The sequence below is a fragment of the Corynebacterium crudilactis genome (assembly GCF_001643015.1).
Taxonomy (GTDB): Bacteria; Actinomycetota; Actinomycetes; order Mycobacteriales; family Mycobacteriaceae; genus Corynebacterium; species Corynebacterium crudilactis.
Map to the genome: position 1 here is coordinate 2,018,503 of NZ_CP015622.1, position 115,343 is coordinate 2,133,845.

Sequence of the window (115,343 nt, forward strand, 5' to 3'; positions counted from 1 at the left end):
CTCATAAGGAGATTGCGAAACCCCGCCGGCACGGGTCGTGAAGACCTTGCGGACGGGGCGGGTGCGAGGGTCAAGACTATCCATAGGGATTAAGTCTATTCACCTTCTTAGTTACTGGAGGAAGCTGGGTACATCCAGGTCGTCTCCACGGTCATCGCGGCGGTCGTCACGTCGATCATCGCGGCGGTCGTAAGAACGATCGTCACGTCGATCATCGCGACGCTCGTCCCTACGGTCATCGCGGCGATCATCGCGGCGATCATCGCGGCGGAAGTCACGCTCACCATTGGTGAACAGGCCACCGCCGGAACGAGTCTCCTCGATGCGATGACGAGCACCCGCAGAACGAGACTGGTAAGGATCATTATCTTCGCGAGCTCCGCCGAAGATGCTTTCCTTCTCTGGAGGCACAGTTGCGTTAGACGCTGGTGCCTGCGCTTGTGGTTCATTCTCTACTACTGGAGCAGCAGAGATACCTGCGCGACGAGCTTCAGATGCGTTTGCACGAGCAGCATCAAAGCCGGTTGCGATAACGGTAACGCGGACTTCATCGCCCAGGTTGTCATCGATGATGGTACCGAAGATAAGGTTCACATCTTCATCAGAACGCTCACGGACCATGGACGCTGCCGCGTTAACTTCCATGAGGCCTAGATCAGAGCCGCCAGCAAACGACAGCAGCACTCCAGTTGCACCATCCATGGTTGCTTCCAGAAGTGGAGAGTTAATGGCTTGCTCAGTTGCGGATACAACGCGGTTATCGCCCCGCGCAGAGCCAACACCCATGAGAGCAGAACCAGCTTCAGACATAACGGAGCGAACGTCCGCGAAGTCCACGTTGATCACACCAGGAATGGTGATCAGGTTGGTAATACCCTGCACACCGTTGTGCAGAACCTCATCCGCTGCGCGGAAAGCTTCCATGATGGAAAGGTTCGCGTCACCGAGTTCCAACAAACGATCGTTTGGAATCACGATGAGGGTGTCACAGACTTCTTTGAGGGCTTCAATGCCCTCTTCAGCCTGACGGGTACGGCGACGGCCTTCAAATTCAAAAGGCTTGGTTACAACACCAATGGTCAAAGCGCCCATCTTTTTGGCAATCCCTGCCACGACTGGTGCAGCACCTGTTCCGGTGCCACCACCTTCGCCGGCAGTGACGAAGACCATGTCTGCGCCCTTGATGGTTTCTTCGATTTCGTTTTTGTGATCTTCTGCGGAGGTGCGACCAACTTCTGGGTTTGCGCCTGCGCCAAGACCACGAGTGGCTTCACGTCCGATATCGAGCTTTACGTCGGCATCAGAGAACATAAGAGCCTGCGAGTCGGTGTTCACCGCGATGAACTCCACGCCTTTGAGGCCTTCTTCAATCATGCGGTTGACGGCGTTGACTCCGCCGCCGCCCACGCCGACGACCTTAATCTTAGCGAGGTAGTTGTTCGGTGAGGTCATTGTCGATGTCTCGCCTTTCGAAGAGTTGATACTAAAATTTGTGCTTTTATTAAATCTTAAGATGGCGTCCAACGAGGTTGAGCGACCGCCTAAAAATACTTAATCCGGCTGACATATATCTTGTGCGAAAAACACCTCAATATGTCGGACATTTACGGCGGCGTGTCGCTACTCTCAACCTTTACTTTAGGGTTGTTGAGGTGGGTAAACACGAACCGCAATCAGGCTAACCAGAACTATCCAGCCACTTTAGCGGACTGTCACCATTGTGGGTGAGCTAATATTCCAATGTTGCCCCTCCCGCTTCAAAACTGTCGACATTGCGACAGCTTTATCATGACTGTTGTCAGAAGATCCCCAGTAGATTTCTCGTCCATCTTTCATTTTGAATAAAATATCAAACTGATCTGGCGCCTCAACTACCTCGATATTCTCTATTATCTGCGCATCTTGTTCCTTAATTGCATTGATGGCAGCAATAACCGCTGGCAGCACTTCTGAGTTCTCTTCATCAGCACCAGCAACTTCAACAGTTCCAACCGGGGGTGTGCCAATGATAATTTCTTTACCCTCACTGTCGATGACATGGTCGCCATCGCTGCGTTTCACAAACACGGCAGGTTCCCGCTCTACCAAGTCCACCGTCATGGTGCTTGGCAAGGAGCGGTTCACAGTTACTGATTTCACCCATGGCAATTCCACAATATTTAATGCTGCAGAAGTCGCGTCAACGCGCAGAAGGTTTTCCCCTTCTACGATCCCGGACACCTCCAAGACTTGGTCTGGGTCAGTCCGCGTGGCGCCTGCCACATCAATGTTTCCCACTTTGAGGATGGGTACAAACCAGGCAACCATACCTAGAATTGCCACGAGGACAACCACCGCACCAATCACAATGGCGATGACTTTTTTGTTCACGCTAGTCCTGCCTTTGTATTTTCAAGACAATTTTAGTCTTGGAATCGATCCAAAATCTCTGGCGCAAGCATAGTCACCGAACCAGCACCCATGGTCAACACGATGTCATGTGGTCCAGTGATTTCTGCAATGCGCTCCGGAACTGCGGAGAAATTAGGTTCATAGACAACTGGAATAGTCATCGCATCAGTAATGATGTGCGAGGACACCCCATCTACGGGTTGTTCACGAGCGCCGTAAATCTCCAGCACCACTGCTGCATCAGCGAGCGATAATGCTTCAGCAAATTCCTTCTGGAATTCCATGGTTCGGGAATACAAGTGTGGTTGGAAAGCAACGATGACGCGTCCCTTTCCGGCAGCTTCCACGCGTGAACGTGCAGCGCTGAGCACTGCAGAAACCTCTGTTGGGTGGTGTGCATAATCATCAAATACGGAAGCACCTTCAAATGCTCCGCCTTCCACAGTGCCGTGGAATTCAAAACGGCGTCGTACACCGGAGAAATCAGACAAGCCTTCAACAAGCTTCTCGACGTCCCCTCCCACCAGGTATCCGGCCAGCAGGGCGGCTGCACCGTTGAGCACCATGTGATCACCAGGAATTTGCAACACCACAGATACTTCTACGCCATCGATGTCGATGGTCGCGCGTGTTCCCTCTGCAACAACTTGAGAATCCACGATGGTAGCCAACGCAGGAATCTCTGGATGGGCTTCGGCTGCTTCAACAGTGCCGTATCCAACGGTTTTAATACCCTTGCGGACTGCGCGTTCGCCCAGCTCTGCAGCGTGTGGATCATCTAGGCAGACAACGAGCTTTCCACCTGGGATAATTTTACCTGCGAAGTCGTCGAACACTTGGAAATATGCTTCAGCTGTTTTGAAATAATCCAGATGATCTGGTTCCACGTTGGTCACCACAGCAATTTTTGGTGAGTACCTGAGCAACGATGCATCCGACTCATCCGCCTCAGCGATGAACACTTCACCGGTCCCATGATGCGCGTTTGTACCAGCTTTATTTAGCTGTCCACCAATAGCAAAACTTGGATCCATTCCTGCAGCCTGCATGGCAACAACAGCCATAGAGGTGGTGGAGGTCTTACCGTGGGTTCCCGCGATCAACACCTGTTCATACCCTTGCATGAGTTCACCCAGCAGATCTGAACGACGAATAACTGGGATACCCTCTTCATGAGCGCGAACCAATTCAGGGTTGTCCTGAGGGATAGCTGCAAATGACGTAACCACAACGGTGGGAAGCTCACCTGATAATTCCAGGTTTTCTGCACTATGGCCTACTGCAATTGTGGCGCCCACAGCACGTAAAGGCAGCAAAGTGCGAGAATCTTTGGCATCAGATCCAGTGACGGTCTTGCCACGCGCCAGAAGAATGCGAGCAACACCAGACATGCCGGCGCCGCCGATGCCAATGAGGTGGACGCGAGAAAGATCTATGTCCTGCACTAAATCCAAATGTGGAGTTGTCACCTTAAAACTATTCCTTTACGTTTCGTGTTTAGTTTTGTTTAGTAAGTATTATCTCGGCGATCATATCTGCGATCACCGTTGAAGCGTTTCCTGCGGTGGATGCTCTCGCAGCTGTTGCCATCTCTTGGAAAGTTGCCGGGTTGTGAAGAATATCGAAAGTGGCGTCGAGAAGCGTCTGGGCGGTGAAGTCCGCATCGTCGATCTGGCGCGCGGCGCCTGCTTCAATGACCGCTCGGGCGTTTAACGCCTGCTCACCGTTGCCATGTGGCAACGGCACATAAATCGCGGGCACACCAGCAGCGGTAACTTCAGCAACGGTCATCGCACCAGACCTGCACACGATGAGATCTGCCACGGTATAGGCCGCTTGCATATCCTCGATGAAAGGCACTGGACAGTATCCTGGGCGCACTTCCGGGAGCTCATTTTTCTTACCAACGGCATGCAGCACCTGGAAGCCTGCTTTAAGCAGCTCATCCAGGGCTTCTGCGACAGCTTTATTGATACTCGCAGAACCTTGGGAACCACCAGTGACCAAAATGGTGGTGCGATCTTTTTCTAATCCCCATGTTGAGCGTGCTCGATCAGCTGCTGATTCATCTCGGTCTCCGCCAAGACCTGCGCGGATAGGAATTCCTACAACTTCCCCATCCATGCCAGAACCTGCAACCGCATTGAGACCGACTCCGCCAAGCTTCACACCCATTTTATTCGCCATGCCTGCTCGTGCGTTTGCTTCATGCACGAAAAACGGCAATCCTAAAGATTTTGCCGCCATATACGCTGGCGCAGACACATATCCGCCAAAGCCAATGACAGCTTGAGCCTGTGTTTCTTGCAGAATTTTACGAGTCTGTCCAAGTGCTTTAGATACCCGCAACGGAAGCTTCAGCAAATCTAGATTGGGCTTGCGAGGAACTGGAACAGGCTCAATGAGCCGTAGCTCAAAACCGCGATCTGGTACCAAAGTTGTTTCCAAACCACGGGCAGTGCCCAAGGCTGTGACCGTTGCATTATGGTGCTCGCGCAGTGCTTCAGCTACTGCCAACGCAGGTTCAATATGACCTGCGGTACCTCCACCTGCAACTACAATCCGAATGGGATCTTGAGGTTTAGCCATCTGTCCGTGGTTCTCCTGACTTCACGCGTCTATCTGTGGTTGCGGTTTTCACGCCCATCGCCGCGCCGCTCGCCCCGCCGATCAACTTGCCGATCGCTAGAGCGGTCAACGCGCCTAGCGCTGCTCCGTGAATCCCGAGCACCGCGTGTTTGGCCGCGCACTACACCCTCATTGTTTCGATCTTTGACGCTACCAGTTGAGCGTCGCGGAGCTTCCGATTGTACTCCAGAGCGCTGGTTCCTGGACGTAGCAGACTTTCGAGAGGTTACTGGTTCGCCAAAGCGCTCACGGGTTTCTTGCTGTGGTTGTGGCTTTGGTTTTACGGGGCCACGCTTATCTTTACCAAACCAGCCATGATTGCTCGTGATCTGGCTAGATGGCTCAGGTAGCCCCAATAAACGATCAATAGCTGGGCGACCATAAGAAGCCATCGCGGATACGGTCTCTGGCTCATGGCGTGCACAACTGATCAATAGCCCCATCGAAGCCAATGTAATGATCGCTGACGTACCACCCGCAGAAATCATCGGCAGCTGAATACCAGTAACTGGAAGCAGACCAATCACATAGCCAATATTAATAAACGCTTGAGAGGCAACAGCTGCTGTCAAAGTAGCTGCCATAAGACCTAAGAAAGGATCGTGGCTTTTCTTTGCAGCGCGGAGACCGAAATACAGCAATCCGGCAAAAAGTGCGATGACAAGCGCGCCACCTAAAAGACCTAATTCTTCACCGATGATGGCGAAGATGAAGTCATTTTTAGCCTCGGGAAGGTAGAACCATTTAGCTCTAGATTGTCCTAATCCCAGGCCAAGGCCAGCACCATCTGCAAGGGATAAAAACCCTTGATAAGACTGGAAAGCAATACCTCGAACATCGTGAAAATTACCAAAGAAGGCATCAAAATAAACTTCGAAGCGGCTTGATCGGAAGCCACCGCCCAAGGCCAACACAGCCAAGCCTGCGATAATCAACACGCCTGCCACCGCGATCCAGCCCATGGCAATACCTGCGAAAAAGAGCATAAACAGCACAACCAAGACGAAAGACATAGCCATACCGGCATCGCCTTCCAAAAAGATCAGCAGAGCCATGCCAGCACCCACCGCACCAAAGCGCATCAAGTGGTTGTTAAACCAATGTTTGATGGGTCCTTTACCTGCAAGATAGTGTGCGCCCCACACGGCAATTGCTACTTTGGCGATTTCAGAAGGCTGAAATTGCACTGGTCCCAACATAATCCACGATTGGGAACCCACCTCTTCCTTACCAGTACCGATTCCGGGAACCTGCACGGCAAGCAGTGCTCCGATGGCTACTAAAAGAAAAAGGTTTGCAAAGTTACGGATCAGTTGCGGACGCAGCCTCAAAGCTATCCACAGTGCAACAAAGCCAATAACAATCAAGACGCCCTGACGTACTGCAGTGCCCCACACGGATCCGGCGTCTCCTAATGACCACGTCATTGATGAGGAATACACCATGACCACGCCAAGGCAGGACAAAATGACCACGATGCACATGATCATGATGTAGTCAGTTAATGGTCGCGCGAGAAGGTCATTCCATGCACCGGAAATACGCTCCCGAATCCCCAGGCTTGTTCTGGATTTCGGCCCAGTTTTTTTCGGACGCGCGGGTTTTCTTGAGGCTCCGGTGGTCATGATCAGCCTTTCTCTTCCGTCTGTCCTTCGATTGTGCCAACAACGCTGTGGGCAAAGAGATCGCCACGCTGGCCCATACCCTTGAACATATCCAAGGAGGCTGCTGCCGGAGCCAACAGCACTGTGTCTCCGGCTGTACTGATGCGGAAAGCTTCAGCCACGATCTCACTCATCGCTTGTTGTGGATCAGCGGTGTCTGTGACAAATACGCCTGCATCCGGAGCAAATTGTGTGAGCGCCTCAACGATTTCTCCGCGATCAACGCCCAATACCAAGGCAGCCTTAATCCGGTGCTGATGTTGTTTCACCAACGATGAAATATCTGCGCCTTTCAGCTGTCCGCCCACAATCCAAATGACGGAATCATAACCAGCAAGCGCGGAATCAGCAGCATGCGGATTAGTTGCCTTTGAGTTATCAATAAACTGCACACCCTGCGCCTCCGCTACTACTTGACCGCGGTGTCCTGCCACTTCAAAGGAGTCCAACGCACGAGCAATCGCCTCAGGAGCAACGCCTTGTGCGCGTGCCACTGCTGCCGCAGCCAAAGCATCTAAAACTCCGGCCGGGCCGGCAGGATTAATGCCATCAGCGGAGGCAAGAGCCAGGGCATTGCCGTAGGCATTATCGACGAGCTCCCCCGCTGCTACACCCAATTGCCCATGTTGAGGTTCCCGTACAGTAAAGCCCACAAGATCGCTGATTCCAGCTTCTGCAGTCAACTCAACCAGGTAAGGATCATCGGCACCGATTATTGCGATGTTGCCTTTCAGCACTTTGGTTTTAGCCAACGCGTATTCACGCATGGAACCGTGCCAATCAATATGATCTTCAGCCAGATTCAGAACAACACCGGCATCCGGAACAAAGGTTGGTGCCCAATGCAGCTGGAAGCTAGAAAGCTCCGCGACCAACACATCAATGCGGTTCTTAGCAACCAAAGCTTCAGAAACTGGGATACCAATATTTCCCACAGCCTTGGCACTAAAATCGCCTTCATTCATCATTGCTGCAAGCATTGATGTGGTGGTGGTTTTACCGTTGGTGCCAGTAACCGCAAGCCAGGTATGTGGCGTGCCAAATACTCCCGCCTGGTCCAGGCGCCATGCAAGCTCAACATCGCCGATAACCTCAAGGCCCTGGGTGGCGGCGTCGACAAGCAAAGGACTTGTAGGGCGCCAGCCCGGAGACGTCACGACAATAGAAAACGTGTCTAACTGTGCCTGTGCTTCCGCAGTGCTGATATCTACCACATCGACAATTTCAATGAGCATATGCCGAGCAGTCTCATTGTCATCTGCAACAACGACATCGCAGTGCAGCTCACTGAGCATTTTGGCAATAGATAAACCAGATACACCAGCGCCAGCAACAAGGATGCGTCCCTGCAGCGCTACCGGCAAATGAGAAATAGAAGACATGAAAATCTACACCTCCGCTAAGTGGAGCCAGTCACTGTAAAATACGCCAACACCAGCTAGAACGCCCATGATAGCAATCAGCCAAAAACGGATGGTAACCGTTGTTTCAGCCCAACCCAAAGCCTCAAAGTGGTGGTGAATCGGTGCCATCTTAAAGACACGCTTTCCGCGAGTCTTAAACACACCAATCTGGATTGCCACTGAAGCGACCTCAATAACAAAAAGCGCACCGATGATAACCATGAGCAGCTCAGTGCGGCTAACCACCGAAATACCTGCAACCAAACCGCCAAGAGCCAAGGAACCTGTATCACCCATGAAGATTTTCGCAGGCGCTGCGTTCCACCACAAAAAGCCCAGCGTTGCGCCCAAACCAGCAGCACACAACACAGACAGATCTAACGGATCACGAACGGTATAGCAGCCAGCTTCAACTGCAGTATCGCAAGAGTTGCGGAACTGCCAGAAAGTAATCAGGGTGTATGCACCCATCACAAAAGCAGTCGTACCGGCAGCCAAACCATCAAGACCATCGGTGATATTGACGGCATTAGACCACGCACTGACTACCACATAAATGAAGATGAGGAACACAATGATGCCGATGATGCTGCCACCGAAACCAAGGTCGATGGTGTCAATATCACGAATGAATGACAAGTGAGTTGAGGCCGGGGTAAGACCATTTTCATCAGGGAATTGCAGCACCAAGAACCCGAAAATCAACGCGATGGCCAACTGGGAAACCAGCTTGGCAGTCTTGTTCAATCCCAGGTTTCGGTTCATGTACAGCTTGATGAAATCATCAGCAAAACCGGTAGCACCCAGGCCCAACATCAAGCCCAAGACCAATAAGCCGGAGACTGTGAATCCACCAACGCCTTGGATCATCGCCAAGATATTGGTAGACACATAGGCCACGACAATGCCTGCAATAATTGCAATGCCACCCATGGTCGGAGTTCCGCGTTTACGCAGATGAGACTGCAAACCTTCCTCACGGATTTCCTGCCCCAATTGACGCTTGGTGAAATAGCGGATCAACACCGGGGTAAGAAAGATTGATACGAGGAACGCAACCGTTCCACTGACCATAATCTGTTGCATTGTTTTACTGTCCTTCCACATTCCGGCGAAGATCGCCGGTTGCCAAGCTCTTGTCCTGGCCTGAAGCTAAATTCTTGACTCCGCTATGCAAAGCCTCTGCGACTCGCCACAAACGATCTGTATTTGAAGCCTTAACCAGCACTACATCATCCCGCTTTATGCTTCGCGCAAGCAACTCCACTGCTGCATCCACGTCTGTAACCTTATGAGTCGCAACGCCTAAGCTCGCAGCAGATTGTGCAAGAGCTGCGCAATTAGCATTATCGCCAACGGCAATGAGCTGCCCAATATGATATTTAGCAAGCTCCACACCAAGGTCTGCGTGTGCTTCCGAAGCATCATCGCCAAGCTCACCCATTTGTCCCAATACAGCCCAACTAGTGGCTTCAGTTCGGCCACTTGCGGTGTAGGCAAGCGCAGCAATGCCAGCACGCATGGAATCTGGGTTGGCATTATAAGAATCATTGATCACCGTGACACCGTCTGGACGAGTTTGTACGTCCATGCGGTGCGCTGACGTAGCTGAGTGCAGTTCTAATCCTGCAACCACAAGCGCTGGATCTACACCTGCTTCAATAGCGACGGCTGCAGCAGCCAGGGCATTTGCCACCTGGTGCTCACCAAAAACCTGCAAGGTAATAGGCCAAGATCCCTGAGCTGTGTTGAGAGTAAAACTTGCTCGAGCTACTGCATCAAGGGAAATATCTGATGCCCAGTAATCAGCTTTTTTAGCCTGTGCTGCTTCAGCGGAAAACCACACCACGCGAGCTTGAGTACGCGGAGCCATGCGTGCCACAAAAGGATCATCGGCATTAAGTACTGCTACTCCACCGTCTTGTGCTGCAGGCAAAGCTTCAATGATTTCGCCCTTTGCCTGGGCGATATTATCCCGTGAGCCAAATTCACCTAAATGAGCGCTACCCACGTTGAGTACCGCTGCGATCTGCGGTGGAGCGATTTCAGTGAGGTGCTTGATATGCCCAATGCCGCGTGCAGACATCTCAGCAACCAAATACTTAGTCTCTGTGGTACACCGCAACACAGTATGAGGCAATCCAAGCTCATTATTAAAAGAACCTGGAGGTGCCACGGTTGCGCCATCTTGGCGCAACACTGTTGCAATGAAATCCTTGGTAGAGGTTTTTCCCGCAGAACCAGTAATAGCTACGACATTGAGCTGGTAGCCAGCAACACACACATCAACTACCTTGCGCGCCAACTTAGACAACGCCTCAACCACAGCTGCACCATGTCCATGAGGATCATGGGCATAAATATCAGCATTCGATTCTGTGGTAGCAACAGGTGGAACGACAATCGCAGGAGCATCTACTTCCCGCGCCGCCAACACTGCTACTGCACCTTTTTCAATAGCTGTGGCAGCAAATTCATGCCCATCAACCCGGGCGCCTGGAAGAGCCAAAAATAGGCCTCCCGCGGTAAGAGAGCGCGAATCAAACTCCACGCTGGAATACACAGGTGTGTCTTCCTGGGCACCGCCAGTAAGCGTGCCGCCAACGATGTGAGCGATCTCCCCAAGGGTCATTTTGATCATGACTGTGGTTTATCCTTCTTCCGTATTGAGGGGAAGTTTATTGTTCAGGGCAGCGCGAACCTGTTCGCGATCATCGAAGTGGTGAGTAACACCAGCAACTAGTTGTCCAACTTCATGGCCTTTTCCAGCTACTACAATGCCATCTCCAGGCTGTGCCCACTCGACCAAAACGCGAATTGCTTCTGCACGATCACCAATTTCTAGAACTTCTACTTCACGTGCAGACTCTGCGGCTCCTTCGTCCGCTCCCTTGGTGACAGCGGCACGAATAAGTGCAGGCACTTCTGAACGAGGATTATCATCGGTGACAATTACAAGATCAGCGCGTTGCGCAGAAAGCTGTCCCATAGGACCACGTTTAGTGGCATCTCGATCTCCACCTGCGCCAATAACTACGCCAAGACGACCATCGATCTGTGTGCGTAAAGTATCTAAAACAGCAGCGACTGCAGCTGGCTTATGGGCATAATCAACAACGGCAAGGAAGTCCTGGCCTTCATCAATGCGCTCCATACGACCTGGCACCGTCACTTTAGACATGCCACGTGCAAAAGCCTGCATATCGACGCCCGCGCGTGCAGCTGTAGCAAACGCAAGGGTCGCATTAGCCACGTTAAAAGCACCTGGCAACGCCAGCTCTACATCCCAGATCTGTTTGTCTGGAGTAAGGATCTGGAAACGCTGTGCACCGGATTCACTCACCGTAATCTCTGCTGCGCGGAAATCGGCGTCTTGTCCACGAGTAGCCACTGTCTGTGCATTCGCTGCTTCTTCAGCCATCCGAATACCCCAGGCATCATCAACACACACCACATGCTTTTCGGCAGCTAGTGGAGAATTACCGCGGAAGAACAACGCCTTAGCATCGAAGTACTCATCCATGGTGGGGTGGAAATCAAGATGATCCTGCGACAAGTTAGTAAAGGCCGCAACATCAAAATGAGAACCTGCAACTCGACCCAAAGCCAAAGCATGGCTGGAAACTTCCATCACCACGTGTGTTACCCCATGATCACGCATCCGGGAAAACAGTGTCTGCAGAGTTGGAGCTTCTGGAGTAGTCAGCTTTGTTGGTACTTCTACCCCATCAATGCGTGTACCCGTGGTGCCAATCAAACCAACTTTATGGCCGGCCTCCATGAGCCCCTTTTCCAAAAGATAACTGGTGGTGGTTTTACCTGAAGTTCCGGTGATACCGATCAACACAAAATCTTTAGACGGGTCATCATAAACACTCGCAGAGGCAATACCCAGTACCTTGCGCACATCTTCAACAACGATGACAGGACGAGTATCCCCTGCTTCATGCAGGATCTCGTAGCCTTCTTCATCAGTCAAGATTGCTACGGCCTGAGCAGCATCATCTTTAGCCGCAAATTGTGCGCCATGAGCACGTGTTCCAGGAACCGCTGCAAAAATAGCCTGTGGTTCGGGGAGATACGCGGAGTCAAGACCAATAGCAGTAATAGAAAGGTTATCTCCGGCGTCCGTGAACGAGCCTTTGAGTGTGCCATCGATAAGTTTGGTGAGATCCAGCAAGGTTGTTGCCATGGTTTTCTCCTCCGCAGGTTGAGTTTTTGAAATAAGTGGACGAGGCATGTGGGTGATGCCTTTAAGAGTCAATACTTTAATGCTTATGAAATTCTACAAAAGTGCTTTCTACACCTTTTACTGAGCTTGAAGCAGAATCGGCTCAGTGGCTGCAGAAAGTGGAATATTGTCACGGTTGAGTAGCCAAGTTGCAATATCCTTGAACAAGGGAGCTGCTGTTTGTCCGCCTCCGCCGTGCACTCCGCGCTCTGGTTCATCAAGCATAATTGCTACGACAAATCGGGGATCATCGGCCGGGGCAATTCCAGCAAAAGTGATCCAATACTGAGAGTTGGAATACGCGCCAGTATTCGGATCAACTTTCTGTGCAGTACCTGTCTTGCCAGAGATCTGGTAACCCTCGATAGCAGCATCAGGTGCAGTACCTTGCTGCACGCCAGTGGGATCGACCTGAGTGACAGATCTAAACATATCTACTGTTTTGCGAGCAGCTTCAGGGCTGACAACCTTCACAGAATCTGGCTTGGGTTGTTCCAACACAGTTCCGTCTGAATCTGTCACGCTCTTAACAATTCGCGGTTCAATGCGTTCGCCATCATTAGCTAAAGCTTGATAGATACCCGCCATCTGCAAAGTGGTAATAGACATACCCTGACCAATTGGCAGGTTGGCAAAAGTACCACCTGACCACTGTTCCCTAGCCGGTAGCAGACCTTGAGATTCACTAGGAAGCTCAATGCCCGTTGACTGTCCCACGCCGAAGAGGTCTAGATACTCAGCAAATTTATCTTCGCCAAGCCGCTCCGCAAGCATCAGGGTTCCAACGTTTGAGGACTTACCAAAAACACCTGCAGTGGTATAAGGAACCACACCATGGGCCCATGCATCACTGACTGACACACCTGCCATTTCGATGCTTCCAGGAACTTGCAAAACTTCATCAGGAGTGGTCAAACCTTCTTGTATAACTCCCGCAGCGGTAATAATTTTTGCTACAGATCCAGGTTCATACGGGTGCGTCACAGAAGGGTTATCAAAGCTTTTTCCCTGCTCAATTTGTTTACCCGTATCTTCATTGGGGTTAATGGTGTCAGTGTTTGCCATCGCTAACACTTCTGCTGTTTTCGCATCAAGGACTACTGCCGAAGCACTTTCGGCACCTGAGTTGGCTTTAGCTTGTTCTAAAGCCTGCTGCACATAGGTTTGCAGATCTAGATCTACTGTCAGCTCTACATTTGCGCCATCAATAGCTGGGATCTGGTCGCGCAATGTGCCAGGAATAGCTTGGCCTCTATTGGACAAGTCTCGAGTGGAACGACCATTATTTCCAGCAAGCAGTGAATCATTAGATGCTTCGAAACCAAACTGGCCTTCACCATCCATGCTGATTCGACCGATGATATTTTCTCCGATAGCACCATTGGGGTACTGGCGAATATCCTGATGGTCTGCAGCGATGCTCGGCATTTCATCAGTAATCTCAGAGGCTATATCCGGATCAACATTCCGCACCAATACCTGGTACTGACTATCCGATTTAAACTTTTCCAGAATTTCATCCGAAGAAATACCAGTGATATCTTGCTCATGCGATTTGATGATCTCTGGGATCCGATCAGCCATGCGCTGCAAGCGATCTTCCACCTTGTCAGACAATAAAGTCGCGCGCTGTTCTGTCGAAGCAGCAACATACGCGTTGCCTTCTTCAATGGTGACATAAGAAGCAACTTCTGCCGGATCAGTCTCCTCCGCAGCCAAACGCAAAGACAAATCAGTTGCATAACTGAGTTCTTCACGCATGATATTTGGCGATACGGTCAACGAACGAGCCTGCATCGTATAAGCCATCTGATTGCCTTCACGATCCACGATGCTGCCACGGCGAGCCGGGTCTGTGAATACACGTGTGCGCTGCTCTGAAGCATTGAGAGCCAGTTCTGGCCCCCACACAACTTGTACCCAACCAAGACGAATAATCAATACACCAGCAAGGACCAGGGCAATGGCGGTCACTATGTTGATACGACGTTTGCTCGCACCACCATTTGATGTGGCTTGTGGCCGATAAGTCACGCCTTCAGCCGGAACATTGCCCTTGGCTTTGCTGCTTCGGCGCGTTAATTCACGCTCCCTGGCAGCTCTTCTGCTTTCGTCCTGATACGTGGAACGGCGGGACGTATCTTCACGTCCCGCTCGCCCACCTCGACTTTTGCCATCGCTGGAGAAAGTCACTGCCCTGCGCCACCTGCTTGTCCCATGGTTGCCGCATAAGGAACAGGATTGCTCTGATACGGCGGAGCTGCTGCTTCTTGTGGAATTGCCTGAAGGTTTTCAGTCACTGCTTTAGTCTCATCAGGATTGCTTGATGCACGGTTTGGACGTGTCTGTTGACCGTTGATATCAACGATAGGACGTGTCTCCGGATTTGCGGCACGTTCCTCCACGATCGCGCCCTCTGCATCGACAGAGAGAACACCAGGCTCAACTGGTGAAACTAAGCCCATCTCGGTGGCATTAGCTGCCAACGTCGACGCTGATCGAGCATCCTCCACATCGCGATTAAGTGATTCAATACGGTTGCTCAAATCCGTTTCAGTTGCCTGAAGTTCCTGAAGCTGGAAAGTTTGCTGTGTCGACGTGCCTGAAAGGCCCATGGTTGCACCGACACCGATGCACAGCAAAATAACTACCACTACTGCAAGATGGATAACTTTAGGGTCAGCGCGTTTCGCTTCCACGCGACGTCCGCGCACAGACATAACCTGCTGCGATCCAAGCTTGTGCTGCATCAAACGCTTACGCGTTGGCTGCACGCCAGGATTAACTAGGGCGCGGGTGGTGTGGCGACGTTCCGGCACCGCTGTGCGGCGAAGTTGAGTGCTTATCGACGCTTCCCTGCCGGTAACTTCTGCAGTGGAAAAATCCCTACTCACGGAGACTCGACGGCTATACCGCGGGTCTACATTCGCGACTCGTCGATCTCGCATCTTTCCCGACTCGGTGCGGGAGCCATTTGTCATGGTCATGATAGTAGGTCTCCTGAGTTGTAAGCGATTCTTTCGATTGCTCGTACCTTCACAGGTGCAGCACGAGGATTCTCTTCGATCTCTGCTTCTGAAGCTGTTTCTGCACCACGAGTAATCTGCTTGAATTGCGGTGCAGTTCCAGGCAGATCAACTGGCAATCCTCGTGGAGTCTTCGATGCAGTGAGATCGGTGAAGAACTTTTTCACCAACTTATCTTCATGAGACTGGTAGCTCATGAAGACAGCTCGACCTCCCACATTGAGGGCCTCAGTAATTTGTGGAAGCACGTTCTTTAGCGAATCGAGCTCATTGTTAACTTCGACGCGCAACGCCTGAAAAGTTCGTTTAGCTGGGTGTCCACCAGTTCGTCGAGTTGCTGCTGGAATCGCGTCATATAAAAGCTCTACTAGGCGTGCAGAAGTTGTGAAAGGCTCTTTTTCGCGTTCTTTAAGCACAGCTGAAGCAATCTTGCCAGCAAAGCGCTCGTCACCGTATGTTTTCAACACTCGAGCGATGTCCCCATGGGAATAAGTGTTGAGGATATCTGCTGCAGTTATCCCCTCGGTTGCATCCATGCGCATATCCAGTGGTGCGTCAGTTCGATATGCAAACCCACGTTCCACCTGATCAAGCTGCATGGATGATACACCCAGATCAAACAGGGCACCCGAAATACCATGTTCGCGTGCAACATCAATGATGTCACCCTCTTCGGATTCCAGTACCTCGCGGAGTCCGTCGAAACGCGTTTGAACGCCGATGAAACGGTCACCAAATTGCGCTAGGCGAAGCCTGGCGTCAGTGAGCGCATTTTGATCACGATCAAGACCAATGAGGCGAGCCTTGGGGAATGTATGAAGGAAAAATTCCGCATGCCCACCGGCACCAAGAGTGGCGTCGACGATAACTGCGTTATCTCCCATTGCTTCCACATGCTCGGCGATCAGAGCCGCCATTCGATCACGCATTACGGGAACGTGTCCGTGGTTACCGTCCAAAGAAAAATCTTCCATGGCGTGTTCCCCCCCTTTTCCTACTGGCCTTGATGTCCAATGTCTTGTACTTATGTTTATGGATAAAAAAACTGCGCGACAATGATGTAGCCACTTATCACGCAGTCCGTTTTTCACAAATCACGCAGTGCGTACAGGGCCCCACTCGAAAAGTTTCGATCTGATGTCGGGGAAGTACACCAGAGCCACTTCTCGAGCAGAGTCCATACACGCGCTCCCTGTCAGTTCGAAGGATTGCTTTAAATCAAAGCAATCCTCCAAGGACATCATCTTCAGCTGCCGAGAAGGCAGCCTCCGTCTCTTCCTGGTATGCAGCCCAGGCTTGAGCGTCCCAAATCTCCAGAAAATCTACCGAACCGATCACGACGCACTCTTTTGTCAGACTCGCATATGCGCGATGTGCTGCCGAAAGGGTGACACGCCCCTGGCTATCTGGTCGTTGTTCATCCGCGCTTGCCGCAAGGTTTCGGATAAACGCACGTGCCTCAGGGTTTGTCCGTGAAACCGCAGCTGCCTTGCGAGCTCTAGCTGCAAATTCTTCCTTCGGATAAACCGCGAGACTGTGGTCTTGACCTTTGGTAACCATCAATCCCCCTGCAAGCTCCTCACGGAACTTTGCCGGAAGAGTCAGCCTGCCTTTGTCATCGAGCTTCGGGGAATAGGTACCAAGGAACATCCTTGAAAACCCCTTCCCAGCAACTCAGTGGCTAAAACAGAACCAACAATTCAGTTTGTCTCTGAGGGTGCGAAATGATCTTATCTACAAGACCACCGCACACCGCTGCAGCCCACAATACCCCACTTTCCCCCACCCTAATCAAGTATCATGCCCACCTTCCCCCATTATCACAATATCAATGCAGGTCATAGCCCTAAAAACAAAGTGGGGCTATTTTCGTGTCGCCCCCAACAATTCTTCCCCCTCCCGATTTATTCGAACACGATCAACATCTGATCCAATTCACGCTTCTGCTTCCGTTAACCCAAAATTGGCAGTTTTCCAGGGAAAATAGCAGTGAATAGGCGAACAATTCTCAAAATTCCCATTAAAATCTCAGCCAGAAATCAACCCCAGCAGATCAACCACAGACACCAAAATCTTTGTGGGGAATGGTGGGATATGAAGTGGGAAAAAGTGAGTAGCGGACACGAAACCAAGCAAGGCAGAAATATCTTTAGTTACGGGCACTCTCTCTATAGACGCGAGAGGGCGGGACAGCTCACATGAACTGTCCCGCCCTCGTACATTTCCACTGACACAGTCAGTGGCTAAGAATTCCTATAAAGTCACTGCTTATTTATTGCCCTCAAATCGGCGACGGAAATTCTCTTCCATTTTATTTCCCATGGAAGAACTTCCCTGCTGGCGATTTTTCGCTGTGGAAGTGCGGGATGAGATGGATACCTCATTGGATCCGCCCCCGCGCAGCATCCATACTCCTGATCCGAACATGACTAAGAACCCGATAATTCCGAGTGCCGCGAACCACAGTGTCTGCTGGCTCAATGCGACGCCGGCAACAAGAAGGACAAGGCCGAGTACGAAGAGCGCGATTCCCCTAAGGGTCAGCCCACCATTCCCAAGACTGCTATCACTTGCAACCGCTTTTCCAAATTTCGGATCATCTGCCATGAGCGCTTGCTCAATTTCGCGCAGTGCCCGTTGCTCCTGCTCTGAAAGTGACACAATGTCCTCCCGGTGGTTTGTAGAGACATTTTTTCTTCTATGTCTTAATAACGCCCAGAATATCCAGAATGTTCCCAGTAATGCCAATAACGAGGAAAACATGGGGGAATCACCTCTAATTCACTTAACCGCTTTTTGATACAAGCCCACACTGAAGCGGTACTTTATTGAGATAATTTGGCAAAAATTAAGTGCTGAGCAGGGTTTTTACCCAGTAAATTAGGACAGCAACCAACCATGACTTCCACCCCCGGCGGCTTAATGAGGCGGAATAATTAGACAAAGATCACAAGCTGCCTAGAACTAAAAACCCCTAAGCAGCACTAGCCCCTGCACTAAACCCTTGCTGCGCTTCCTCCAAAAACTGCGCTACGCGCGCAATGAACTGATCTAAATCAGCTTCAGAAAGCGATATATCCAATCCACTGTTCGCACGTGATCTGATCGTAGAAAATTGCGAAAGCTCAGCCGCCCAGACAGCCGCTTCCAAGCCAACTAATTGCAGTTGATCCCACGCACTTTTAGGCTTTCTTTTTCTCGCCGCCACAGCACTTCCTGCCACCACAGCACCAGCAGTTCGAAGGGCGGATTGATAAGACATTTCCAGAGCTAATAAAAGATCACCTTCACCTCGACAGGTATGCGCTTGTTCTAGCAAAGTGTGTGCTTTGGATAAGAACTGCGCCCTTTTACCACCTATACGTTCAAACCTTATTGTCGCCGAAATGATGTCACCCATTATCCCCATCTCCCTTCTCAGCTGCTCTTAGCTTGCAAGATTCCTTAACTCTTTCGATTGCCTTTACTGTAGGAAAAGGGGACGACACCATATTTGGAAATAGAACACAAGTTCTAAAAATTCTGTATTGGATGATATTCCACACTAATTTTCCATTTTCACCCCCTGAACCTGCCAACACTTTTCGCTACATCTGGTTGGATGGGGAGCGTGTCACCAATTATTCGAAAACTGAGCATTCCTGAATTCACTATTAACGCCCCTGTATTAGTGGATGTCTACATCGACGCGATGAATTACGACAAGGCCATTAGGGATACCCGAATCGAAGTTTGGCGCAGAAACTCCCAAAACCCCGGATTCACTGCGGTCGCCGCAGTCATTGACGACCAAGTTGTAGGCATAGCTTACGGATTTAATGGAAGTCCGGATCATTGGTGGCAGCATCAGCTTCGTCGTGGGCTACGCCAACAAGGCGGACCGACCGAAGAAGAAATTCACATAATCTATGATTATTTCGAGGTAGCCGAGGTACATGTACAGCCCGGCTTCCAAGGTCATGGAATTGGCAGGAAAATGATGCACGAGCTACTAAAGGATGCAGCTAGCTCTCATGCCATCTTGTCCACACCTGAAATAGATGAAGAAGCCAACCATGCGTTTAGCCTCTATCGGTCTCTGGGATTCTCAGATCTCCTCAGAGACTTTAGGTTTGACGGAGACCAACGTGCTTTTGCAGTATTAATCACTCCGCTCCCGCTTCAGCATTCCCTCTAGCGCACAGCATCCTGACCATGCTCCGCGCCCCACGCAGGAGCCATGCCAAGATTGTGTAGCACTTCTTGGGTTGCCCTGGTGAAATTGAGCGTCATGAAGTGCAGATCTTCCACACCTTCGGCAATAAGACGCTCTGCCATGTTCGTGGAGTACTCAATGCCCACTTTGCGGATCTCATCTTTATTCGCTTGCTCATCGCCATTTGCCACTCGAACCAATGATTCCTCGAGTCTTGAAGGGAGTTGAGCTCCAGAAAGCTCAACTTGGCGTCGCACTGAGCGCAGACTCGTGATCGGCATAATGCCTGGAATAATTGGCTTAGCACCATGGATGGGATCGGCCGCAACTAAACGATCGCGAAGTCTGAGGAAATCTTCCACATCGAAAAACATCTGAGTAATGGAATACTGGGCACCTCCGCGCAACTTCGCCAAGGTGTATTTAGTATCTTCTTCTAAATCTTTTGCCCTAAAATGCCCTTCCGGAAAAGAGGCAATCCCTAGATCAAATTGCTCAAATCTTGGCGTTGATTTAATCATCTCGATCAGTTCTGATGCGTAATTTAAACCACCCTCAGTGCTTATCCAGTCGCCCAATGGGTCTCCTGGCGGATCGCCACGTAGGGCCAATAAGTTCGTCAATCCCAGCTCTAAGTACCCATCAAGGATGTCTCTCATTTCTTCGTGGGTGTGATCAACCAATGTTAAGTGCACCAAGGTAGTCAGAGGCTGTTTAGCTAAACGCCGAGCGATTCTTGAGGTGCGCTCACGAGTCGACCCACCGGCACCATAAGTAACTGACACAAATGATGCGCCAAGGTCATGAAAAACCTCTGCTGCACGGTACAGACGTTCTTCTGCAGCATCGTCACGAGGAGGCATAAACTCGACAGAAAAAGGGACTCGTCCAGGCGATGGACGTTTCAATACGTCACTAATTGCCCACTGGGATGAGGCCGGGATGTTGGTTGAGGACATGCCTGGGTATCTTAGTGTGATGAAAGTGTTTTGTTGGGACTGCCTTCGGCATTTATTCACAACCAACAAACCCGGCCCGCACCCCACTATTTAATTGAAGGACGTCTCCTTGAGCACATTTGATGCCCATGACCTTGACCTCAACAAATTTCCGGAGGTCGTGCGCGATCGTCTCACGCGGTTCCTCGATGCTAAAACCTCCACCATTGCCGATATAGGCGATCCCGTCACTGAGGCGGTTTCCCACCTGCGAAACTTTGTGCTCAACGGTGGAAAAAGAATCCGACCTCTTTATGCCTGGGCAGGATTCCTTGCGGCACAAGGTCGAGAAAATAGTTCAGAAGAGCTCGATGCTGTCCTCGACGCAGCTTCAAGCCTAGAATTTATCCAGGCATGTGCCTTGATTCATGATGATATTATCGATTCTTCTGACACCCGGCGCGGCGCTCCGACTGTGCATCGTGCGGTAGAAGCCGATCACAGGGCTAATAATTTTGAAGGCGCCCCTGAGCATTTCGGCGTATCTGTGGCTATTTTGGCTGGCGATATGGCTTTGGTGTGGGCAGAAGATATGCTTCAGGATTCCGGGCTCAGCGCCGAAGCTCTTGCACGTACGCGAGATGCTTGGCGCGGCATGCGCACCGAAGTCATCGGTGGACAACTTCTAGATATTTATCTTGAATCCCACGCTAATGAATCTGTGGAACTGGCTGATTCTGTTAACCGCTTCAAAACCGCGGCCTACACCATTGCGCGCCCCTTGCACCTCGGCGCGTCCATTGCTGGCGGTTCGCCGGAGCTTATCGACGCCCTCCTCCACTACGGCCATGACATTGGTATTGCTTTCCAATTGAGAGATGATCTGCTGGGTGTCTTCGGAGATCCACAGATTACGGGCAAGCCAGCTGGTGATGATATTCGTGAAGGAAAGCGCACTGTACTTCTTGCTCTTGCGCTGCAACGAGCAGACAAGGAATCACCAGAAGCAGCCGAAGTCATTCGTGCAGGTATTGGCAAGGTAACAACCCCAGAAGATATCGCTAGGATTGCTTCCCACATCCGAGATACTGGAGCTGAAGAAGAAGTTGAGCAAAGAATTTCTCAACTCACTTCTTCTGGTTTAGCCCATCTAGATAATGTGGATATTCCTGATGCAGTTCGCATTCAGCTGCGTGCATTAGCAATCCGTTCCACAGAACGCCGGATGTAGTACGCCCTGATGAAACTTTTTCAAAAATTAACCAACCCAGTGGTACTTGGCGGATTGGCTGGCTTATTGCTCATGCTGGGTTCTTTTGGTGGCGGGGCAATCCGCTACCGAGGCGGAGTCCTTGATACGTTAGGTCTAGATTTCTTCGCGTTCGGCCATGCGCAGGGTATTTCTAACACAGTGTTGTTTGTTGGGCAGCTGCTTTTGATTGGTGCCTGGGTTCATCTTGGTCGGAGACTGTTTAAAAAAAAGGCTGCTGATGAAGCCGGCAACGATGATTTAGGTCTGGTCAAGCGCACCTTGTATGCCATGGTTGTGCCTCTGATTTTTGCAGCGCCAATGATGTCACGAGATGTGTACTCCTATCTCATGCAAGGTGCCATGCTACGAGATGGTTTTAATCCCTATACAGAAGGAGCGGCGGTCAATCCTGGCCCGATGCTGCTTGAGGTATCTCACGACTGGCGTAACACTACCACTCCATATGGTCCGCTCCATTTGTGGATCGGTGAGATTATCACCTCGATTGTGGGAGATAGCGTCACTCTAGGTGTCATTGTTTATAAGTTTTTGTCCATCATTGGACTCGCCGCCATTGCGTGGAGTGTTATTCGGATTGCTGAGTATTTCGGGGCCAGTCCTGCACTCGCATTGTGGATCGGTGTGGCAAACCCAGTGATGATCATCCACATGATCGGCGGTATGCACAATGAATCCCTCATGGTCGGTTTGGTCAGCATCGGCTTGTTGCTAGTACTCAGGAAGCGTTATGCCTTTGGTGTCGCACTCATCGCTGTTGCCGTGGCATTGAAGGCCACTGCTGCTATTGCTTTGCCTTTTGTGGTGTGGATTGGCATGCATCATTTTGCGGCTTATATGGCTAAGAAAAAGGGCCAAGAGTCCCCTACTCTGCAGCAACAAATCATTGCTTTCTTTGCAGCTGGAGCTGCAGGTGTTGCTGTCACTGGTGTTGTGGTTAGTGTCATCACGTGGCTCTCTGGGGCGTCCTGGGGATGGATCAGCGAGATTAGCGGTAACAGCAAAGTAATTAATCCTTTAGCGTTTCCATCTTTAGTGGCCAGCATGATCACAATGGTTGCAGAAGTATTCGTTGATGATTTCAATTACAACGCTGTCGTGGATGTTGTGCGCACTGTGTCCATGGTGCTGATGCTTGGTGGATTAATCGTGTGCTGGTGGCTGTTCCGTCAAAATGAAAGGCGTGCAGTCGCTGGAACTGTAGCTGCGTATGCAGTTGCCTTTGTCTTCAACTCCGTGACATTGCCGTGGTACTACGCCAGCTTGATATCTTTGCTTGGCACATTCAAGCCACCAATGTGGTTGATTCGTTTCTCTGCTGGAGCTTCTGTATTTATTGCGCTCATGTTTACTGGCAGTGGCAATCATCAGCTTTACAATATTGCTACGGTCATTATTTCCGCGCTGATAGCGTGGCTCGCCACAGTTGTGATCTTTGATGATTCTGAGAAGAAATCACTCGATCCTGTCGCATAATTAAAAGACCGCTCTACAGTTCAACTTGTGTGAACTGTAGAGCGGTCTGTTCTTTAGCTTTAAGGTTAAAACGCCATTGCCTGTGCGCGACGCATAACTTCACGGGCCAACTGGCCATGAAGTGCATCGATTGGGCGGCCTGGGAGTGTCTCGTCTTCGGTGAAGAGGAACGCCAAGATCTCCTCATCGCTGAAGCCACCATCAGCAAGCAAAGCGATGACACCCGGGATGAACCGGTTTGTGTTTTCTTTTTTCTTACTCAAGAAAGCTTCAGGAATATGGCGGATACCGTCGCGTCGAACAATGATCAATTTGTGTTCATTAACCAGATCCATCACTTTGGTAACTACAACGCCAAGGCGTTCAGCTACTTCTGGAAGGGTCAGTAATGGTTCATTGTCGGGCAGGACATTAGAGGATGCGTTGTTGGAACTCACAACTTTAATTTAGCTGGTTACAGCCCAAGGTGAGAATTTCGACGGCATTTTCCCTGCATGTCGCATAAAATGTACATGTGTGATCTTCGAAAACAGGATGTCACTACCACTTTTTGCACAGGTTCCGACATACTGGACTGCATGGCAAACTTGAAGGTCGGTGACGTTTTAGAAGACAGGTATCGGATTGAAACTCCGATTGCCCGGGGTGGTATGTCTACCGTGTACAGGTGCTTAGATCTTCGTTTGGGGCGATCTATGGCGTTAAAAGTCATGGATAAAGATTTTGTTGATGATCCTATTTTCCGGCAGCGTTTCCGCAGGGAAGCTCGGTCAATGGCGCAGCTTAATCACCCAAATTTAGTCAATGTATATGATTTTTCCGCGACCGATGGACTTGTCTATCTGGTGATGGAATTAATTACCGGTGGTACCTTGCGAGAGTTATTGGCGGAGCGTGGTCCTATGCCTCCACATGCGGCTCTTGGAGTGATGCGTGGGGTGCTCACAGGGCTCTCAGCTGCACACCGAGCGGGGATGGTTCACCGAGATATTAAACCGGATAATGTGTTGATCAATAGCGATCATCAAGTGAAATTATCTGATTTCGGTTTGGTTCGAGCAGCCCATGCAGGACAATCGCAGGATAATCAAATCGTGGGCACTGTGGCTTATCTGTCTCCTGAACAAGTTGAAGGCGATGAGATCGGCCCTGCCAGCGATGTCTATTCCGCAGGCATCGTGCTCTTCGAGCTCCTCACTGGCACTACTCCTTTTACGGGCAAGGACGACCTGGACCATGCTTACGCCCGGCTTTCAGAAATCGTGCCGGCACCGAGCTCGCTTATCGATGGCATACCCTCCCTCGTTGATGAACTTGTCGCTACTGCAACCTCTATCAATCCTGCAGATCGTTTTAATGATTCAGCAGAATTCCTCGCAGCGCTAGAAGATGTGGCGAAAGAGCTGGAGCTCCCACATTTTAGAGTCCCAGTACCTATTAATTCCGCTGCTAACCGCGCTAATGCTCAGGTACCGGATTCTCAGCCAACAGATATGTTTACAACTCATATTCCAAAAACTCCAGAAGCTGATCACACTGCAATCATTCCTGCAGTTGGAGCGGGAGCTAATGAAACTTCGATTCTGCCTGCACAACATGCTGCGCCGCTTCCAGAGACAGATTATGCACCAGAGCCACCGCCAGAAAATTCACTTCATTTTGAAGATCAAGAGCTGGCGCAAACTGATGAACCTGACATCAAACCAGTGAGTAATCGCTCCCCTGTGAAGCTGGCTTTGTGGTCAATTTTTGTCGTGGCTCTCATCGCTGCTGTTGCCGTTGGTGGTTGGTGGTTTGGCTCAGGCCGATATGGGGAAATCCCCCAAGTTCTGGGCATGGACGAAGTACAAGCTGTTGCAACCATCGAAAGAGCAGGATTTGGGGCGGTTTCTCAAGGTCAGTATGACGATGAGGTACCGGCTGGTTCCATCATTGGAACTGATCCATCTTTTGGTGAGCGCCTTCCTCGCGGCGATGACATTGCTGTCCTCGTCTCTCAAGGGCGTCCCGTGGTGCCGGATCTTAGCGAGGATCGATCCTTAAGCACCGTTCGCGAAGAGTTGGAACAACGCACTTTTGTGTGGGTGGATGGCCCAGGGGAATATTCAGACAATGTTGTGGAAGGTGACGTCGTATCTTTGACACCGGCCACCGGCACTGCATTAAATGTCGGTGAAACTGTGCAAATCCACTTGAGTAGGGGTCCTGCCCCTGTAGAGATTCCAGATGTTTCAGGTCTCGATGTCAACCAGGCCACCAGAGTTTTGGAGGGTGCTGGGTTAAAGGTGGAGCGCACCGAAGAAGCATTTGATGCAGCAACCCCCAAAGGTGATGTCATTGGGACTTCACCGGCAGTATCCACAGAGGTAAAACGTGGAACAACACTTGTGTTGCAGGTCTCCAATGCAATTTCAGTACCAGATGTTGTGGGTATGACCCAAGAAGAAGCAGTCTCTACACTTGCCGAAGAAGGCTTGATCGTGGCGTCGACAAGCGTTATTCCCGGTGAGGCCGCAAGCTCTGCTGATACCGTCGTTTCTATCCAACCTGAATCCGGTGGCCGCGTTGATCCGGCTAATCCACAGGTCAGCCTGGGGCTGGCTGGTGAAATTCAGGTTCCTAGCGTGGTTGGCCGTAGAGTAAGCGATGCTCGCAGCATCTTGGAAGAGGCCGGTTTGACGCTGGTCACCGATGCTGATGATAGCGATCGTATTTTTAGTCAATCTCCGCGCGCACGCAGTGATGTTTCAGTTGGCGGAGAAGTTACAGTTAGGGCATTTTAGTGGTTCATCCGTTGCATCGATGGCGAAAACCAGCTCTTGTTTTATCCATCGTCACGGTTTTGGGGGTAGTGGCCACGCATTGGTTTGCGTGGCCACTAACGTGGCCTTTGGGGATCAGGCTCCCCGTTGATGTCGAGGTTTATTGGCAGGGTGCACGCGAGTTTTGGCTCACGTCAGATCTTTATAACATCAGGTATGAAACCACCGACGACAATCTTCCTTTCACTTATCCCCCATTTGGCGCGTTGGTTTTTACCCCGTTGTGGTGGCTGCACGATGTCTTCGGAATACTCATTACAGAGCGGGTTTTTGCGTTCATCACTCTGCTGACTACCTATGCCATCGCAGCATTCTTACTCCGCCTTTCCGGAGTACGAGACCGCTTATGGGAATTTGTCGCCTTCGCAGCTCTTTTAGTGTCTGCGCCGGTGTACTTCACGCTTAATATTGGCCAGATCAACGTCATGCTGATGGCTTTGACGCTTATCGACGTCGCCCTTCCCCGAAGCACGCGCCACTCAGGCGTGCTCAAGTACATACCGCTCGGCGTCCTCACTGGCATTGCTGCAGCGATTAAATTGACACCGTTAGTGTTCGGGCTTTATTTCCTGATGCTGTGGGCTGTCACCAAATCACCTCGAGGCTTGATCGGAATGGTGAGCGGTTTCCTCGGGGCCTCCGGGCTGGCTTTCCTATTCCGACCATCAATTAGTATTCAATATTTCACTGATGTACTTTTTGGTGCAGAACGCATTGGTCAGCTGCATTTTGCTCGTAATGTATCCATCCGTGCAGTCCTCGAGCGTTTCCCTGAGCTTGGTTCGCCAGCAAAAATCATCTGGATGCTCTCTATTATGGCGGTTATCACAGCAGTTGCTTGGGCCACCTACAGAATCCTTCGTGCAGGAGATAGCACCAGCAACCGCCTCCTGGCAATTTCCTTGGTCTCGTTGATTGCGCTGTTGTGCTCCCCTGTCAGCTGGTACCACCATTGGGTTTGGCTGGGCCCGCTGTGCGTTGCACTATGGCTCGCTAAATTCCGCTGGCTTACACTCTGGGGAGTGTTTGCGTTGACGCTGGGGTCTTTCCATAATTTCCTTCCTTCGGAAAACGGAGTTGAGTTAACGTGGCCCTGGTGGATGCATGTTTTGGCTGCTCACTATCTCATCTTTTCCGTAGTGATCATTACCGTGCTGTGCCTGAAAAAAGTCCCCATATCCCAGAACTTCCCGATTGATCAATAAGGGAAACGCATCTCCATAATCTATGATTAAAACTTTGTCTAAACACCTACGGTGTTTTAAGTAAAGGAAAGGACTCCTGGTTTTGACGAACCCTCAGACAGCTAATACTGCACCGGCTGCCTCCACGTCCCAGAAGAAAGATCCTGAATCTTTGGGCACCGAGATCGGTGGATTCTCTCTTGGCATCAAAGATCTTTTGATACTGCTTTCAGTCTTAGGCATTGCCGCAGGACTAATTGCCAACAAAATTCTGATCGAACGATACGACTGGCGCATCGATGCAGCCGTGTATCGTGAAGGCGCACTTGCGCTGGTCAACGGCGAATCACTATATGCACAACCGTTTGATATGGGCGATATCTCACTGCCGTTTATTTACCCACCCATCGGTGCTATTTTATTTGCGCCATGGGGTTTCTTTGAGTTCATGACCGTAGAACTTGCCGGAAACCTCATGGTGGTTGGCTCTTCACTGCTATTGCTGTGGTGCCTGTACCTAGTCACAAATGCTGTTCTTAAAGGCCGTGACCGACTGCTAGCTTTCACCATTGCTTCCGTGGCCTGGCCTATCGCGCTATTTGCAGAACCAGTATTTTTGAACGCTGATTTGGGCCAAATCAATATCCTCATCATGGCGCTGGTTGTCATTGACTTACTACCAGTCAAGCGCAGGATTCCTCGTGGCATTTTAATCGGTCTTGCTGCATCAATCAAGATCACTCCACTAGCCATGCTGTTGTATTTCCTGGTGAAAAAAGATTTCCGAGGCATCATCAATGCAGTTATTTCTTTGGTTGCATTCACTGCCATTGGAGCTGTTCTAGCGTGGGAAAATACCAAAGAGTTCTTCTCCACTACTCTGCTCAGCTTGAGCGCTGAAGGTGATTCCGGAGTTGATACCACGTTCCAATCCAATAGCTCCTTGCAGGCGATGATCTATCGCTGGTGGACATTAAAGGACGCAGCCGACGCCTCATCACTGCCAAGCATCCTCTGGATGGTGCTCTCCCTCATCGCTATCGCAGCTGTTGCTTATCTGATGCACCAACTCTTTGCTCGAGGACTCCACGTGGAAGCCGTGATGGTCAACGCAATGCTCATGTTGCTGATCTCACCGATTTCTTGGTCCCATCACTGGGTCTGGCTGCCACTATGGGCAGTGGTCTTTTTCCTCCGTTACCGCCAGCATCCAGATCACCCAAAGTTTTTGTTATGGAGCGGATTAACACTCACCACAATGCTGCTGATCTTGCCACCGAAATGGTGGTTTGGACGCGATGGACTCAATGTTTATGAGCTCAACTTCTGGGAAAAACTATTGATCTCCGATTGGACTTGGCTCTCCATCGGACTCATGATCGCCCTAGCTATCGGGCTGAAGGCTTATCCTAAAATCGCCAAATAACTAAAGGACTGTGGGGCGGAACAACCAGTGTTGGTTGTTTCGCCCCACAATCCTTCTTTTGGAGTTAATCCAAATGGCTTTAGTTACGCAGCATTTCTGCCACGAGGAAAGCTAGCTCCAGTGATTGCTGAGTATTCAGACGAGGATCACATGCAGACTCGTAGCGGCCTGGAAGATCAACATCAGTGATATCTTCCGCGCCACCAAGGCACTCAGTAACATCTTCACCAGTGAATTCAATGTGAATGCCACCTGGGTGAGTGCCCAATGCACGGTGCACTTCGAAGAAGCCCTGGACTTCATCAATGACTTTGTCAAAGTGTCGGGTCTTATAACCATTAGACGCGGTGAAAGTATTTCCATGCATCGGATCAGACTGCCAAATAACCTTGTGTCCGGATGCTTCTACTGCCTGAATGACACCTGGTAGAACAGAACGAACCTTATCGTGGCCCATACGAGCAACGACAGTCAAACGACCTGGCTCGAAATTTGGATCAAGCTTATCGGCGTAAGCGACAGCTTCTTCTGGAGTAATACCAGGACCAATCTTGATGCCGATTGGGTTAGAGATCATGGACGCGAAGTTCACATGGAAATCGTCCAGTCCTCGGGTACGCTCGCCGATCCACAGCTGGTGTGCGGAAAGATCATAAAGTTCCTGGTTACCTTCTTCATCGGTAGCAAGGCGCAGCATGGAGCGCTCATAATCAACCAGCAAAGCTTCGTGAGAGCAGTAAATCTCAGCAGCACGTAGGGATTCATCGGAAACGCCACACGCCTCCATGAAACGAAGACCAGAATCAATCTCCCGAGCCAAAGCCTCATAGCGGGCTCCTGCTGGTGAGTTAGCGACGAACTCACGGTTCCACTCGCTCAATCGGTAAAGATCTGCGGTACCAGAGCTGGTAAGAGCACGAACAAGGTTCATGGCTGCAGATGCATTGGCATACGCACGAATCATGCGTGCAGGATCGTGACGACGAGCTTCTGGAGTTGCCTCCACACCGTTGACGATATCGCCACGGTAATTAGGAAGACCATTTCCATCAAGATCAGAAGAACGTGGCTTCGCGTACTGACCAGCAATACGAGCCATCTTGATGACAGGGGTGGATGCACCATAAGTCAAAACCACTGCCATCTGTAGCAAAGTCTTGATGTTTGCGCGGATATGTGGCTCAGTGTTTGACTCGAAAGTCTCTGCACAGTCACCGCCCTGCAGAAGAAATGCCTTGCCGTTAGCAACATCAGCAAGCTTTTGCTTCAGCTCAATTACTTCTGGCGCTACGACGATAGGAGGCACCGATTCTAAGATCTTGCGCACATTTTCAGCTTGCGCACGATCCCAGGTAGGTTGCTGCTTAGCATCTCGGGAAATGGTGTCCTCGAACTGTTGCTGCATGCCTTCTGGCAATGGCGGCAAATCAGGGAGAACTTCTTTTGGGATATCAACTGTCCAACTCACACCCCTATTCATAGCACGATTCCATCATATTAAGGAATGGAATAAAAAATGAATTTCTTCCCAACAGGTGGAATCGGATAGAAAGAAGCAAACTTCCTAAAAAACACGATCCTTTTTACCCAATGGCAACGCTGCCATACATACGTTGAATTTAGCTAGGTTATGGCGAGCATCCACCAACGCATCATGATTGCCTTTTGGCAGCACCGGCAAAGTAGGGCGTCCAGCCATATCCCAATACTGTTTCAGTTCACGGGTAAACCGCGGAATCTCTCGTGGAAGCCCTGCCATATCGCCCCACATTTGGGCGAGCAAAACATGATCATAAGCACCCACCCAAGCCCATAGCTCCGGCGGAGTTCCTGCGGAAGTCAGAAAAGCATAAACTTCTCGCTTGATAGTGTCAGAAGATTTCCACACTTTTGAAGATGGATTCGGAAGTTTATCCAGCACATTGGCGCGCACCCACGCATTTGCCTTGGAAGAATCAAACTCTGTGGACACCGCATAATACTCACGGCCGTCTTCGGCAACGATTCCGATAGAAACCAATTCGATCGTGCGCCCATCTTCAATGAACTCAGTATCATAAAAATAACGCACTAGTAATTAGTCCTTCTCAGCATTGATAACGTCGGCTTGTCTTCTATCGTAGTCATATCATTTTATTCCCCACTGTTAGCGCCATTAGAAGAAACGCTAGTAGTTGCTCCCACACCAGCTTCAGTTCCTTAAAAACTGCTGACTACCGATACACTAACTTTCATGCACGGTGAAAAACTAGTGGATATTTCTCGGAAAACTCCTAGAAAATTCCAATGGAGCGATACAACATCCAATCCGACGTTAAGAAAGGCTTTATTAGCCCTTTCAACACTCGCGATTCTCCTGACTTTATGGCCTTCAATTTTTAATGTTCGCGCGATTGAATCGTTCGTATTCTTCTTCCACATCGATACAGATGTGTACCGCGCAGGTGCTCAAGCTTTCCTACACGGAGAAAACTTGTACACACAGGACTACAAAGTTGGCGGCATCCAGCTCCCTTTCACTTACCCACCAATCGCTGCAGCGCTTTTTGTCCCTTTGGCAATCCTGGCCAGCAGTGTCGCAGGTGTAGCTCTTACGCTCATCTCCACAGTGCTGCTGTGGTGGTGTGTAGCAATTGTCATGCGACGGATGTTTAAATCCCTCTCAGATACTGATTCTCGTTTTATTTCTTATCTGATTCTGCCTTTGGCGCTCTCTACCGAACCAGTTTTCCAAACTTTGCAGTTCGGCCAAGTAAATGTCATTTTGATGGCTCTGGTTCTCATGGATACCTTCACAAAGAAGCCTTGGCTACCTCGTGGTTTTTGGATCGGTTTGGCGGCATCCATCAAACTCACCCCTGCCGTGTTTGGTCTCTACTTCTTGGTGAAAAAAGACTGGAAAGGCGCCGGCGTAGCTATTGCTTCGGGCATTGGTTTTTCTGCCTTAGCGTTCCTCTTTTTACCGTCAAGCTCAAAGATCTACTGGACTGAAACGCTCAATGATCCTTCCCGCATTGGCAATCTATCTTATATCACCAATCAATCAGTGCGTGGTTTGCTTAGCCGGTTGATGCATGAAAACCAGGAACTCGTCGAAAAGCTTTGGCTTGTTGCCGTGGCCTTGTGCCTGGCTGGTGTCGCTGTAGCAATGTGGCGCGTTGGACGCGCTGGCAATATCTACGGCGCCCTGTTGCTGAACTCCTTGATCGCTTTGCTGTGTTCCCCGGTATCGTGGTCACACCACTGGGTGTGGCTCATTCCGATGGCTGTTGGTTTGGCTGCAAGTTCATGGAATCAAAGAAACTCTGCACCCTCAACTGCTGCTACCGCAGGCGTGCTTGCATTGCTGACGACGATCCCGATGTTTATCACGACATTTTGGACCATGCCTTATGATTCAGAATCCTATCCATTTTGGCCACTGATACTGCAGCCTTCTGGCAATTCATATGTGGTTGTCGTCATTGCTATTGTCATCGTCGCGATTATAAATCCACGAATTTTTGGCGCTACCAGCGATACTGACGCTGCGCCGGCAACAAGCTCAATCCGTATGCAAGCCTCCCCTGCCTTGCTTGTCGTTATGGCCATCACCTTTTTCTATTTGCTGGCTCATATTTGGTACAAAGGCAACGACCACAACGAAGCTCTCATCCAATACCCTCTACACGTCCTTGAGGGCGATGGATTAACTGATTTCGGAGAGGTTATTTTTAAGGTCTTAACCACCTCTAATAACCTTCTCGCTCTCTGGGTTGTCGGAGCCTTAAATGTTTCCGCTTTAGCTATCACAGTGTGGTTCCTCCTTAATAAATTTGGGAAGCGCATTAATAGCACACTAGTTTTCTTGAGCATCATCGCAATCACGCTCATGATGTTTGCTACACAAGATGCCTTGCAATTTGGTTCTCTCACACTCGTCGCGCTGGCATTAATTACCGTGGATATGCTGAGTGAAAGAGAAATACTTGGTCGCCGAGGACTTCTCACAGGTCTTGCTACAGCCCTTTTCGGTTGGCCTATCTTGATTCTTGTCGGATTCCTGATTCAACGCCGGTATGCAGCAACAATCACCACTGCAGCATCTGCTGTGGTGCTGTGGGGCTTGGGGGTTCTTATCAACTCAGAACCATTTAACCTCAATCTTTTGCGCCAATGGTTTAGCGGACGCGATGGCCGGGATAACCTCTCCTTCTACGCATTCCTTGCTCGTTGGGTTAGCGATTCCCCGATAGTGATGGTCATCTGGTTCATTATCGGTTTGGGCATTGGTGCCTGGGCAATTAGTCGCGCATGGAAAAATGACAATACCGAGCTTGCCGCAGCGCTCAGCATTGCGCTGCCCCTGCTTGTCCTGCCTACGGTGGAGCTGCACTTCCTCGTCTTGTTGATTCCCGTAGTTGCAGTCCTAGCACAACAAGGCCGTGTAGCAGTGCTTTATCTGATTGGATTTATTTCCCTCGTATCGTGGACACCCCAGCATCTTTCCTACTCCACAGTATTCCCACTCAATGATCCTGCCCCGCAAGGATATGTCACTCACTTTGGTTGGTACTTGCTGGTCGAGCCAATGGCTGTTGCACCCGCAGCCATTATCCTTGGAGTTTTTATCGCTTGTGGGCTCAATCGCACTGAGAAAACCTCCGCAGAACTTGTAGCAGCATAAATTTGTTCTACAACTAAAGGGCCTGAGAGTACTCTCAGACCCTTTATTATTGGAGTTTAGGCTGGTTGATTGACATAAAATCGTGGAAGCTGCCTGCTAATCCTTCTTCGCAGAAGGCTGCTTCTTCTTCAATCCAAATGGGAAAAAGATAACAGCAGCAACGCCTAAAACGATGATGGGTGCAAAGATCTCCCTTGATAAATCAAGGGCTGCCACAATCACGTAAAAAACGATAAGTAGCGCGACTATAAGAAGTCGGATAAGCATTGCTTTGTTCACTGTGGGAGGGGTCCTTCTCGTATCAGTATCTGCTCGAATAAATAATGTCTGGCTATCTACCGTACGCCCTGAGAAGTTGTAGGCGCATTTAGCTGCTGTTCAACTTGTGGAGCAGGCTTTTCAGACAGGAAAGGCAACTTCGGAGGAACAAGGCTCCATCCGAAAACTGGCACGCGGGAAAGCATGTGGATTAAGTAACCGCCAAGCATGGCACATGCAAAAGCAATCCCCATCCAGATAGGCGTATGATGCCACATGCTCTCTGCATTGTTATCTATCTCCATGAAATTCCAGCGTATGCAGAACCCAAAGATAAGAGATAGGCCTAACGCATGTCCAATATAAATCGGCAGCGTATGCCGACCCAGGAATTTCAGCAATGCACCAACTGGACCAATTCTTGCCAGCCATACGCACAACATAATTCCGGCTGGCAAAGAGATAATCCTGATGATAGTCCCTGGCAAGTGGTCCATCTCAAAACCATTTAGTTCTCCGCCTAATACGTGTGCAAAATCGTCTCGTAGCTTCATCAACCATAAAATCGTGGCACCATGATTCTGCGCATTTTGCATCGTCTTGGAAATAACTCCAAGAGCCAGGCCAGCTACGTACAAGGCAACAGAAATAACTATCGTTTTAGGCTTTGTTGCTGCTTCTGCAAAACGAATAATCAGTGGACGGAAATATACGCCAATGAGGAATATGGGGAGGTAAATAATAGTTTTGCGCAAGAGCTCAACTTCTCCGAATGCTGGCATCAGTAACCACAGCGAAGCTACTAATGTAGCAATTGCCCAACCTGGAAGTTTCCTCGTTGCCCACAAAAAGAGGTTAAACATGGTGAGGTAATAGAGGAACCAGTACATATTGGTAGACAAGAAAAAGGATGTTGCATACCAATCCAGCGTTCCTGGTTCCCTACCTGTAAAAATAGTTCCTTCGAGGCGATGAAAGTAAAGATTAATTGGTGTCCAGATCACATACGGCACAATGTAGAACCACAACCGTGTCTGGAAGAGCTCACCGAAGCTTTGGTTGAGTACCTTGACCGCAAAGAATCCACTGACCATAAAGAATAAAGGCATACGCAGTGGGTCAAGGAGTGAATTGAGCTGCGATAGCAGCGTGTCTTGGCCACCGGGAATAGCCAAAGCGACATGCAGGAGAACAACGCCGAGGATTGAAATGCCCTTGGCGATATCTGGCCAATCCATACGAGACTTATTTTTAGGTGCCGTCGCCTGTGGTTGGGCTGGGTGTAGATTTCCAGGTTTCACGGCTACGGATTACTCCTAAAAAAGACGGTAGGCCGTATAAACAGCCACCGTCCAACTTGTCTTGCGCTCAGTCAAAGATTAACAATACGTTAACTTTTAGAACCTAATCGCTACCACTCTACCGTTTTGCTGAGCAATTGTGAAAAGTATTGCACAGTTTTCACAAGTATTTTGATAGGAATCACAATGTTTAAAGTGAAGGTGCGGTACCTTCTGGGTAGCCTTTCCCTGCTTCCAGAGAATTTTTAATATCTTTGGCGTACGCATCAACATACGGCTGACCAGTTAGATCCGCCAAGATAAACATCACATGATCAGTCAACTGACGTGCGGCTTCATGCGAACCAAGTTCCAATCCATGTTCTTTGATAAACGCTATCGGATCAATTGGGCTACCAATTTTAATCCGAACCTTTGCTGGACGTGGAACCCAACTACCAATCGGATTCGCATCACGGCTACCGATCATCGCGACAGGAATAACTGGTTTTCCTGTTTCCATTGCTACATAAGCCATGCCAGTTTTACCCTTGTAAATTCTGCCGTCTGGGGAACGAGAACCCTCTGGATAAATACCAAAGAGATCTCCACGGTCCAACACTGCTTTAGCCGTGTTCATTAAAGAATCCATCGCATTGTCTGCAGTACGATCCAAGGGAATCTGCCCAGCCGAGGTAAAGAACCACTTTTGCATACGGCCAGAAATCCCTGGTGAAGTGAAATATTCCGCCTTTGCCGGGAAGGTGAGCTGCCTTGGGCATAATAAAGGAAAATAGAAAGAATCCATCACTGCTTGATGGTTAGATGCACAAATGGCTGCGCCTTCGGCAGGAATATTTTCTTTGCCTTCGATCTCTGGGCGGTTATACACACGCAAAAATGGGCCAATCAACACATACTTGAAAAACCGATACCAGTTGTTGTTCATGATGTTTGGGTTATCCCCTTCTTCGCGTTTTACTGCTCTTGGAACTTTTAAGAATACGTTACTCAAACAATGTATTTTACTGCGAAGCCGTAAAACCTCACTTTTAGTTGCTTTAAGGGGTAGCTCATAAGGTGGTCAATCGTTTTCACCAAGCAGTATCTGTGTGCTAAATCGACTCGAGCACAGATTGTCGAGCCAGGTCTGCAACACCAATCATGCCAGCGTCTCCGCCTAGTTGTCCGGTGCCAACACGCGCTAGCGGTCGGTATCCAGAGCCAACGATCCGTGTCGAATAATGGTTCACTGCTTGGTCAAGATATAGATCTGCATCAGAAGATAAACCTCCACCGATAATGATCAAACCTGGATCAAGAACATCAGCAATGATGGAGAGAGTCTCTCCTAACCATTCACTGAAATCTTCTAGCACTGCGATTCCTAGCGGATCTTTTTGCCGTGCAGCTGTGGTGATCATTTTGCCGGTCAAAGCATTCGGATCAAGTGTGATCTGCTCTACTAATCCGCTGTTGAGGAAAGCACCATGTGAAGCTAGCTCTCGCGCAGTATAAACCAATGCTGTGCCTGAACAATAACGTTCTAAGCAGCCATCTTTACCGCATGCACAGGCGCGTCCACCACGGACAACTCGCAGGTGACCAAATTCTGGAGCAGTGCCGTATGCGCCACGATAAATCTCGCCTTTTTCAATAAGCGCTGCACCAATTCCGGTTCCCAGTGCAAGGAGTACCCAGTTATCTGCCCCTTGAGCCGCACCAAAACGGTGTTCGCCCCACGCTGCGGAGTTGGCATCATGTTCTAAACGAACTGGGAGGCCAAGAAGTTTTTCGAGCTTTTCACGCACTGGCTCATCTCGCCATGGAAGATGCGGTGCGAATCGAACAACTTCACATTCTGGATCCAAAAATCCAGCGACAGCAAGTCCCACAGAATCAATGGGATAGTCAGTTTTAAGTTGTTCAACCAGGTCACAAATGCCCTGTTCCAATGCATGCGTGGTGTGTGGCGACGGTGCTGACAAACTGGTGACAATGCGCCCGGATTCGTCGACAAGCCCTGCTCGCATGTTGGTGCCGCCGATGTCAAAGCCCACCGCGAAACTAGCCGGTTTCTGTGGCATAAGAGTGCCCCTCGCGTTCTACACAGGAATGTACGTGAATTTAATCTTTCAAAGTATAGCCAGGAACCCTCCCGCAACCATCATCGTGGCTTAGCTCTGCAAAATATTATTCAGCCGCTCCCCCATGATTTCCCAGGCCCATTGCTGTTCCACGTGCGCTCGCCCGGCCGAGCCCATCGCGGCGCGGCGGATCGGATCATCGAGAAGCTCAATTATCGTTGCAGCTAGCTTGTCGACGTCCGCCCCCTCCACAACGACGCCAGTTGCCGGAGTAACGGTTTCTGGCGCGCCACCAGAGGTGCCAGCGATAACAGGAACTCCGCTGGCTTGCGCCTCCAGATAAACGATGCCTAAACCTTCAACATCTAATCCGCCACCACGCGTGCGTGCAGGCATTGCAAAGATATCTACAGCAGCCAAGGTATCCACCATGTCTTGATACTCAAGGCGGCCCAAAAACCTCACATTATCCTTGAGGTTTTCCGCCTGACGCCGAAGCGTTTGTTCATAACGACCACTACCCACGATCAGCAGCTGCGCATCAGGCCGCGCTTCGATGACTTTTGGCATAGCGTGAATTAAAGAGTCTTGGCCTTTACGCGGCACCAACCGTGAAATACACGCTATGACCGGAGTGGTTCCTGTCAGACCAAGTTTCTGACGCGTAGCACTACGATGTACCGCATCAACAGGCTTAAAAGTATGAATATCTACACCTGAAGGCAAATGCACATATTCAGGCTGCGCACCAAAGGCACTACGAAATCGACCAAGGGTATATTGCGAAATATAGGTCAGCACATCAACCTCTGCGCCAATCTTTCCTAAGGCTTGCCGTGCACCGGGTAGCATCGACCACCCCACCTCATGTCCATGAGTAGAGGCAATAATCTTGCTTGCCCCAGCTTGTTTCGCCTGTGTGGCCATTAACGCCAGTGGTGCTGCTGCCCCAAACCACACATTATCGATATCGCGCGCATGAATAATCTCCGTCATCGCATGCGCAGTAGTAGGCGACGGCAGCATAATCGAACGCGGCCACCTGATTACCTCATAATCCAACGTGGCATCATAAGCTCGCGCTTCCTCCGCATTTTGTGTAGAAGCAAAAACCACAATGGAATCTGGATCTTGGGTAGCAATGAAGTCCCGGAGATAGCTTTGGATTCCACCCACCCGAGGTGGAAAATCATTGGTCACTACTAGTGTTTTACGAGGTGTAGCCACAAAGATTCTCCTGACGAACTTTTTAATAGCGACGCGCACCATAAAACGGTGCTGAATCAACAGATACCACCTGAACAGGGATTCCGTAATCTGAGGCGTGCACAATTTTTCCGTCACCAATATACATGCCCACGTGCGTCGCCCCCGGGTAATAGCCAATAACATCACCTGGCTGCAATTGGTCACGTCCCACAGGAGTTCCGCCGGCCATTTGTGATTGAGAGGTGCGGGGCAAAGATTTACCCATTTGTTGGTACGCCCAGTAAATCAATCCCGAACAATCGAACTCATTAGGACCAATTGCACCCCACCCATATGGGCTTCCCAACTTAGACAGTGCTGCTTCCACCGCCCCAGAAGTTTTTGAAGATAGACCCAACAATTCTGTGAGATCTATTTCTAACGGACCATTCTTTGACACCCAGAGCTCTCGTTCCTCTGGACTCAATGTATCAACGCGATCTCGAATTTCCGTCTTCCGAGCATCGAGTTGCTCTTTTTCTGCATCAAGCTCAGCCTGACGAACTTTCAGCTGTCCCAACTGAAATTCAGCTTCCGCTTTAGTGCGGTTGGCTTGATACACAGCTTCCGCAGACTTTTCAGTCTCCTGATTAAGCGCCTCAACTACATCGCTGGTGTCTTTAGTAAGCGTGGCAAGATAACTCATTCGATCAATTGCATTTTGAGGATCTTCTGCAGATACGGCAATGCTCAAAGGATCTGTAACAGTGCCTCTGTACTTCGCCTGGGCAATCCGGTTAATTTCCGAACGATAAGCATCTACATTCTGAGAAGCTGCATCAGCGGCCTCTCGGAAACTTCCAGACTGTTCTTGAACTCTCGAGATTGTTTCCTCCCGCGCTTGAATATCTAGCTCAAGCTGCTTTACAGCTTCATTCTGCGCAGATGTCTCTTGGGAGACAACCTCAATATCGTCAATCAGCTGGTCGATTTCTTCACCGTATACAGCTTCGGGGACTAAAAATAAGGTGCTGGCAATCACACATGCCGCGATAATACTCGCAGACCTTTGACCAAACATCTTATGCAATCCCCTATCAAGCACATTTAAGCAACTAAACTACCTTAACCCTAAAAACGATTGCCACCAAGACAAAAACAAAGCGAGTCCTTTTCAGTGTTTACTGAAAAGGACTCGCTTTGAAAAATAAGCTCAATACAGCTTAGAAACGAACTGCAGAGTGGAATGGCATGTAATCCAAAGAATGCTCTGACAGAGGAGTTGCGCTGTTCAGTGCGTGAATGACGGTGCCATGACCGGAGTAGATGCCAACGTGAGTTGCACCTGAGTAGAACGCAACGATGTCGCCAGCCTGAAGATCAGAGTAGGCAACTGGAGTGCCCTGTGCAGCCTGAGCCTGGGAAGTACGTGGGATGGACTTGCCAACCTGGCTATACGCCCAAGAAGTTAGTCCAGAGCAATCGAAAGCGTTTGGACCAACAGCACCCCAACCGTATGGTGCACCAATCTTGGTACGAGCAGCATCTACAATTGCCTGGCCGTTGCTCGCTGGAGCTGCCTGTACAGGCGCTGCAGGTGCATCAACAACTGCTGCGTAAGCAGTTGGAGCAGCCTGACTGCTCAAGGAAGGGATCCACTGATCAATACCAGGAACGTTGTTGAGACCTGGAGTGTTTTCAATACCAGCTACATCAATGCTGAATCCGGTGTTAGGAACAACAATCTCAGCTGCCTGTGCTGGAGAAGCGATAGCTGCTGTAGCGCCAAGCGCAACTGCAGATGCTGCAACAGCATTACGAGCTGCGGTTGAATTGCTGCGACGATGTTTACCCACTGATAAAACTCCAAATCTTCCTGTTTGCTGACCGAGTTAGCTGTCGGGTTCGGAGCGGAAGGCTCCTATTCCCACTCCTTCCCTCTTTTCAGAGGACCCTCGTGGGAAACTCACCCCAGGAACACTTGTGGTTCCCCGGCTCGCCGCACTCCCTAAAGAATTTCCCTAAGGTATGCATGCGATTAAGCGTCTATTTGTTTCTTTAATGCTGGAGGAAGATTAGCTCCCGTCCCGCAATGTCTCAATAAGGTTACGAAACCGCAACAACACTTGTCTAGCCCAGAGCCAAAAATCGAGCGTTATACAACCGTTATCGCAGATTGACTTGACCGCAACCAAAAACCTTCACTCAAGGTAGCACCAGTAAGGGGAAACCCTGATAACCCTGAATCCATGCACCGACCTGCAGGTTCAGGAATCTCCATAAAAGAAAATTAAAGATACCTCACCTCTCCAAGATCAAGAAGTGTCCACCAAATCCCATCATGTGACAATAATCACCTATATCGACTCACCCCCTGAAATTTGCAGTTATAGCAACAAAAAGAAGTGCAAAACAGGCCCTGTTAAGTGCTATCAATCTAAAAATCAAAGAGCAGAACACTCCTATATATAAGGAGAAGAACTATGTGGAAAACTGCACGGCAAAAGCCCCTTAGCGGGATATTCTTCCCTCCCCCTGCTAAACAACTCCACAGAACCATGAGAGGAAATTTCCATCCTCTATCCCTGATCTCCTCTCACAAGGCTGCGGATAAGCTTAGGAACATATCCTTTGCCCCGCAGGGAAACAAAAATACTCCCCGCTAGTGATGTGATCACTAGCGGGGAGTATTTAAGAAAAAGAGTAGAAACTAGTTCTTGTCTAGGTTCTTGTCACTCTCAATGTTTGCATCATTGAGGGCACGGAGAGTCTCTGCTTCCTCAAGGTGGTTTGCGTGCTCAATTTCCTTAGCCTTAGCCACGATGTCCTCTGGATCAGATCCAAAGAATCCACCGCGTGTTTCGACCTCAGAGTATCCAAGCTGGTTCATCTGCTTTGGAACTGGTGCGCCGGCGTATGGCAATGGAATTGGGTGTCCATGGTCATCCACAGGGCCTAGAGGCTGGTGAACTTCAATGAACGCGCCATTAGGCATCTGCTTGATGACACCGGTTTCAATACCATGTTCAAGGACCTCACGGTCAGAACGTTGGAGACCAATGCACAGGCGGTAAGTGATGAAGTAAGCAATAGCTGGTCCGAAGATCAGACCGATACGGCCGATCCAGGTCATTGCGTTCAGCGAAACATGGAACTGCATCGCGTAAACATCGTTACCACCAGAAACTGTCAGGAGGATGTAGAAGACCAGTGCCATAACACCCAAAGAGGTGCGGACTGGAACGTCACGTGGACGCTGAAGCAAGTTGTGGTGCGCATCGTCGCCAGTGAACTTACGCTCAATGAATGGGTAACCAACGAGCAGGACCACAAGGATGCCCAGCATGATAGCAACCCAGAAGACAGATGGGATGGTGTAGTTACCGAAGTAAAGTTCCCATGCAGGCATAACACGAGCAGCACCGTCTGTCCACAGCATGTAAACGTCAGGCTGGGAACCAGCGGAGACCTGTGAAGGGTTGTATGGACCCAAGTTCCAAATTGCGTTGATGGTTGTAACACCAGCAAGCAAGGTGATGAAACCGAAGACGATCAGACCGAAAGCAATAGCCTTGATTGCGAACAGTGGCATGATTCGGACACCGACAACATTGTTCTCAGCACGACCAGCGCCTGGGAACTGGGTGTGCTTCTGGTACCAAACAAGCGCAAGGTGAGCTGCAATCAGGCCAAGAATGATGCCTGGAATGATCAGTACGTGTGCGATGTAGAAACGATCCAACATCAGATCAGATGGGAAGTCTCCACCGAAAATCATCCAGTGCATCCAAGTACCGATGATTGGAAGACCAACGATAATCGCGGACATGATTCGAAGACCAACGCCGGAAAGCAGGTCATCAGGAAGGGAGTAACCCATGAAGCCTTCAGCCATGCCCAGGATCAACAGGACGACGCCGATGATCCAGTTTGCTTCACGTGGGCGACGGAACGCACCGGTGAAGAAAATACGAAGCATGTGAACCAGCATGGACACTACGAACAGCAGTGCTGCCCAGTGATGCATCTGGCGAATAAACAGACCACCGCGAACCTCAAAAGAGATATCCAATGCAGTTGCGTATGCACGAGACATTTCCACACCGTTAAGTGGGAGGTAACCGCCGTCATAAATGACCTTGGTGATTGATGGATCGAAGAACAAGGTCAGGTAGACACCAGTCAGCAGCAAGATGATAAAGCTGTAAAGAGCAATCTCACCAAGCATGAAGGACCAGTGGGTCGGGAAGACCTTGTTAATTTGGCGACGAATACCCGCCGCCATGGTGTAACGGGAATCAAGATTGTTTCCCACGTTAGCTAGACTCATGACTTACGCTCCCAGAATGCCGGGCCGAGTGGCTCAATGAAGTTGCCAGCGGCGATGAGGTATCCCTCTTCATCAACAGTGATCGGCAGCTGTGGCAGTGCACGGGCTGCCGGTCCGAAGACTGGCTTTCCATAGTGCAAAGCATCGAACTGCGACTGGTGGCACGGGCACAGAATACGGTTGGTCTGAGCCTCGTAAAGAGAGGTTGGGCAACCGATGTGCGTGCAGATCTTGGAGTAAGCGTAGTAATCACCGTAGTGGAAGGACTCCTGGCCTTCGCGCTCGATGACCTTCTCAGCGTCAGCAGTACGAAGACGGATTAGCATAACTGCGTTACGCGGACCGTGAACCGAGTGCATCTGGTGCTCGTAAACATCCTTTGCAGGATCGTACTCTGCACCATCGTTAACCATTTCCGCAGGAAGTGGAAAAACGGTTTCCATGGAAGCTGCAGCGAGATCCTCAGGACGCATGCGTACAAGGCGGGATACACCAGTGGTTACCCAGTGCTGGCCAGTTGCATCAGTGTGAGACTCAGCAATAGCTGCGGTGTCGCGGCCCAGGTAGACCTTGACGTCCTTTTCAATGAGGGTCCAACCGGAAGTCCATAGGGTGCCATCACCCTGAACATCCATTGGACCTTCTTTTGGCTTCCAAGGGTTCTTGATCATGCCACCCAGAGGAGCAACGATGGTCAAGCCGGCGAGAACTGCTCCGCCACCTGCAAGTCCCATGATCAGCTTGCGACGTCCAAGAGTGGAGGTCTGCCAAGAATCATTAAGCAATGCAATGATGGTACGACGGTCAACTTCTTCGGAAGGGCCATCGTGACGACGCTGAACTGCAATTTCCTCTGGAATAAACTTCTTGACATAGAGGACAACTGCGAATCCCAATGACAAGATACAAAGACCTGAAGTAAGACCCAGCATCGGGGTGTACAGGGTGTAAGCAAGGAGACCTTCGTCGCCGTGTGCCTTGTATTCCCATGGCCAGAAAATGTAGGTAGCCAAGAATCCAAGGCCACCAATGATACCTAGAACAAGCCAGAGAGTGACTGCACGTGCAGCACGCTTCTCTGCGGGATCGTTCTCGATAGGGAAACGCTCTTTGCGGTACGCAATAGTAACGTCATCCAGTTCCGTACCAAGGCGTGCAAGATCCTCATTGCTCATCGCATTGAGTTCTTGGGTGGTGTACTGCTTTTCGTTGTTACTCATGAACGCGATCCAATCCACATAGCGGCGGCCACGAGGACCAAGATGCCGAATACCCACATGAATAGACCCTCAGCTACTGGGCCCAAGCTACCGAGTGAGTAGCCACCTGGGGAAGGAGTTTCCTTGGTGGACTTGATGAAGGCAATGATGTCCTTCTTCTCATCTGCGGAAAGCTGACGATCGGAGAACTTAGGCATGTTCTGAGGACCGGTAAGCATTGCCTGGTAGATCTCCTGCTCGTTTGCAGGATCCAGGTTTGGTGCGTACTTACCGGAAGATAGTGCTCCACCACGACCGGTGAAGTTGTGGCAGGATGCGCAGTTCAGGCGGAACAGATCTCCGCCGCGAGCGACGTCGGCGGAGTTAATCTGTCCGTCGTAGTTTTCGCCACGGAGCTCCTCCATGGCAAGTGTTCCGTCCTCGTTGTAAACGAGTCCTGGGCCACCACCGTTAGCTGCGACATATGCAGAGATAGCAAGTGTCTGTGCTTCGGTGTAGCGAGGTGCCTTGCGCTCAGCCTGAGCTTCGTTGCGCAACATTGGCATACGTCCGGAGTGAACCTGGAAGTATACTGCGCCTTCGCCAACACCAACTAGTGAAGGACCGCGGTCCTCAACACCTTGGAGGTTGACGCCGTGGCAGGTAATGCAGGCTACATCGTAGAGGTCTTTACCCTCGGAGATGAGAGCTTGATCGTCACGCTGTGCGGTAGCGACTTGAGCATCTGGAGTAATTGCGGTCGCGAGAATTCCCGCTCCGCTTAGTCCAATGGTCAAAGCCAATGCACCAGCGACGGTGCGCCGAACCTTACGGCGATTCTTGACCTTCTTAGCAGAGGGTTTAGCCATGCTGTTTCCCTCTGGGGTCTGGGGGTTGGTTTCCATCATTTCCCTTTGAATCTCGACTGTGGAAGTGAAGGGCTTCCGGAATCTCAACAACGTTGAGAATTTCCGTGCTGCCTACTGAATGAAGTAAATAGTGATGAAGAGGCCGATCCAGACCACGTCAACGAAGTGCCAGTAATATGACACCACCATTGCTGCGGTTGCCTGTGCCGGGGTGAACTTCGACTTCTGGATTCTCATGAGAACCACAACGAAGGCGATAACACCTGCGATCACGTGCAGTGCGTGGAAACCGGTTGTAATAAAGAATGCCGATCCATAAACACTGCTTTGGATTGTTAGTCCGTGACCTACGAGAGTGATGTACTCGTAAGCCTGTCCAATCACGAAGATTGATCCGAGGATAATCGTGACTAGGAACCACTTGCGGAGGCCGTAAACGTCACCCCTTTCAGCCGCAAAAACTCCGAACTGACATGTCACTGAGGATGAGACCAGAATGACCGTAATCACCAGTGCATAAGGCACGTTTAGGTGATCGGTCTGCTCTCCCCATGATCCATTTGCCAATCCGTTCGCACGGGACACGAAGTACATCGCGAATAGTCCGGCGAAGAACATTAATTCCTGAGACAGGAACACAATGGTGCCGACACTGACCATATTCGGACGGTTCAGTGCCGCAACACGTTGTGGTGCTGCCATACCTGTATTTCCAACTGCGCTCGTCACGCTATCCAGTATGGCTGTTTGGTTAGACAAAGTCACTTCAAGCCCCCCGTTTCAATTGAAAGTTTGAACTCCGCATTTCGGGTGGCTTTTCTACATTTTTGCCGACTTCGCAACCGATAACAGCAGAGGCCTCTCTAGCCCTTTTTCAACCGATACATAATCGCAGGTTAAAGGGTTCACAGGCACTTCCAATGTCCGATAAACACCGATCACTACCCCACCAATGAACCCCAAGGAGTGATTTGGGGAGATTTCGCAGGATTTTGCCTGAGAGACACGTCACAGAGTTTTTCACCCCATTTAAACCCCTCATACAACTTTTGGTTGAACCCGAATAAAAGGCGTTTTTGCAGCTTAATGCGATACAAGATTCACCACTCCCCCACATTCCTAGTTTTTAAAACTTTTCTTCTCTTCCTGGGAACTTTTTCACTTTTCACGATTCGGCTATATTAGCCGGGGATTTATCTCCTTAAAATTTCTAAGTGAAGCCCTAAAATTAAAGATCTTGGAAAAGAAAAATCGCTCGATCCCCGTTAAAAGGGATCGAGCGATCTAAAAACTTAGTACTAGTGCTTTTCCTTTGGCACACCGTACTGAAGGTTAAGCTTTGTCACCGTGAAGATGAGCAGCAGTACGCCGACTGCAATCATCCAGTAGTGGAAGTAAACCAGGCCGAAGGCCAGGAATCCGACAGCACCAGACATGGCTGCTGGCCAGATGGAGTTAGGGCTAAAGAATCCAAGAGTTCCTGCTTTATCGGCAACCTCTGCCTCTTCCCAGTCCTCCGGAAGAACGTCTGCACGAACCTCGGTGAAATGAAGGTAGACACCGAGCATCAAGGTCAGACCAGCCGAAAGCACAAGTGCCACGGAACCAACCCACTCGACACCTGGAACGCTACCTTTATCGTCAACGTGCATCGTTGCGAAGATGTAGGTAACAGCCACTGCGACCATGAATACGGTCAAGCCGTACATCAACTTTGCTGAAGACTTCATTTTTTCGCCACTCCTTCTTAAGCGTTGCTCTGAGTGTTTTCGCCGTCGCGAGTTGCGGTGCGATCGGAAACAAATGGGCTGGTGGAAGTAGCGTAAGGAGCTTCACCAATGTGCTCAAGTGCCTGAGCGTTGGTTGCATCTGGGTTGGAATCGCGGAAGCTGATGTACTCAGCGAAAGAATCACGATCAACAACACGGAGCTCGAAGTTCATCATTGCATGGTAAGTACCGCACATTTCAGCACAGCGGCCTACGAATGCACCCTCTTCCATGATCTCTTCGATCTGGAAGACACGCTGAGACTTGTTGGCCTCTGGGTGTGCGTAAGCATCGCGCTTGAAGAGGAACTCTGGAACCCAGAATGAGTGTGCAACGTCAGCAGATGCGAGGTTGAACTCGATTGGGGTGTTAGAAGGAAGAACCAGTACTGGAATCTCATCTGTGGTTCCCAGAGTTTCAATCTGGTTGAACTCAAGGTAAGAAACATCAGACTTGGAGTTTCCGTGAATTGGATTGTCACCCGCAGGATCCTTCTTGGATGCCTCAGCGGCAGCCTGACGGTCTGCGTCAGTTCCCTGGTACGCCTGACCACCTGGAGCAAGTGCACCATCGATCTCGGAGTAACCGAACTTCCAGTTCCACTGGTAAGCGGTAACGTCCACGGTTACCTCTGGGTTCTTATCCAGAGCAGTGACCTTGTCTTGAGTCTGCACGGTGAAGAAGAACAGCACCATAACAATGAAGATCGGAACGATCGTCAGCACAAGCTCAAGTGGAACGTTGTACTGAAGCTGCTTAGGGAATTCTCCCTCGCCGCGCTTCTCAGCTTTCTTTGCATTCCAAGCAAAGATTGCGGTGAGGAAAAGTCCCCACATGATGATGCCAATGATCCAGGCAGCAACCCAGACCCAAGACCAGAAGTTACCCATGGCCACTGCCTCAGGCGTAATGCCATCAGGCCAACCCATGCGTAGGAAATCTCCAAGCACGCCGCCTGGAGGGGCGACTTCACAGCCTGCCATGGCGAGGCCACCTAAGCCCAAGACACCGCCAAGCAGGGCCTTGCGCTTTAAACCACGCTTATTTTGCTGTTCCACGTGTGTTCTGCCTTCCTGTCCACACAAAAACCAAAGACCTTACGGTCATTTCTATCTTCGCAGAATAGCCTATTTGCCAGCCGATTCCATATCTTGCGTTTGAGGGAAATATCTTCATGGGTTTCGTTTCAGAGAGCGTCAAATGTCCTCCAACTGCAACAATATGTCCGAACACTCAGGTGGAATACCTAAAGCCTAGGCTTTATATGTAGGCCACGTCACAGACCATCAACCTTTTGATTGCCCTTGAATTTCCCCCACCCTTACCCCCTACGCCCCAACAAGGTGCATGTATTGCCTTTTTAATCAGGTTTTCAGATTTCTTCAATGTTTTCACAATCAAAAATTGACGTCCTTGGATACTTTAAGCTTGACAATTCTGGCGTGCCCTTTTCACCTCAGATGGAAGTTCGCCGTATCGTTGACTGAGATTCAACAAATGCGGTGCCATATTTCTTGCGACAAGGATCTCTTCATTCACCTTGTCCCCCTAGTGGATATGTCCCAACTTATAATCAGGAGGATTTTTCTTACATGTGCGGCCTTCTTGGCATTTTGACTGCAAACGGAAACGCTGAGGCATTCGTGCCAGCCCTCGAGCGTGCTTTGCCATGCATGCGCCACCGTGGCCCTGATGATGCCGGCACCTGGCATGACACGGATGCAGCCTTTGGCTTTAACCGCTTGTCGATCATCGATATTGCGCATTCCCACCAACCCCTGCGTTGGGGACCAGCCAATGAGCCTGATCGCTATGCCATGACCTTCAACGGTGAGATCTACAACTATGTAGAACTCCGCAAAGAGCTCTCAGACCTGGGCTATACCTTTAATACTTCAGGCGATGGCGAACCTATCGTGGTTGGTTTCCATCACTGGGGAGAATCCGTAGTCGAGCACCTACGCGGTATGTTCGGCATCGCCATTTGGGACACCAAGGAAAAGTCACTATTCCTCGCTCGTGACCAATTTGGCATCAAGCCACTGTTCTATGCCACCACCGAGCATGGCACTATCTTCTCCTCAGAGAAAAAGACCATTCTAGAAATGGCAGAGGAGATGAATCTAGATCTCAGCCTTGACAAGCGCACGATTGAGCATTACGTCGACCTGCAGTACGTTCCGGAGCCAGAGACTCTCCACGCGCAGATCTCTCGACTTGAGTCAGGCTGCACCGCGACGGTTCGTCCAGGCGGAAAGCTTGAACAAAAGCGCTATTTTAAGCCTAATTTTCCTATCCAAAAAGTAGTCAAGGGACAGGAGCAAGATCTCTTCGATCGCATTGCCCAGGTGCTGGAGGATAGCGTCGAAAAGCATATGCGCGCTGATGTGACCGTGGGCTCGTTCCTTTCTGGCGGCATTGACTCCACGGCAATTGCAGCGCTTGCAAAACGCCATAACCCTAACCTGCTCACGTTCACTACAGGCTTTGAGCGTGAAGGCTACTCAGAGGTAGACGTTGCGGCGGAATCTGCTGCGGCAATTGGCGCTGAGCACATCGTCAAGATTGTTTCCCCTGAGGAATACGCCAGCGCAATTCCAAAAATCATGTGGTACCTAGATGATCCTGTAGCGGATCCTTCCCTAGTTCCCCTCTATTTTGTGGCAGCAGAAGCACGCAAGCATGTCAAGGTCGTGCTCTCTGGAGAGGGCGCAGATGAGCTTTTCGGTGGCTACACCATTTACAAGGAACCTCTGTCCCTTGCTCCTTTCGAAAAGATCCCTTCCCCTCTACGTAAGGGCCTGGGCCAGCTCAGTAAGGTGCTCCCTGACGGTATGAAGGGTAAATCCCTACTCGAGCGCGGTTCCATGACTATGGAAGAGCGTTACTACGGCAATGCTCGATCCTTCAACTTTGAGCAGCTCCAGCGTGTTATCCCTTGGGCAAAGCCTGAGTGGGACCACCGCGAAGTCACCGCACCGATCTATGCCCAGTCCCAGAACTTTGATCCAGTGGCTCGCATGCAGCACCTTGATCTATTCACTTGGATGCGTGGCGATATTTTGGTCAAGGCGGACAAAATCAACATGGCCAACTCTCTTGAGCTTCGTGTTCCATTCTTGGACAAGGAAGTCTTCAAGGTAGCTGAAACCATTCCTCACGATCTCAAAATCGCCAATGGCACCACCAAGTACGCATTGCGCCGGGCGCTCGAGCAGATCGTTCCACCACATGTGTTGCACCGCAAGAAGCTGGGCTTCCCAGTGCCGATGCGCCACTGGCTTGCCGGCGATGAACTATTCGGATGGGCACAGGACACCATCAAGGAGTCCGGCACCGAAGAGATCTTCAACAAGCAGGCTGTTCTCGACATGCTGAATGAACACCGTGCTGGAGTTTCCGATCACTCCCGCCGTCTTTGGACTGTTCTTTCCTTCATGGTGTGGCACGGAATCTTTGTGGAAAACCGTATTGATCCACAAATCGAAGACCGCTCCTACCCAGTAGAGCTCTAAACTCAGTCAATTTGTGGCAGCTAAGCCCCTCGCCTTCCATCCATCTGGATATGAGGCGAGGGGCTGTTGTGTTTTAAAGGGCGGGGCGGATTCTTTAAGTTCGAGATCTCGGTTTCAATTCCTTGCCCTCAATTTCGCGTCCTCGAGCCCACTTCAGTTTTAAGAGAAAAGGGACTGATCTCGAGTATGCGAAATTGTCAGTGGGCGATATCAAGTGGTGGTTGCGACACCCTCATTGCTTAAGGAGTGTCCACCATGTCCAGTAGAAAACAATCCACCATCCTCAGGAATACAAAAACTCGCCCTTGGATATACGAACTATCCAAGGACGAGCTTTAAGCGCACGAAAGCTTAGTTGAAGGAGTCACCACAAGCACAGGAGCTGCCTGCGTTTGGGTTATCGATGGTGAATCCCTGCTGCTCAATGGTGTCTGCGAAATCGATGTGTGCACCAAGGAGGTATGGGGTGCTCATCTTGTCTACAACAAGGCGAACTCCACCGATGGTGTCTTCTTTATCACCATCTAGGGTGCGGTCATCGAAGTAGAGCTGGTAACGCAGGCCGGAGCAGCCGCCAGGCTGTACAGCGATGCGTAGGGCAAGGTCATCGCGACCTTCCTGATCAATGAGCGCCTTAGCCTTGGATGCTGCGGACTCGGTCAAGATAACGCCGGTGTTGGTTGATGGAGCGGTCATCGCTTTAGTCTCCTTAACTGTGGGCCTTCATGTTCAAAACAGCTATGAAGGCCTAGACATCTTAAACATCGTTTGTGGCTTATAACTGTACTCTCCCTTTTAAACGATGCCTTGCTAGCAGTGCAGCAACATCATCTAACCAGTGAAGTACATTCGTTCTTTCCCAGCCTACCTACTGCAAAACAGCGCGTAAACCACGGAAAACCCGTATGAAATTTTGAGGTTATCAACTTGGTGCAAAAGAAATCTATGCAAATCGCTTAAAAAACAAAGCTGATAAGACCCTTCTGACTCCCTTCAACGAAGTGGAGGGCACCCCTATTCCCGATTTGGAAGGTTTTCCTTGTAGCCTGTTGAGTGTGAAACTTCCTTGGGATAAAAATAAGAACTCTGAAAGTGCTGAGGCTGCAGGCCAAGGCGTCAGCTCAGCCACCGAATCAATCGCTGCAGAACCTGCACAACAGGACCTGCCAAAGGGGTATACTGCTCCAAAGGGACGTCCCACCCCAAAGCGTCGTGAGGTTGAGCTGGAGCGTGGAATCGTTGGAGGCCAGTCGCTTGCGCCTTCCGATACTTACGCGCAGCAGCGTCAGAAGCGTAAAGAATTTAAGGCTTCTATGACTAAGGAAGAGTTCAAGGCGTATAAGCAAAAAGAGCGTGATGCTCGTCTTAAACGTCAGCGTGATACTCAAGCTGCAATGGATCGTGGTGAAGAAGCTTATTTGATGGATCGCGATAAGGGCGAGGTTCGTCGTTTTGCTCGCGATTGGGTCGATTCTCGTCGTTTCCTTTCCAACTTCGTCATGCCTGTGGCTATTGCACTGTTGGTCGTCATGTTGATCGGTAACTTCAATCCTGAATTCGCAGCTACTGCTTCCATGGTGGCTATGGTCTTGATGTTGGGCTTCCTGATCGAGGGCATCACTACTGGTCGTCGTGTCAATAAGGCTGCTCGTGCGCAGTTCCCTGACTCTACTGAGACTGGTTTTGGTCTTGGTTACTACGCCTACTCACGTTCTGTGCAGCCTCGCAAATGGCGCACCCCTCGTGCACGCGTTGAAATCGGTGCCGAAGTTTAGCGCATGCGCACTTTAGTTCTTGGCGGGGCTAGATCAGGCAAGTCTGTTTTTGCAGAATCACTTGTTGGATCTGGCCCCGTTTTGTATGTGGCTACGGCTAGATCTTTTGGCGATGATAAAGAGTTTTCGCAGCGCATCGCGATACATGCACAGCGCCGTCCTGCCTCTTGGTTGGTCAACGATGAGGAAGACGTCGAAAAGCTTCTTACCAGCCCGCCTGCAATGCCGGTGCTTGTCGATGACCTCGGCACCTGGCTCACCCATGCGACGGACCAATGCGGCGCGCAAGCATGGGAGGCACCTTCAGCGCCGCTTGATGCCAAAATCGAAGCGCTTATCGACGCCATCCGGCACTTTCCTGGCGATGATCTAGTAATCGTTTCTCCCGAAGTTGGTATGGGAATTATTCCGGAATTTAAGTCCGGCAGGATTTTTCGCGATCGAATTGGCACACTTAATCAGCAGATCGCAGAGATTTGCGAGAGGGTTGTCTTCGTAGTGGCTGGTCTGCCGCTAGAGTTAAAAACGTTCTAAATGACAGTCGGTTGAAGGAGTTATTAATGGTTCCAGCAGAGCTTTTTGCGCGTGTGGAATTTCCTGATCATAAGATCCTAGCCAAGGCGAAGGAATTCCAAGGCTCCTTGACCAAGCCTCCTGGATCTTTAGGGAAATTAGAAGAGCTTGGCTGCTTCATTTCTGCCTGCCAAGGACAAGTTCCCCCACGGCCTCTCAATAACTCAAAAATCGTGGTTTTTGCTGGTGATCACGGTGTGGCTGCCAAAGGGGTATCCGCATACCCATCTTCCGTGAGCCTTCAAATGGCCGAGAATATTACCGCTGGTGGCGCTGCTATCAACGTAATGGCCCGCGCTGCTGGTGCATCTGTTCGCTTGGTTGATGTCTCCTTAGATCATGAAGCATGGGGCGATGAACGCGTTGCTCGCTCTTGTGGCTCCATCGACGTTGAAGATGCCATGACGCAAGAACAAGTGGAACGTGCATTAGAGATCGGTAAGCGCATTGCTGATCAAGAAGTTGATGCTGGTGCCGATATCCTTATCCCAGGCGATTTAGGCATTGGCAATACCACACCTGCTGCCACTTTGATCGGCATGTTTACCTTGGCTGAACCAGTAGTAGTTATCGGGCGCGGCACCGGCATTGATGACGAAGGCTGGAAGCTCAAGGTCTCCGCGATTCGTGATGCCATGTTCCGTGCACGCGACTTCCGCCAAGATCCCATCGCCATCGCTCGCATGATCTCCTCACCAGATCTCGCAGCCATGGCAGGTTTCATTGCACAGGCTTCGGTGCGCAGAACTCCAGTGCTTCTCGACGGCGTCGTAGTCACCTCTGCAGCCTTGCTTGCAAACAAACTCGCACCTGGTGCCCGCCGCTGGTTTATTGCCGGTCACCGCTCTACAGAACCTGCGCACTCCATCGCTTTAGATGCACTCGCACTGACCCCAATTTTAGAGTTCAACATGGCTCTTGGCGAAGGCTCCGGCGGTGCTGCTGCCCTACCATTAGTCAAAATTGCAGTGGATTTGATGACTGATATGTCCACCATGGATGACGCAGGCGTTGATGGCCCTGTTGAATCAGAGCACAGCGTAGAAACCTCCTAGTTCAGCACCACCTTATGTCTGGCAAAGCTGGTTTTTCCCCTTCGCATTCAGATGACCGCCATGGCTTCGCCCCAGTCGAAGGCATCTGCACAGCGCTCAATTGGATGAGTATCCTACCCATCCCCGGTGCCACCGTATTTGATCGATTAACTGGTGCCCGAGTGATGGCTGCACTACCAATTGTGGGGCTTGTCTTTGGCATGTGCACTGCCCTGTTATTAGCGGCCATTGGCCCTATTTCAGGCGCGCTTTCCGCTGATGCACTACTGGTTGCGGTACTCATCGTTGCTATGTGGGAATTGCTCAATAGGTTTATGCACCTTGATGGCTTGGCGGACGTTGCCGACGCCTTAGGTTCTTATGCAGCGCCTCCACGAGCACGAGAAATTCTTGCAGATCCACACACTGGGCTTTTTGGATTCTCCGCAGCCATATTTTCAATTCTTATCCAAGTCACCGCAGTAGCGTCACTTATTAATTCCCCTGCCTGGTGGACCGTCTGCTTTATCCCCCTGATTGCGCGCCTGACAGGTCAAGTTACTGCGCTGCAACACCACAGCCCCTTCTCTCCCACCGGTTTTGGAGCTTTAGTAATCGGCACCGTGAAATGGTGGTGGGTTGTCCTGTGGTGGTTGGGTATTTCTGCACTTGCCTTTGTATTTTCTAGTTTAGGAAACTCCCTGTGGCTTGGACTCGGTATATCCATCACTGCGATTGTTTCCTGCTGTTGTGCAGAACTGTTCACCCGCCACTTATCCAAACGTTTTGGTGGGGTAAACGGTGACTGCATCGGAGCGTGCATCCACCTCGGAGCTGCTATCGCGGCAGTGGTTCTTGCTGTACTAGCCGAGATATAGCACTTTTCCTTTAGAGATATGCGGACTCTAGAGCCAATTTAAGAGGCCAGAATATCCAAATGAATGTTCCTATGGCCCCGGGCATTTTAGGCCCTTAAAAGCGAATCTGAAAGGCTACTTTTCCACTGGCTCAGGTGAGATTTTTCGCGCAACCAAACGACAGTGCCCACGGAGCTCCTTTTTATACTCCGTGGGCAGTGTGGTTTGGTTATCCGAGTTAGAAACCGGTCACAGCTGCCCAAATTTCAGATTTTATGGGCTCATGGGCACTGTGGTTTGGTTACCCGGACTCTGCGGAACCGCACAGGGGTATTGGCTAATAAAAATGCAGTACACCCCACTAAAAGCCACACCTCACGGAATTTAGATCAGATTTCAGGGGTAGGTTTTTCCACCCCTAAACTGCCATTTAAGACCATTTTCTGACTAGACACTTGTCTAGAGGTGTGGTGTGGGCCATACTTTGCTGAATTAAGTGTCGACAATCTCACGAATTTCAGCGAGGAAACATGGTTCAAACAACAACCCCCACCACCTCCCGGCGCGCTATAAACACACCACCTGGAGAGCAGATCCCTTGGCGTAAAGCCGGTCTGCGTATGGCAGTAATTTTCTCTGTTTTACAAATGCTCAATGAGGTCGGAACCCTCATGGCAATCCCACTCTACGGCTCCATGGCAGCTTCCTTAGAGCTCACTCCTGGACAGACTGCTTGGGCTCTTATGAGCACTACACTCATGGGTGCAGCAACCATTACGATCCTCGCGAAAGCCGGAGACGTCTTCGGCCACCGTCGATTGATGTTCCTCAGCTTGGTGGGCATCACCCTTGGCTACATCATCTCTGCACTAGCTCCAAGCTTCCTGGTTCTTATCATCGGCCGTGCACTGGTTGGCATTATGGCTGGCCAGGCACTCTGCGTGGGCATTATGAATGATCGCCTCACTCCGGAAAATCGTCGTAAAACTGTCGCTGTCATTGCTGGCGGTCAGGCAATCGGTGTCTTCCTTGGCTTCGCTTTCGGTGGTGCGCTCTTGGCCATGGGTGGTGACTGGCGCGACGCCTTCTGGATCGGTGCCCTCTTGACCATCATCAGTGCCATTGGCTTCTACTTCTATGGCTTAGATTCTGACGCTTTACACCGCCGCACTGAATCTCAGCTCAAGGGCGTTACCGAGCGTCTCGATATTGCAGGCGTCTCCCTCATGGGCGTGGGCCTACTATTGCTCTGCATTGGCATCTCACAGTCCACAGTCTGGGGAATCTTCTCACCTTTAACTGTCGGCACTGTTGGCGCAGGCTTTGTACTTCTCGCACTCTCCCTAGTGTGGGAATCTCGTACCAAGAATCCACTTCTGCCTGTCCGTGATATTTTCTCCCGCCGATTGGGGCCGGCTTATGCCATCTTCATTTCCATGGGCATCGGTGGTTCCATGTTGTTCAACCTCACCATGACGCTGCTGCAGATTCCCGCCGCACCAGTGGCATTCGGTTTCGGTATGACTGCCCTGGCAGCATCCTTTGTCTTCCTGCCAATGACCTTTGCCGGCATTGTTGCCACACAGCTAGCACCAAAGATGCTGGGCCGCACCCCACGTGGAACCATCATCATTGCAGGTCTGGGAATGTTCACTGCTTTCATGTGGCTGGCGCTTGCACACACCAATGTCTGGTCCATGACGCTAGCAATCTTCCTGTTCGGTACCTCTTATACAACTTTGCTTACTGCATCGGTGTCGGTGATCGCCATTGAAGCAGCACACGGCAAGGGTGCTGGAACCGCTTCCGTTTATGTAGCCATCGCACTTTCAATGACTTCTATTGGAACTGCCATTTATTCAGCAATTATGTCTGGGTTCTCTACCCCTGAAGGTATGCCAACCCCTGATGCTTTTACTGCGGGTTACTTCATTGCCGGCAGTGCGGCCTTAGTTGCTGTGCTGTGTGGTGTGCTGATCAAGCACCGCAAGCCAATCACTGAAATCGTTTCTCACTAAGAAACACTCAGTTTTCCTGAGAGCCGCTATCCCACATTTGCGCTGGATAGTGGCTCTTTCTCTCTCCCCCATGCCAAGGGTGATTGTTACGGTGGCTGGGGGCGTCGACAAGCATTAATTCTTTAATAGCCCTGCAAGGCGCGCCATCCGCAACCCAGTATGTAGCTCGTTGCGAAGAATCCCATCGTGGAAATCCCCTGGAATCAGGTTTCGCAGTTTGTCCAACCGGTAATAAAGGGTCGAACGGTGAATATTAAGGGTGCGTGCTGTTTGTTGAGCATCACCACCAGCGACGAGATAAGCCTCTAATGTGTCTAGCAAAACTGGAGAATCCGTGGCTGACAACAAATCGCGAATCGCCGATGGGAGATCCTCTGGAGTGAAATCCTCCAGAGGCAAACGCGCCAATGTTCCGTCCAATCCCACATGCTCCCAGGTAGTAACAATTCCATGATTTTCTGGAGCCAACCAGGACGCTCTCCAGGCCAGACAAGCACGTTCAAAAGAACGATGCGTTTCAGCCAAAGGCACCAATGGGCCAATCCCGGCGCGGACCGGAGCCAATTGAGGATCTTCCAGAATGCGACGCAGTCTGGGCACAACTACCGGCCGTGGAAAAACCAATACGCCAATCCCACCATCAGTGTCCAGGACACCACCGATTACAGTCGCCGTGGAATTTTCTCGAACATAACGCAAGGTACTCGCAACAGCTTGAGCTGACTTCTCCTTATTCAGCGGATTCATGTCACGAGGATCTATCCCCAGCGCTACCGCGCAAAATCCTTCGGAAGAACTCAGGAAACGTTCCGAAATAAGCGCTTCTGCCGACTTTTCTCGAGACTGAGTATCAGCACTTACTAATTGAGCAGCAAGATGATATGACCGCGCTTCACGATCCATTGCATCATGCTGACGAGCAGCCAATAGTTCCGAAAGGCGTGCGATTGCAGAATCTAGCCGAGCAAGAAAGCTCTGTTCCGCTTCCTGATTAGTCACGGAGAGAACTAGGTGTCCAATAATGTATTTACGGGAGTCAAGCATTCTCAGGAAAAGAACTGGGCCGATTTCCTCCATCGCAACAACTTGATATGGGGTGGTTGCAGTGCGGGGATGTGGCCAAGAATCGCTGTGCGCAAGGATATGGAAGAGGCGTCGGCGATCTTCTGGGGATTCATGCATGGAATAGGACACCACTCGCATGGAACGATCAATCACCACTAACCGATGATCAAGGTCCTCAGAGAGGTTCTGTACTGCATCATCGAGTTCGGGAAAACGGTCCATTTCATAGACGATACCTATTTCCGACATAGTGTCGGAATTCTATAGGGGAAATTGCCACAAAGCGCTGATGAAAGTGCTGCACCTCACCCCATATGATTGCCTTCTACAACTTCGTTCCTTCGTTCAAAGGGGAAATCCATGTCACTGACCAATCAAGGCACTCGGATCGCCATCGTCGGAGCCGGTATCGGAGGACTTACTCTGGCAGCCGAACTTCGACGCCGCGGACTAGAACCACAAATCTATGAACAAGCCTCCGAACTTCGTGAAGTGGGCGCAGCTGTTGCCCTTTCCGCTAATGCCACCCGATTCCTCATTGATCGCATCGGTATTGGCGAAGAACTAGCGGACAAAGCAGCCGATGTTAATGGCCTTATCCTTCGAGATGGACGCGATGGGCACATTATCAACAGGATTTCCTCCCGCGAAGACTACCGTCAACGTGCCGGCGCACCTTATTACGGTGTACACCGCGCAGATCTACAGCACATGCTTAAAACTACAGTCGGCGAAGACGCCATCCACCTCAATAAACGCTGTATACGCGTGGAAGAGCGTTCCGATGCCGCAGTACTCCACTTCGCAGATGGTGACAGCGTAGAAGCTGATTTGGTGATCGGTGCAGATGGCGTGCGCTCTCGACTGCGGCGAGAGATCCTCGGCTATGACGATGCTCAATTTTCCGGATGCCATGCCTGGCGCGGTTTAGTTTCCCCAGAAAAGATGCCTTCGCTTCCCGATCCGGAAGCTATTCAGTTCTGGATGGGACCTGGTGGACACCTCCTTCACTATCCCATCGGTGGCGGCATACAGAACTTCTTCCTCGTGAAACGACACAACGGTCCGTGGGAAGAGAAATCTTGGGTCGTTCCAGTTGAGGAAGAAGGCGAACACCTCAAAGCTTTTGAAGGATGGGATCCTGCCATCACAGAAATGATCAGTGCAACCCCTGTCACCGAACGTTGGGCTCTCTTCCATCGCCCGCCGCTACAGCAGTGGAGCCGTGGTCGCATCACTCTAATCGGCGATGCTGCCCACGGCATGGTTCCCCACCATGGACAGGGAGCTAACCAATCTATTGAAGATGCCATCGTTCTGGCGGATTGCCTCATTGAGGGGCTTGAGCAAAACACCGGATGGGACTCCGCCCGCCAGCGTTATCAGGATCTCCGTGCAGATCGAGCACGCCGAGTACAAATCGCTTCCCTAGCCACTGCCGATATCTTCCACCTTCCAGATGGCCCTGCAGCAGAACGACGCAATGAATACTTGGGGGCACATAACACCTGGGATCGATACTTGGGGTGGATCCATGAGCATGTAGCCGACCGCTACCCTGCACCACTTTCCCATTATTTGATACCCCCATCACTAAATAGTGCAACATATGTTGCAAATCACTTATATGATCGCTTTTAGGTGGCGTTTAAATGCCGCCATTAAGACCAATCAAGACGCTTAGTTCATAGCGCGATGTCCGTAGACCTTCCATCACAACTTTTAAACAGAGGAACTTCTCATGACTACTTCACTGCCCATGCGCTCACAGCTAATCATTGACAATCAGCCCCGCCCTGCCAGCGGCGATGCAACCTTTGACCGCCTGCATGCACAAAACGGCACCGTGGTTACCACTGGCGCAGCTGCCACTGTGGAGGACGCCATCGCCGCTGTGGAATCAGCTTCCACAGCTTTCCCATCATGGGCAAAAACAGGCCCTACCGAGCGTCGCGCTATCTTGCTGAAAGCTGCAGATATCTTGGAGCAACGAGCAGAAGAGTTCATTGCAACTATGGCTGCTGAAGTTTCTGCTGCTCCCGATTGGGCTGGATTCAATGTCTTCTTGACCACCCAGTGTCTCCGCGAAGCAGCTAGCCTAACCTCCCAGCTGCTGGGAGAGACCATGAACAATGACCGTGGCGTCTTGTCTATGACTGTGCGCCAACCTGCAGGTGTTGTGTTGAGTATGGCACCGTGGAATGCTCCTGGTGTACTCGGCATGCGAGGACTCGCCTACCCAATCGCTTGCGGCAACACTGTTGTTTTCCGTGCATCAGAGGGCAGCCCCCGCACCCATCAAATGCTCGTAGAGGTTCTTATTGAAGCAGGTTTGCCTGCTGGAGTGGTCAATTTCGTTACTAATGACCCAAAGGATTCCAACGAAGTCATTGAGGCACTGATCGAACATCCAGCAGTGCGTCGGATTAACTTCACTGGCTCTACTGCTATTGGTCGCATCATCGCAGAAAAGGCAGGGCGCAACCTCAAGCCAGTGCTCCTCGAACTCGGAGGAAAAGCGCCCCTAGTCATCCTCGATGATGCCGATATCGATGGTGCAGTCAACGCTGCAACATTTGGAGCATTCATGTACCAGGGTCAGATTTGCATGTCGACTGAACGTATCGTGCTCGATGAGAAGATCGCTGATGAATTCATGGAGAAATTCACTGCACGAGTAGCAGAACTAAAAACTGGTGATCCTACTGAAGATCCTTCCGTGCAGATCGGCTACACCTACCAGCCAAGCAGTGGAGACCGTATCAACGCAATGATCGATGATGCTGTTACACAGGGTGCAACCATTGCTGTGGGACAGCACGCTGACCGCGCTGCACATCACCCAACAGTGATTGATAACGTCAAACCTGGCATGCAGATCTACGCCGAAGAAACCTTCACACCAATCACTACTGTCGTACGTGTCAATGGTTATGAAGAAGCAATTGCAACAGCCAATGACACAGAATACGGTCTGGCTGCTGCAGTCCACGGCACCGATTCATTCCGCACCCTCCAAGCTGCACTGGCAATCGAAGCCGGCCATGTCCATATCAATGGTGCCACAGTGCAAAATGATGCAAATGCTCCTTTTGGCGGCATGAAAAATAGTGGTTATGGACGCTTTGACGGACGTACTGTGATCCGGGAATTCACTGAGGAAAAGTGGATTACTATCGAGGATCCAAAGCAGCAGTACCCACTTTAAAGTTCCACATCAGATAGAAAGAACAACGCTGGATCGATAATATTCTCGATCCAGCGTTTTCTGTGTCCTACAGATGCATCCGGTGTGCATGATTAATGGCAGAGATTCCAGCCACATCTCAAGCTCCACTGTTGAAGAAATGCACTCATCAGAGGAAATGTTCAAAGAACAGTACTTAAAAAATATCTTTTAAGGTGTTAACCAAAGCAACTAGACGGCAGTAGATAAGCGTTAGATAAATCGGGGCCACTTTAGAAGGAGTCGTTGTTGCAGTTTTACCTACTTATGACCTTACTAATTCTGATCATTGCCATTTGTCTGCTTTCTGCTTTTCATAGCGTCAAGAAGGGCAAGACTCGCGAAGCTGCCATAAAATTTTTAGTGGCACTACTCTTTGCAGCTCCTGCAGTCATCCTCATAGTTCAGGCCTCTTCGACTTCAAATACCAACTTGTCCATGATGCCTTTGGTGTTGGTCTGTGCGTACACCTTCATGGTTTCTGTAGCCGCACAATTGACCATCAAGAAAGAATGATCATTTTCTATGATCCTTGCAGACTCCTGACCAGCACTGAGTACAATCGCTAGATCATTAATTCTTCGCTAATCAATACGCTCCACACAAGATCCCACCGCTTCATCGCGGTGGGATCTTTGATATTCACAAAGTTTCAAGGCTCCCTTAAAGATGCTCTAACAGCACCCCGAGCAGTGCTTCTGTCAGAGCTTCCAAACTATTTAAACCTGATCACGCGGGGTAATGCGCATGCGGTCGATGTTCATATGCTTTGGCAGGCTTGCCACCCAGCGAACAGATTCAGCGATATCTTCTGCGGAAAGATTAAGTACATCTTCATAGACTGACGCGGCGCGATCTTTGTCACCACCGAATCGAACGAGCGCGAATTCTTCAGTAGCAACACGACCTGGATCAATCTCTGAGACACGCAGCGTCTGCTGGTGCGTTTCTAGCCGTAGCACACGGTTAAATGCTGCTACGCCAAATTTAGCTGCGTTGTATCCAGCGCCGCCTACATATGGGTTTTCGCCTGCAATGGAACCGATATTGATGACATGTCCATCGCGAGCAATCAAACCGTCCATGAGCGCACGGGTGACTCGCAGGGTGCCCAAAACGTTGGTTTCATACATCCAGGTCCAATCATCAATGTTGGCATCTCGGATGCTGTCTAGACCTTTTGCACCACCGGCGTTGTTGACAAGCAGATCAACAGCTCCGACTGTCTCTGCAAAAGCATCGACAGACTCTTGGCTCGTGACATCAAGAGCCACGGCAGTGCCACCAATTTCTTGGGCAAGTGCTTCCAAACGATCAATGCGACGTGCTGCAACGATTACTTTCCAACCGTCAGCTACCAATGCACGAGCTGATGCTGCACCAATTCCGCTTGATCCTCCAGTTACAACTGCAACCTTTTGCTCACGATCAGCCATTATGCGCTCCTTCAAGTCAATTCTTGATTTGTGTAGGCACCAGCATGCCACCAGCTATGGACACACTCTTCCCCCTTGCCTACCCCCACTTATGAAAAGTCCTGGTCACAGAAAAAATAAAACCCCCGCCACATCAAGGTTTCTCTTGGATGTAGCAGGGTTTCACAATCATAAACTGGTTATTTTTAACCAATCAGTGGGTAAAGCCAGCCATTTTTATCTTCAACATTTCCTTGCTGAATACCTGTGAGGGTCTCACGAAGCTTCATGGTGATTTCACCGACTTCGTTGTTATTGACTTCAAAGGTGCCATGGGCGGATTTCACGGTGCCAACAGGTGTGATTACAGCTGCGGTGCCGCATGCGAATGCTTCGGTCATCGCACCAGATTTTGCATCAGCTTCCCACTCAGCAGTGGTGATCTTGCGCTCTTCTACTTCATAGCCCAAGTCTTCTGCCACCTGTAGCAAAGACTTACGGGTGATGCCTGGAAGCAAAGAACCTGATAGCTCAGGAGTAACAAGCTTGATCTGATCACCATTGCGGTAGATGAACCCAAGGTTCATGCCACCCATCTCTTCGATGTATTTGTGCTCAATTGCATCAAGCCACACAACCTGGTCGCAGCCCTTTTCCGCTGCCTGGGCCTGGGCCAACAAAGATGCTGCATAGTTGCCTGCGAATTTAGCGTCACCGGTTCCGCCTGGAGCTGCACGAACGTAATCTTCGCTGAGCCAGACTGAAACAGGCTTAATACCACCGGTGAAATATGCTCCAACTGGGGATGCAATGACAAGGAACTTGTAAGCGTCAGATGGACTGACACCAAGACCGATTTCGGTAGAGATCATAAACGGGCGCAAATATAGAGATGCTTCTCCGCCGTATTCAGGAACCCAACCCTGATCTGCTTCCACGAGAAGTTCCAGTGCCTTAACGAAATCTTCAGTAGGCAGTTCTGGCATTGCCATACGAGCCGCAGATCGCTGCATGCGCTCAGAGTTTTCACCCGGACGGAAGGTCTTGATGGAACCGTCTGCATGACGGTAGGCCTTAATACCTTCAAATATTGCCTGTCCGTAGTGGAATACGGTGGTGGCAGGATCCATGGGAATCGGAGCATAAGGCACTAGTTGCGCGTTGTGCCAACCTTCCGATTCTGTCCAGTCGATAGTCACCATGTGGTCGGTGAAGAACTTACCGAACTTCGGCGCGGCAAGAATTTCCTTCAGACGATCAGGTGACGTCGGATTGTCGGTACGGGTTACTGTGAACTCTAATGACGTCATGGATTCAAGTTACACCTGAAGCCCCACAGATACACTAGTCAGCCCCCATTTTATGAGACATATGGGAAATTTCGTCTCACAATTTTGTGGAATGGCTAGGCTAGGTAAAAGTTAGTTTCATACCGATGCCACCTTCTACCAATCTGGTGGCATAATTTCAGAGAGGAAAACTTTCTATGGCTAAAAATGTCTACAGCACCACAGCCCCAAGCAAAGTGGCCAAGGATGCAGTACTTCCAGTTCGTGGCACTGTTGCTGAGCTCAAGCTAGAAAAGAAGCTTCCAAAGAAAATCGACGCTGTCATCATCGCTATTTTCGAGGGTGAAGATTCCATCGAACTGGCTGGCGGCGAAGTACTCGATTTCCTCTTCAGCACCGCACAGCAGGGCGAAATCCTCACACAGCTCGAAGCTGTCGGAGCAAAGGCAAAAATAAATTCTATCACCCGCATCCCAGGCACCGACGTTGCGCCTGTCATTGCGGTTGGCTTGGGCAAGGCTGATTTGCTTGACGACGAAGCCCTCCGCCGCGCCTGCGGTACGGCGGCACGTTCACTCAACGGCCTCGAAAACATAGCTACAACAATCGGCGAGTTGGGTCTTTCTGCAGCGGTTACCGGTTTTGGTCTCGGTTCTTACTCTTACAAGGGTCTACGCAAAGCTACCGAAGTTAAAGAGGACAAGACCACCTCAATCACTTTCATTAGCTCAAACAAGGCTGATAAAGATGCATTCGTTGAAGCTCAGATCATCGTGGAATCTGTGCTTCTAGCCCGCGATTTCGTTAATACTCCGTCTTCCCACCTCTACCCTGAGTCCTATGCGGTCATGGCTTCTAATGAAGCCTCCAAGCATGGTTTGAAGACAACCATCCTAGATGAGAAGCAGCTGGCAGAACAAGGATTTGGCGGAATCTTGGCAGTTGGCAATGGCTCAGCTCGCAAGTCTCGTCTTCTGTCTATTGAATGGAAACCGCGCAAGGCAGAAAAGTCTATTGCGCTTGTCGGCAAGGGCATCACCTTTGATACTGGCGGAATTTCCATTAAGCCAGGTGCAAGCATGGAAAACATGATTTCCGACATGGGTGGCTCCGCTTCAGTATTAGCCACCATCATTGCGGCAGCTCGACTGAACCTGCCAATCAATGTTTCGGCATTCCTACCAATGGCAGAAAATATGCCATCCGGCGATGCATTCCGCCCAGGTGATGTGATCACCCACTTCGGTGGAATCACTTCCGAAATCCTCAACACTGATGCTGAAGGCCGTCTAGTACTTGCGGATGCAATTGCTTATGCTTCTGAAGATAAGCCTGACTACCTCATTGATGCTGCGACCCTTACAGGCGCACAGCTAGTTGCATTGGGCCTGCATACCTCTGGTGTCATGGGCACAGATGATTTCCGTGATGCAGTAGCCTCCACCGGCCGTAGCGTCGGCGAACAAGCATGGGCAATGCCTATCCCAGAAGAGCTTGATGAGCAGGTTAAATCCCCTGTTGCAGATCTGCGAAATGTCACTAACTCTCGCTTTGCGGGTATGTCTGCTGCTGGTCGATACCTGCAAGAATTTGTTGGTGAAGGCATTGAGTGGGCACACGTCGATATTGCTGGCCCTGCTTATAACACTGCTGGTGAATTTGGGTACACCCCGAAGCGCGCCACCGGACAACCAGTCCGTACTTTCATTCAGGTCCTAAAGGACCTTGCAGAAGGCTAAACGCTAACTAGTAATCAGGATTCTCGCCGCGCTCAAATTTAGCGCGGCGAGCTTTTTGTTCTTCACGCTTTCTTAAGATTCGTTCATATTCAATTCGTTCCCGCATCCTTTGGGGGTAACCGGTCTCTTCCACGTCATAAACCGGGACGCCCAACTTTTTCGCAATGACATCAATTCCTTTAGGTCCACCAATCCGCCTGCGTATAAAAAGACCATTGGCATCGACCAAAACGACCGACATCTCATTGACCAGCGTTTCCGGTTCAACGAAAGCCTCCACAAACGGTTTTCCTTGCATCCACTGCATTAAGAATTCTAAATCCTGAGGGCGCACCGTATCACCCGGACCGCGTGGTGGACGCAAGTTGGAGCGGGGGGTTTTACGACCAAATAAATTGAACACAAACCCATTGTAGGGGGCATCTCTTTGGCTTGATATGACCCGAACTCCACACTTCACAAATTGAATCGGTATCCTTTGGGGTATTAGTTTCCGTTTTAACGACACGACTTGCGAGGAGTCTTAAAATAATGGCGTTCTCCGTAGAGATGCCCGAGCTGGGCGAATCAGTAACCGAAGGCACGATCACCCAGTGGTTGAAGTCCGTTGGCGACACTGTTGAGGTTGATGAGCCGTTGCTCGAGGTCTCAACCGACAAGGTAGACACCGAGATTCCTTCTCCTGTTGCCGGTGTTATTCTCGAAATCAGGGCTGAAGAAGATGACACCGTTGATGTTGGTGGCGTTATCGCAATTATCGGTGATGCAGACGAGTCCCCTGATGACGATGCTCCTGTAGAGGAAGAAGCACCAGCAGCTGAGGAAGCACCAAAGAAGGAAGAAGCAGCTCCTGCTTCCACTGGTGCAGCAACCGACGTTGAGATGCCAGAACTAGGCGAATCTGTCACCGAAGGCACCATCACCCAGTGGCTCAAGTCCGTCGGCGACACCGTCGAAGTAGATGAACCACTACTTGAGGTCTCCACCGACAAGGTCGACACCGAGATCCCATCCCCAGTAGCAGGCACCATCGTGGAGATCCTCGCAAACGAAGACGACACCGTCGACGTCGGCGCAGTCATCGTCCGCATCGGTGATGCAAACGCAGCACCAGCAGCCGAAGAAGCACCTAAAGCTGAGCCAGCTAAGGAAGAAACCCCAGCACCAGCAGCGAAGGAAGCGCCAAAGAAGGAAGAAGCAGCTCCTGCTTCCACTGGTGCAGCAACCGACGTTGAGATGCCAGAACTAGGCGAATCTGTCACCGAAGGCACCATCACCCAGTGGCTCAAGTCCGTCGGCGACACCGTCGAAGTAGATGAACCACTACTTGAGGTCTCCACCGACAAGGTCGACACCGAGATCCCATCCCCAGTAGCAGGCACCATCGTGGAGATCCTCGCAAACGAAGACGACACCGTCGACGTCGGCGCAGTCATCGTCCGCATCGGTGATGCAAACGCAGCACCAGCAGCCGAAGAAGCACCTAAAGCTGAGCCAGCTAAGGAAGAAACCCCAGCACCAGCAGCGAAGGAAGCGCCAAAGGCTGAGCCAGCTAAGGAAGAAACCCCAGCACCAGCAGCGAAGGAAGCGCCAAAGAAGGAAGAAGCAGCTCCTGCATCTGCATCCGGCGACAACGTTCCTTACGTCACCCCACTGGTACGCAAGCTTGCTGAAAAGCACAGCGTTGATCTGAACACTGTAACCGGCACGGGTATCGGTGGACGTATCCGCAAGCAGGATGTCTTGGCTGCTGCAAACGGTGAGGCTGCACCTGCACAGACTGCTGCTCCTGTTTCTGCCGCATCTACCAAGTCTGTTGATCCTGAAAAGGCTAAGCTGCGCGGTACCACTGCGAAGGTCAACCGTATTCGCGAGATCACCGCGAAGAAGACCGTCGAGGCTCTGCAGATCTCTGCACAGCTCACCCAGCTGCACGAAGTTGATATGACTCGCGTTGCTGAGCTGCGTAAGAAGAACAAGCCTGCTTTCATCGAGAAGCACGGCGTGAACCTCACTTACCTGCCATTCTTCGTTAAGGCAGTAACCGAGGCTCTGGTTTCTCATCCAAATGTCAATGCGTCTTACAACGCAAAGACCAAGGAAATGACCTACCACGCTTCCGTCAACATCGCTATCGCTGTTGATACCCCAGCTGGTCTGCTGACCCCAGTCATCCACGATGCGCAGAACCTCTCTCTTCCAGAGATTGCACAGGCCATCGTTGATTTGGCTGATCGTTCACGCAACAACAAGCTGAAGCCAAGCGACCTGTCCGGTGGCACCTTCACCATCACCAACATTGGTTCCGAAGGCGCTCTCTCTGATACCCCAATCCTGGTTCCACCACAGGCTGGCATCTTGGGCACCGGTGCAATCGTTAAGCGTCCAGTAGTGATCACCGAAGACGGCATCGATTCCATCGCGATCCGCCAGATGGTCTTCTTGCCACTGACCTACGATCACCAGGTCGTAGACGGCGCAGATGCGGGTCGTTTCTTGACCACCATCAAGGATCGCCTTGAGACCGCTAACTTCGTAGGCGATCTGCAGCTCTAAGATCTTCTCAAGTTAAGCAACTTAAAAACCGCTGCTCCTTATCCTGGGAGTGGCGGTTTTGCTGTCTCATGCATGTTTTGTATGACTTATCACCTTCGGTAGGGCTAGGGTGGATATCTATCATGACTGCACCAAGAGATCCTTTTTTCCCCGCAGATCTTTCTATTCGCGCATCTGCAGAACCAGTTGAAATCCAACATTTAGGTTTGATCGATTATCAAGAGGCTTGGGATTACCAAGCTGAGCTTGCTGCCCGCCGAGCAAACGATGAGATCCCTGATCAACTCCTGATTTTGGAACACCCGTCTGTGTATACCGCAGGAAAACGTACGCAGCCCGAGGATCTCCCGACGAATGGGTTGCCTGTCATTAACGCGGATCGCGGTGGGCGCATCACGTGGCATGGGCCCGGCCAATTGGTTATTTATCCCATCATTAAACTGGCTGATCCTATCGATGTCGTGGATTATGTTCGACGTCTCGAGGAAGCCCTCATCCATGTGGTGCGGGAAATGGGTGTGGCAGAAGCCGGAAGAATTGATGGACGCTCTGGTGTGTGGGTTCCAGCTCATGATGGTTGGGTAGACAGCAAGGTTGCGGCTATCGGCATTCGGATTACGCGAGGGGTGGCTATGCATGGTGTGGCTATCAATTGCAATAACACCCTCGATTTCTACGAACACATCATTCCTTGTGGCATTGCAGATGCTGGGTTAAGTACCTTGTCCCGGGAACTAAAGCGAGATGTTTCTGTGGAGGAATTAGTAGATCCCGCGATTCGTGCTCTGGATGATGCTCTGGCTGGCCGGTTGGTTGTGGCTGATCATTCTTTCGGCAGTGCTCCTGACCCAACGAAAAATCTCCCTAAACGGGGGTAGACCAAGGAAATTTGTCGGTGCTTTGCCGCGTTGGAACGAAGTAGAGCCGCTGGCAGAATCGGCGGATGAGAGAAACGTCGAAAAGCGTTTATATTTTCCCTATAAAGCTCACTAATTTGAAAGATGTAAGGTTGCATTTGTGACTATCGCACCTGAAGGACGACGACTACTCCGCGTTGAGGCCCGAAATTCGGAAAGCCCAATTGAGACCAAGCCTCGCTGGATTAGAAACCAGGTCAAAAATGGACCTGAATACCAAGACATGAAGGAACGCGTCGCTGGCGCGTCTTTGCACACTGTTTGCCAGGAAGCTGGCTGCCCTAATATTCACGAATGTTGGGAATCCCGCGAAGCTACCTTCCTCATTGGTGGAGCTAACTGCTCCCGTCGTTGTGATTTCTGCATGATCAACTCTGCACGCCCCGAGCCACTTGACCGCGGTGAGCCACTGCGTGTCGCTGAATCCGTGCGTGAGATGCAGCTGAACTACTCCACCATCACTGGTGTGACTCGTGATGATCTGGATGATGAAGGCGCATGGCTTTACTCAGAGGTGGTTCGTAAGATCCACGAGCTCAACCCGAATACTGGTGTGGAAAACTTGGTGCCTGATTTCTCTGGCAAAAAGGATCTGCTGCAGGAAGTCTTTGAGTCTCGCCCAGAGGTTTTCGCGCACAACGTCGAAACCGTGCCACGTATTTTCAAGCGCATCCGCCCGGCGTTCCGTTATGAGCGTTCCTTGGATGTTATCCGTCAGGCTCGTGATTTTGGGCTGGTCACCAAGTCGAACTTGATTCTGGGCATGGGTGAAACCACCGAAGAAGTCACTGAGGCTCTCCAAGATCTGCATGATGCGGGTTGTGACATCATCACCATTACTCAGTACCTTCGTCCTGGCCCGTTGTTCCACCCGATTGAGCGTTGGGTAAAGCCTGAGGAGTTCCTCGAGCACGCAGATGCCGCCAAGGATATGGGCTTTGCAGCTGTCATGTCTGGTCCATTGGTGCGCTCTTCTTACCGTGCGGGTCGTCTCTACGCACAGGCTATGGAATTCCGTGGCGAGGAAATCCCTGCGAACCTCCTCCACTTGAAGGATACTTCTGGCGGTTCCACTGCACAGGAAGCTTCCACGCTTCTTGAGCGTTATGGTGCTTCCGAAGACACCCCAGTGGTGGCGTTCAACTAAGTACATTTTTCATAATCACCGTCGCATTCGATACACCGAATGTGGCGGTTTTTCGTCGATAAGCATGCTTCTTCTCACCCCACGTTTGGGTTCATTTTCGCAGTTCCCCTGCCATCGCCTATTGTTGAGTACATGGCAGACGCGAAGAAAATGGCGGATAAAGCCGCCAAGAAGCAGGTAAAAGCAGCCAAGAAGGCACAGCGCAAGCAGACTCGTTCACAGATGTGGCAAGTCTTCAATATGCAACGCAAGCAGGATAAGGCACTTATTCCGCTCCTGTTGCTCGCTATTCTTGGTATTCCACTAATCCTTTTCCTCCTCGGCATGATTTGGGGCGGCCAGTGGTGGATGCTCCCGATCGGCATTGCTGCAGGTGTTGTGGCTGCAATGTTCATTTTCACCCGTCGTGTTGAGCGTGATGTATACAAGCGCGCTGAAGGTCAGCAAGGTGCAGCTGGTTGGGCTGTAGAAAACCTTCGCTCTGGCGTTGGCATGGCTTGGCGCACTAAAACTGCTGTTGCAGTGACCTCTCAGATGGATGCTGTACACCGTGTGATTGGCTTGTCTGGTGTTGTTCTAGTTGGCGAGGGTGCTCCGCATCGCTTGAAGCCGCTGATGGCACAGCAGAAGAAGCGTCTCAACCGTGTAGCTCCGGGTGTTCCGGTCCATGAAATCATCACCGGTAATGGTGAGGGGCAGACTCCGATCGCTAAGCTGCAGCGTGCATTGGTTAAGTTGCCTCGCAACTACAAGAAGAATGATGTCGCTGCCCTGGCGGCACGTATTGAGGCCATGGATAACGTCGGCAATGCTCCAGGAGCAGCCCTGCCTAAGGGTCCTATTCCTAAGGGCGCCAGCATGTCCGGTATGAACCGTCGTGCTCGCCGCCAAGCAGAGCGTAAAGGCGAGAATTAAGCCTCTCCCCTTCTTTCGCGTCAGCGCCGAAGCTTAAAACCTTCTAAAGATGCCCGCCACAGTTTTGTGGTGGGCATCTTTTTTCATAGGGGCATTCCCAGCGCTTCACAGGGTGCTCAGCAGCACACAATATTATGCAGATCCGATACCATTTTCATGAGACTATAAAGAGGTGAGCTTCCTTGTAGAAAATCAATTACTTGCGCTGGTAGTCATCATGACGCTCGGTTTGCTGATTGGTCGGATTCGGATTTTTGGATTTCGCTTAGGTGTTGCCGCTGTGCTTTTTGTCGGACTGGCGCTCTCCACCATCGAGCCAGATATTGCGGTTCCTTCGTTAATTTATGTCGTTGGCCTAACGCTGTTTGTTTACACCATTGGACTTGAAGCTGGGCCAAGTTTTTTCACTTCCATGAAAAATACGGGACTGCGCAACAACGCTCTGGCACTTGGCGCAATTATTGCGACAACTGCACTGGCGTGGGCATTAATCAAAATATTTAATATCAATGCCGCCTCTGGCACCGGCATGTTCACCGGTGCGCTCACCAACACCCCAGCTATGGCTGCGGTAGTCGATTCGCTGCCTTCGCTTATCGACGACACCGGTCGGCTTCATGTCATCGCCGAGCTCCCCGTTGTTGCCTACTCCCTGGCATATCCTTTGGGTGTTTTAGTGGTGATTTTATCGATCGCTATTTTCAATGCGGTATTCAAGATCAACCATAAAAAGGAAGCCGAGGACGCAGGCGTTGCGGTACAGGAACTCAAAGGCACAAGGATCCGTGTCACTGTCCCTAATCTACCTGCACTGGAAAATATTCCAGCATTACTTGGCTTACATATCATTGTCTCCCGTGTGGAACGCGATGGTGAGCAATTTATCCCGCTCTATGGTGCGCATGCACGCATCGGCGATGTCCTCACGGTTGTCGGCGATACGGAAGAACTGATCCGCGCAGAAAACGCCATTGGAGAACTCCTCGATGGTGATCCCTATAGCGATCTCGAGCTCGATTACCGAAGAATCTTTGTTTCCAACACTGAGATTGTGGGAACTCCTTTGGAAAAGCTGCAGCCAGTGTTGAAAGACATGCTGATCACCCGCATCCGGCGCGGAGATACAGATTTAGTAGCGTCCCCAGAGATGACCCTGCAATTGGGTGATCGCGTACGTGTGGTTGCTCCTGCAGAGAAACTCGGTGAGGCAACCAGGCTTTTAGGTGACTCCTATAAAAAGCTCTCTGATTTCAATCTTTTACCCCTGACTGCAGGCTTAGTGCTGGGTGTGTTGGTAGGCATGGTGGAATTCCCTCTGCTTGGTGGAAATTCCCTGAAGCTAGGTAACGCAGGTGGCCCTTTAGTGGTTGCGCTGTTACTTGGCATGGTGAGCCGTACCGGAAAATTTGTATGGCAGATCCCCTATGGAGCAAATCTCGCGCTGCGCCAGCTAGGCATCACACTGTTTTTAGCTGCCATTGGTACATCTGCCGGTGCTGGTTTTAGATCCGCAATTCACGATCCTCAGTCCCTCACTATCATTAGTTTCGGAGCCTTGATCACCCTCTTTATGTCCTTGACGGTACTGATCGTCGGACACAAAGTGATGAAGATTCCCTTTGGTGAAACTGCCGGCATTCTCGCGGGCACTCAGACTCACCCTGCTGTGTTGAGTTATGTATCAGATGCTTCACGCAATGAACTCCCCGCGATGGGTTATACATCGGTATATCCCTTAGCGATGATTTCAAAAATCCTCGCAGCACAGACATTGTTGTTCCTGCTTATCTAATAGTTTTTGTTTCGCAGAAGGCCTCCATTCCGGTGTAGCTGACATAAGATTTTATGTTGTGATAGTCCAGCCTCTCTAGGTCATCTTGGCATTTTTTATTCGCATTCTCGCCGGCGGAATTTTCGCATTGATCTGCAAACCACGCCGTCTATATTCCATGGTTTTTATACTCATGGGTAGCGCTCTCACCTTGCGTTCTTTGATTGTCTGGGTGGCACGCTTCGAGTGGGCTCACCCGTGTCCACAACTTATTGCTCTCTTGCTTGTGTTGAGCCCGGTGTTGGGATAGCCCCTACTGTCCATATTTTTGCTCAGTAATGGCGTGCTCGTGATTCGGCGAGAATCTCAAAGATGGGAAATTTACTCTCGCTTTTGCTGGACTGCTACTAGTGCTGTACCCGCTTTTACCTCTGCTGCTATCAGCGCTCCACGTACCAGAAAAATTCAGTGCTATTTTCACTCTGACTGGTGCAGGTTTAGGAGTATATGTTGGCGGAATCTTCTTGGTTTTTTCTGAGTTCTTCATAGGCCTACCGCGTCATCCCGCCACGACGCCCTGCTACCCATGCCATTGTTCTTGCTGTCCTTGTTCCCTCTGGTGGACAAGGATCAGATGAAGATGTTGCCGAAGGTGTGGCTATGTCCCGCTATTTGAATGAACACGGCATCCCCGATGACCACATTCCAGTAGAAGACCGTGCAACCACTACCCGAGAAAATCTCTTATTCAGCATCGAGCGCATAGGTCCTGATGCCAATATCATCGTGGCAACCAGTGGCTATCATGTGTTCCGCACTGCCCTTCTTACTCGTGCATTAGATATCAACGCTACTGTTCGAAGCAGACGCACTGCTTTTTATTATGCCCCCAGTACTTTTCATTGCAGTCTGCCGGGAACCTCTCAAATTTCTGCATGTGCTGCCGATCCTGTGGATACTGTTCAATATGGCATTGCTCTTGATCGAGCTCTTTAGCCCCGTAACAGAGCTGTAGATACAACAAAAGCACTGAGCATATCCTCTTGCTCAGCGCTTTCGATGCATAAAAAATCGAAGACTCTCAACGTCTCCGCTTTAATATTTAGCCACGAATAACGGCAGTACCTGTTGCCTTATCATGCAAACCACGTCCGTCTGAATCCACCATTACTGCAGGAAGAATCAAGATAGTCAACAGTGGACGTACTAACGCGCGCCACCAACCGACTGGAGCTTCAGCATCAACGCGTGCAATACCCATGCCGAGTACTGCGTGGCCTGGGGTCCTGGCAAAGAACCATCCTGTGAGCCAGCCCAAGATCACAAAGATAATAAGTGTTGAGGTAGCAACATCGCCGAGGGCATCGGTGAAATTGGTCAGCACGATAGCAATCATCCACGACACAGCCCAGTCAATGCAGACACCGCCGATACGGCGCGCTACTGAGATGAGGGATCCAGCACCTTTTTCAGGAAGGCCCATTTTTTCTCCAGGCCACTTGCCTGGGGCATCAGGATCATCAAAGTCAGCTGGAATTTGCGGTCCATCAATCCAACTTCTCTTCTGCTTTGCCATTTTTTACAATCAAATCCAAACGTATAGAGGGCGGGACAGTGCAGCCGCTGCGCTTTCGCTTTCGACGTTGTGAGCCAAAATTAACCTGTAAAAGATCTTCTCTGAATGAGTTCAGCCACTATTTTTCAAAAAAGTTTTGATAGATCGACAGGTAATGCTTTATACTTGACACGTCGCAAGGACTACATTTGCAGCCAAGTCTACTACTTGATCTTCAAAGGTCAGCATTTGTGAACAAAGCTACAAATTCACCTTTCCGCCCATGTCAATGAGGAGTCACCGTGGCGTTTAAAACCCCGGAAGAAATTGTCAAGTACATCAAGGATGAAAACGTCGATTTCGTTGACGTTCGATTCACCGACCTTCCCGGCACCGAGCAGCACTTCAGCATCCCAGCTGCAAGCTTCGACGAGGATGCCATCGAAGAGGGTCTAGCATTCGACGGATCTTCAATTCGCGGATTCACCACCATCGATGAATCTGACATGAATCTCCTGCCAGACCTTGGAACGGCAACCATTGACCCATTCCGCAAGGCGAAGACTCTGAACATCAAGTTCTTTGTCCACGATCCTTTCACCCGCGAGGCCTTCTCCCGTGACCCACGCAATGTGGCACGTAAGGCAGAGCAGTACCTTACATCCACCGGAATTGCAGACACCTGCAACTTCGGCGCTGAAGCTGAGTTCTACCTCTTTGATTCCGTCCGCTACTCCACCGATGTCAACGCCGGCTTCTACCACGTAGACACCGAAGAAGGCTGGTGGAACCGTGGCAACGAGAAGAACCTCGACGGCACCCCAAACTTGGGCTCCAAGAACCGCATGAAAGGTGGCTACTTCCCAGTAGCGCCTTATGATCAGACTGTTGATATTCGCGATGATATGGTTCGCCACCTCGCAGAATCCGGTTTCCATCTTGAGCGCTTCCACCACGAAGTCGGTGGCGGACAGCAGGAAATCAACTACCGCTTCAACACCATGCTGCACGCGGCTGATGATATCCAGACTTTCAAGTACATCATCAAAAACACCGCACGCCTCCACGGCAAGGCAGCTACCTTCATGCCTAAGCCACTGGCTGATGACAACGGTTCCGGCATGCACGCACACCAGTCTCTCTGGAAAGATGGCAAGCCACTCTTCCACGACGAGTCTGGCTACGCAGGCCTCTCCGATATCGCTCGCTACTACATCGGTGGCATCCTGCACCACGCAGGCGCGGTCTTGGCGTTCACCAACCCAACCCTGAACTCCTACCACCGTTTGGTTCCAGGCTTCGAAGCCCCAATCAACTTGGTCTACTCACAGCGCAACCGTTCCGCTGCTGTGCGTATCCCAATCACCGGATCTAACCCAAAGGCAAAGCGTATCGAGTTCCGCGCTCCAGACCCATCAGGTAACCCATACTTGGGCTTCGCTGCGATGATGATGGCTGGCCTCGACGGCATCAAAAACCGCATTGAGCCACATGCTCCAGTGGATAAGGATCTCTACGAGCTCCCTCCAGAGGAAGCAGCATCCATCCCACAGGCACCAACCTCCCTCGAGGCTTCCCTGAAGGCTCTCCAGGAAGACACTGACTTCCTCACCGAGTCTGATGTCTTCACCGAAGATCTCATCGAGGCATACGTTCAGTACAAGTATGACAACGAAATCACCCCAGTTCGCCTGCGCCCAACCCCACAGGAATTCGAGCTGTACTTCGATTGCTAAACACTAATCTTGAGTTATTTTGATATAACCCAAGAGGAAAGAAAACCCCCGAGACTCTCGGGGGTTTTCTGCTACTCAGCTCGCATAAGACAAGGAAAAGCGTTAGGCCCCCGACTTCCATACGGGGGCCTAACGCTTTTTATTAAAGTTTTTAGATACCGATCAGCTCTGAAGCGACAACATCCGAAAGGCATATTGTTCCTTGCGGCTCACCGCGGAAAAGGAGAAGGTGGTCTGCGTTGATAATGACTTCCAGCTGACGTTCGAGGGTGAATGTCTCCCACACCTTCATCTCATTAGGGCGAATCCTTAGTCCCATTTCCTTCTCCTTTCGAAACTGTTTTAAACCCAATAGCTTGTGGTTTAAATCACTTTATTTTGTTCTTGCGTTATAAGTCATCTTAGGGGGTGAATTTTTAAATAGCGAAGCGGGGGACTTAAATCGCTACATATCAACCCCGAAAAGCACCCCTGATCAGGTTGGATATGAGGGTTTACTCATGTTTCAAACCCAAATTGCACGTTTAAAAACAAACATAACGGGGGTACTGTTTTCTTTCCGATAACAAAAAACCACCCCTCACATCCATCTGGAAAGTGGATTGAGGGGTGGTTGCCGAAGGTGGGCGTCGAAAAGCGAAAATCTTTTATTCTTGAAGCGCTGTACTCACGCTGCGGAAGTGGGTATCTGCAACCGGCTCCGCCCAATCGACAGTCTCGCCATCAATGCCCTTGAGATTAACCACAACGTGCGTCATCGGTTCATCAACAACTGCTCCATGCCAATGGCGTACCCCAGCGGCTGCGAACACCACATCACCCGGCTCAAGCAAACGCGCAGGCTCCCCCTCCGCCTCATAGATACCAAGGCCGGAAAGAACAATGATGTTCTGACCAATTGGGTGGGTGTGCCAATTAGTACGTCCACCAGCCTCAAAAGACACATTGACCGTTTCAACTTGAACGTTGTCATCCAATTTGGCCAGGTGCACTTCACCGCTAAACCACTGGGATGGCGCAGGGTTTCCTATAGGAAATTCGATGCTCATTGAGCAGTTCGCTTCTCATAACCCATGCGTGGCCTAAAGCCCTGAGGGTGCTTCAACTGAGCCACGGCATCCGCAATAACCATGCGGAAACGCTGATTAGTCACAGGCATATTAGAAATCGGGAACCACGCTACGTCCGTGTTTTCTTCATCGCCAACAATCGGCTCATCGCTGCTTCCAGAAACAACACAGCGCATGGACGTATCCATATAACTTGCAACATCACCGTTACCGTAGGTCACAGGCCCAACAGCACCCACGCCCAGCAACGCCTCCACACGGACATCAAGCCCTGTTTCCTCACGGACTTCACGCGCTGCAGTAACATGTGGCTGCTCATCTGGATCGCAAATTCCAGTAGGAGGGGTCCACTCGCCAGTATCCGCACGCTTTACCAACAGCACGTCCGGAACCACATGGAAAGGGGCTCCAGCTGGCACATCGCGGATGATAACGGCAGTAACGGCCGGGAGCCACAACGGCTCTGCACCAACATGCTCACGCAGTTTAACAATGAATTCTGGAATCGCCATGCAGCCAGTTTCCTTCTCTTTAGCACTCTTTTTTCGATGTGTATCCCAGGGTACGCCAGCCGTGCGAGCCCACCGTCTAGGGTGGGTGACATGGCCTTTAACAAAGCTTTTGATATGCTCCGCTCCCCTGCCGATTCTCCGAAAATTACTTTAGGTCTTATGACACCAGCAGGACCAGAATTAAGCCACGGCACAATGGTTCCGCCGGAAAATAGCATCGATCTAGCCAGGCAAGCTGAACAATTAGGTTTCAGTGGCATCTGGGTGCGTGATGTTCCACTGGCCATACCGCAAGGTCTCACAGTCACAGATAAGCAAGCAACATATTTGGATGATCCTTTTCTCATGCTCGGCGCAATGGCAGGAGCAACCTCCACAATTGCTCTCGGCACGGCTGCAACCGTCTTGCCACTGCGCCATCCCCTGCATGTGGCTAAATCAGCGTTAACACTCGATCGACTCAGCCAGGGACGCTTCGTGCTGGGCATTGGTTCAGGTGATCGGCCCGAAGAGTTTGAGATCTTTGGTAAAAATCTGGACGATCGACGCACAGACATTCAAGCAGGATGGGCCACTCTGCGCGCCGCTCTCTCCCCTGATCCAACCGAGCGTGCCACCTTAAAATACACGCCCACCACACCACCTGAGTCCCAGATTCCAATGATTGCAGTGGGTTCTGCTCGCCAAACCGTGCAGTGGATCGCCCGCAATGCTGATGGTTGGGCCACCTATTATCGTCCAGCGGAAGCTCAAGTCGGCCGACTCGACCTCTGGGATAAGGCACGCGGGGACACCCGGCCATTGCTGATTTCTTCCATGGGTCTGCAACTAACGGAAGGTGACGCACACAAGGAAATCGCTTTGGGCGTCAAAATTGGCAGCCAAGAGCTGGTTGAGCACTTACACCGCATGTCCAAGATGGGCGTCGACCACGTCATTTTCAATATCCAAGGCCGCCCCGCAGACGAAGTGCTCAGCCAAATCTCCGAAGAAGTCCTCCCGCACCTTTAACGCTGCTTTTCGACGCTCACCTCCGGCGAAACAGCTATGGTGGGCGACATGTCGAACGATCACCCATATTCCCCAGCAAAACGGGTTGGAAATTTCATCTTTGTTTCTGGAGCATTATCAGTTGATAAAGACTATCAACCCGTTGAAGGCCGAAAAAGCGCAGTCGATGCAGCCCTTGATCGAATGCGTGAACGCCTCGCCACCGCTGGCGGTGAACTCAAAGATGTCGTGAAACTGACCTATTTTGTCACCGATATCAGCCTCCGCGAAGAATGCAATGAGCAATTCCGCGAGCATTTCTTAGAAGGTCGCCCGGCGCGATCTTTTGTTGGAGCTGCTGAGCTTCCCTATGGCGCAACTGTAGAAATTGATGCGATCGCGATGCTCGAGGACTAGCTTCTGACTGGTCAGAGGTGAAAGAATCTCCGGATTTTCAGGATTTTTGGCACATGTGTCCGTTTCGTACGTGCCCATGCGCATAGACCAAACCACAGTGCCCACGGATACAGATTTCATGGACCGTGGGCACTCTCATTTGGTATTCCAACTTCAAAACCGGACACAGCTACCCACGAAGTAGATTTTTCAGCTTCGTGGGCACTCTCGTTTGCTCTATGCGAAAACCCCACCCAAAGCCCGGAAAAAGTGCCCTCGCAGAACTGATTCTAAGCACCTCTAAAAGCTTAAACCATACAAACACTCATTCTAAAAATTGAAGGTCTTAAAAGGCCTCTCAAGACAAACAGCCTGGTCCCCCCTTAGACAACAAGGGAAACCAGGCTTTTCCTTAAGGAAATTACTTCACCGGAGTGTTCGCAATTGAATCCACGATGAATTGCTTCACTGCATCGGTATCGTTTGGCAGATCAGACACATTAAATGGTGCATCCATAATTGCTGCGAAACGCTCAGGGGTTTCTGGTTCTTTACCGATTGCTTCCACGATGGTGTCAGCAAACTTCACTGGGAGTGCAGTTTCCAGCACGATGATCGGGGTGTCGATCTCATCGCGCCATTGACGTGCCACATGTACGCCATCGGCAGTGTGTGGATCAATCAATACATCTAGGCGCGCATGAACATCAGCGATGGTTGCTACGCGATCTGCGTGGGTAGAGCTACCGGATGCAAAACCGTATTCCTGTGCAGCTTTGCCAAAGTTGGCATCATCGGACAAGGAGAAACCACCCTGACGCACCTGGGTGCCAAAGAGATCATTCACTCGGGTAGCGTCGCGGCCAAGCAGATCGAAGACGAATCGTTCGAAGTTAGATGCGCGAGAAATATCCATTGAAGGTGATGAGGTCTCGTGGGTGTCCGCAGAGCTACGTACCTTGTAATCGCCAGTACGGAAGAACTCATCCAACACATCGTTTTCGTTGGTGGCTACGATGAGGCGATCAATAGGCAAACCCATCTGGCGGGCAACGTGGCCTGCACAGATATCACCGAAGTTTCCTGTTGGAACAGAGAAGCTCACCTTTTGATCATTGCTGGTTGTGGTGCGGATCCAGGAGGATACGTAGTACACAACCTGTGCCATCAGACGTGCCCAGTTAATGGAGTTCACGGCACCGATGCGGTTGTCTCTCTTAAATTCAGCATCAGCAGAGACTGCCTTGACGACATCTTGGCAGTCATCAAATACGCCATCGAGCGCAATGTTGAAGATATTTGGATCATCCAGGCCAAACATCTGCGCTTGCTGGAATGGGGTCATGCGTCCTGCTGGGGTGAGCATGAATACTCGGATGCCTTCGCGTCCACGCATCGCGTATTCGGCTGAGGATCCGGTATCGCCTGAGGTGGCGCCAAGAATATTGATGGTTTCGTTGCGGCGACGGAGCTCGTATTCAAAGAGCTCGCCGAGAAGCTGCATGGCCATATCTTTAAAGGCTGCAGTAGGGCCTTCAGAAAGGTGGCCTAAGTAAATATTGTCCTCAAGTTCGGTGACTGGGACGATGTCCTCGCTGTTGAACTTGGGGTGCGTGTAGGCACGTGCAGTAATGGCCTTGATGTCTGCTACTGGAATGTCATCAACAAACAGAGAGATAACCTCTGCTGCCAAAGCGGCATAGCCCTCGTTGTCTAATACTTCGCGCCACTTGCTGAGCTGGGCGTCATCGATTTGAGGGTAGTTAGCAGGCAGGTATAGGCCTCCGTCCGGTGCGAGACCACCCAGCAAAATATCACTGAAGCGGGCAGGTGTACGGCTGGCATCACGCGTCGAAATATAGTCCACGGCTACAACTCTATCCCAAGGGGTGACACAATACTCCCCCATGCCGTCCCAAATATCAGCCAGAAGGTGACTTCCCCCATGCAATCCCCTAAAGTGTTGCTGATCACTTTGATTGTCGGTTTTAGGATGTGCCCACTGATGATATCTCCAGATTTCACCCAAAAGACCCAAGATTCGGTCGAATTTAACCACACTACAAAACCGGCGAAGCAGCTGAGCCCAATCGAGATTCTTGATCCCGTTCCTGTCTCCAAGTGGAACTTGTACGTTCTTATTGGCTGCACAGTGCTCGTGGTTCTTTTGGTTCTGCTTGGTCCTTGGCTTTACCCTCAGGTTCAAGATTACACCTCGAACTTTTGGGAACAGTTCAAATAGCAGGTGATTTTTCGCTGAAGGCCGCTCAACTATCTAAATCATCACACTTACTCTTGGTTGGGGAAGCAAAGTAGCCTTTTTTCACCGCAAGCGGGCTACCCTGATCCACTGTGAAGAACAATGATCAACGGCCTTCGCCTCAACCAAGACCGCACCCCCGTGAACAAATAACCAAACGAGCCCTTTTAGTCTGGGCTGCAGCGTGTCTAGTGTATATGGCAGCCATAACCAGCCGTACCAGCTTTGGTGTCGCTGGTGTGGAAGCCATTGATCGTTTTCAGGTAGACGCCACTCGCATTGCAGTGTTTACCTCGGTCCAGGTTGGCGTCTACGCTTTTGCCCAAATTCCGATGGGCGTGTTGATCGATAAATTTGGCCCTCGTAAATTGCTTGCTATTGGCGCGCTCGTGATGGGCATCGGGCAGCTCATTTTAGGTTTTACCGATACTTACGCCATCGCGATTCTTGCCCGCGTTTTTATTGGCGCTGGCGATGCCTCCATTTTCCTTTCTGTGATGCGCATTCTGCCGTTTTGGTTCCCACTCAAGCACACACCAATATTTACTCAATTAACTACGTGTTTAGGCCAACTCGGGCAGTTCTTGTCTGCAGTTCCATTCATGATGCTTTTAGGCGCACAGGGCTGGACTGTTGCGTTCGTCAGCCTTGGCTCCGTGGTGGCTCTAATCGCGATCGCAGCTTTGGTTGCGGTGCGCGATACTCCCGATCAGATAGCACAGAACATTCAAGAGAACCCGGATAAACCTCGTTTGCAGGAAAGCTTAAAGCGCATTATTCGGAATCCGCTTCCTTGGCAAGGCTTTTTTATTCACTATGTGCTGATGGTATGGCAAACGGTCTTCGCCATGATGTGGGGTGTCCCACTCATGACTCTTGGGATGGGATTATCTCCCACCACTGCTGGTCTGGTACTGAGCATTAATACTTTATGCATGGTCATCTGCGCACCAATCATTGGCATTATTTCCGCGCGCCTTGGTTATCGCCGTGACGTGGTTGCGGTGGGCTTATCCTTTTTCCAAGCAGCAGCGTGGCTGGTTTTCCTCTCCTCCGATGCACCACGCGGATTACTGGCCATTCTTATCGTCAACATCGTCATGGGTATGACCACAGCTGCTTCGGGTTATGGCTTTGACACCATCCGCGAACGGCTTGATCGCTCCATTTTGGCTACGGGTACGGGATTGGCCAACATGGGTGGTTTCTTATCTTCGATGGTTGCTGCGCAGGTCATGGGATTCTTACTTGACCACAGCGCGCATGGTAGCACCTATACTTGGGAGGACTTCCGCTTCGGTTTCATCGCGGTAATTGCCACGTGGGCCGTCGGAGTGGCGGGATTTGTTGTAGCCCGTCTCAAAGGTGGACCGGGGCGCAGAATGCTAGCCCACATTAGGCACACCAAGGAATCTTAAAGATCAGGACTATTACCTGTGGGCGTTGAAAAAGTATCGGGCAAAGCAGTAGTTGTCTGGCTTGCGGCAATGTGCGTGTACATCGTTGCGATTGCTGGTCGTACTTCTTTTGGCGTAGCAGGAGTCCACGCTATTGATCATTTTGGCATCGATGCCTCCCGCTTAGCAGTGTTCACCTCGGTTCAAGTCGGTGTCTATGCCCTTGCGCAGATTCCCATGGGCATGCTGGTGGATAGGTTTGGTGCCCGAAAACTGCTGCTGACCGGTGCTTTAATCATGGCTGCTGGCCAACTCATTTTGGCCTTTACCGATTCCTATTCCATCGCAATTTTTGCTCGTGTCTTGATCGGCGTCGGCGATTCTTCAGCATTTTTATCAGTCATGCGCATCCTGCCCATGTGGTTTCCTTTGGCGTGGACTCCCGTGTTGCAACAACTCACGGGTGCTTTTGGTTTTGTGGGTCAGTTTTTCTCCGCCGTGCCGTTTCTTTATATGCTTAATGCTTCCGGCTGGACGCTTTCTTTCGCTTCGCTAGGCGCTGCCGGCATCATCGTGGCGGTGGCCGCTGCGCTTTTGGTGCGCGATGTACCTGCGGACGGCGAGCCAGTGAGGCGTGGGGAGGCGTCGATAAGCATCGCTTTTCGCTTGAAATCTGTCTTGACCAGTCTTTATTGCTGGCAAGGCGTGTTCAATCACTGGGTGAGCATGGGGCCAGTCATGGTCTTTTTATTGCTGTGGGGTACGCCGATGCTGACGCTCGGGCTTGAGATGAACAACGCAGAAGTAGGTACCGTTCTGACTATTTTTGGCATCGCAACTGTCATAACCAGTCCACTCACTGGAATTGTGTCCGCGCGTTTGGGCGTGCGCCGCAGCATCATTGGCTTTATTGCTCCAATGGTTCAGGCAGCGCTCTGGCTTATTCTCTTCGCTTTCGCAGACCAGATTGCGCGCCCTTTGGTGTTTGTCAGCGCGGTCTTGTTCGCGATTTCTTTTAGTTCCCCGGTGGCGAACTTCGGTTTTGATACCATCCGTGAAAAGCTCGACCGCCGAATCATGGTCGCAGGCACCGGCATGGCTAATATGGGCGCTTATATTTGCGCAATGCTGGCCACGCAGCTCATCGGCTTTTTGCTGGACTGGAATGCCCAAGGCCACGCCTATACCTGGTCAGATTTTCAGGTGGCGTGGCTGGGGCTGGCGGTCGTGTGGCTGGCAGGAATGATCGGGCTTGCGATCTGTTTTAAACTTCAGCGCAGTCGCGCCTAAATTGCTTTTCGACGCTTCGACCCACCTGTGACAACTCGTTTAGAAACGTGGGCCACGATTATTTGGACCAAAAGGTCCGAACGGCCCAAAAAATCCGTTTCCGCGAGGTCCGCCAAAGTTGTTTCCTCGATTAAAGCCACTACCTGCTTCACCGAAACGACCAGAACCACTCAATACATCCATCACACCGTTAACAACAGTGTTCACGCCATCTTTAATGTCATTGACCAGTTCGTCATCAAAGTTACGGCTGGACTGGTGGCGACGATCATCCATATTTTCATCATCAATCAAGTCCTCAGCGTAAATCGGACCGTCTTCGCGTGGATGATCGAGCTCAATCTCAGCGTCATCGAAGGCATCAAAAACATCATCAAAGTGGAGATCCCCATCAAATTCAATGTTGATCACATTGCCTTCAACGTTGAGTTTTTCATCTGGATCCACACCCAACTGATGTGCGTAGCCGATAACAGCGGAAAGCTCAGCAAAAGTTGCGTCTGAGAGATCGATAGAAAGCTTGATTGCCATGGTGTTGATCCTTACTTCGAGGGTGGTTGTGCCGGTATGCTTTCTTCCGAGACTACGTCTGATTTTGAAGCGCGTAAACCACTTAGGGGCAAAGATCAGGGAACTCCCCGAGTCTTTGCCAATACTTCACCGCGACTTAAACTTCGCCGTGGATTTTTAGAATTCTTGCTGCTCCATAGAATCCACGCCCCAGAAAATCTCGTCTACAATCTGACGACTCTTTCTGGTTACTTTAAGATAATTTTCCAAATATTCCTGATACTCAGTGGGATCCCACCCTGAGGCACCCGCCACCTGTGCAAGCTGCGGACCAGGTGTCGGTAATTGATCTTGTCGCTTACCCCGAACCAGGACCAGAGCATTTCGGGCAGCTGTCGCAGTCAACCAAGCTTCCCGGAGCGTTTGCACCTGCACAGGACTAATAATGTGATGCTGCTCCAGCACTTCCAGCACTTCCAACGTAGACGTGTTGTGCAGTTCCGGGATCTCATGAGCATGCATCATCGTGAGTAACTGCACAGTCCATTCAATATCTGAGAGCGCTCCCCTGCCCAATTTGGTGTGAGTATTTCGATCCGCACCACGAGGCAAACGTTCATTGTCCACGCGTGCTTTCATGCGTCGAACCTCACGCAACTGAGTCTGAGTTGCACCGTCGTCTGGATATCTAAAACGGTCCACCGCTCTGAGAAATTTAATACCTAGTTCTCGGTCACCAGCCACCCAAGCTGCCCGCAAAAGCGCCTGGATTTCCCATGTTTCACCCCACTTTTCGTAATACTTCACATAAGAACCCACGGTACGCACAATCGCACCTGAACGGCCCTCAGGGCGTAATCCAAGATCCACTTCCAACGGCGGGTCTCCTGATGGCTTAGCCAATCGTGCACGCATGGAATCACAGATAGCAATAGACCATGTAATAGCAGTATGTTCTTCTACTCCGGCCACTGGTTCACACACAAACATCACATCAGCATCAGAACCATAACCCAGCTCGGCACCACCCAATCGGCCCATACCAATGACGGAAATATTTGCCTGCGGTTGATCTGGTTTCGCAGGATCATTCAAAGCAGCCCGAATCTCTGCATCAAGAGCGGCATCAAGCACTGCATCCCACACCAAAGACAGACTGTGGCAGACTTCTTGCACACTCAACATATCGAGCAGATCTGCAGAAGCAATTCTGGCTAGTTCTTGCCTGCGCAAGGACCGAGCTGCTTGAATCGCACGATCGGGAGACTCATGCCGTGACACCGTGGCCTTGATTGCTTTGCTGACCTGGGTAGGGGCTGTCGCTAACAATTTAGGCCCCGAAGCCGCATCACCCAGCTGTTTCACAAAATCAGGGGTGGAGATAATCAGCTCAGAAATATAGGGAGAATTGCCCAAAATACGCATCAAACGTTGCCCAACTACGCCTTCATCACGCAGCATGCGCAAAAACCACACGCGATCATAAGCTGCATCAGAAAGCTTGCGATAGTTTAATAATCCAGCATCCGGTTCAGCTGTTTGAGAGAGCCATTCCATCAACGTAGGCAACAGCATCGCTTGGATCTTGGCTTTACGGCTCGCGCCAGACGCCAGCGCAGTCAAATGCTCATAAGCACGATCTGGATGGAGGTAGCCCAATGCGGCAAGCTGAAGTTTCGCCGCATCCGGCGACAACCTAATGGCATCTGCACTCAAATTGACCACAGAGTTCAGCAATGGCCGGTAAAACAGCTGACTATGCAGAGATTGAATCTGCAGTCGAACTTTTTTTAAATGCCGTTCCATCGCACGTGCTGAGCTCTGTTCCCTCGATCCGGTAAAACCAGAGGCACGAGCAAGCCAGCGCATATTCCTGCGATCATCAGGTTTCGGAAGCAGATGCGTACGCTTGATTCTTTCCAATTGAAGACGATGCTCCAACAGGCGCAAAAACTCATAGGATTCAATCAAATTATGGCCATCTTCACGGCCTACATATCCCTGATCCACCAAGACATGCAGTGCGTTAACCGTCGAGCGCACTCGCAAAGATTCATCAATGCGCCCATGAACCATTTGGAGAAGCTGAACAGCAAATTCCACATCTCTTAAGCCACCACGACCAAGCTTAAGCTCACGGTCGCGTAAATCCTTGGGAACATTATCCAGGACCCTTCGACGCATCGCCTGAACATCTGTCACAAAGGAATCTCGCTGGCTAGCCTTCCAAATCATGGGGGAAAGCGCATCAATATAAGAGCTACCAAGATCGATATCGCCCGTCATCGGCCGTGCTTTCAGCAAAGCCTGAAACTCCCATGTCTCAGCCCAACGCTTGTAATAAGCCACATGAGAATCCAGCGAGCGAACCAACGCACCGCTTTTTCCTTCTGGACGTAAAGCCGCATCCACTTCGAAGAAAGAGTTACTACCAATACGGATCAATTCAGCTGCAGTACGTGTTGCTTTAGAATTTGCGGGCTCAGCAACAAAAACCACATCCACATCTGAGATGTAGTTCAATTCTTGTGCGCCACATTTGCCCATTGCGATGATAGAAAGTGCAGCATCAACCGGTTTTTCGCCATATACATTGGCAATTGCCACTGCTAAAGCTGCAGTTAACGCAGCATCTGCCAAATCACTAAGCTGCCGGGCAACAGTGCTAAAAGGAACAGGTTCCGCGCCTTTTCGACGTGCATCTGTGGGATAGGTACCAGCTAAATCATGAGCAGCGATGCGAGTCAATAATGTGCGGTATGTCCATTTGAGAATACGCTCAGCTTCTTGGCCTGCAATTCCTGCGAGATAAGCACCAGGAGTAGTCAGATCCTCGGAAGCACTATTGTGAGCCTGCGGATAATCTTCAATCTGCGTTTCTGCAGGTATGGCCTCGACGGACTGCAGCAATACCTGAAACATTTCTGCCCTGCTAGGAGCGTCCTGCTTCAGCATTTTCCACTGCTGTGGATTGGCAACCAGGTGGTCTCCCACTGCAGAAGATCCACCCAACAATGCAATCAGCCGAATCTGTAGTTTTTGATCGCTACGAATAGCCTGATCAAGCTCTGCTCTTTCAGCTTCGCCTTCTGCGTCAAGTGCTTGATAGAGCCGAACCAACAAGTTAAGCGCTACATCAGGATCACCAGCACCAGATAGTGCCCACAGCAAATCTACTGATTCAACGTTACGCCATCCCAATAATTCAAGATCTGCTTGAGCATGCTCTGATTTGAGAGACAGTGAACCCACTTTTGGCAACGGATCTCTGACAAAGCCGACTACTTTACGATCACTTCGCAGTGGTTCAGACATACCTAAACTCTCCTTCTCCCCAACCAATAAACTCTAGTAATCAAGGTTGTTTCGAAGTTCCCATGGAGTAATCTGCTCCTGGTAATCACGCCATTCACGCCATTTATTCCGCAAGAAATACTCAAAAACATGCTCACCCAAAATATCGGCAACAAGCTCAGATTTCTCCATTTGACGAAGTGCTTGATCCAAGCTGTTAGGCAGATCGCTATAGCCCATCGCACGACGTTCTCTAAAACTTAAGTTGGAGATATCATCCTCAGCAGGATCATCCAGCTCATAGCCTTCCTTAATACCTTTAAGCCCTGCTCCCAGCATCACAGAAAAAGCCAAATAAGGATTACACGCGCTATCAGGAAGTCGTACTTCCACCCGGCGCGATTCTTCTTTGTTCAAGCGGTACGTCGGAACACGGACAAGAGCTGATCGGTTGGACACACCCCACGTTGCAGCAGTGGGAGCTTCATTGCCATACACAATGCGTTTATAGGAATTGACCCATTGGTTAGTAACAGCAGTAAATTCCGGTGCGTGGTGCAAAATACCTGCGATGAATTGCTTCGCAGTTTTGGACAACATGAACTGATCATCCGGATCATGGAACGCGTTGGTGTCTCCTTCGAACAAAGACATGTGGGTATGCATGGCAGATCCAGCATGTTCTTGGAAAGGTTTCGGCATAAAAGTTGCGCCAACGCCTTGATCCCTGGCGACCTGTTTCATGATGTACCTAAACGTCATGATGTTATCTGCCATGGTGAGTGCATCGGCGTGACGCAAATCGATCTCTTGCTGACCAGGAGCTGTTTCATGGTGAGAAAACTCGACAGGAATGCCCAGTTCTTCGAGTGCAACCATTGCGTTACGACGAAAATTCGGCGCCTCATTGAATGTAGCTTGGTCAAAATATCCACCGTTATCTGTTGGAACTGGTGGAAGACCATTGGTACGCAAGCTTTGTACCAAGAAGAACTCAATCTCAGGGGAGATCATGCAGGTCAGGCCTTCATCAGCTGCTAATTGCACCTGACGGCGTAGTACCTGCCGTGGATCCGAGAAAGAAGGCTGCCCATCTGGCATCGTGACATCACAGAAAAGCCGTGCTGCCTGAAGCTTTGATACTCCGCCTTCTAACGGCAGCACCTGAAATGTCGAAGGATCAGGACGTGCAATTGTGTCTGCCTCCGAGATGCGTGCATAGCCTTCAATGGCTGAACCATCGAAGCCAATACCTTCTTCTAAAGCAGATTCTAATTCTGCAGGTGCCACGACCACAGACTTGAGATGACCAAGAATATCTGTAAACCACAGGCGGATAAATCTAATGTCTCGTTCTTCGATAGAGCTGAGTACAAATTCTTGTTCACTGTTCATGGAAACCAATCTACGCAGCGAGAGAACTCGAACTGAATATTTATCAGATATTACAGAATTAGGGGGTAGATTTTCTCTACATCATACGAGGTAGAACTTAATTTCCCACCAACTGGGGGTAGATGGTGTCCAGGACACGTGATTCACTAAAAACCGTACAGCAATTAGAACACTCCTCCGAATAAGGAACCCACATTGACTACCTCACATCTCCCTGGCACCATCCACGAAGCTCAAGATTCCTACCGCACCCAGTTGGAAGAAAACATCATTAGCCACCTCGGTTTGTGCGCATTAAGAGGCTGGACCCCGGCAGATCTTCGCCACGAATTTTCTGCCGATATTGATCCCCTCTTGTTCCTTGCACTTCCAGAAATTGCTTATTCCTGCCACGAAGACATGTATGCACTATGGATTAACGGAACTCGCCCGGCATCTGCCACTTTTCTCCACATCGCAACTTTGGAAAAAATCCTCCAGACCCTCCCGCTTCTCAACGCACTTCCAGAGTGGCAAAAACTCCCCGGACTCAATCATGTCGAACTTGAACTTCCTGAGGAGTTCACTCCTGAACAGTCAAAAGCCCACCATCGCATCACTGCACTTTTAAAAAAAGCAGAGTCCACCAACTTTGAAGAAGAAGCCGAAGCACTCATCTTGAAAGCAGAAACACTACGCCAACGCTATCGGATCGAATCTCTCCTCATTGACCCATACAATCAAGATGCACCAGTTCGTTCAGCAAAAATCCTCGCTACACGGGTATATCTCAAAGCACCGTGGATTAGGCATCAATTCAAATTACTCAGCTCAGTGGCACGGATACACTCCTGCGAAGCACTCTTGATCACTAAATCAGGTATCGCTACGGTCTTTGGCGAACAAGATGATGTTTCACATCTTGTCGAGCTTTTTAATAGTTTGAATCGCCAACGCGATTATTTCATGAAGAACTCTTCTGGAGCCCGTGAAGCACAGCGCAATGGAGAAACTAGCTCATATCGACGCAGTTTCATGATCGCCTACGCCAACCAAATTACGATGCTGCTCACCCGCGCAAAAGAAGAAGCATTCGATGATTTATCTACACACGCACCACTAGCGCACAACGCTGTAGTTCCTGTTCTAGAAGACCGCAGTGCTCAGTCACAGGAAGCACTGAAAGACTCTTTTCCCAACACCAAGAGCATGATATTTAAATCAACTAACCCGCAAGGCCACTTCGATGGCTTGGACGCGGCTAATAATTCCCATCTTGGTGGTGATTCTGCAGGATTGGAAAATCCTTACACCTGGTTCTAAAACAGGTGAGACCACCATTTCACGCGTAATATAAATGCAACTGAACAAGGTAGGTTTCCTCCTCTAGGAAGCCTGCTTTAACTACTTAAGTTAAATGCCAAACCCACGTCAATCTTTCAATAAGGATGGATAACATGAAACAGCATCTAGAAGTGGAAACTAAATTCTCAGTGAGTGAATCCACTCAGATCCCACACCTAGAAGCTATCGCGGACGTGGATCATATTGATCACACCGAAATTCATCATTTAAGCGCCGTGTACTTTGACACAGCAGATCTACGTTTAACTCGCGCTAAGATCACCTTGCGTCGTCGTACCGGTGGCAACGACGATGGTTGGCATATTAAGTTCCCTGGTTCCATTGGCCGACGTGAGGTTCAGGCTCCGCTTGACGGCGAAGGCGCAACAGAAAACACTCCGCCTCGTGAGCTTTTAGGCCATGTTCGAGCAATGATCCAGGGTCGCGAACTTTTGCCCATCGCGCAGGTAGAAAACGAACGTCACATGTCCTATCTGGCAGATTCTGAGGGCACTGTTATCGCAGAATTCTGTGATGATCATGTTTCTACCGTGTCTCACCTTCCAGGCGGTATCCGCAAGCAATGGAGAGAGTGGGAGTTCGAACTTGTCGATGGCACTCGTGAAGAAGAAGCCATCATGACTCTCCTTCAATCGGCACAGAGCATTCTGACCTCTGCTGGCGCTTTTGTGTCTAAGAGTCCATCTAAATTGGTTTCTGCATTAGATGATTCCATCAATCATGCGCCACAACCTCCACAAATGGCGCAGCTAGACAAAAACGATCCAGCACGAGGTGTCCTTTCAGCTATTGCGACAAACGCTCACAAAATCGCTGAGTATGACCCTCGGGTGCGTGCTGATGAATACGACTCAGTTCACCAAATGCGTGTTGCGACTCGTGAATTAAGAAGTCATCTGCAAACCTTCGAAGGCATTCTCGGAGGCGAAGACTACCTCAACCTTGAAAAGGAATTGAAGGTTCTCGCCAATATTCTAGGACGCGCTCGCGATGCCGAAGTAGTAGAAGAACGTCTCAGCAACCTCATTGACACTGAGGTTGGCGATTCCATCGAAGACGAAACCAAACAAGAATTACTCCAAGATCTGGGAGCCGAATACCAACGGGAGCATGAGCGTGTAGTTCGTGCACTCGATAATGATCGCTACACTGATCTGCTCCAATCGTTAGAAAAACTACTGGTAGACCCACCGTTGGTCGTTGAGATCCCAGAACCAGAAGAAACAGTTTCTGAGATTGATCCCCAAAGCGTAGAAGCAGACGCCCCTGATCTGGAGGCGCTCGATGAAGAATACTCCCCTGGTACCAGCGCACTAGAGGAAGCTCCACAAGAAGTAAAGAAAGTAGATGCGACCCTTGTTCTTCTGGAACATCTAGATAAAGCCCACGTCAAATTAGTCAAACTGGAAAAGAAAGCACGCTCGCAGTGGGATGATTTAGCTATCCCAATGTTGGAACGAGAAGAAAACTTCCATAATGTACGCAAAGCCGCAAAAAAGCTTCGCTACAGTGCCGAAGCAGTCGGGAAAGCAACCAGCGTAGACACCAAAAAACTCTACAAAGCCTGCAGCTCTTTGCAATCAGTTCTCGGCGATTACCAAGATGCCATTACATCCCGTGATGAATTGCTACGTCGCTCACAAGCAGCTCGCCGACAAAACCGAGATACCTTTGCTTATGGAGTCCTCTATCAACATGAACAAACCTTGTCCCGGGAGTACCTCACCGGATACTCAGATGCCTTCAAGAGCGTAGAAAAGGCATATGAAAAACTTGCTGAAATCACAGCCAAGCGTGCGCAGAAAAACAAACGCGCATAATTAAATAGCTAAACAAAGGTTGCGCACCTTAAGTGAAAAGTGCGCGACCTAATGTTTTAGTCTTCCTCTTCATCCCAATTATCTGCGGCTTCAGTACGCGCCGCTGCGATTTCAATCGCTTTACGTGCTGCGGCTTCCGAGTCATAGGGCCCCATACGATTTTCGAAACCTGAGGCTTTGCCTTGGGAAACTTCACCGGTGGACAAATCGTAGAACCACTTCGATTCTTCAACAGCCATGTGTACTCAACTCCAATCACTTAAGAAATTCGTTTCAATGTGTGGCACCCCACTATAGGCCTCAAAAAGCATCTACTACGGCTAGAGTAGTTCTGTTATACAGTTGATGATTTCTATTTGGGGGAGGATTTTTCTCACATGCCGATTTGGCAACCAACTCTTACCGGAGCAAACGGCCTACTAGTTGGTTCATCCCCTACTGATCTTCTTGAAGCATGCGTAGCTTTTCACCGCACCAATTTCGGCACCAATCCCAAAGGCGCCGCAACCGCACCTGCAACATGGACGCTTATTGGTGAACACTCTGATTATTTCGGTGGCGTAGTACTGAGCTCGAATGCGAACTGGCGCACAGCCGTCACGGTGAGTAAAAACCGTGAAGAAATAATTAATGCGCAGGTCATTGATGCGGAAGGAAACGTCGAAAAGCATTCTATTAAGACTGCAGACGTGGCAGCTCGCGCACACACGCATGTGAAATCCCACGATGATCTGGGCCGTCCTACGATCTCACCGCAGCCGGAAGGTGGAATCGCTGCTCGGCTAGGTGGAATCGCGTGGACAATGATCCATAAGCAAATGCTGTCTCGGGATACAAAAGGCCTCGACATCACGGTAATTAGTACCATTCCTGCTGGTGTTGGCTTGGGAGAAAACTCCGCAACAGATGTAGCGCTGGCCTTGGCTTTGTATCAAGAAAGCCCTGAGGAAGCACCAATCAAGGCACGTATCGCAGAGATTTGTTCGCAATCAGCCTTCATGTTTAGTGAAAATTCAGTGTTGCGCGCACGGCACACCGTGGCATTGCGTGGTGAACCTGGCCAGATTTCTGTGATTGATTACGCAGACGGTTCCGTTACTCACGCTCCCCATCCGGTGAGCCGTTCAGCGGGGTTAGCTGCGTTTGTGGTGGCAGCCGATACTGATTCTGATCCGCGTAGGTGTCAAGACATCTACGCCAGGCACTGCTTCCTCGATGAAGCCTCGCGAGCATTTAGCGTGGAGTCCCTCCGTTTGCTCCCCGAAGCACCAACTCGAGTGATTGAGTGGTTGCAAGCAGTTATTGAAGTCACTGGTAGAAACGATTTACCTGAGGTTGAGCAAGCACAACAGCTGCTAACTCTTTGGGAAGAGGAAACCCGTCGCGCGCAGTTAACAGCCAGTGCATTGCGGTCACGTCGCTTGGCTGAATTTGCCTCACTATTGACAGAGTCTCAGGAGGCGTTGGCCGCTACTTTGGATTTATCGCCCACAGATGTAGCGCTTTCTCAACTGTGTCTTGAAAGAGGGGCATTAGCTGCGCGTTCTAGTTCAGCGTGTGGCGTCATTGCCTTGGTCGAAGCGAAGCACGCCCACAATTTTGCAGCTGATTTAAGCGATGATGGGTTGCTTGTGATCCCACTCGGTCATGGAACACCAGCCGAACCTGCTTAATCTGCTGGCCAGGTAAAGAGCACTTCCCGCTTTTTAATATCTGCCGTAACTAACGTGACTTCTTGGTTGGTTCCTTGTTCAGGAGCTCCAAGGCATTTCGCTAAAACAGGTGGTTTATAGACAAACAGTCGGGAAGAATTCTTTTCTGCATCGCTGGAAACGATAACTGCGTTGAAGTTTTGGCCTTCCCAATACTTCAGCACTGTTGCTTCTGTGAGATCCAAACAGGCGTTATCTACCTGGCTAGCCAAAATCGAAGAGAACTTCATGGTTCCAAGAACTTGTTCTTCCACTCGAGTGACCCACTCTGGAACATCGGTTCCCGCAGCAATGGCTAGGCAGTGTTCAGTGGCAAAGCGATCAATGAGACGTCGCAGCGGAGCAGTAACGTGCGCATAATATCCGCCCACGCCAGAGTGCACTTCAGAGTCTCCATTTTGTACGCTTGCGTATCCAGAGCCTCGCAAAAGTTTTTGAGCTTCACGCTGAATCGCCATGCCTTTGGGAGTGTTTGGATCAACACTTTGCAAAAATTCGCCGATCGGTTGCTCGGGTGCAATCTCAAATCCTAAGGCTTGAGCTTCCGATCTAAATGAAGCTTCAGATTCAGCAGTCGCCGGCGCAAGTGTACGCAATAAACCATGGCCTGCTTTCACCATCATTTCACCAGCGACCATGCCTGTGAGCAGAGAAATTTCGGAATTATAATCCATAATTGGAGGCCGTGGTTCAATAACAATTTCATAATGCTCACCAGCATCATCATTGGGAACTTTCACCACACGCTGGCTGGGAAGTGAAAGATTGACGGCTTGACGCCGCAATGCGCTTTCCTGACGCAGACGCCCCACCTTGGGTAATAAGCTTATCGACGGATGCAGCCGATCATTTTCCGCATCTTCTTGAGCCTGTTCATAATCCAAACGCGCACAAGATTTCACTAATCCGCGTCGCACATACGCAGCTGTGACCTCTCCGCGTTCATCTAAATCAATAGACCACACAACAGCAGGACGGATTTGTCCCTCCAAAAGACTCGCGGCGTCTTCTGAGAGTTCTTCTGGGTGCAATCGTGCAGGAGAATCTGGCAGATAAATGGTCTGTCCGCGCTGCAGCGATTCCTTTTCTAAGGCACTGCCTGGCTCCACAAATGCAGCGACATCTGCGATGGCATAATGCACCCGAAAACCGGAGTCTATTTTCTCGATGAGAACTGCTTGATCCAAGTCACGCGACCCCACCGGATCGATGGTGACAAACGGCATATGCAATAAATCTTCTCTTATTTCAGAGAAACGATCTACGCTTTGTGCAGCTTCTTCATGCATCTGCGGATCGAATCCGCGCTTCACTCCAAATTCTTGCGCCACTGGATCAAAGTCAAGGACTGCTGCATAGAGCTTCATGCACTCCTATTCTTCCACAGCCTAAAAATCTATGCAGCATGAAATGAACTCAACTTTGCGAGAAGCGCTTGTCAGCCAAACCTCTCAGTGCGATTTAAGTGTCAGACTCAGAAAACGTTTGCACAGATGCCAGCAGTCCCATCTCTATCACTTGTGTCGCCTAGGTAAATCCAGTCACCGTTCGGTGGGGGTACTTTCGTACGCCATGCGAACATCCTGGATTGAGGGGTAACCAGCCAAGACATAACAAGGTCTCCCCTTTCACCCTTAGAGCTCACTTAACAACGGGGGTGGGGACGTGCGATAGATTATGCCCCAGGTCACAATAGACTGCATGAGTATTTCAAGCGACAAAAAAATTGCAGTAGTTACTGGTGCCTCCTCTGGAATAGGTAAGGCTACTGCACAGGCACTGGCGCAGGAAGGCTGGCATGTTATCGTCGCTGCACGTCGCACCGACAAAATCAAGGCCGTTGCCGAAGAAATTGGTGGCACCGCCATCGAGCTAGACGTCACCTCTCAGGAGTCTGTAGACAACCTCGCTTCCCAACTCGAACGAGTTGACTTACTGGTCAACAACGCTGGTGGCGCAAAGGGAATGGACTCTATCCGCGATGCTGACCTGAAGGACTGGCAGTGGATGTACGAAACCAACGTGCTGGGTACGCTGCGCATGACCAAGGCATTACTCGACAAGCTCATCGCTTCGAAAGGCCACGTCATCAACATTGGCTCTATGGCTTCATTTACTGCCTATGCCGGTGGTGCGGGTTATAACGCAGCAAAGTTTGGCGAAGGAGCACTCACCCGCGTACTGCGCCTAGAACATGTCGGTGACCCGATCCGAGTTACCCAAATCGATCCAGGCCGCGTGGAGACCGACTTCTCCCTCGTGCGTTTCGACGGTAACCAAGACAAGGCAGCACAGATATATGCCGACAAGCTCAACCTCTCAGCAGCAGATATCGCCGAAGCCATTCGCTGGGTTTCTTCTCAGCCGGCTCATGTCAACATTGACCGTATTCACATCATGCCCCGCGATCAGGCCTAATAACTCTTTATCTTGACCGTATACCCCTGGCACCCCAGCCTGTTCTTGGCTGGGGTGCCATATCCTCGATTAAGTACTCAGGCTTCAAAGATCTCCTCCCTGCGCATTAATCCAGTGTTGTCCTCTTTAGTGTTTATCTTTCTGTTTGACCCATCTTCGTTAGGAGCCTGTTATGGGTGTTAGTCCGCTACTGGCGATTGAACGTCCACATCTACCGCGTCCCACCTTCCGTGAAATCATCCACGATATTGGCCCGCAGGAGATCGGTAACGGCCTGGTTGCGCTGATCTTCTCAGCCTCTGGCCCCATCGCCGTGATATTGGCTGCCGCCGCGGCTGGAAACTTAAGCCCGGATCAAACCTCTTCCTGGATCTTCGGCGCTTTCCTCGGTAACGGCCTGCTTACCTTGCTACTGACCTATCTCTACCGCAGTCCACAGGCCTACTTCTGGACTATTCCCGGCACCGTTATCGCCGGAGATGCGCTGACACACTTGTCCTTCGGTGAAGTTATTGGGGCCTATCTGGCAACAGCTGTCCTCGTCTTCTTATTGGGATGGACAGGAGTGATCGGCCGAATCATGGCGGTATTACCAGCAACGATCGTCATGGCTATGGTTGCTGGTATCTTCCTGCGCTTTGGCTTGGATCTTATTACCGCAGCTACTGATGATCCACTCATCACGATCTCCATGATCGTGGTCTTTGTCGGCCTCAGTATTGCGCCAAAGGTAGCTGCAGTAGCTCCGCCGGTAGCGATCGCTGCGGTCGCTGGCACATTGGTGGCAATCCTTGCAGGTCAGGTTAACTCTGGAATCCTCGATGATGGGGTGATCGCAACCCCAATTTTAACTGCTCCAGAATTCTCGATGGGGGCAATGCTGGAGTTGGTGATCCCGCTGACAATCACCGTGGTCATCGTGCAAAACGGCCAGGGCATTGCGGTGTTACAGGCCGCAGGACATAGGCCGGGTGTTAACCTTGCTGCAGCAGCCAGTGGTCTAGTCTCAATTCCGATGGCGTTGATCGGCAATATCACCACCTGCCTGACAGGGCCGACCAATGCGTTGATCGTAGCCAGTGGCAAGTCCCAGCGTCACTATGCTGCTGCCATGGTCACCGCTTTGGGAGCTATCACGGTGGGATTATTCTCCCCGGCTTTTGTCGGATTCATGCTGGCTATGCCTGTCTCGTTTGTCTCCGCCCTAGCAGGAATCGCGATGCTCACCCCGCTAAAAAATGCCTTCTTAGCAGGGTTTAAAGGCCCCTTTTCTACCGGTGCACTGGTATGTTTCCTGGTCACGGTTTCTGAGCTGACCTTATTGGGAATCACTGCTCCGTTCTGGGGCATTGTCTTTGGTTGCCTGATCGCATGGTTGATGGACCCTAAGCCCAAAAAAGCTTAACGCCCAGATACTGTAAGTACACTGATCCTGTCGGCTCCCGGGTTGAGCACTATGTGGACGTGTATGTGATCCCACTCTTTTAGTCACTTGATCGCGATTTTAGTGAGGGCAGTTTTTCAGCAGGACGCTGGGAATTTTCCACTACACCACACGAGAATGCCCACGGCTAAAGTTTTTAGGCTTCGTGGGCAGCTGTGTTTGGTTCGAACTCGGATAACCAAACCAGAGTGGCCCATGGCAAGCTAAAATCTGAACTGTGGACACTGTGGTTTAGTTCTCCGCATCGCCTAATCCGATAAAAATCAGCATCAGATATTGAAGCAATGCCCGTCAAAATTCACAAAGGGCGAATGAGCCCATCTATAAGCCGGATTCTGTACCAATTTCCATAACGGAAATCAGTGGCGATCATCCATCTCGTCGCAGCCATTGCTGACTGCCTCTAGCAGCTACCTGCAGGCTCGGCGAGCAGCCTTAAACACCTGCACAGACATACCATTGGATACATCCTCATGCCTTGCTCCCGGTGGGGTTTACCTGGCCAAACCAGTCACCTGATCTGCCGGTGCGCTCTTACCGCACCCTTTCACCCTTACCATCAACAAAAGCTGATGGCGGTTTACTCTCTGTTGCACTTTCCCGCGGATTGCTCCGGGTTGTCGTTAACAACCACCGTGCTCTGTGGAGTCCGGACTTTCCTCGGCCGATGCTTAACAGGGAATACCCTATTAGTCCATCGAACGCAATCACCCGATCGACTCATTCGCAACGCTTTACATTACACCCGCGAAGCCTGAAAACTTAAAACTCCTGCGGGGTCGAAAGAAAAGAATTGCTAATAGATCCTGGTGCTTGAAGATTGTTCCAAGTGCGAGGTGTCATTGAACAATCTCATGCAGGTTGGCCCATCTGCATAGAATTCAGCAATGGATAGTGATGCCAAATCCAGGTGAGCTTTTTGGAAAAATGATGGACTAGAGTCCAAAGCCTGGCGCAGAATTGCCTTGATGGGCGTGACATGGCTGACTACGAGGACATTAGCTGCGCCGTACTCCCGTTGTAGGCTTTCTCGCGCCTTTTTCACTCGGCGACTTACTGCTTGCAAGGACTCTCCTCCTGGAGGAGCCACAGAAGTATCAGTGAGCCATTTGGTATGTAGTTCTGGATCTTGCTCATGAGCTTGGGCAAAGGACTTGCCATCCCACAGGCCAAAATCTGTTTCGATGAGATCATCAATTACACGTACCTGCAGACCTAAAGCTTGCGCAGCTGCTTCAGCGGTTTGCATGGTGCGGGCAAGAGGAGAGGCAACAATGGCATCAATGCCACCAGTTTGTGCCAGTCGGTGGGCTGCCGCTGCGGCCTGTTTTTCACCAAGCTCAGATAACTGTGGATTAGAGCGACCTGAGTATTGGCGTGCAGCAGACATGGCAGTTTGTCCATGTCGAAGCAGCAGGAACCTAGTTGGATCTGTGGTAGCACCGTTCCAATTGGTAGGTTTGGTTGCAGAGCAGTTGAGGCTCTCTTGTCCTGCTGAAGAAGCGGCGGGAGAAGGAGTATCCAGAGAAGCGACAGAGCTAGCAACAATACCTTCAGGCTTTCCAGCAGCTGCAGCATCCATTGCCACATTAGAAAGCGCATCAGCGCGTTTGTTTTTCTCTCGGGGAATCCAGGTATAGGTGACCGCACCGATGGCAGAGGCAAGATCTCGTGCTTCCAGCGCAAGAACCTTCATGTCAGGGTGTTTAATTTTCCACCTGCCTGACATTTGTTCCACCACAAGTTTGGAATCCATGAAGACATCCACGGAGGTGGCGCGAAGTTCTCGGGCAGCTTTGAGGCCTTCCAGCAGTCCGCGGTATTCTGCGACGTTGTTGGTGGCTTTGGTTCCCACCACATAAGCAATTTCCCGGAGGACTTCTGCTTTATTGTCTGAGTAAACCACGGTGCCAGAACCAGCGATACCTGGGTTGCCGCGGGAGCCGCCGTCGGCCTCAATCACTAATTTCACTGGAGAAAAATCCTTCTAGGAGATGTCTGTGATGAGGTAAGAGCCGCACTCAGGGCACTGTGGGACCTCATCTTTAGGGGTGTTGCGGATGTCGGAGATGCCGGAGGCAGGAAGAACCATGGCACATCCGCTGCAGGAACGTCCGTTGAATTGTGCTGCGCCAACACCGTTTTCTAGGCGCTGTTCGTAGAATTCAGCAAGAGCTTCTGCTGGTAGTTTTTCTTCCAGGCGTGCGATCACGGTGGCTGGATCTTCTGTGGCAGGAGCAGCGTTGTTTGCTTCTTCCACAGCAGCGCGCGCTTCAGCGACTTTGCGTTCGGTGTCTTTGACGCGTGACTGTGCAAGATCCCGGTTGTTACGCAGAGCGTGGATCTCGTTGTGTGCTTCCTGCAGTTCGCTCATAAGGTCAGCAATACGGGATTTGGCGGTGTAGACATCATGGTTGAGATCTCGACGGCGGTTTTCATCGGTTTCTGCACCAAGTGCATCCTGTCCGTCTTTCTTCCTGCGACGAAGCTTGCGCTCATCTGACTGAATGCGCAGGATTTCATTTTCCATGTCATCGACAGCCATTTGTGCAGCTGACGCTGCATCGCGGTTTCGCGAAAGCTCTGCCACAGCTGCATCTGCAGCTGCCTGTTCTGGGGAGGTTTTCGGCGCAGAGACTGCAGTGGTGGCGCGGAAGGTATTTGCCAGCTCGAGCAAGTTTTTGTGCAGTGCGGGGTTAAGCTTCATCGGAAGTCTCCTTTTTTAGTTCTCAAAAATTTAGTTCACACGGTCCATGGACGGTTGCGCATGCGCTGACATTGTCCATGGATCAGTGCGGATCGAAATCACATCAACCTCGATCTGTGGGGCCTTTTCCTGCAAAATTTCCTGGGCTTGAGCAGTCCATGGAAATTCGCTGGCCCAGTGCGCAGTATCGATTACTGCAGGGCCACCATCACGCAAATATTCATCAACTGGATGGTGGCGTAGATCAGAGGTGACATAAACGTCCACACCGAGCTTAATCACATCACTTAAGAAACTGTCACCCGACCCTGATGAAACGGCAACGCGCGAAACCATCTGGTCTGGATCGCCGGTGGCACGAATGCCCCATGCGGTCTCTGGCAGGTTGTTGGCTACTTGCTGCACAAGGTCAGCCAGACGCATGGGCTCGGGAAGTTCACCGATCCGGCCCAAACCGGTAGCGTTTTCTAAACTCTCCGCACTGTGCATTTCCACAATGTCAAAGGCTGGTTCTTCATAGGGATGCGCTTCCCGAAGCACCGACGTGAGACGGGCGCGCAGGTTGCGTGGTGCAACAAACTCGATGCGCAGCTCAGGGGCTTTAAAGAGCTTATCGACGTCCCCTTCCGTCGGATTCGCGCCTTCTACTGGACGAAACTGTCCAGTGCCTTCAAACTCAAAGGAGCATTCCCGGTAGTCCCCGATTGCGCCGGCACCAGCGTCGAAAAGCATCTTTTTTAAAGGCGCTGCATCCTTAGGTAAAACGTGGACGCCCCATTTATCCATGCCCCCTAAAAGCCTGGGCGCAATGGGGCGCCCAGCTTTAATGCCGACGAGTTCCGCGAGTTTATCGTTGACACCTGGACGTGCCGAATCTGCATTAGTATGCGCAGAAAATAGTGCCACACCACCACGGATCAAAGTATGAATAACCTTGCCTTTAGGTTCATCAGCAGCCACTGAGGTGACACCACGAAGCAATAATGGGTGATGAATAATCAGCATATCTAGTCCCAGTGCAACGGCCTTTTCTGCGACTTCTTGAGTACAGTCCAGAGCCAATCCGACTTTCCGTACAGACGCAGCAGGATCGCCACAGATCAAGCCCACTTTGTCCCAGCTTTCAGCCAATGCCGGTGGATAGGCTTCATCCATGATGCGACGAATTTCGCCAACGGTTACTTCAATCACGCATTAACTCCCCTGGTTGTTACCGCTTGTCAATTCCTTATAAGTCTAGCCAAGCTCTGAAAAATTCTGGCACAGTTAAAGGTATGACAACACCTTCAAAGAAAACCTTGCTTTTTGATCTCGATGGAACGCTCGTGGATTCTTTTCCAGGAATCCGCACATCTTTCCTGCACACTCTGCAGGAAAAAGAATGGGAGATTCCCTCTGAAGACCGCATTTCCCAAGTTCCAGGCCCTCCAATGGAATGGACTCTCCAAGACTTAGGAATGACCGCTGAACAGGCTCAGGACGCGCTAAAAACATACCTCGACCATTATGGATTGGTGGGCTGGGATTTATCAGAAGAATTCCCCGGCATGAGAGATCTGCTCATTCGTCTCAAAAAGGACGGTTTCCGACTCTGCACCGCAACCTCCAAAGGTGAATTCTTTGCAGAAAAAGTCTTAAGAAAATTCGATATGTTTGATCTCTTTGATTTTATGGGCGCAGCCACCGATAACGGCACCAGGCGCAGCAAATCAGCAGTGATTAAACATGTCCTCGAAAGCGTCGGGCTGGAAGAACCTGCAGACATCTTGATGATCGGTGATCGATCCCACGATATTGAAGGTTCCGCAGAGTTCGGCATCGACTGCGTTGGCGTAACTTGGGGTTACGGAAATGCGACCGAATGGAGCGCTGCCCGTTTTACAGCTAGTACTGCAGAAGAGCTAGAAAGGATCATCCATGACTGGGCCTAATACATCGTTACCTTTAGAAATCGTTTTTGTATGCACCGGCAATATCTGCCGCTCCCCCATGGCAGAAGTAATCGCGCAAACTAAAGCTTCTGAGGCTGGTCTGAGCGAAAACGTCACGTTCTCCTCCTGTGGCATGGGTAATTGGCATGTGGGTCAATCTGCAGATAAACGAGCATTGGCAGAGCTCAAATCCACTGGCTATAACGGTGATACCCACCGCGCAGCACAGCTTGGACCAGAACATTTACGCGCAGATCTTTTCGTCGCGCTTGATTCCGGTCACGCTAGAGAACTTGCAGCTACCGGTGTGCCCAATGACAAGATTCGTCTCCTGCGCTCCTTTGACTCCAACTCCGATCCCACCGCTGATGTTGCCGATCCTTATTACGGCACCTCCAAAGATTTCGCATTAACCCGAGAAAACATTGAAGCTGCTCTGCCCGGCCTGTTGGAATGGGTGAAGGATCACATTGGCTCTAATACTTAGGTCTTTGGGCTAAAAAGTCCTAAGGTAGACAAGTGTGAACAGCAAGGTAAATAGCCCTTCCGGGCACGACAGGCATGACGTGAACACCCGCTATTCCGGAAATTCGCGTGCACACACTAAAACCAAAGGTTGGAAAACATTTCTCTCGCCTGGTTGGATTATTTCCGCCTTGCTCATTGTCTCTTTCTCCTATGCCGCGATTTCTATGCTCGCGCCCTGGCAGCTCCACAAAGATGACGATATCGTCGCACGCAACGAGCAGATCGTCGAGTCCTTCGAGCGCGACGTCGTTCCTTATACAGAGCTTTTCGACGCCTCCGGCCAGATCCCTTCAACGCAAGAGTTCTTCCGTGTGTCCCTCACCGGACATTATCTGCCAGATAGTGAAGTGCTCCTGCGCCTGCGCCCCGTTGATTCCGGCCCAGCATTTCAATCCTTAACTCCGTTTGAATTGGACAACGGGCGCATCGTACTTGTGAATCGCGGTTACGTCTCTTCTGAGGGCACTATCGTCCCAGAGATTGCAGCTGCCCCTTCCACTCCAGTGACGATCATCGGTTTCGCTCGAAAGAACGAAGGCGTGCCAGGTTCCGCTCCGATGGAGGACAGTGGCTATACCCAGGTTTATGGCATCCACACAGAACAAATCAGTGACACCACCGGTCTTGATCTCGGCACCGACTATGTTCAAGTCGCTGAAGGTGAACCTGGCGTGCTCAATGCCATGCCAATTCCGCAGATGGACCGTGGCAACCACCTCTCTTATGGTTTCCAGTGGATTGCTTTTGGCGTCATGGGACCACTTGCATTGGGTTACTTCATTTGGGCTGAAATGCGTGAGCGTCGCCGAGATAAGGAAGAACGCCAGCAAATGGCAGCGCTAGATACCACTGAGCCTGTCGAAGAAGAAGCTGTAGTTATTGAAGCACCAACCGCACCTACTATCACGCAGGCTGCATCCAAACGACGTTCTCGGTACGGTGATCAACATCGAAACCACTACGAAAACATCTCTAAGCGAGATGAAGAACGCTTTTAAGAGCTTTTAGCTTTCAACCAGCATCTGTTTCCCAGCGGTGGAACAGATGCTGGTTTTCTCTTGTTCTATGCCCATACTCCCAATCGTGTGCAAAATGTGGGCGTAAACGAAAAAGCAGGCCATGAAGGTTAATTAAAACCTTCATGGCCTGCTTTTATATCTGTGCGCCCTGACGGGCTCGAACCGCCGACCTGCTGGGTGTAAACCAGCTGCTCTTCCAGCTGAGCTAAAGGCGCTCACGTGCTTTTCTAGAACCACCTTGGCGGCCTCGAAAGCAACGATTAGAATAGTAACACACAATCTCCACAGACCTAAAATCGCTGTTCAGGCCGTGGAAATTAGCGTTTTAAGGCTTCTTGTTTCCGCGCTGAACAAGGCAAGATCCCTGCCAAGCGCCGAGACGTTCCGCCTTAGTCTGAACAAGTCCAGCCAATTGCGCTGATTCAGAGATGACACCTGGAGCAAGTGCGCCATCTTTACCAATCCCAGGAGTTAATACCCAGACGCGACCATTCTCCGCGAGGGAACGAATGGAATCTACAAGTCCGTCGACGAGATCGCCGTCATCCTCGCGCCACCAGAGCAGCACGACATCGCACAGCTCGTCGGTTTCTTCATCGAGCAGTTCTTCACCGATTACCTCTTCGATGGACTCGCTGATCAGCTCGTCAGAATCTTCATCCCATCCAATTTCTTGAACGGACTGACCCGATTGAATGCCGAGTAGTTGAGCATAATCCTGGGCACCTTGCTTGATTGCGCCCGGAGCGTCGGCCACTTTAATATTCCTCCTCGTTTTGGCCCCATTGTATTAGCGGACCCATGTTTTGAAGATGCATCCGTGGGGCTATTGATATATACGCAATGCACATTACCGTCCAACCCATACGAAGAACCACCTTTCCTGGGAAATTTTTCCTTTTCCTCCCCCATTTTCCTGAATCAACGTTGCTATTCAGCTCCCCCGAAAAGGTGAATTCAATGCTCTCAAAATTGGAATTTCAGCAAAAAGGAGCATTATCAACACCTCCACTCTCCCCTCCGCCAAATAGGGATTACATGGTTAGCAAACCTGCACAAAAGGACATCAGACCTGTAGTTTCATGCACGCACATCAAAACGTGAGAGAAACATCACACCAGCCCTGGAGTCTTGGATTAAAACTTTGCAAAACTTTGCAAGAGCCCACGAACATGCAGCTAGTTTCCATAGAGAAGTTATTGCCGAAGTACACAACAATTGCCAGGAACCCCCTCAATCAATCAATACATGAAATCACGATGAGTGCTTCGGTTCACTTGCATCACCCCATACAAACAAAAGAGCAATTTTGCGTATCCTTGTGAATAACTTATGCGTTAACTGTTCGTGCTCTTAGGTGTGCCACAATTAGGCACGGCCAAGGTCGATACCGGAAAACCGGGATGCATAAATTAAATAAAACATTCCAACAGGAGGTGTGGAAATGGCCAATCAAGCAAAACTTGGTGGCAAGCCCTCGGATGACTCCAACTTCGCGATGATCCGCGATGGCGTGGCATCTTATTTGAACGACTCTGATCCAGAGGAGACCAATGAGTGGATGGATTCCCTCGATGGTCTACTTCAAGAGTCTTCTCCAGAACGTGCTCGTTACCTCATGCTGCGTTTGCTTGAGCGTGCATCTGCAAAGCGCGTATCCCTTCCCCCAATGACGTCAACCGACTACGTCAATACGATTCCCACCTCAATGGAACCTGACTTCCCAGGCGATGAGGAAATGGAAAAGCGTTACCGTCGTTGGATCCGCTGGAACGCAGCCATCATGGTGCACCGTGCTCAACGACCAGGCATCGGCGTCGGCGGACACATCTCCACCTATGCAGGTGCAGCCCCCCTTTATGAAGTGGGATTTAACCACTTCTTCCGTGGCAAGGACCACCCAGGTGGCGGTGACCAGATCTTCTTCCAGGGTCACGCATCACCAGGCATGTACGCACGTGCGTTCATGGAAGGTCGCCTCTCTGAGGATGATCTAGATGGTTTCCGTCAGGAAGTTTCTCGTGAGCAGGGCGGCATTCCGTCTTACCCACATCCACATGGCATGAAGGACTTCTGGGAATTCCCAACTGTCTCCATGGGTCTTGGCCCAATGGATGCCATTTACCAGGCACGTTTCAACCGCTACCTCGAAAACCGTGGCATCAAGGATACTTCTGACCAGCATGTCTGGGCATTCCTCGGCGACGGCGAAATGGATGAGCCAGAATCACGTGGCCTTATTCAGCAGGCTGCACTGAACAACCTGGATAACTTGACCTTCGTGGTTAACTGCAACTTGCAGCGTCTTGACGGACCTGTCCGTGGTAACACCAAGATCATTCAGGAACTCGAGTCCTTCTTCCGTGGCGCAGGTTGGTCTGTGATCAAGGTTGTTTGGGGTCGCGAGTGGGATGAACTTCTAGAGAAGGATCAGGATGGCGCTCTTGTCGACATCATGAACACCACCTCCGATGGTGATTACCAGACCTTCAAGGCAAACGACGGCGCATATGTTCGTGAGCACTTCTTCGGACGTGACCCACGCACCGCCAAGCTCGTTGAAGACATGACCGATGAGGAGATCTGGAAGCTTCCACGCGGTGGACACGATTACCGTAAGGTTTTCGCTGCCTACAAGCGTGCGATGGAAACCAAGGATCGCCCAACTGTCATTTTGGCTCACACCATCAAGGGCTACGGACTCGGACACAACTTCGAAGGCCGTAACGCAACCCACCAGATGAAGAAGCTGACGCTTGATGATCTGAAGCTATTCCGCGACAAGCAGGGCATCCCAATCACGGATGAGCAGTTGGATAAGGATCCTTACCTTCCTCCTTACTACCACCCAGGTGAAGACGCTCCTGAAATCAAGTACATGAAGGAACGTCGCGCAGCGTTGGGCGGTTACCTGCCAGAACGTCGCGAGAACTACGAACCACTTCAGGTTCCACCACTGGACAAGCTTCGCTCTGTCCGTAAGGGCTCCGGCAAGCAGCAGATTGCTACCACCATGGCAACTGTTCGTACTTTCAAGGAATTGATGCGCGATAAGGGCTTAGCCGATCGTATCGTCCCAATTATCCCTGATGAGGCACGTACCTTCGGTTTGGACTCTTGGTTCCCCACTTTGAAGATCTACAACCCTCATGGTCAGAACTACGTTCCTGTAGATCATGACCTGATGCTCTCCTACCGCGAGGCACCAGAAGGACAGATCCTGCACGAAGGTATCAACGAGGCTGGCTCCATGGCATCGTTTATGGCTGCAGGTACCTCCTATGCCACCCATGGCAAGGCTATGATTCCGCTTTACATCTTCTACTCGATGTTCGGATTCCAGCGCACTGGTGACTCTGTCTGGGCAGCAGCCGATCAGATGGCTCGTGGCTTCCTCCTTGGCGCGACTGCCGGTCGTACCACCTTGACTGGTGAAGGCCTCCAGCACATGGATGGTCACTCCCCTATCTTGGCATCCACCAACCACGGTGTTGAGTCCTACGACCCTGCATTCTCTTATGAGATCGCGCACCTGGTACACCGCGGCATTGATCGTATGTACGGCCCAGGTAAGGGCGAGGATGTTATCTACTACATCACCATCTACAACGAGCCAACTCCTCAGCCAGCTGAGCCAGAAGGACTTGACGTAGAAGGCCTGCACAAGGGCATCTACCTTTACTCCCGCGGCGAAGGAACTGGCCATGAGGCTAATATCTTGGCTTCTGGTGTTGGTATGCAGTGGGCGCTTAAGGCACAGCAGATCCTCGAGTCTGACTACGGAGTACGTGCAAACGTTTACTCTGCAACCTCTTGGGTTAACCTGGCTCGTGATGGCGCTGCACGCAACAAGGCACTGCTGCGTAATCCAAGCGCTGATGTCGCAGAGGCTTTTGTTACCACTCAGCTGAAGCAGACCTCTGGCCCCTACGTTGCAGTATCTGACTTCGCTACCGATCTGCCAAACCAGATCCGCGAATGGGTTCCTGGCGACTACACCGTTCTCGGTGCAGATGGTTTCGGATTCTCCGATACTCGCCCAGCTGCTCGTCGTTTCTTCAACATCGATGCTGAGTCCGTTGTTGTTGCAGTACTGAACTCTCTCGTGCGCGAAGGCAAGATCGACGTTTCTGTCGCTGCCCAGGCTGCAGAGAAGTTCAAGCTCAACGATCCAACTAGTGTTTCAGTAGATCTAGACGCTCCTGAGGAATAAATCCTTTAAGAAGCGGTAATCCCCCTGCCAGACGTTAGTCTGGCAGGGGGATTCGTCGTAAAGCAGGCTTTTAGCCGAGGAACGCCTTGTCGGACAATGTCGCGCCCTTGATGTTGGCAAATTCTTGCAGCAAATCACGAACGGTCAATTTGGACTTGGTGGCTTGATCAGCTTCATAGACAATTCTGCCTTCATGCATCATGATCAAGCGGTTACCCAGGCGAATTGCCTGTTCCATGTTGTGCGTAACCATGAGGGTGGTTAGATTTCCATCCGATACAATCTTCTGTGTCAAAGATGTCACCAGGTCTGCGCGCTGTGGATCCAGTGCCGCAGTGTGCTCATCCAACAACATAATTTTAGGCTGCGTAAAACCAGCCATGAGCAATGACAATGCCTGTCGCTGGCCACCAGATAATAAGCCAACCTTAGCGGTCAGACGATTCTCCAGCCCTAGTTCAAGACGCTTGAGCTCAGTGGTGAAAAGCTCACGACGTTTGGTGCTTAGAGCCATTCCCACGCCACGGCGCTTTCCGCGCAGCAAAGCAATCGCAAGGTTTTCCTCAATGGTGAGGTTCGGTGCAGTGCCAGCGAGCGGATCCTGGAACACACGGCCGATGTAGCGAGCACGCTTGTGCTCTGACATCTTATTGACCTTGTTTCCGTCAATGGAAATGGTGCCGGAATCAACAATCAATCGACCTGAAACAGCATTTAGCAACGTCGATTTGCCAGCTCCATTGGAACCGATGACGGTGACAAAATCACCTTCAGCAATATCGAGTTGTAGCTCTTGTAAAGCTCTACGCTCATTGACTGTGCCTGGGAAAAATGTCTTAGAAATTCCGTTGATGGATAACATTTTAAGCCTCCACTCCAACAGGTTGTGCCTTTGGTTTGGGTGCTTTAGAAAACTTTGCACGCCACCTTGGAAGCAACATGGCAACAACAACCAAGATTGCTGAAATTGCCTTCATATCATTGGGATCAAGTCCAACGCGCAGCGCTGCGAAAATAATCAGCCTGTAAGCAATCGCACCAACGACAACCGCTAAAACTGCGAGCCAAACGCGACGTTGACCGAAAATTGCCTGGCCTAAAATAACAGAAGCCAAACCAATAACGATCAGACCAATGCCCATCGAAATATCTGCAAATCCCTGATATTGCGCAATGAGTGCACCGGCCAGTCCAACAAAACCGTTGGAAAGGGAGATCGTTAAGATCTTGGTGAAATCAGTTGATACGCCAAAGGACTGCACCATGGGCCCATTGTCACCGGTGGAACGCAAAGACAATCCGATGTCGGTGTTGAGGAACCAAATCACGACTAGTCCCAACACACCAACTGCAACGGCGAGGATCGCCGGGCCTGCCCATGTGCCAAGAAGGCCGGCGTCGCGAAGCGGAGTGAAGAGATTATCGGTGCGCAACAGTGGCACATTCGCACCACCCATGATGCGCAAGTTCACTGACCACAAGGCAATCATGGTCAAAATACCGGCAAGCAGGCCATCAATTTTGCCCTTGGTATGGAGCAAGCCAGTGATCATGCCAGCCAAAAAACCAGTGAAAAACCCAGCTGCGGTAGCCAAAATTGGAGGCCATCCAGATATCAAAGCTGTTGCTGCAGTAGCTGCACCGGTGGTGAGACTGCCGTCCACTGTAAGGTCTGGAAAATTGAGCACACGGAACGTCAAGAAGACGCCTAATGCGACAACTCCGTACAGCAGTCCGAATTCAAAAGCGCCAATCATACGCGGTCGGCCTTATCCAAAATGTCTTGAGGGATTTCAACGCCCTGACGCTCCGCAGCATCCTCGTTGATCACGTAAGTGAACTCAGTTGCGGTTTCTACAGGCATGGTTGCTGGGTCTTCGCCATCCTGAAGGATACGAAGTGCCATTTCACCAGTCTGACGGCCCAGCTCGGTGTAATCAATACCGAGAGTTGCCAATGCGCCACCTTCAACGGTGCCGGATTCTGCTGCGATCACTGGAATCGACTTCTGCTCAGCAACCTGCACGAGGGAAGAAATACCAGATACCACCATGTTGTCGGTTGGGACGTAGATGACATCGACATCGCCGAGTGCTTCCACAGCCTGCTGAATCTCATTAACAGTGGTGACAGTCTGCGTCTTAACAGACAATCCGCGTGGCTCTGCAGCCTTAGTTACTTCATCGACCTGAACCTGGGAGTTAACCTCACCAGATGCGTAGACAATTCCGATGGACTTAGCTTCTGGAACCAACTGCTGCAAAAGCTCTAGCTGCTGCTCGATTGGCGCAATATCTGATGTTCCAGTGACATTGCTTCCCGGAGCTTCATTAGAATCCACCAGCTCAGCTGACACGGCATCAGTTACAGCAGTAAACAGCACCGGGATATCAGTAATATTCTGTGCAGTAGCCTGAGCTGCTGGAGTGGCAACCGCCAACACTAGATCCAAATTTGCCGATGCAAACTGCTGGGAAATAGTCAGTGCAGTGCCCTGCTCACCGTTAGCATTTTGCTCATCGAAAGTGACATCAACGCCGGCATCTTCAAAAGCTTCCTTGAATCCTGCAGTAGCAGCATCAAGTGCTGGGTGCTGCACAAGCTGATTAATGCCCACACGGTAGGACTCTCCACCTGCAGAATCAGTCGATGCAGAGCTATCGCTGGAATCACTAGAGCACGAGGCCAAAGCTAGCGCACCAACAGTAAAGATGCTTGCGAGTACCTTCGAACGGGAAGAAAACATGGCACATCTCCTTAAAGGATTAATTATTAAAGGGGGCAGACAGCGTCAACACATTTCTCAATTCAGAGCCATATGTGAAATGTCTCATGTTTAGAACTTACTTGTTCCCCGTGTCATATGCGCAATTACTGCTGCACATCGGGTGCACCATTTAGCACTCAGCCTCTGCCATTTTTATGTACAGTCAGCGCACACTTAATAAACTCAGATCCTCTCCCCTTTCATTAAAGCCAAAGACTAGAGTGGGTAGCACCATGAATGTTTCCTCAAATAAACCCAGTGACTCTGACCGCGAATATCTTCAATCAGAACTCACCCGGCTCGTTGGCCAGGGAAGACTCGACCTAGATACCTACCAAAATGTGGTTGATACTGTGTGGTCTACAGATAATCTAGGCGAGTTAATGAGGATTCGCGCACGCTTCCTTGGAGGCCCTCCAGTTCCACCGCAGGCTTTTCCCCAGCAGGCACAGCAACCTCAACAGGCTCCTTATAACCAACCCCTGCAGCAGCGCCCACAGTTTCTACCCCAGCAACCAGGACACTATCCACCAAACCAACAGCAGCCGCCACTGCATCAACCACCAACGCGGCCGAATCAATATCCGCCAAGCCCACAGGGCGGAATACCAATGGGTGGTCATTTACCGCATCCTGGACAGGTACCAGAACCTGAAACATCTAATATGGGATCCATTCAGAAATCTGGCGAGTGGCTAGTTCCCGCTTATTCTGCCTATAAGCTCAACGGTGCAGATCTTTTTCTAGATATTCGTCATGCAACTGCTGCAGCTCCTGTAATTACTTTTGATGTCACCATGACGATGGCTTCCATGACCCTAGTGGTCCCACCTGGTGTTCATGTGGAAGTCCAGATGACATCCAAAAACTGGTCTGATTTCAAAGTACAAACATCCAACCCAATTCCTGGTGCACCGCGTGTGATCATCACCGGTACTTCTCGAGCATCCGGATTAAAAGTATTCACCAAACACCCCAATGAGCCTTTTGGTTTCTGGCAAAAGATGTTTCAATAACGGATTCTCATTCAGCAGAGCAGACAGAGCGACCACGAACCTATAAAAACCGTAGGTTCGTGGTCTCCTGGTTTGGTTTTATAAACCCCGAGCCAGACCAGGTGACCAAACTCTAAGATTTTCACATAGATACTGGTTGCTGTGTCTGGTTTTCTCTTTCAGACAGTGCGTCAAGAATATTTGAGATCGCATTGTTTAAAATTCCCGGAGCTTCCAAAGGCAACATATGCCCTGCGCCTTCCGCTATTTGCAGGCGTGCACCAGACCACACCTCACAGATACGATCAGCCTGACTAATCGGAGTGACATCATCTAATTCACCCGCTAGTACATAGCCATCCAATCCTTTAAGGGCAGGTGCTGCATCAAGTTCATCGTGTTCTTGGAGATCATCAAAAAAGCCCACAAAGGTATCAAGGGGTGTTTCATGAATCATGGCTGCGTGGAAATCAATCACTTCATCATTGGTGTCTCGCTGAAACACAGCCGTGGCTAAAGTGGGCGCGAGAAATTTGGTGGAATACTGGCGGAATTTCTGAGCATCATTGGGTGCAGCTTCCACAACATTTTTCACGTTATCTGCCAATGGAGATGCCAACACTTGTGGGATACCTTGCGTAGACAGCGATTCAATCGAGGTAGCTACAAGGACCATGCCGACGATTCTTTCGCGGAGTTCACTATCGGCGCGTTTCACCAGGTTTAAAGCAGTGAGTCCGCCAAGTGAATGCCCCACCAAAATGAGTGGCCCGGTTGGCGCGTGTTCCCTAATTGCGGCGACCACATCGTTTGCGGTTCCTTCGATGGTGCAGAGCTCGGGGCTCACCTTGCCGGTGGCGCCGTGGCCCCGGGCGTCGATAAGCACGCTTCTCACCTGCGGATAGCAGGCCCGCAAATAATCTACCTGCATATAATAAACATCTGCTGCCAAGGTAAAACCGTGGATGAACACGACTGTGGCAGCTGCATTCTCTGCCGGGCCCACCATAAACGTGTGAATTTTGATGCCATCGGACTCAACGATGGTGTGCCGATCAACATGAGCCAAACCGGGGGTGCGGTTCTTACTAAAAGCCTCGCCACGTTCCAACCACAACCGCCTGCGACCATTCGGGGTCGCTTTCAACCGCGCTTTGCGCGCACTCTGACGAAACCGACCACGATCCTTATCCATAAGTCTTAGACTACAAGCGCTTTGAGGTAGTTTGGGATAATGGATTTAAACGAACTGAACACCACTGAAACTCCCAATACTTTTACAACCCTTGCCAAAATTTTGCAGGATGTGGGCGGTATCTCCACAGACGGTGTCACCCCAGAATCTCGTTTTTCCGATGACCTAGCGATTAGCTCACTTAACTACATCGAATTGATCGTTAATGTAGAAGATACTTTTGGTGTGCGCATTGAAGATTCTGATGCCAAGGACTTCACCACTGTGCAAGATCTCATTGATTTTATCAACACCAACAAAGCTGCCTAACTTCTTCTGTTAGGGAAAGCCTCGCCCTGATTACTGGTAATTGCTAGCGTTTTCTGGGACTTGCTGGCATTTGCTGGGAAAAATTCGCCAAAAACAGGGACAATGGTGTTATGACAGTAAAAATTTCCTATCTGACCGACATGGATGGCGTCCTCATCAAAGAGGGCGACATGATTCCTGGTGCAGATCGTTTTCTTCAGTCTCTCACCAATAACAATGTTGAGTTTATGGTTTTGACCAATAACTCCATTTACACTCCGCGAGATCTTTCCGCACGGCTCAAAACTTCCGGCCTGGATATCCCACCAGAGCGGATCTGGACATCGGCCACGGCCACCGCCCACTTCCTTAAATCTCAGGTCAAGGAAGGTACCGCGTATGTAGTCGGTGAATCTGGATTGACCACTGCGCTGCATACTGCTGGGTGGATTTTGACTGATTCCAATCCAGAGTTTGTAGTCTTAGGCGAAACTCGCACATATTCTTTCGAAGCAATCACCACTGCGATTAATTTAATCCTGGGTGGAGCTCGTTTCATTTGTACCAATCCTGATGTCACAGGTCCGTCACCGACTGGCATTTTGCCAGCGACAGGTTCTGTAGCAGCGCTTATTACGGCTGCAACTGGAGCTGAGCCTTATTACATCGGAAAGCCAAACCCGGTCATGATGCGCAGTGCATTAAACACCATCGGTGCACATTCTGAACACACCGTGATGATCGGTGACCGCATGGACACCGACGTTAAATCCGGTTTAGAAGCTGGCCTACGCACCATTTTGGTTCGCAGTGGCATTTCCAATGATGCCGAAATCCGTCGCTATCCATTCCGCCCAACCCACGTTATCAATTCCATCGCGGATCTTGCTGATTGCTGGGATGATCCTTTCGGTGATGGTTCCTTCCAGGTTCCAGATAATAAACCCCTTGAGGATCAGTAGTTCGGCACGTCCTCCGCAGTATGTCTAGTCTGTAGACCATGGCATTTGCAGACATCGTGCGCAACATCGAAGACCGCGCCAACGTGACAACCCTTAAATGGTCAAAAAAGAAGGGTTGGATACCTGAAGTCACCGGCTTCTCCGGTTATGGCTCTGGACGCAGGGTGCGTGTCCTCGCACGCGTAGTAATGTCCAACCCCGAAAAATTGCTTGTCGACGACTCCTCCCAGTCGATCACCCAACAAGCACAGCGGGGTTGGCGTCAGTTCTTCACCATCCAAGTGGCAAATCTGCCTGTCACCGTTACTGTCGGCGAAAAAGTTGTGAACTCTACTACCAATCACAACGGCTATGTTGATCTCCTCGTTGAAGACCACAACCTCACACCAGGGTGGCATACCATCCATATCCTGGCAGAAGGCTCCGAATTAGCCGAAGCCAGAGTACTGATCGTAGAGAACTCCGCACGAGTAGGGCTCATCTCAGATATCGATGACACCATCATGGTGACATGGCTTCCCCGCGCAGTGCTCGCCGCATGGAATTCCTGGGTCCGCCACACCAACTCCCGCAAACCAGTTCCTGGAATGAACAAGTTCTACGAAGCACTCCTTAAAGACCACCCCAACGCACCTGTTTTCTACCTTTCTACCGGTGCGTGGAATACCTTTGAAACACTCCAAAGCTTTCTCTACAAGCACCAACTTCCAGATGGACCAATGCTGCTGACAGATTGGGGCCCAACCCCCACTGGATTATTCCGTTCCGGCCAAGAACACAAAAAGGTGCAGCTGCGCAACCTCTTCATTGAATACCCCGATATGAAGTGGATCTTGGTTGGCGATGACGGTCAGCATGATCCTCTGATTTACGGCGAAGCTGTCGAAGAACATCCCAATCGCATCGCGGGTGTCGCCATCCGAGAGCTCTCCCCCAGCGAGCATGTGCTTTCCCACGGCACGACGGCCTCACTGTCCACCATCACCACTAATGGTGGTCAAGGTGTTCCAGTCGTGCACGGTAAAGATGGATACGAATTGCTCCAACGCTATGAAACGCAGCCTTTTATGGAGAAATAACTAATTTCACTCTCTTCGCTTGATAAATGGCGGTGTTCCCTGGCTTAGATCGAGTAAGACCACAAAGTTTGGGATCACTAGGACTAGACCAAACCACGCTGCCCACGGGACTGTTTTTCAGACTCCGTGGGCAGTGTGGTTTGGTTATTCGAGCTTCATACCGGTCACAGATGCCCACGGATCAGGTTTTTAGGCTTCATGGGCACTGTCGTTTGGTTGGGCTAAAAATCTCACCCAAAGGCCTAAAAAGTGCCCTGTCAGAATCGCGTTTAAGAGCCCTGCAGCACTCGCTCCATACAAACACTCATTCTAAAAATTCAGAGGCCTTAAATGGAAATACCGTCTCGATATTTCCAGGGTGAGAGCGCTCCAGCACACCCACTTACCGCTCACCTATAAAATAA

General features: G+C 50.6%; 98 protein-coding genes, 1 tRNA gene, 1 other RNA gene, 1 pseudogene and 1 riboswitch (1 of these 102 running past the window's edge). Of the genes and pseudogenes, 42 read left to right on the forward strand and 59 right to left on the reverse strand.

Annotated features, from left to right (window positions below; translation table 11 throughout):
- The 16 genes from pgeF to ccrud_RS09510 all read right to left on the reverse strand — a co-directional run.
- A protein-coding gene (gene pgeF / locus ccrud_RS09435) for a peptidoglycan editing factor PgeF (protein WP_066566695.1) crosses the window boundary here: on the reverse strand, window positions 1–84 show its beginning. The gene continues 657 nt to the left of window position 1, outside the view; the window shows 84 of its 741 coding nt (coding positions 1–84); its start codon is at window positions 82–84; its stop codon lies off the left edge, out of view.
- Between the two features lie 27 nt (window positions 85–111).
- Entirely contained in the window at window positions 112–1,452 is a 1,341-nt protein-coding gene (gene ftsZ, locus ccrud_RS09440) for a cell division protein FtsZ (protein WP_066566696.1), read from the reverse strand.
- Between the two features lie 249 nt (window positions 1,453–1,701).
- Entirely contained in the window at window positions 1,702–2,370 is a 669-nt protein-coding gene (gene ftsQ / locus ccrud_RS09445; RefSeq protein WP_066566698.1) for a cell division protein FtsQ, read from the reverse strand.
- A gap of 32 nt (window positions 2,371–2,402) precedes the next feature.
- On the reverse strand, window positions 2,403–3,782 hold the full coding sequence (gene murC / locus ccrud_RS09450; protein WP_245670410.1) for a UDP-N-acetylmuramate--L-alanine ligase: 1,380 nt from the start codon (window positions 3,780–3,782) through the stop codon (window positions 2,403–2,405).
- Window positions 3,783–3,888: 106 nt separating this feature from the next.
- Window positions 3,889–4,980, reverse strand: a complete 1,092-nt coding sequence (murG, locus tag ccrud_RS09455; protein WP_066566703.1) for an undecaprenyldiphospho-muramoylpentapeptide beta-N-acetylglucosaminyltransferase — start codon at window positions 4,978–4,980, stop codon at window positions 3,889–3,891.
- Window positions 4,981–5,009: 29 nt separating this feature from the next.
- Complete coding sequence (locus tag ccrud_RS09460; protein WP_066566706.1) at window positions 5,010–6,644, reverse strand: peptidoglycan glycosyltransferase FtsW; 1,635 nt, start codon at window positions 6,642–6,644, stop codon at window positions 5,010–5,012.
- A gap of 2 nt (window positions 6,645–6,646) precedes the next feature.
- The gene (gene murD, locus ccrud_RS09465; protein ID WP_066566708.1) at window positions 6,647–8,065 is read right to left on the reverse strand and encodes a UDP-N-acetylmuramoyl-L-alanine--D-glutamate ligase; all 1,419 of its coding nucleotides are present in this window, start codon (window positions 8,063–8,065) and stop codon (window positions 6,647–6,649) included.
- Between the two features lie 6 nt (window positions 8,066–8,071).
- Window positions 8,072–9,172, reverse strand: a complete 1,101-nt coding sequence (gene mraY / locus ccrud_RS09470) for a phospho-N-acetylmuramoyl-pentapeptide-transferase (RefSeq protein ID WP_066566711.1) — start codon at window positions 9,170–9,172, stop codon at window positions 8,072–8,074.
- Window positions 9,173–9,176: 4 nt separating this feature from the next.
- Entirely contained in the window at window positions 9,177–10,727 is a 1,551-nt protein-coding gene (locus tag ccrud_RS09475; protein WP_066566714.1) for a UDP-N-acetylmuramoyl-tripeptide--D-alanyl-D-alanine ligase, read from the reverse strand.
- 9 nt (window positions 10,728–10,736) lie between these two features.
- Entirely contained in the window at window positions 10,737–12,278 is a 1,542-nt protein-coding gene (locus ccrud_RS09480) for a UDP-N-acetylmuramoyl-L-alanyl-D-glutamate--2,6-diaminopimelate ligase (protein ID WP_066566717.1), read from the reverse strand.
- 117 nt (window positions 12,279–12,395) lie between these two features.
- A complete protein-coding gene (locus ccrud_RS09485; RefSeq protein ID WP_066569802.1) occupies window positions 12,396–14,351 on the reverse strand; it encodes a peptidoglycan D,D-transpeptidase FtsI family protein in 1,956 nt (651 codons plus the stop codon).
- A 155-nt stretch (window positions 14,352–14,506) separates the two neighbouring features.
- Window positions 14,507–15,304 carry a cell division protein FtsL gene (gene ftsL, locus ccrud_RS09490; protein WP_066566720.1) on the reverse strand — a complete coding sequence of 266 codons (798 nt, stop codon included), beginning with the start codon at window positions 15,302–15,304 and terminating at the stop codon, window positions 14,507–14,509.
- A complete protein-coding gene (gene rsmH / locus ccrud_RS09495) occupies window positions 15,301–16,317 on the reverse strand; it encodes a 16S rRNA (cytosine(1402)-N(4))-methyltransferase RsmH (protein WP_066566724.1) in 1,017 nt (338 codons plus the stop codon). Before rsmH ends, ftsL begins: the two co-directional genes overlap by 4 nt.
- A gap of 244 nt (window positions 16,318–16,561) precedes the next feature.
- Window positions 16,562–16,993 carry a division/cell wall cluster transcriptional repressor MraZ gene (gene mraZ, locus ccrud_RS09500; protein ID WP_066566727.1) on the reverse strand — a complete coding sequence of 144 codons (432 nt, stop codon included), beginning with the start codon at window positions 16,991–16,993 and terminating at the stop codon, window positions 16,562–16,564.
- 618 nt (window positions 16,994–17,611) lie between these two features.
- Entirely contained in the window at window positions 17,612–18,004 is a 393-nt protein-coding gene (locus tag ccrud_RS09505) for a DUF3040 domain-containing protein (RefSeq protein ID WP_066566729.1), read from the reverse strand.
- Between the two features lie 313 nt (window positions 18,005–18,317).
- A complete protein-coding gene (locus tag ccrud_RS09510) occupies window positions 18,318–18,743 on the reverse strand; it encodes an SAV_6107 family HEPN domain-containing protein (RefSeq protein WP_066569805.1) in 426 nt (141 codons plus the stop codon).
- A gap of 210 nt (window positions 18,744–18,953) precedes the next feature.
- On the opposite strand from ccrud_RS09510, the gene ccrud_RS09515 reads away from it, so the two are divergent.
- Entirely contained in the window at window positions 18,954–19,520 is a 567-nt protein-coding gene (locus ccrud_RS09515) for a GNAT family N-acetyltransferase (protein ID WP_066566732.1), read from the forward strand.
- Here ccrud_RS09515 and metF read toward each other — a convergent pair.
- Complete coding sequence (metF, locus tag ccrud_RS09520) at window positions 19,517–20,497, reverse strand: methylenetetrahydrofolate reductase [NAD(P)H] (protein WP_066566735.1); 981 nt, start codon at window positions 20,495–20,497, stop codon at window positions 19,517–19,519. The genes ccrud_RS09515 and metF overlap by 4 nt on opposite strands.
- Before the next feature lie 109 nt (window positions 20,498–20,606).
- On the opposite strand from metF, the gene ccrud_RS09525 reads away from it, so the two are divergent.
- Together ccrud_RS09525 and ccrud_RS09530 are read left to right on the forward strand one after the other, a co-directional pair.
- On the forward strand, window positions 20,607–21,707 hold the full coding sequence (locus ccrud_RS09525) for a polyprenyl synthetase family protein (RefSeq protein WP_066566737.1): 1,101 nt from the start codon (window positions 20,607–20,609) through the stop codon (window positions 21,705–21,707).
- Between the two features lie 9 nt (window positions 21,708–21,716).
- Entirely contained in the window at window positions 21,717–23,222 is a 1,506-nt protein-coding gene (locus ccrud_RS09530; protein WP_066566740.1) for an alpha-(1->6)-mannopyranosyltransferase A, read from the forward strand.
- A 65-nt stretch (window positions 23,223–23,287) separates the two neighbouring features.
- Here the strand turns inward: ccrud_RS09530 and ccrud_RS09535 are convergent, their stop codons facing one another.
- On the reverse strand, window positions 23,288–23,659 hold the full coding sequence (locus ccrud_RS09535) for an Rv2175c family DNA-binding protein (RefSeq protein ID WP_066566743.1): 372 nt from the start codon (window positions 23,657–23,659) through the stop codon (window positions 23,288–23,290).
- Between the two features lie 141 nt (window positions 23,660–23,800).
- Here ccrud_RS09535 and pknB point away from each other — a divergent pair, with 141 nt between their 5' ends.
- From pknB to ccrud_RS09550, 3 genes are all read left to right on the forward strand, one after another.
- Entirely contained in the window at window positions 23,801–26,005 is a 2,205-nt protein-coding gene (pknB, locus tag ccrud_RS09540) for a Stk1 family PASTA domain-containing Ser/Thr kinase (protein WP_066566746.1), read from the forward strand.
- A 68-nt stretch (window positions 26,006–26,073) separates the two neighbouring features.
- Window positions 26,074–27,249 carry a glycosyltransferase 87 family protein gene (locus ccrud_RS09545; protein WP_245670233.1) on the forward strand — a complete coding sequence of 392 codons (1,176 nt, stop codon included), beginning with the start codon at window positions 26,074–26,076 and terminating at the stop codon, window positions 27,247–27,249.
- A gap of 82 nt (window positions 27,250–27,331) precedes the next feature.
- The gene (locus tag ccrud_RS09550) at window positions 27,332–28,654 is read left to right on the forward strand and encodes a glycosyltransferase family 87 protein (protein ID WP_066566751.1); all 1,323 of its coding nucleotides are present in this window, start codon (window positions 27,332–27,334) and stop codon (window positions 28,652–28,654) included.
- Window positions 28,655–28,733: 79 nt separating this feature from the next.
- On the opposite strand, the gene ccrud_RS09555 is transcribed toward ccrud_RS09550, so the two are convergent.
- Window positions 28,734–30,122 carry a class II 3-deoxy-7-phosphoheptulonate synthase gene (locus ccrud_RS09555; protein ID WP_066569806.1) on the reverse strand — a complete coding sequence of 463 codons (1,389 nt, stop codon included), beginning with the start codon at window positions 30,120–30,122 and terminating at the stop codon, window positions 28,734–28,736.
- A gap of 96 nt (window positions 30,123–30,218) precedes the next feature.
- Entirely contained in the window at window positions 30,219–30,725 is a 507-nt protein-coding gene (locus tag ccrud_RS09560; RefSeq protein WP_066566753.1) for a polyadenylate-specific 3'-exoribonuclease AS, read from the reverse strand.
- A gap of 162 nt (window positions 30,726–30,887) precedes the next feature.
- On the opposite strand from ccrud_RS09560, the gene ccrud_RS09565 reads away from it, so the two are divergent.
- Window positions 30,888–33,320: a glycosyltransferase 87 family protein gene (locus tag ccrud_RS09565; RefSeq protein ID WP_066566756.1), complete on the forward strand. Its 2,433-nt coding sequence runs from the start codon at window positions 30,888–30,890 to the stop codon at window positions 33,318–33,320.
- 96 nt (window positions 33,321–33,416) lie between these two features.
- Here the strand turns inward: ccrud_RS09565 and ccrud_RS09570 are convergent, their stop codons facing one another.
- From ccrud_RS09570 to ctaC, 13 genes are all read right to left on the reverse strand, one after another.
- Entirely contained in the window at window positions 33,417–33,599 is a 183-nt protein-coding gene (locus tag ccrud_RS09570) for a hypothetical protein (RefSeq protein ID WP_066566759.1), read from the reverse strand.
- A gap of 56 nt (window positions 33,600–33,655) precedes the next feature.
- The gene (locus tag ccrud_RS09575) at window positions 33,656–34,879 is read right to left on the reverse strand and encodes an acyltransferase family protein (RefSeq protein ID WP_066566766.1); all 1,224 of its coding nucleotides are present in this window, start codon (window positions 34,877–34,879) and stop codon (window positions 33,656–33,658) included.
- 190 nt (window positions 34,880–35,069) lie between these two features.
- Window positions 35,070–35,807, reverse strand: coding sequence for a lysophospholipid acyltransferase family protein (locus ccrud_RS09580; RefSeq protein ID WP_066566768.1), 738 nt, complete (start codon window positions 35,805–35,807; stop codon window positions 35,070–35,072).
- A gap of 166 nt (window positions 35,808–35,973) precedes the next feature.
- Entirely contained in the window at window positions 35,974–36,945 is a 972-nt protein-coding gene (locus ccrud_RS09585; protein ID WP_066566771.1) for an ROK family glucokinase, read from the reverse strand.
- A 90-nt stretch (window positions 36,946–37,035) separates the two neighbouring features.
- Window positions 37,036–38,172: a GDP-mannose-dependent monoacylated alpha-(1-6)-phosphatidylinositol monomannoside mannosyltransferase gene (pimB, locus tag ccrud_RS09590; RefSeq protein WP_074025497.1), complete on the reverse strand. Its 1,137-nt coding sequence runs from the start codon at window positions 38,170–38,172 to the stop codon at window positions 37,036–37,038.
- A 22-nt stretch (window positions 38,173–38,194) separates the two neighbouring features.
- Window positions 38,195–39,214 carry a C40 family peptidase gene (locus tag ccrud_RS09595; RefSeq protein ID WP_066566775.1) on the reverse strand — a complete coding sequence of 340 codons (1,020 nt, stop codon included), beginning with the start codon at window positions 39,212–39,214 and terminating at the stop codon, window positions 38,195–38,197.
- Window positions 39,215–39,356: 142 nt separating this feature from the next.
- A complete protein-coding gene (locus ccrud_RS09600) occupies window positions 39,357–39,989 on the reverse strand; it encodes a C40 family peptidase (RefSeq protein WP_066566776.1) in 633 nt (210 codons plus the stop codon).
- 11 nt (window positions 39,990–40,000) lie between these two features.
- Window positions 40,001–40,188, reverse strand: a riboswitch (cyclic di-AMP (ydaO/yuaA leader).
- A 655-nt stretch (window positions 40,189–40,843) separates the two neighbouring features.
- On the reverse strand, window positions 40,844–42,463 hold the full coding sequence (gene qcrB / locus ccrud_RS09610; protein WP_066566780.1) for a cytochrome bc1 complex cytochrome b subunit: 1,620 nt from the start codon (window positions 42,461–42,463) through the stop codon (window positions 40,844–40,846).
- Window positions 42,460–43,683 (reverse strand): cytochrome bc1 complex Rieske iron-sulfur subunit, encoded by a 1,224-nt coding sequence (gene qcrA, locus ccrud_RS09615; protein ID WP_066566787.1) that lies wholly within the window; start codon window positions 43,681–43,683, stop codon window positions 42,460–42,462. Before qcrA ends, qcrB begins: the two co-directional genes overlap by 4 nt.
- Window positions 43,680–44,570 (reverse strand): cytochrome bc1 complex diheme cytochrome c subunit, encoded by an 891-nt coding sequence (gene qcrC, locus ccrud_RS09620; protein WP_211271300.1) that lies wholly within the window; start codon window positions 44,568–44,570, stop codon window positions 43,680–43,682. Before qcrC ends, qcrA begins: the two co-directional genes overlap by 4 nt.
- Window positions 44,571–44,642: 72 nt before the next feature.
- Window positions 44,643–45,260, reverse strand: coding sequence for an aa3-type cytochrome oxidase subunit III (gene ctaE / locus ccrud_RS09625; protein WP_074025498.1), 618 nt, complete (start codon window positions 45,258–45,260; stop codon window positions 44,643–44,645).
- A gap of 569 nt (window positions 45,261–45,829) precedes the next feature.
- Window positions 45,830–46,261 carry an aa3-type cytochrome oxidase subunit IV gene (ctaF, locus tag ccrud_RS09630; protein WP_066566795.1) on the reverse strand — a complete coding sequence of 144 codons (432 nt, stop codon included), beginning with the start codon at window positions 46,259–46,261 and terminating at the stop codon, window positions 45,830–45,832.
- Window positions 46,262–46,278: 17 nt separating this feature from the next.
- On the reverse strand, window positions 46,279–47,358 hold the full coding sequence (ctaC, locus tag ccrud_RS09635) for an aa3-type cytochrome oxidase subunit II (RefSeq protein WP_066566797.1): 1,080 nt from the start codon (window positions 47,356–47,358) through the stop codon (window positions 46,279–46,281).
- Between the two features lie 534 nt (window positions 47,359–47,892).
- On the opposite strand from ctaC, the gene asnB reads away from it, so the two are divergent.
- Window positions 47,893–49,815 (forward strand): asparagine synthase (glutamine-hydrolyzing), encoded by a 1,923-nt coding sequence (gene asnB / locus ccrud_RS09640; RefSeq protein ID WP_066566800.1) that lies wholly within the window; start codon window positions 47,893–47,895, stop codon window positions 49,813–49,815.
- A 351-nt stretch (window positions 49,816–50,166) separates the two neighbouring features.
- On the opposite strand, the gene ccrud_RS09645 is transcribed toward asnB, so the two are convergent.
- A complete protein-coding gene (locus ccrud_RS09645; RefSeq protein ID WP_066566803.1) occupies window positions 50,167–50,511 on the reverse strand; it encodes a HesB/IscA family protein in 345 nt (114 codons plus the stop codon).
- 359 nt (window positions 50,512–50,870) lie between these two features.
- Between ccrud_RS09645 and ccrud_RS09650 the strand changes: the two genes are divergently transcribed.
- The 5 genes from ccrud_RS09650 (at window position 50,871) to ccrud_RS15585 (ending at window position 56,072) form a co-directional block, all read left to right on the forward strand.
- Window positions 50,871–51,590 carry a DUF3043 domain-containing protein gene (locus tag ccrud_RS09650; RefSeq protein WP_211271301.1) on the forward strand — a complete coding sequence of 240 codons (720 nt, stop codon included), beginning with the start codon at window positions 50,871–50,873 and terminating at the stop codon, window positions 51,588–51,590.
- A 3-nt stretch (window positions 51,591–51,593) separates the two neighbouring features.
- Window positions 51,594–52,124, forward strand: a complete 531-nt coding sequence (locus ccrud_RS09655; protein WP_066566808.1) for a bifunctional adenosylcobinamide kinase/adenosylcobinamide-phosphate guanylyltransferase — start codon at window positions 51,594–51,596, stop codon at window positions 52,122–52,124.
- 26 nt (window positions 52,125–52,150) lie between these two features.
- On the forward strand, window positions 52,151–53,218 hold the full coding sequence (gene cobT / locus ccrud_RS09660; protein WP_066566809.1) for a nicotinate-nucleotide--dimethylbenzimidazole phosphoribosyltransferase: 1,068 nt from the start codon (window positions 52,151–52,153) through the stop codon (window positions 53,216–53,218).
- Between the two features lie 14 nt (window positions 53,219–53,232).
- A complete protein-coding gene (locus ccrud_RS09665; RefSeq protein WP_066566811.1) occupies window positions 53,233–54,075 on the forward strand; it encodes an adenosylcobinamide-GDP ribazoletransferase in 843 nt (280 codons plus the stop codon).
- A gap of 509 nt (window positions 54,076–54,584) precedes the next feature.
- Window positions 54,585–56,072: an MFS transporter gene (locus ccrud_RS15585; protein ID WP_245670235.1), complete on the forward strand. Its 1,488-nt coding sequence runs from the start codon at window positions 54,585–54,587 to the stop codon at window positions 56,070–56,072.
- A gap of 114 nt (window positions 56,073–56,186) precedes the next feature.
- On the opposite strand, the gene ccrud_RS09680 is transcribed toward ccrud_RS15585, so the two are convergent.
- Window positions 56,187–57,386, reverse strand: coding sequence for a PucR family transcriptional regulator (locus ccrud_RS09680; protein WP_245670237.1), 1,200 nt, complete (start codon window positions 57,384–57,386; stop codon window positions 56,187–56,189).
- Window positions 57,387–57,497: 111 nt separating this feature from the next.
- On the opposite strand from ccrud_RS09680, the gene ccrud_RS09685 reads away from it, so the two are divergent.
- The 3 genes from ccrud_RS09685 (at window position 57,498) to ccrud_RS09695 (ending at window position 60,879) form a co-directional block, all read left to right on the forward strand.
- Window positions 57,498–58,778, forward strand: a complete 1,281-nt coding sequence (locus ccrud_RS09685; RefSeq protein WP_082868806.1) for an FAD-dependent monooxygenase — start codon at window positions 57,498–57,500, stop codon at window positions 58,776–58,778.
- Window positions 58,779–58,878: 100 nt separating this feature from the next.
- Window positions 58,879–60,345: an aldehyde dehydrogenase gene (locus ccrud_RS09690; protein ID WP_211271302.1), complete on the forward strand. Its 1,467-nt coding sequence runs from the start codon at window positions 58,879–58,881 to the stop codon at window positions 60,343–60,345.
- A gap of 285 nt (window positions 60,346–60,630) precedes the next feature.
- A complete protein-coding gene (locus ccrud_RS09695) occupies window positions 60,631–60,879 on the forward strand; it encodes a hypothetical protein (protein WP_066566815.1) in 249 nt (82 codons plus the stop codon).
- A 203-nt stretch (window positions 60,880–61,082) separates the two neighbouring features.
- On the opposite strand, the gene ccrud_RS09700 is transcribed toward ccrud_RS09695, so the two are convergent.
- Together ccrud_RS09700 and ccrud_RS09705 are read right to left on the reverse strand one after the other, a co-directional pair.
- Window positions 61,083–61,799 carry an SDR family NAD(P)-dependent oxidoreductase gene (locus tag ccrud_RS09700; protein ID WP_066566817.1) on the reverse strand — a complete coding sequence of 239 codons (717 nt, stop codon included), beginning with the start codon at window positions 61,797–61,799 and terminating at the stop codon, window positions 61,083–61,085.
- 185 nt (window positions 61,800–61,984) lie between these two features.
- Window positions 61,985–63,088, reverse strand: coding sequence for a branched-chain amino acid aminotransferase (locus ccrud_RS09705; protein ID WP_066566819.1), 1,104 nt, complete (start codon window positions 63,086–63,088; stop codon window positions 61,985–61,987).
- 176 nt (window positions 63,089–63,264) lie between these two features.
- Between ccrud_RS09705 and ccrud_RS09710 the strand changes: the two genes are divergently transcribed.
- Window positions 63,265–64,806, forward strand: coding sequence for a leucyl aminopeptidase (locus ccrud_RS09710; RefSeq protein ID WP_082868807.1), 1,542 nt, complete (start codon window positions 63,265–63,267; stop codon window positions 64,804–64,806).
- Between the two features lie 7 nt (window positions 64,807–64,813).
- Here ccrud_RS09710 and ccrud_RS09715 read toward each other — a convergent pair whose 3' ends face one another.
- Window positions 64,814–65,209, reverse strand: a complete 396-nt coding sequence (locus ccrud_RS09715; protein WP_066566820.1) for an oxidoreductase — start codon at window positions 65,207–65,209, stop codon at window positions 64,814–64,816.
- A 128-nt stretch (window positions 65,210–65,337) separates the two neighbouring features.
- Here ccrud_RS09715 and sucB point away from each other — a divergent pair, with 128 nt between their 5' ends.
- From sucB to ccrud_RS09750, 6 genes are all read left to right on the forward strand, one after another.
- Window positions 65,338–67,362, forward strand: coding sequence for a 2-oxoglutarate dehydrogenase, E2 component, dihydrolipoamide succinyltransferase (gene sucB / locus ccrud_RS09720; RefSeq protein WP_066566821.1), 2,025 nt, complete (start codon window positions 65,338–65,340; stop codon window positions 67,360–67,362).
- A gap of 122 nt (window positions 67,363–67,484) precedes the next feature.
- Window positions 67,485–68,240 carry a lipoyl(octanoyl) transferase LipB gene (gene lipB / locus ccrud_RS09725; protein ID WP_066566824.1) on the forward strand — a complete coding sequence of 252 codons (756 nt, stop codon included), beginning with the start codon at window positions 67,485–67,487 and terminating at the stop codon, window positions 68,238–68,240.
- A 139-nt stretch (window positions 68,241–68,379) separates the two neighbouring features.
- Window positions 68,380–69,426, forward strand: a complete 1,047-nt coding sequence (gene lipA / locus ccrud_RS09730) for a lipoyl synthase (RefSeq protein ID WP_066566827.1) — start codon at window positions 68,380–68,382, stop codon at window positions 69,424–69,426.
- A gap of 132 nt (window positions 69,427–69,558) precedes the next feature.
- Window positions 69,559–70,341, forward strand: coding sequence for a DUF4191 domain-containing protein (locus tag ccrud_RS09735; protein WP_066566833.1), 783 nt, complete (start codon window positions 69,559–69,561; stop codon window positions 70,339–70,341).
- A gap of 172 nt (window positions 70,342–70,513) precedes the next feature.
- Window positions 70,514–72,133, forward strand: coding sequence for an aspartate:alanine exchanger family transporter (locus ccrud_RS09740; RefSeq protein ID WP_066566835.1), 1,620 nt, complete (start codon window positions 70,514–70,516; stop codon window positions 72,131–72,133).
- A gap of 570 nt (window positions 72,134–72,703) precedes the next feature.
- On the forward strand, window positions 72,704–73,108 hold the full coding sequence (locus ccrud_RS09750; protein ID WP_425394218.1) for a YdcF family protein: 405 nt from the start codon (window positions 72,704–72,706) through the stop codon (window positions 73,106–73,108).
- Between the two features lie 106 nt (window positions 73,109–73,214).
- Here ccrud_RS09750 and ccrud_RS09755 read toward each other — a convergent pair whose 3' ends face one another.
- Window positions 73,215–73,688 carry an RDD family protein gene (locus ccrud_RS09755; RefSeq protein WP_066566843.1) on the reverse strand — a complete coding sequence of 158 codons (474 nt, stop codon included), beginning with the start codon at window positions 73,686–73,688 and terminating at the stop codon, window positions 73,215–73,217.
- Between the two features lie 281 nt (window positions 73,689–73,969).
- Between ccrud_RS09755 and glnA the strand changes: the two genes are divergently transcribed.
- Window positions 73,970–75,403: a type I glutamate--ammonia ligase gene (gene glnA / locus ccrud_RS09760; protein WP_066566845.1), complete on the forward strand. Its 1,434-nt coding sequence runs from the start codon at window positions 73,970–73,972 to the stop codon at window positions 75,401–75,403.
- A 151-nt stretch (window positions 75,404–75,554) separates the two neighbouring features.
- Here the strand turns inward: glnA and ccrud_RS15340 are convergent, their stop codons facing one another.
- The 3 genes from ccrud_RS15340 to ccrud_RS09770 form a co-directional block, all read right to left on the reverse strand.
- Window positions 75,555–75,722, reverse strand: a complete 168-nt coding sequence (locus tag ccrud_RS15340) for a hypothetical protein (protein WP_074025500.1) — start codon at window positions 75,720–75,722, stop codon at window positions 75,555–75,557.
- Window positions 75,723–76,050: 328 nt separating this feature from the next.
- Window positions 76,051–76,452, reverse strand: a complete 402-nt coding sequence (locus ccrud_RS09765) for a cupin domain-containing protein (RefSeq protein ID WP_066566846.1) — start codon at window positions 76,450–76,452, stop codon at window positions 76,051–76,053.
- Window positions 76,449–76,985, reverse strand: a complete 537-nt coding sequence (locus ccrud_RS09770) for an NUDIX hydrolase (protein ID WP_066566847.1) — start codon at window positions 76,983–76,985, stop codon at window positions 76,449–76,451. The genes ccrud_RS09765 and ccrud_RS09770 overlap by 4 nt, the downstream gene beginning before the upstream one ends.
- Before the next feature lie 90 nt (window positions 76,986–77,075).
- Between ccrud_RS09770 and ccrud_RS09775 the strand changes: the two genes are divergently transcribed.
- Both ccrud_RS09775 and ccrud_RS09780 read left to right on the forward strand, forming a co-directional pair.
- Window positions 77,076–77,996: a TIGR03571 family LLM class oxidoreductase gene (locus tag ccrud_RS09775; protein ID WP_066566848.1), complete on the forward strand. Its 921-nt coding sequence runs from the start codon at window positions 77,076–77,078 to the stop codon at window positions 77,994–77,996.
- A gap of 48 nt (window positions 77,997–78,044) precedes the next feature.
- Entirely contained in the window at window positions 78,045–78,392 is a 348-nt protein-coding gene (locus ccrud_RS09780) for a RidA family protein (RefSeq protein ID WP_245670239.1), read from the forward strand.
- A 400-nt stretch (window positions 78,393–78,792) separates the two neighbouring features.
- Here ccrud_RS09780 and thrC read toward each other — a convergent pair whose 3' ends face one another.
- Window positions 78,793–80,238 (reverse strand): threonine synthase, encoded by a 1,446-nt coding sequence (gene thrC / locus ccrud_RS09785; protein ID WP_066566850.1) that lies wholly within the window; start codon window positions 80,236–80,238, stop codon window positions 78,793–78,795.
- A gap of 485 nt (window positions 80,239–80,723) precedes the next feature.
- Between thrC and ccrud_RS09795 the strand changes: the two genes are divergently transcribed.
- Both ccrud_RS09795 and ccrud_RS09800 read left to right on the forward strand, forming a co-directional pair.
- A complete protein-coding gene (locus ccrud_RS09795) occupies window positions 80,724–82,049 on the forward strand; it encodes an MFS transporter (protein ID WP_066566854.1) in 1,326 nt (441 codons plus the stop codon).
- 18 nt (window positions 82,050–82,067) lie between these two features.
- Window positions 82,068–83,318: an MFS transporter gene (locus ccrud_RS09800; RefSeq protein ID WP_066566858.1), complete on the forward strand. Its 1,251-nt coding sequence runs from the start codon at window positions 82,068–82,070 to the stop codon at window positions 83,316–83,318.
- 39 nt (window positions 83,319–83,357) lie between these two features.
- Here ccrud_RS09800 and ccrud_RS09805 read toward each other — a convergent pair whose 3' ends face one another.
- The 3 genes from ccrud_RS09805 to ccrud_RS09815 all read right to left on the reverse strand — a co-directional run bounded on the left by ccrud_RS09805 (window position 83,358) and on the right by ccrud_RS09815 (window position 88,517).
- Window positions 83,358–83,849, reverse strand: coding sequence for a hypothetical protein (locus ccrud_RS09805; RefSeq protein WP_066566862.1), 492 nt, complete (start codon window positions 83,847–83,849; stop codon window positions 83,358–83,360).
- Window positions 83,850–84,005: 156 nt separating this feature from the next.
- Complete coding sequence (locus tag ccrud_RS09810; RefSeq protein WP_066566864.1) at window positions 84,006–87,143, reverse strand: bifunctional [glutamine synthetase] adenylyltransferase/[glutamine synthetase]-adenylyl-L-tyrosine phosphorylase; 3,138 nt, start codon at window positions 87,141–87,143, stop codon at window positions 84,006–84,008.
- A gap of 33 nt (window positions 87,144–87,176) precedes the next feature.
- Window positions 87,177–88,517, reverse strand: coding sequence for a glutamine synthetase family protein (locus tag ccrud_RS09815; RefSeq protein ID WP_066566866.1), 1,341 nt, complete (start codon window positions 88,515–88,517; stop codon window positions 87,177–87,179).
- A 195-nt stretch (window positions 88,518–88,712) separates the two neighbouring features.
- Here ccrud_RS09815 and ccrud_RS09820 point away from each other — a divergent pair, with 195 nt between their 5' ends.
- Together ccrud_RS09820 and ccrud_RS09825 are read left to right on the forward strand one after the other, a co-directional pair.
- The gene (locus tag ccrud_RS09820) at window positions 88,713–89,819 is read left to right on the forward strand and encodes a DUF2786 domain-containing protein (RefSeq protein ID WP_066566868.1); all 1,107 of its coding nucleotides are present in this window, start codon (window positions 88,713–88,715) and stop codon (window positions 89,817–89,819) included.
- A 134-nt stretch (window positions 89,820–89,953) separates the two neighbouring features.
- The gene (locus ccrud_RS09825; RefSeq protein WP_066566871.1) at window positions 89,954–91,681 is read left to right on the forward strand and encodes a CYTH and CHAD domain-containing protein; all 1,728 of its coding nucleotides are present in this window, start codon (window positions 89,954–89,956) and stop codon (window positions 91,679–91,681) included.
- 56 nt (window positions 91,682–91,737) lie between these two features.
- On the opposite strand, the gene ccrud_RS09830 is transcribed toward ccrud_RS09825, so the two are convergent.
- The gene (locus ccrud_RS09830) at window positions 91,738–91,920 is read right to left on the reverse strand and encodes a hypothetical protein (RefSeq protein ID WP_066566873.1); all 183 of its coding nucleotides are present in this window, start codon (window positions 91,918–91,920) and stop codon (window positions 91,738–91,740) included.
- A 138-nt stretch (window positions 91,921–92,058) separates the two neighbouring features.
- Here ccrud_RS09830 and ccrud_RS09835 point away from each other — a divergent pair, with 138 nt between their 5' ends.
- The gene (locus tag ccrud_RS09835) at window positions 92,059–93,354 is read left to right on the forward strand and encodes a galactokinase family protein (RefSeq protein ID WP_066566875.1); all 1,296 of its coding nucleotides are present in this window, start codon (window positions 92,059–92,061) and stop codon (window positions 93,352–93,354) included.
- On the opposite strand, the gene ccrud_RS09840 is transcribed toward ccrud_RS09835, so the two are convergent.
- Window positions 93,351–94,760 (reverse strand): ribonuclease R family protein, encoded by a 1,410-nt coding sequence (locus ccrud_RS09840; RefSeq protein WP_066566878.1) that lies wholly within the window; start codon window positions 94,758–94,760, stop codon window positions 93,351–93,353. The genes ccrud_RS09835 and ccrud_RS09840 overlap by 4 nt on opposite strands.
- A 334-nt stretch (window positions 94,761–95,094) precedes the next feature.
- Here ccrud_RS09840 and ccrud_RS09845 point away from each other — a divergent pair, with 334 nt between their 5' ends.
- On the forward strand, window positions 95,095–95,811 hold the full coding sequence (locus tag ccrud_RS09845) for an SDR family oxidoreductase (RefSeq protein ID WP_066566881.1): 717 nt from the start codon (window positions 95,095–95,097) through the stop codon (window positions 95,809–95,811).
- A gap of 172 nt (window positions 95,812–95,983) precedes the next feature.
- Window positions 95,984–97,216: a benzoate/H(+) symporter BenE family transporter gene (locus ccrud_RS09850; RefSeq protein ID WP_066566884.1), complete on the forward strand. Its 1,233-nt coding sequence runs from the start codon at window positions 95,984–95,986 to the stop codon at window positions 97,214–97,216.
- Window positions 97,217–97,563: 347 nt separating this feature from the next.
- On the opposite strand, the gene rnpB is transcribed toward ccrud_RS09850, so the two are convergent.
- The 4 genes from rnpB to ccrud_RS09870 all read right to left on the reverse strand — a co-directional run bounded on the left by rnpB (window position 97,564) and on the right by ccrud_RS09870 (window position 101,153).
- An RNA gene (gene rnpB, locus ccrud_RS09855) (RNase P RNA component class A) lies at window positions 97,564–97,978 on the reverse strand.
- Window positions 97,979–98,051: 73 nt separating this feature from the next.
- Window positions 98,052–99,227, reverse strand: coding sequence for a bifunctional RNase H/acid phosphatase (locus ccrud_RS09860; protein WP_066566892.1), 1,176 nt, complete (start codon window positions 99,225–99,227; stop codon window positions 98,052–98,054).
- Between the two features lie 15 nt (window positions 99,228–99,242).
- On the reverse strand, window positions 99,243–99,962 hold the full coding sequence (locus tag ccrud_RS09865; RefSeq protein WP_066566894.1) for a zinc ribbon domain-containing protein: 720 nt from the start codon (window positions 99,960–99,962) through the stop codon (window positions 99,243–99,245).
- A gap of 30 nt (window positions 99,963–99,992) precedes the next feature.
- Window positions 99,993–101,153, reverse strand: a complete 1,161-nt coding sequence (locus tag ccrud_RS09870) for a Nif3-like dinuclear metal center hexameric protein (RefSeq protein WP_066566896.1) — start codon at window positions 101,151–101,153, stop codon at window positions 99,993–99,995.
- 83 nt (window positions 101,154–101,236) lie between these two features.
- Between ccrud_RS09870 and ccrud_RS09875 the strand changes: the two genes are divergently transcribed.
- The 3 genes from ccrud_RS09875 to ccrud_RS09885 are packed head-to-tail and all read left to right on the forward strand — an operon-like array spanning window position 101,237 to window position 103,419.
- A complete protein-coding gene (locus ccrud_RS09875) occupies window positions 101,237–101,893 on the forward strand; it encodes an HAD-IA family hydrolase (RefSeq protein WP_066566898.1) in 657 nt (218 codons plus the stop codon).
- Complete coding sequence (locus ccrud_RS09880) at window positions 101,880–102,380, forward strand: low molecular weight protein-tyrosine-phosphatase (protein ID WP_066566901.1); 501 nt, start codon at window positions 101,880–101,882, stop codon at window positions 102,378–102,380. Before ccrud_RS09875 ends, ccrud_RS09880 begins: the two co-directional genes overlap by 14 nt.
- 34 nt (window positions 102,381–102,414) lie before the next feature.
- Window positions 102,415–103,419: an SURF1 family cytochrome oxidase biogenesis protein gene (locus ccrud_RS09885; RefSeq protein WP_082868809.1), complete on the forward strand. Its 1,005-nt coding sequence runs from the start codon at window positions 102,415–102,417 to the stop codon at window positions 103,417–103,419.
- Window positions 103,420–103,582: 163 nt separating this feature from the next.
- On the opposite strand, the gene ccrud_RS09890 is transcribed toward ccrud_RS09885, so the two are convergent.
- A tRNA-Val gene (locus tag ccrud_RS09890) sits at window positions 103,583–103,655 on the reverse strand.
- 110 nt (window positions 103,656–103,765) lie between these two features.
- Window positions 103,766–104,197, reverse strand: coding sequence for a DUF3052 domain-containing protein (locus tag ccrud_RS09895; RefSeq protein WP_066566903.1), 432 nt, complete (start codon window positions 104,195–104,197; stop codon window positions 103,766–103,768).
- Between the two features lie 687 nt (window positions 104,198–104,884).
- Between ccrud_RS09895 and aceE the strand changes: the two genes are divergently transcribed.
- Window positions 104,885–107,653, forward strand: coding sequence for a pyruvate dehydrogenase (acetyl-transferring), homodimeric type (aceE, locus tag ccrud_RS09900; protein WP_066566904.1), 2,769 nt, complete (start codon window positions 104,885–104,887; stop codon window positions 107,651–107,653).
- A 70-nt stretch (window positions 107,654–107,723) separates the two neighbouring features.
- Here aceE and ccrud_RS09905 read toward each other — a convergent pair whose 3' ends face one another.
- Genes ccrud_RS09905 through ccrud_RS09915 form a run of 3 tightly spaced genes read right to left on the reverse strand, consistent with a single transcriptional unit; the run spans window position 107,724 to window position 110,399 of the window.
- A complete protein-coding gene (locus tag ccrud_RS09905) occupies window positions 107,724–108,515 on the reverse strand; it encodes an ABC transporter ATP-binding protein (protein ID WP_066566907.1) in 792 nt (263 codons plus the stop codon).
- A 1-nt stretch (window position 108,516) separates the two neighbouring features.
- Window positions 108,517–109,410, reverse strand: a complete 894-nt coding sequence (locus ccrud_RS09910; RefSeq protein ID WP_066566911.1) for an ABC transporter permease — start codon at window positions 109,408–109,410, stop codon at window positions 108,517–108,519.
- Window positions 109,407–110,399, reverse strand: coding sequence for an ABC transporter substrate-binding protein (locus ccrud_RS09915; RefSeq protein ID WP_066566914.1), 993 nt, complete (start codon window positions 110,397–110,399; stop codon window positions 109,407–109,409). Before ccrud_RS09915 ends, ccrud_RS09910 begins: the two co-directional genes overlap by 4 nt.
- A gap of 254 nt (window positions 110,400–110,653) precedes the next feature.
- Here ccrud_RS09915 and ccrud_RS15750 point away from each other — a divergent pair.
- Window positions 110,654–110,752: pseudogene (locus ccrud_RS15750) on the forward strand (DUF1707 domain-containing protein); the annotation flags it as partial.
- A gap of 28 nt (window positions 110,753–110,780) precedes the next feature.
- On the opposite strand, the gene ccrud_RS15755 reads toward ccrud_RS15750, so the two are convergent.
- Window positions 110,781–111,080 (reverse strand): hypothetical protein, encoded by a 300-nt coding sequence (locus tag ccrud_RS15755; RefSeq protein WP_245670423.1) that lies wholly within the window; start codon window positions 111,078–111,080, stop codon window positions 110,781–110,783.
- Between the two features lie 5 nt (window positions 111,081–111,085).
- On the opposite strand from ccrud_RS15755, the gene ccrud_RS15760 reads away from it, so the two are divergent.
- Entirely contained in the window at window positions 111,086–111,436 is a 351-nt protein-coding gene (locus ccrud_RS15760) for a hypothetical protein (protein WP_245670411.1), read from the forward strand.
- 121 nt (window positions 111,437–111,557) lie between these two features.
- Here the strand turns inward: ccrud_RS15760 and ccrud_RS09930 are convergent, their stop codons facing one another.
- Window positions 111,558–112,610, reverse strand: coding sequence for an alpha/beta fold hydrolase (locus ccrud_RS09930; RefSeq protein WP_066566930.1), 1,053 nt, complete (start codon window positions 112,608–112,610; stop codon window positions 111,558–111,560).
- 39 nt (window positions 112,611–112,649) lie between these two features.
- Between ccrud_RS09930 and ccrud_RS09935 the strand changes: the two genes are divergently transcribed.
- From ccrud_RS09935 to ccrud_RS09945, 3 genes are all read left to right on the forward strand, one after another.
- Entirely contained in the window at window positions 112,650–112,919 is a 270-nt protein-coding gene (locus tag ccrud_RS09935) for an acyl carrier protein (protein WP_066566943.1), read from the forward strand.
- Between the two features lie 110 nt (window positions 112,920–113,029).
- The gene (locus ccrud_RS09940) at window positions 113,030–113,860 is read left to right on the forward strand and encodes an HAD-IIA family hydrolase (protein ID WP_066566944.1); all 831 of its coding nucleotides are present in this window, start codon (window positions 113,030–113,032) and stop codon (window positions 113,858–113,860) included.
- A 38-nt stretch (window positions 113,861–113,898) separates the two neighbouring features.
- Window positions 113,899–114,939: an App1 family protein phosphatidate phosphatase gene (locus ccrud_RS09945; RefSeq protein WP_066566945.1), complete on the forward strand. Its 1,041-nt coding sequence runs from the start codon at window positions 113,899–113,901 to the stop codon at window positions 114,937–114,939.
- The last annotated feature ends 404 nt before the right edge of the window (window positions 114,940–115,343 follow it).

Coding starts and splice junctions, on each gene's coding strand:
- ccrud_RS09475 (WP_066566714.1), bottom strand. CDS start 10,727: ATGATCAAAATGACCCTTGGGGAGATCGCTCACATCGTTGGCGGCACG.
- ccrud_RS09655 (WP_066566808.1), top strand. CDS start 51,594: ATGCGCACTTTAGTTCTTGGCGGGGCTAGATCAGGCAAGTCTGTTTTT.
- ccrud_RS09875 (WP_066566898.1), top strand. CDS start 101,237: ATGACAACACCTTCAAAGAAAACCTTGCTTTTTGATCTCGATGGAACG.
- cobT (WP_066566809.1), top strand. CDS start 52,151: ATGGTTCCAGCAGAGCTTTTTGCGCGTGTGGAATTTCCTGATCATAAG.
- mraZ (WP_066566727.1), bottom strand. CDS start 16,993: ATGTTCCTTGGTACCTATTCCCCGAAGCTCGATGACAAAGGCAGGCTG.
- ccrud_RS09835 (WP_066566875.1), top strand. CDS start 92,059: ATGCCGATTTGGCAACCAACTCTTACCGGAGCAAACGGCCTACTAGTT.
- ccrud_RS09765 (WP_066566846.1), bottom strand. CDS start 76,452: ATGAGCATCGAATTTCCTATAGGAAACCCTGCGCCATCCCAGTGGTTT.
- ccrud_RS09825 (WP_066566871.1), top strand. CDS start 89,954: ATGAAACAGCATCTAGAAGTGGAAACTAAATTCTCAGTGAGTGAATCC.
- ccrud_RS09700 (WP_066566817.1), bottom strand. CDS start 61,799: ATGGCTGATCGTGAGCAAAAGGTTGCAGTTGTAACTGGAGGATCAAGC.
- rsmH (WP_066566724.1), bottom strand. CDS start 16,317: ATGGAAGATTTTTCTTTGGACGGTAACCACGGACACGTTCCCGTAATG.
- ccrud_RS09905 (WP_066566907.1), bottom strand. CDS start 108,515: ATGTTATCCATCAACGGAATTTCTAAGACATTTTTCCCAGGCACAGTC.
- ccrud_RS09930 (WP_066566930.1), bottom strand. CDS start 112,610: ATGGATAAGGATCGTGGTCGGTTTCGTCAGAGTGCGCGCAAAGCGCGG.
- ccrud_RS09865 (WP_066566894.1), bottom strand. CDS start 99,962: ATGAAGCTTAACCCCGCACTGCACAAAAACTTGCTCGAGCTGGCAAAT.
- lipB (WP_066566824.1), top strand. CDS start 67,485: ATGACTGCACCAAGAGATCCTTTTTTCCCCGCAGATCTTTCTATTCGC.
- ccrud_RS09580 (WP_066566768.1), bottom strand. CDS start 35,807: ATGAACAACAACTGGTATCGGTTTTTCAAGTATGTGTTGATTGGCCCA.
- murD (WP_066566708.1), bottom strand. CDS start 8,065: ATGTCTTCTATTTCTCATTTGCCGGTAGCGCTGCAGGGACGCATCCTT.
- ccrud_RS09585 (WP_066566771.1), bottom strand. CDS start 36,945: ATGCCACAGAAACCGGCTAGTTTCGCGGTGGGCTTTGACATCGGCGGC.
- ccrud_RS09945 (WP_066566945.1), top strand. CDS start 113,899: ATGGCATTTGCAGACATCGTGCGCAACATCGAAGACCGCGCCAACGTG.
- ccrud_RS09565 (WP_066566756.1), top strand. CDS start 30,888: ATGCACGGTGAAAAACTAGTGGATATTTCTCGGAAAACTCCTAGAAAA.
- ccrud_RS09845 (WP_066566881.1), top strand. CDS start 95,095: ATGAGTATTTCAAGCGACAAAAAAATTGCAGTAGTTACTGGTGCCTCC.
- ccrud_RS09780 (WP_245670239.1), top strand. CDS start 78,045: ATGTCGAACGATCACCCATATTCCCCAGCAAAACGGGTTGGAAATTTC.
- ccrud_RS09685 (WP_082868806.1), top strand. CDS start 57,498: ATGTCACTGACCAATCAAGGCACTCGGATCGCCATCGTCGGAGCCGGT.
- mraY (WP_066566711.1), bottom strand. CDS start 9,172: ATGCAACAGATTATGGTCAGTGGAACGGTTGCGTTCCTCGTATCAATC.
- ftsL (WP_066566720.1), bottom strand. CDS start 15,304: ATGACCATGACAAATGGCTCCCGCACCGAGTCGGGAAAGATGCGAGAT.
- ccrud_RS09645 (WP_066566803.1), bottom strand. CDS start 50,511: ATGACCGCTCCATCAACCAACACCGGCGTTATCTTGACCGAGTCCGCA.
- qcrC (WP_211271300.1), bottom strand. CDS start 44,570: ATGATGGAAACCAACCCCCAGACCCCAGAGGGAAACAGCATGGCTAAA.
- ccrud_RS09940 (WP_066566944.1), top strand. CDS start 113,030: ATGACAGTAAAAATTTCCTATCTGACCGACATGGATGGCGTCCTCATC.
- ccrud_RS09840 (WP_066566878.1), bottom strand. CDS start 94,760: ATGAAGCTCTATGCAGCAGTCCTTGACTTTGATCCAGTGGCGCAAGAA.
- ccrud_RS09680 (WP_245670237.1), bottom strand. CDS start 57,386: ATGTCGGAAATAGGTATCGTCTATGAAATGGACCGTTTTCCCGAACTC.
- ccrud_RS09510 (WP_066569805.1), bottom strand. CDS start 18,743: ATGGGTGACATCATTTCGGCGACAATAAGGTTTGAACGTATAGGTGGT.
- ccrud_RS09690 (WP_211271302.1), top strand. CDS start 58,879: ATGACTACTTCACTGCCCATGCGCTCACAGCTAATCATTGACAATCAG.
- ccrud_RS09810 (WP_066566864.1), bottom strand. CDS start 87,143: ATGTCTGAACCACTGCGAAGTGATCGTAAAGTAGTCGGCTTTGTCAGA.
- murC (WP_245670410.1), bottom strand. CDS start 3,782: ATGTCTGGTGTTGCTCGCATTCTTCTGGCGCGTGGCAAGACCGTCACT.
- metF (WP_066566735.1), bottom strand. CDS start 20,497: ATGTCCTCAACCAACATCCCGGCCTCATCCCAGTGGGCAATTAGTGAC.
- ccrud_RS15755 (WP_245670423.1), bottom strand. CDS start 111,080: ATGTTTCAGGTTCTGGTACCTGTCCAGGATGCGGTAAATGACCACCCA.
- aceE (WP_066566904.1), top strand. CDS start 104,885: ATGGCCAATCAAGCAAAACTTGGTGGCAAGCCCTCGGATGACTCCAAC.
- ctaF (WP_066566795.1), bottom strand. CDS start 46,261: ATGAAGTCTTCAGCAAAGTTGATGTACGGCTTGACCGTATTCATGGTC.
- ccrud_RS09830 (WP_066566873.1), bottom strand. CDS start 91,920: ATGGCTGTTGAAGAATCGAAGTGGTTCTACGATTTGTCCACCGGTGAA.
- ccrud_RS09530 (WP_066566740.1), top strand. CDS start 21,717: ATGAAACTTTTTCAAAAATTAACCAACCCAGTGGTACTTGGCGGATTG.
- ccrud_RS15340 (WP_074025500.1), bottom strand. CDS start 75,722: ATGGGACTAAGGATTCGCCCTAATGAGATGAAGGTGTGGGAGACATTC.
- pknB (WP_066566746.1), top strand. CDS start 23,801: ATGGCAAACTTGAAGGTCGGTGACGTTTTAGAAGACAGGTATCGGATT.
- ccrud_RS09595 (WP_066566775.1), bottom strand. CDS start 39,214: ATGTTTGGTCAAAGGTCTGCGAGTATTATCGCGGCATGTGTGATTGCC.
- qcrA (WP_066566787.1), bottom strand. CDS start 43,683: ATGAGTAACAACGAAAAGCAGTACACCACCCAAGAACTCAATGCGATG.
- ccrud_RS09915 (WP_066566914.1), bottom strand. CDS start 110,399: ATGTTTTCTTCCCGTTCGAAGGTACTCGCAAGCATCTTTACTGTTGGT.
- sucB (WP_066566821.1), top strand. CDS start 65,338: ATGGCGTTCTCCGTAGAGATGCCCGAGCTGGGCGAATCAGTAACCGAA.
- ccrud_RS09775 (WP_066566848.1), top strand. CDS start 77,076: ATGGCCTTTAACAAAGCTTTTGATATGCTCCGCTCCCCTGCCGATTCT.
- ccrud_RS09705 (WP_066566819.1), bottom strand. CDS start 63,088: ATGACGTCATTAGAGTTCACAGTAACCCGTACCGACAATCCGACGTCA.
- ccrud_RS09710 (WP_082868807.1), top strand. CDS start 63,265: ATGGCTAAAAATGTCTACAGCACCACAGCCCCAAGCAAAGTGGCCAAG.
- qcrB (WP_066566780.1), bottom strand. CDS start 42,463: ATGAGTCTAGCTAACGTGGGAAACAATCTTGATTCCCGTTACACCATG.
- ccrud_RS09695 (WP_066566815.1), top strand. CDS start 60,631: ATGACCTTACTAATTCTGATCATTGCCATTTGTCTGCTTTCTGCTTTT.
- ccrud_RS09815 (WP_066566866.1), bottom strand. CDS start 88,517: ATGAACAGTGAACAAGAATTTGTACTCAGCTCTATCGAAGAACGAGAC.
- ccrud_RS09910 (WP_066566911.1), bottom strand. CDS start 109,410: ATGATTGGCGCTTTTGAATTCGGACTGCTGTACGGAGTTGTCGCATTA.
- ccrud_RS09805 (WP_066566862.1), bottom strand. CDS start 83,849: ATGGCAATCAAGCTTTCTATCGATCTCTCAGACGCAACTTTTGCTGAG.
- ccrud_RS09850 (WP_066566884.1), top strand. CDS start 95,984: ATGGGTGTTAGTCCGCTACTGGCGATTGAACGTCCACATCTACCGCGT.
- ccrud_RS09935 (WP_066566943.1), top strand. CDS start 112,650: ATGGATTTAAACGAACTGAACACCACTGAAACTCCCAATACTTTTACA.
- murG (WP_066566703.1), bottom strand. CDS start 4,980: ATGGCTAAACCTCAAGATCCCATTCGGATTGTAGTTGCAGGTGGAGGT.
- asnB (WP_066566800.1), top strand. CDS start 47,893: ATGTGCGGCCTTCTTGGCATTTTGACTGCAAACGGAAACGCTGAGGCA.
- ccrud_RS09755 (WP_066566843.1), bottom strand. CDS start 73,688: ATGGCAAAGCAGAAGAGAAGTTGGATTGATGGACCGCAAATTCCAGCT.
- ccrud_RS15585 (WP_245670235.1), top strand. CDS start 54,585: ATGGTTCAAACAACAACCCCCACCACCTCCCGGCGCGCTATAAACACA.
- ccrud_RS09665 (WP_066566811.1), top strand. CDS start 53,233: ATGTCTGGCAAAGCTGGTTTTTCCCCTTCGCATTCAGATGACCGCCAT.
- ftsZ (WP_066566696.1), bottom strand. CDS start 1,452: ATGACCTCACCGAACAACTACCTCGCTAAGATTAAGGTCGTCGGCGTG.
- ccrud_RS09460 (WP_066566706.1), bottom strand. CDS start 6,644: ATGACCACCGGAGCCTCAAGAAAACCCGCGCGTCCGAAAAAAACTGGG.
- ccrud_RS09735 (WP_066566833.1), top strand. CDS start 69,559: ATGGCAGACGCGAAGAAAATGGCGGATAAAGCCGCCAAGAAGCAGGTA.
- ccrud_RS09770 (WP_066566847.1), bottom strand. CDS start 76,985: ATGGCGATTCCAGAATTCATTGTTAAACTGCGTGAGCATGTTGGTGCA.
- ccrud_RS15760 (WP_245670411.1), top strand. CDS start 111,086: ATGGGATCCATTCAGAAATCTGGCGAGTGGCTAGTTCCCGCTTATTCT.
- ccrud_RS09480 (WP_066566717.1), bottom strand. CDS start 12,278: ATGGCAACAACCTTGCTGGATCTCACCAAACTTATCGATGGCACACTC.
- ccrud_RS09880 (WP_066566901.1), top strand. CDS start 101,880: ATGACTGGGCCTAATACATCGTTACCTTTAGAAATCGTTTTTGTATGC.